This is a genomic window from Kribbella sp. C-35, assembly GCF_046549195.1.
In the GTDB taxonomy this organism is placed as follows: Bacteria; Actinomycetota; Actinomycetes; order Propionibacteriales; family Kribbellaceae; genus Kribbella.
Window position 1 is genome coordinate 777073 of sequence record NZ_JAJPWG010000001.1, and the last position, 110018, is coordinate 887090.

Below are 110018 nucleotides of genomic sequence, written 5' to 3' on the forward strand. Positions count from 1 at the left end.
GCGGCATCACGCTCCCCGAACTGCCGTTCGGCGCCCAGCTCACCGGGATCAACGTCGTGGACAACTCCGTCATCCTGACCGCCGTGGTGAAGGACCTGAAGTTCAACGCATAAGTCTCTTGGGTTGCGATGGTTCGCGATATATCGTCGAACTATCGCAATCACTTTCCTGAGGGACGGGTGGTCCAGATGACCGGATCGGCATACGCCGCGGGCTGGCCTTGGGCGCAGTTCGCGCGGCACTGTTCAACCTTCGACGACATCAAGGACGAGTTGCGCGCGGCGATGAGCGGCCGCCGCGGGCACCAGGGGCACAGTCACCAGCAGCACTTCGGGCCGCCGTGGGCGATGTTCGGCGGCGGGCAGATGTTCGGTCCGCCGTGGGGACCGCCGCCGCGCTGGCGGGGCCCGAAGGCGCGGCGCGGCGACGTCCGGGCGGCGATTCTCGCCGTCCTCGCCGAGCAGCCGATGAACGGCTACGGCATCATCCAGGAGATCGCCGAGCGCAGCGGCGGTCTGTGGAAGCCGAGCCCGGGCTCGATCTACCCGACGCTGCAGCAGCTCGAGGACGAGGGTCTGGTGACGGCGGACGCGGAGGTCGGGCGGAGAACATTCCGGCTGACCGACGAGGGGCGCACGTACGTCGCCGAGCACCAGGACGAGGTGTCCGCGCCGTGGGCCGCGATGAGCGCGCCCGAGGGTAGTGAGGACGAGAACGGGTTCAAGCCGCTCTTCGGGCAGGTCGCGACGGCGATGTGGCAGATCCTGGCGAGCGGTACGCCGGAGCAGCAGGCGAAGGCACGGGACGCGGTCGCGGACCTGCGCCGGAAGCTGTACGGCATCCTCGCCGAGGACGACGACGGCACGGACCAGCAGGACCGGTCATGACCGCCTCCGACCGAGACCGCCGCCGCCGCGGCGGCCCAGGCGGGCGGCAACGCTGGAACGGGCCCGGCTGGTACGACGAATCCGGCGGCCGCGGCTGGGGCGGGGACTGGCACGGCCGCGGGTGGGGCGGCGAGTTGCGCGCCACCGCCTGGAACGACGATCGGCCTCGGGGCGACGCGCAGGACGACCGGCGTTGGGGCGACGCGCAGGATGCCGGGCGTGACGACGTACCGCGGAAGCGGGTGCGGATCGGGGACGCCGAGCGGGACCAGGCCGTTTCGTTGCTGAGCGACCACTTCGTCGCCGGGCGGTTGACGCAGGCCGAGTTCGAGGAGCGGAGCGAGGTGGTGACGCGGGCACGGTACGCGGACGATCTCGATCCGTTGTTCGACGATCTGCCGAACTCGAGGGAACTGCAGGTCGTGCCAGGCCCGGCCAACCTCCGTCGCCGGCCCGGTCCGCCGCCGCCGTTCATGATGCTGGCGCCGTTCCTGATGATCGGACTGGTGGTCACCTCGGTCGCACTCACCGCACCGTGGCTGCTCTGGGGCATGTTCTGGATCGTCCTGATCAGCGGCATGTCCCGCCGCCGCTGGCACAACCACCGCTAATCCACCACCACTGAACTACCGCCGCTCCCGAGCCCGCGGGATCTCCTCCGCGAACTCGACGACGAACCCGTCCGGGTCGGCGACGTGGACCGTCCGGTGTCCCCACGGACGGTCCGCCGGCCCACTCAGCACCGGTACGCCGGCCGCCCGCAACCGCTCGGCGTACGCGTCCACGTCCGCCACCATCACCACCACTTCCCCACCCGCGCCTGGCGTCACCGCCGACCCGGTCAACCACTCCGCCCGCCGCCGCTCGTACAACGCGAACCGCACCCCACCCGCGTCGAACTCCGCATACCCCGCATCCGTGAACTTGTACGCAAGCCCCACCACATCCCGGTAGAACCCCACCGAGACCCCCAGATCCCCGACGTACAAGATGACGTACCCGATCTCCATACCCGCAATTGTCGGTGCCGCCGCGTACGGTCGCCTGCGTGTATGACGGTGTGTTGATTCTTGAGAGTTTGAAGGTTGGGACCGTGCTGGACGGGATCCCGTTGACTGTGAGCAAGGTCAGTCGGGTGGGGGTCGAGGGTACGTCGGCGGATCAGCCGGACGTGTGGTCGTTGGTGGAGTTCTCGGTGGAGCGTGGCGAGGAGTTGGCCGACGTACTGGCGGGGGTTGTCGACGGGCCTGGGTGGTACGCCGACTTTCATGACGAGCACGAGATCTTCGTGGTCTTCCCGGGGCGCGTGTTCCGGTACCGGCGGGGTGACGACGTGGCGCGCGAAGCGGCGAAGGAGTTCGGGCGCGGTCTGGCGATCCCGGAGGCGCAGTTGGACTGGACGCGGTGATTGGATGAGCGGATGGTGACCGTTCTCCGCTACGCGGCTTTCACGTCCGATCCGGCCGGGGGCAATCCGGCCGGTGTGGTGCTCGACGCCCGCGGGCTCGACGACGCGGCGATGCAGGCGATCGCGGCCGAGGTCGGGTACTCCGAGACCGCGTTCACCGACGGACCGGACGCGAGCGGTGTGCGCCCGGTGCGGTACTTCTCCCCCAAGGCCGAGGTCCCGTTCTGCGGTCACGCCACCGTCGCGACCGCCGTCGCCTTGGCGGAGCGCAACGGCCCGGGCGAGATCGTCTTCGCGACGGCGGCCGGCCACGTCCCGGTCACCGTCGACGACACCCTGCGCGCAACCCTCACCAGCGTCGAGCCGTCCGTAGAAGACGCCGGCGATCTGACCGACGTACTCGACATCCTCAGCTGGTCACCCGAAGACCTCAACCCCGCCTTGCCGCCGCGGATCGCGTACGCCGGGGCGCGGCATCTCGTCCTGAGTACGGCGACCCGGCAACGACTCGCCGCGCTCGACTACGACTTCGACCGCCTGCTCGCGTACATGCTCGAGCGCGACCTGACCACCCTCCAACTCGTCTGGCAGGAATCGCCGACCGTCTTCCACGTCCGCGACCCGTTCCCCGTGGGCGATGTCGTCGAGGACCCGGCAACCGGTGCCGCCGCGGCCGCGTTCGGCGCGTACCTGCGTGAACTTGGCGAAGGGCAACCCACGATCACCCTGCATCAAGGCGACGACCTCGGACGGCCCAGCCTCATAACGGTCGAGCTCCGCCCGGACGACAATCGCGTGCGGGTCAGCGGCAACGCCGTACCGATCACGGCACCCGCGTAAGCCACTCCTCCGTGCCGAACTTCGCCGCCACCCGCTCCTCGGCCAGCGCGACGGTGTCGGCGGAGATCACGCCGTCCGACAATCCGTAGCGGTTCCGGAACGTGCCGGCCATCCGCGAGATCACGTCCGCGCGGTCGAGACCGGTCTGGCTGCGCAACGGGTCGACGCGCTTGTTCGCGCTCTTCGTCCCCTTGTCGGACAGCTTCTCCCGGCCGATCCGCAGTACCTCGAGCATCTTGCCGGCGTCCATGTCGTAGGCCATCGTCACGTGATGCAGCACGGCGCCGCCGGCGAACCGCTTCTGCGCAGCACCTGCGATCTTGCCCGCCGGCGACGTGATGTCGTTGATCGGCTGGTACGTCGCCGCGATGCCGAGATCGTTGAGCGCGCCAATGACCCAGTCGTCGAGGAACGCGTACGACTCGATGAACGACAGGCCGGAAACGAGTGATTCCGGCACGTACAGCGAGTACGTGATCGTGTTGCCCGGTTCGACGAACATCGCTCCGCCGCCGCTGATCCGCCGTACGACGGTGACGTCGTGACGGGCCGCACCGTCCAGGTCGACCTCGTTCCGCAGCGACTGGAAGCTGCCGATGATGACCGCTTTGGACGCCCACTCCCAGACCCGCAGCGTCGGCGGGCGCTCCCCCGACCCGACCTGCTCGGTCAGCACCTCGTCGAGCGCCATCTGCAGCGCCGGCTCCCGCGGTACGTCGTGCACGAACTCCCACTCGTGGTCACGCCAACCGGTCGCACCGGTCAACGCACGCCGTACCGCGACAGCCACGGCCTCGGGCGAGAACCCGAGCATCTCGACGCCGTCGCCGAGCGCACCTCGCACCCGCGCGGCGATCTGAGCCGCGGATGTGGCCACCTGCAGACCCGCCAAGGCCCCGTTGATCCGCTCCAGCGCGTCGTCCGGCTCGAGGAAGAAGTCGCCGGAGATCTGCGCATTCCGGACGTGCTCGTCGACGACATCGAGGTCTGCCACGACGAGCTTTCCGCCTGGGACCTTGTACTCACCATGCATATTCAGCGTCAACTTGCTCTGGTCAACGGATGTTCCCGGACGCATACTCCCGGCCATGGGGGAAATGAGTATGAACAAGGCGATCCATGCGGCCGTTCGGCGCGACCTGGGTCGATTCCTGGATGCATTGGAGCGGTTCCCGGACGGGGACCGCACGCGCGCGGCGCAGCTGGCCGCGGCCTGGCAGAACTTCGACAGCCAGCTCACCCGGCACCACGAAGGTGAGCACGAGGTCGCGTGGCCGGCGCTGCAGAAGCTCGGCGTGAGCGCGGACCTGTTGGCGCAACTGGATGCCGAGCACGACACGATGGCCAACGCACTCGCTGCATCGCGGACCGCGCTGGGCGCGCTGCGGAACTCCGCGAGCGCGGACGACGCGGCGACCGCACGCGCTGCGATCCAAGAGCTGCAACGGGTCACCGTCGAGCACCTCGACCACGAGGAGGCGGAGATCGAACCCGTCTACCAGGCCAACGTCGGCACGCCCGAACTGAAGGCGATGGGCCGCGAGTTCGCCAAGGTCGGTCCGGTCCAGGGCGGCACGTTCTTCGCCTGGGCCCTCGACGGCGCCACACCCGCGGAGTCCGCGGCCATCACCAGCACCGTCCCCAAACCCGTCCTCACCGTGATCCTCGGGATCTTCGGCCGCCCCTACCGAAAGTCAGTCGCCCCCGCCTGGCGGTGAGCGCGGGCTCCGGAGCTACGCGGCAGGTTTGAGTTGTACGGCGACCTGCCAGACGCGGGCGCGGACCGTGTCGATGTCGGAGGAGGCGTCGACCTCGTGGTGGATGCCGCGGCCGGAGTAGAAGTGGATCAGCGGCGCGGTCTGCTCGTGGTAGACCTCGAAGCGCCGGCGGATGACGTCCTCGGTGTCGTCCGAGCGGTGCTCGATCGCGGCGCGCCGGAGCAGCCGGTCGACGAGGGCGTCGGCCTCGACCTGCAGGACCAGGGCCGCGTCCAGCGCACGGCCCTGCGCACCGAGGATCTCGTCCAGGACGCCGGCCTGGTCGAGGGTGCGCGGGTACCCGTCCAGGACGAATCCCGGACGGGCGTCGGTGTCTGCGAGGCGGTCGCGGACCATCGCGTTGGTGACCTCGTCCGGCACGTACTCGCCCGCGTCGAGGTAGCCCTGCGCCGTCTTGCCGAGCTCGGTGCCGTCCGCGATGTTGCGGCGGAACAGGTCACCGGTGGAGATCACGGGCACACCGAGATGGGCGGCCAGGTGACCCGCGTGCGTACCCTTACCGGCCCCAGGAGGGCCCATCAGCAAGACAGTGGTCACGGCACACTCCTGACTCTCGGTAAGGACCAAAGAATATGGGAGCCTCCGCTCCGGCGGTACGGCGTACGTCACTCCGGATTGCCGGTTGGGTCACACCCCGTTCGTTACTGTCCGGAATCGCCCTCAGAACTCCATTTCCGGGCGGAGCTCGATGACGTCGCCGGGGCCGGCGAACTTGGCGGCGAGTTCCTCGGCGCGGTCGCGGGTGGCGCAGTCGAGGATGAAGAACCCGGCGAGCTGCTCCTTCGACTCGGCGTACGGCCCGTCGGTGTTGACCGGGCGCTTGCCCTCCCAGCGGTAGGTTCGCGCGGTTGATGGTGCGTCCAACGCCAGGCCGGTGACCAGTTCGCCGGACGCGGACAGCTCGGCGAGCAGCTCGTCGAACTCCTTGCCCATCGCGGCCCGCTCGTCCACCGGGACCGCACGGCCGACCTCGGTGAAGTCGATCGTCGGGTGACCCCACGGCTGCATGTTGGAGTGGATCAGGACTACGTACTTCATGACAGAACCTCCTGTGTCGTGCCGGTACGCCGTACTGCGCCCGTACACCCCGGACGTCGGAGGCGCCGACAGGCCCTCGACATTTTGCCTGGATGTATTCCAGCTCACATCGGGTCACACTCCCGCACCGGGCTTCGTCAGCGGTTCAGAACCCACAGAACGGAGCGAAGGACATGAGCACGATCCTGGTGACAGGCGGTACGGGAACGATCGGCCGTCAGGTGGTCCCGCTGCTCCAGGCGGCCGGCAGCAAGGTCCGGGTCCTCAGCCGGCACGCGGGCGATCGCGGCGACGGCGTCGAGTACCTGGCCGTCGACCTCCTGAACGGCGAGGGACTGGACCGGGCCGTGGACGGCGTCGACGTGATCCTGCATCTCGCCGGCGGCCCGAAGGGTGACGACCTCGGCACCCGCAACCTGGTCAAGGCGGCCGAACAGGCGAAGGTCGGCCATCTGGTCCACATCTCGGTGACCGCGGTCGACCAACTGCCGCTGACGTACTTCAAGTCCAAGCTCGGCGCTGAGCAGGAGGTCCGCGGGTCGTCGGTCCCGTGGACGGTACTGCGGGTCGCTCAGCTCCACGACTTCGCTTGGAAGACGCTGCAGGCGATGACGAAACTGCCCGTCCTCCCGATGCCGGGCGGCCTCCGGCTGCAGCCAGTCGACGGCCGGGACGTGGCCGAACGACTCGCCGAACTCGCGCTCGGTGAACCGCAGGGCCTCGTTCCCGACCTGGTCGGACCTAAGGTTTACAGCCTGTCAGAGCTTGCTCGGGACTACCTACGGGCCACCGGCAAGCACCGGTTGTCGCTGCCGATCCGCGTTCCCGGCAAGGCGGGCAAGGTGTACCGCGCGGGCGGCAACCTCACCCTCGCCGGCGCCGACGTCGGCACTCACACCTGGGACGAGTTCGTCGCCGCACAGGTGTAAGGCTCCAACAGCTCCACCAAGTCCGGCGTACGACGGCGCGCGATGCCGGCCAGGAAATCGGCCACCTGGACCCGCGGATCGTGCTTGGAGTCGACCTGCACGAACGACTGCAGCGGCGCCGGCTCCACGCGAGAAGCGAGGAACGCGCCGAGCCGTGCCACCCGGCCTGGCGTCAATGCGCTCTGCTCGTCGTGCACCACAGTGACCGAACGACCACCGGCGCTCCAGTACAGCACCGTCTCGGCGAGCGCCGGCACCAGCGGCTCCAACGGCGGCGGAAGCTCCGGATCCTCGTCGATCAGCCGCTGCATCACCTCTTCGACCCGAGCCCGGGTCACCGCACGCAACGCGGGTACGTCGGCCGGCATCGTCGCGAAGAACCGATCCACCGCCGCGTGATCCATCAACCGCACGCGCTTCGTCCGCGCCAGGTCCACGAACGCCGCGAGGAACCCGGTCCGATGCCGCAACGCTTCGGCCACCTCCGCATGGTCCGTACCGAGGCTGGTGCCGGCGCCGTACGACGGTTCCTCGGTGAACAGATCGAACACCCGCGCGGCGACGTACGCGGTCTTGTCGATGGTGAGGACATGCGCATGCCCGCGCAGAGTCATGAGCAGCCACTCGAGCGCGGGCCGCTGCTCGGGTCGCAGCAACTGGTTGGACTTGTACTCCGTCCGGCGGTGCAGACGGTCTCGCAGTACGTCGATCACGTCGGCGGCTGCTGGTACGGCGAGATCGACGCTGGCATGGGTGATGACGGGTGAGGCGGGGTCGAGCAGGTTGGTTCCGGAGAACCCCGACTCGTCACACGCGACCTCAATGAGAGAAGTCATGGGAAGGCTGGCTCCAAGGCTGAAGGACTGCACGCTACGGGGCCCGTCCTCGGGACGGGCTTGATCGGACGCGCCAGGAGTCATCGGGGCGCGGTGACGATCAGTAAGCGGCAGCAGCCTGAGCAGACATGCGACCCATCATGGTCCGGCTGTGCGCCGGACACCAGTGAATTCCTTACGGCTTGCGGGCGAGGGCGACCAGGAGGAGCTGGCCGGCACCGGTCAGGTTGAGCTTCTGCTCGTCCTCCGGCCACCACGACGTCAGGTCGACGAGCCCGGGCGCAACCAGCTCGAGTCCCTCGACGAGCTCGGCGATCTGGTCCCGGGTCCGGAACCGCATGTGCGGGAACGCGTCCTGCAGCTTCTCCTCGATCGCGGTCGAGAACTCGGACAGCCGTCCGCCGTCCCGCGGGTTGAGCGGATGCGTGAGCGCCAGGTACGAGCCGGACGGTACGGCGGCCAGGTAGTCCGCGACGACCGGCACCGGGTCGGGCGTCGAGTGCAGGACCAGGCCGAGCAGGATCCCGACCGGGCGGGTCAGGTCGAGCGCAGCGGTCACGGACGGATGAGCCAGAACGGCGGCCGGGTCGTTGAGGTCCGCGTCGGCGAAGAAGCTGCGCTGGTCGTCGGCGAGCAGCGCCTGGCCGTGGGAGATCGCGGTCAGGTCGTTGTCGACGTACACGACGGTCGCGGCCGGGTTGGCCCGCAGCGCGATGTCATGGGTGTTCTGCGCGGTGGGCAGCCCGGCGCCGAGGTCGAGGAACTGGTCGATCCGGCCCTCGGTGATCATCCGGTCGATCGCGTCGGCCATCCAGCGGCGGTTCTGCCGGGTCAGCTCGGAGATCTCGGGCGCGATCTTCAGCAGTTCCTGGACGAACTGCCGGTCGACCTCGAAGTTGTTCTTGCCGCCGAGCAGCAGGTCGTACACGCGGGCCTGCGAGGCCCGTTCGAGGTCGATAGCAGCCGGCTCGACGGCACGCAGCGGCGAGTGCGTGTGCTCATCTTCGGGCATCGCCGCGCCGCACCTCGCTCCGTCATGCGAAAAGCTGAATTGCCGGAAGGCTACCGGCCGCGCCGGCAACCGACCGCACTGGGCCCCTCCCGTCCGCCACGCCATCACAATCGCGGCCTCGGGGCGGACCTCCGCGGGAGGCGGCACCCACCGGGCAATTGTGATGGGCTGGCGGTCCGCCGATGAGTTTTCCCCGGCTCAGTCGTCTCAACAAGCACCTACGAACAGGCAGGAGACTCGGATGGCGAAGGTGCTGTACTCGGTGACCCTCTCGGTGGACGGCTTCATCACCGGTCCGGACGGCGACATGCAGTGGATGCGCCCGTACCTCGGCCCCAACCCGGAGGTCGACGACCTGCTCCCCCGGATCGGGTCGCTGCTGATCGGCCGCCGGTCCCACGACGGCGACGACCCGCACAAGGGCGAGCCCGGAGAGGGCGAGGCGTTCGGCGGCGGCTGGAGCGGACCGGCGTACGTCGTCACGCACCGCCCACCGTCCGACCCGGAGGCCGGGGTCACGTACGTCGACGACTTCACGAAGGCGCTCGCGCAGGCCAAGGAGGCGGCCGGCGAGAACTACGTGAACGTGATCGGCGCGAACATCGCCAAGCAGTGCATCGAGGCCGGCGAACTGGACGAGGTGCTCCTCTTCTACGCCCCGGTCATGCTGGGCGACGGCACCCGCCTCTTCGCCCAGCCCGGCGGCCGCACGGTCCGCCTCGAACGCCTGACCGTCACCGAAACCCCACTAGCCACCAGCCTCTGGTTCAAGGTCGTCTAGAAATCGACGGCGGCGGGATGCATGACTGCGCGGATCTCGACCGAGCGGCCAGCGGCTCGCGCGTCCGGCAGCAGGCGCGCGAGCTCGACGGCGCGGTCGCGGTTCTCCACGTCGATGACGTAGTACCCGTCGATCTTCGTTGGCTCGCGGTCAGGCAGCCGGACGGACAGTTGGGCGTCCGCGAGCAGCTCGCCGCCGACCAGTTCACCGGCGTCGTGGGCGACTCGCTCGAACTCGTCGCGCGGCAGGCGTGCCTCGCCGTCACCCTGCAGGATCAGTAGAAACTTCATCGGCGCTCTCCTCTCACAGGTACGACGGAGCCGAGCGCGCAGTCTTGACATGATGTCCGGATGTTCGCCCGCACCGAGCGCCTGATCCTGCGCCGCTTCAAGCCCACTGACGCCGAGCAGTTCGCCGCATACCGCTCGGACCCGCAGGTCGCCCGCTTCCAGTCCTGGGAGGCGCCGGTGCCGCTCGCCGAGGCACAGCAGACGGTCGAGCGGTTCGCGCAAGGCGATCCGGAGGCGCCCGGTTGGTTCCAGTACGCGGTCGACCTGGACGGCGTACTGATCGGGGACCTCGGCCTGCACCTGCACGAGAACCTGATGCAGGCCGACCTCGGGTTCACGCTCGCGTCGGAGCACCAGGGCCACGGGTACGCATCCGAGGCCGTGCGTGGCCTGCTCCACCACCTGTTCGTCGACCGCGAGCTGCATCGGGTCTCTGCCGAGTGCGACGCCCGCAACACCGCCTCGGCCCGGCTGCTCGAACGCGTCGGCTTCACCCGCGAGGGCGAGCGGCCGGCCAACTCCTGGTTCAAGGGCGAGTGGACCGACGACTTGCTGTACGGGCTGCTCCGCGACGACTACCTCAACCGACAGCCGCCCACGCCCGCGCCGTGAGGCTGATCGACCCGTCAGCAGAGATCGGCAGCCGTGCCCGTACGGCACCCCGCAGCGCCTCCTGATCCGCCGGTTCCAGGCTGCGCAAGTACGCCGGCGCCACGCCCTGCCCGCCCAGGAACGGCTGCCAGTAGTCGTCGAACGACGCGAACTCCGTCGGTACGACGATCTCGCGCGTCCGCACCTCGCTGAACCCGGCCTCGCGGAACAGCCCCTCGAGGCCTTCCGGCGTACAGAACGGGAACCGGCGACCCTCGTCGTGGTCCCGGTCCTGCGGGCGTACGTCGGCCATCGCGTCGAAGAAGTACCGCATCAGCTGCATGCCGCCGGCGTAGTCCCACACGTAGACCGCGACCGTCGTACCGATCTCGCGCATCCGGCGCAGCGCCTCGACCCGCTCGGGGATGAAGTTGAGCACCAGCCCGGCGACGACCACGTCGTACGGGCCGTCCGGGAGCTCGGCCGCGGACCGGACCTCGAAGGCTGCCCGCGGATCGTTGACAGCCTGTCGTGCGTAGCCGATGAAGCCCTCCGACGGGTCAACACCGAGCACGGACGCCGGATCCGCCGTACCAAGGATCGTGCTGGTCAACGCGCCCGTACCGCACCCGACGTCGAGCCAGCGCAGCCCGGCCGGCTGCTCCAGCCAGCCGACGAACTCCGGCGCGACGAGGCGGCTCCAACGGCCTACGTACGACTCGTAGATTCCCCCACTCGACCACTCGCTCACTTGCGCAGGATAGACGGCAGCGAGACCCCCGTCAGTCCTTCGGAGACCGTCCACAGCCGGGCGCTGGTCTCAGCATCGAGGGCAGCCTTGGGCTGCTTGGCCAAGGCGGTGGGGCCGACGAGGCCGAACCGCCCGGACGGACCGTAGTACGCACCGTGCTCGGCTGCGGGGTCGGCCGCGGCGAACAACAGCGGTTCGGTGCCGGTCACGACGCCCTGCGAAGGGAGCGGGGCGAGGCGGTACAGCAGTCGCGTCGCCAGCGGCATCCGGTCGCGACCGAGGCTCGCACCGGCCGTCTGCAGGTTGGTGTTCGTGAAGCCGGGATGGGCCGCGACACTGAGCAGGCCCCAGCCGTGCTCGGTCGACAGCCGCGCGAGCTGGTTGCTCAGCATCAGGTCGGCGAGCTTCGACTGCGAGTACGCCGCCGTCGACCGGTAGCGGCGTTCCCACTGCAGGTCGTCGAAGTGGATCCGGCCGAAGTTCGCCGCACCGCTGGCCATCGTCGCGACCCGCGGCGCCGGAGCGGCCAGGATCAGCGGCAGCAGCCGGACGGTGAGCGCGAACGGGCCGAGATAGTTCGAGCCGAACTGCAGCTCGAAGCCGTCCTTGGTGACGTGCCGGTCCGGCGGGTTCATCACTCCCGCGTTGTTCACCAGCAGGTCCAGGTGCGGCTCGTCGGCGCTGAGCTGCTCGGCGAACTCCTGGACAGAGGCGAGGTCGGCGAGGTCGATCCGCCGTACCTCGAGCTGAGCGCCCGGGTGCTCGGCCAGGATCTCTTCACGAGCCGCCTCTCCCTTGGCGGGGGTCCGAACCGCTAGCACGACCCGCGCGCCCGCGGCTGCGAGCCGCTTGGCGGCCTCCTTGCCGGTCCCGCTGTTGGCGCCGGTGACGACGGCGAGCTTGCCGGTCTGGTCGGGGACGTCGTACATGTTCCACTCTCCATAAAAGACTGGTGGTCTGTTATGGCTTCGACATTATCAGACCGACGGTCCGATAACAACAGACCGCTGGTCTGTAGACTGTGATCATGAACTTCCAGCGGGCGCGGAGACCGGAGCAGCGGGCCGAGCGGCGGCGGGCGATCCTCGCGACCGCGGCCACGATGCTGACCGAGATGCCGGTCGCGGACGTCAGCCTGAACGAGCTGAGCCGCCGCGTCGGCCTGGCGAAGTCGAACGTCCTGAACTACTTCGACTCCCGCGAGGCCGTCCTGCTCGAACTGTCGAGCAGCGAGCTGACGGCCTGGGTGCAGGACCTCGCGACCGCATTGCCGGACAAGTCACCTGGGGCGACCGACGAGCGGGCCGACCTGCTGATCGCGACCATCGTCGGCACGCTGTCGAAGCGGCCCGTGCTCTGCGACCTGATCAGTACGCAGGCGGCGGTGCTGGAGCGGAACATCACGACCGAAACGGCGCTCACGTTCAAGCGCGCGGCCGTGGTCGCGTACGAACAGCTGATCGGGGTGGTCGTCGGCGTACTGCCGGAGCTCGGCCCGGAGGAAGCGGGCCGGTTCATCGCCGCCGCGAGCCTGCTCGCGGGCGCGATCTGGACCCACTCCCATCCGGTGCCGGCGATCCTGGCCGCCTACGAGACCGACCCGGCGCTGAGTGCGATCCGGATGGAGTTCGAGCCGGCCCTGACCGACGCCCTGCGGACCTTGCTGTACGGCGCTTTACCCAGGGATCAGGGCAGGTAGTAGTTCGGGTTCGGGAGCTTGAAGGTGCGGTCGGCGAAACCGCCTTTCAGGTCGGAGAACTGGTCGCCGAAGTTCGCGACGATGTCGTAGCCGAGCGACTCGATGTGCGCGCGGGTCGCCGACTTGTAGTGGATCGTCGTACACGATCCGTTCGGGTCGCCGGCGCAGGCCTGCTTCAGGTAGTCGGGGTAGTTGGCAACGGCCGGCTTGGTGAACAGGCCGTCCTCGCCGTTGCTCAGCGCGGTCGGCTTCGGGTAGCCGGCATCGACGCCGACCCCGTCCGCGGTGAGGTTGCCCAGCGTCGCCTGCTCCTGCGCGGCGCCGCGGCCGGTCAGGAAGAAGATCGCGTACCCCTCACGCTCAGCCGTCTTCACCAGGTCGACCATGCCGGGAACGGCCGGGAACTTCTGGTTCAGCACGTAGTCCGCGTTGGTGGCCGGGTTGTACGCCCAGTTGCTGAAGATCTCGTAGTTCCAGGTGGCCAGCGACGTGTCGTCGACGTCCAGCAGGATCGCCTTGGTCTTCTTGGTGTGGTGCGGGACCGAGATCCAGCGGGTCCCCGCGGCAGCGACCTGCTGCGCTTCCTTCGCGTAGTTGCTGTCCGCCGCGAAGGTGCCGGAGCCGAGGGGGTCACCGTAGTAGTTGCGCAGCTGCTGACGCAGTACGTCGATGTTGGTGACCTGCTTCTCGCTGTGCGGTGTCGACGTCTGGATCGCCGGCTGCTGCGTCGCGGCGCCGGCCGAGTACGCGACTCCGCCGACGACCGATGTCATCGCGACCGCGGCGACGCTGGTCAGAACCATGCGGCGGGACGGCCGGCGCCAGGAACGGAATGCCATGGTGACCCCTCCAAAACAGGAATGCTTGCGAAGGGCACGCTAACTCCATCCGCCGCCGATGTACCTGCCGCACGCCGCAACTTGAGGGGAATCCTGCGTCAGACAGGCTTCACGTAGCGGTGGCAAGGGACCGGGATGCTGCCGGTCCCGACGCTCGCCGGATAGTCGAACGGTCCACCGTCGGTCCAGCCGTTGCGCTCGTAGAACCGGCGAGCGCGCGCATTGCCGGTCGCGACTGCCAGCCAGGCCTCCTGATGCCCGCCTGCCTTCACCAGCCGCTCCGCTTCGGCGAGCAGCGTCCCGGCGATCCCCGATCCGCGATGCCCGCTCGCGACGTACACCTGCTCGACCTCGTCCCCCACCACCATCACGAACCCCGCGACCTCGGCTCCGACGACGGCGACCGTGGTGTCCGCGATCCGTTCTCCGGCACGGGTCCAGAACGACTCCTTGGTCCGGATCGCGACCAGTTCCTCGGGCACATGTCCCAGGTGGCCGTCCTGCCAACCGGCGTACCAGATCGCGGCCACCGCATCGGCATCCGCGGCAACAGCAGGTCTCACAGTCATGCCGCCAGGGTAAGCACCAACGAGGCGCAGGCCATGCCGAGAAAGAACACCGCGAGGAAGAACTGCGCTGTGTAGTCCGCGACGCGCACGTGCGTGTACAAAGCGCACACGAAGAACAACACCAGCCCGATCGCCGCAGCCGCGATCAACGTGGGCAGTTGGATGAGCAGACCGGCGAGCAGTCCCGCGGCCCCAGCTGTTTTCAAGGTCCCGATCGGGAAGGTGAGCCAGGTTTCCGGTACGCCGGCCTTCACCATCCCGGGCAGGATCGGCTTCCAGTGCAGCAACGCGGCGATCCCGGAGAAAGCGTTGATCGCAACGGTCACCAGGACGACGGCCGTCCTCATCGAATCTCCACGTGCGCGAGCTTGTCGGGGTTGGTGATCGCGTAGATGCCCGTGACCTCGTTGCCCTCGACCTCGAGCACGATGACGGCGAACGGCGTGTCACCGGACAGCAGCAGCGCCGACGGGTCGCCGTTCACGGTCCGGTAGCGGACGTCCAGCGACGGCAGCGGACGACGTACCCGATCGCCGATCAGCAGCGGGCCGATCCGGTCCCGGCCGAGCACCGGATGCAACCCGGCCGCGCGGGCCTTGCCGCCGCCGTCGGCCCACAACGTCACGTCCGGCGCGAGGACCGCCATCAACGCGTCGAGATCACCGCCGACGATCGCGTCGACGAACCGCTGCGTCACCTCCAGCCGTACCTGCGGATCCGCGGTGAACCGCGGTCGTCGCGCCTGGACGTGCTCCCGCGCGCGATGGGCGAGCTGCCGTACGGCGGACGGCGTCCGTCCGAGGATCTCCGCGATCTCGGCGAGCTGGTACCCGAACACCTCGTGCAGCACGAACACCGCCCGCTCGAGCGGCGACAGCGTTTCCAGGACGACCAGTACTGCCAGCGAGATCGTCTCGCTCCGTTCCACCGGGTCGATCGGCATCACCACGGGCTCCGGCAGCCACGGCCCGATGTACTCCTCCTTGCGGCGGTTGATCGACGTACGACGAGCCAGCGCGGCGTTCACCGCGACGCGTACGAGGTACGCCCGCGAGTTCTGCACGCCGGAACGCCCCGACCAGGCCACCCAGGTCTCCTGCAGCACGTCCTCGGTGTCCGCGACGCTGCCCAGCACGTTGTAGACGATCGAGAACAACAGCTCCCGATGCGCGAGGAACTCCTCGGTTGCGTTCATACCGCTTATGAGGTTTCCGAGCCGCGAAGTGTGACATCGCCCGGATGAACCGGCGGCGCACCTACGCTGAACCCGTCGCTCTCAGCGAGGAGAACAATGGCTACTGGTCTGGTCCATTTCGACGATCCGTGCTTCTCCTGGACGGAATCGGTCGCCGAAGCCGTCAGCGAGAACACCAATCGCCTCGTCCGCTGGCGAGGCATCGACATCGTCCAGAAACCGACGGGATGGACGCCGCGAGATCCCAAGGAGGATCTGCGGCAGCTGAGCAGTCCACTGTTCCTGCCGGAAGACCAGGCCGACACGATCCGCGACGCACAGGCCCGCAGCCAGGCGGGGCTCCCGGCGCAGGACTGGCCGAACCTGGTGCGGGCAACCGCGCACATGACGTCCCAGGCCGCCGGATTGAGCAGCCCGGAGCCCGACAACATCGGCGGAATCTGGGAGGCCGAGGCCTACCTGGACACTGGTCTGGCCGACGTCTGGACCCAGGAACGGCTGGCCAAGGTCTGGCCGAAGACCGAATCCGGGAAGTTCCTCCCCGCCCATGACCTGCCGGACTTTACCTTCTCCGGCCGGGATCCGGCGGCTGCGTCGGCCGCCCGTGCGCTGCTCACCGAAGTCGTCCGGCAGCAGGGTGGCACGCCGGCACGCTCCGAGGACTTCGCCGCGCTCTCGGACTGGATGCTCTCGGTAAAAGCCGACCAGCGCTGGCCGGAGGTGATCGCGCTGCTTCCGGGTACCGACGAACTGTCGGAGGGCGAGCGCTGGCGAGCGGTCGGCGCTCTCCGCCGCGACTTCTCTGCGGCCGTCGAGCAGGGCAAGCCGGAGCTCGCCGCCGATTCGGTCCGGACGGTGGCCGAGAAGGTCGATCCCCTGCTCAGGAGACTCACGCAGGATCCGGCCCTGACCCCACTCAGTCCGGGTCGTACGCAAGATTCGGCCGGAGCCAGCGTTCGACCTCAGCGACCGGGAGGCCACGACGTACGGCGTAATCCTCGATCTGATCGCGGTTCAGACGGCCGACGCTGAAGTAGCGCGACGCCGGGTGCGCGAAGATCAGACCGCTCACCGCCGCGGCCGGCGTCATCGCGAAGGACTCGGTCAGCCCGAGGCCGATCTTGTCCGCCGCGAGCAGCTCGAACAGGTCCTGCTTCTCGCTGTGGTCCGGGCTCGCCGGGTACCCGAGGGCCGGCCGGATGCCGCGGAACCGCTCCGCGTGCAGGTCCTCCAGCACCGGCTGTACGTCGGGTTCGAACCACGCCCGCCGCGCCTCCAGGTGGATCCACTCCGCGAACGCCTCCGCGAGCCGGTCGGCCAGCGCCTTCACCATGATCGCCCGGTAGTCGTCGTTGCGTTCCTCGTACGACTTCGCCAGCGCCTCCGCGCCGTGGATCGCGACCCCGAACCCGCCGAGATGATCACCGGACGGCGCGATGTAGTCGGCGAGGCAGCGGTTGTCCCGCCCGGCCGGCTTCTCGGTCTGCTGCCGCAGCATCGGGAACGACCGGTCCAGCCCGTCCAGGACGATGTCGTCGCCCTCGCTGTGCGCCGGCCAGAATCCGTACACGCCGTCGGCGGTGAAGGACCCGTTCGCGATGATCTCGTCCAGCAACGTGTTCGCGTCGTCGAACAGCTCCCGCGCGACCGGCTGATCCAGGATCGCCGGGTACTTCCCCTTCAATTCCCAAGCCAGGAACAAGAACTGCCAGTCGACCATCTCGCGCAGCGTCTCGATGGACGGCGACACGTACCGCAGCCCGGTGAACTCCGGCACCGGAAGCTCGCCGTACTCGACCTGCTCCTTGTTCGCCCGCGCCTCGGCCAGCGTCAGCATCGGGGCGCGCTGCTTGTTCGCGTGCTGCTCGCGCAACCGCCCCTGCTCAATACTGTTGCTCTTGGCAAGCTCTACTGCGCGATCGGCGTCGAGCAGATCGGACACCACGCCAACGACCCGCGAGGCATCCAGCACGTGCACAGTGGTGTTCTCGTACGCCGGTGCGATCCGGACGGCGGTGTGCTGCTTCGAAGTGGTCGCGCCGCCGATCAGCAACGGGAGCTTCAGCCCGCGCCGCTGCATCTCGTCGGCCACCGACACCATCTCGTCCAGCGACGGCGTGATCAGCCCTGACAGGCCGACCGCGTCCGCGCCCTCGGCCACCGCGGTGTCGAGGATCCTTGCCGCCGGCACCATGACGCCGAGGTCGATCACCTCGTAGTTGTTGCAACCGAGCACCACGCCGACGATGTTCTTGCCGATGTCGTGGACGTCGCCCTTCACGGTCGCGAGCACCACCTTGCCCTGACCACGGACGGCCTCGGCGCGGCCCTCGAGCCGGGCCTGCTCCTTCTCCGCCTCCATGAACGGCTCGAGGTAGGCGACCGAGCGCTTCATCACCCGCGCGCTCTTGACCACCTGCGGCAGGAACATCTTGCCGGCGCCGAACAGATCGCCGACCACCTTCATGCCGTCCATCAACGGGCCTTCGATGACTTCCAGCGGCCGCGGCAGCTTCTGCCGGGCCTCCTCGGTGTCGTTCTCGATGAAGTCGACGATGCCGTGCACGAGCGCGTGCGACAGCCGCTCCTCGACCGAGCCCTCACGCCAGGTCAGGTCGACCTCGCGCTGCTTGCCCTTGCCCTTCACGTTCTCGGCGAACGCGACCAGGCGGTCGGTGGCGTCGTCGCGGCGGTCGAAGATGACGTCCTCGACCAGCTCCAGCAGGTCCTTCGGGATGTCCTCGTACACCGCGAGCTGGCCCGCGTTCACGATTCCCATGTCCAGGCCGACCTTGCCGGCGTGGTACAGGAACGCGGAGTGCATCGCCTCGCGGACGATGTCGTTGCCGCGGAACGAGAAGGACAGGTTCGAGATGCCGCCGCTGATGTGGACGCCCGGACAGCGTTCCTTGATCAGCGGCAGAGCGTCGATGAAGTTCTTCGCGTAGCCGTTGTGCTCGGACATGCCGGTCGCGACCGCCAGCACGTTCGGGTCGAAGATGATGTCCTCGGCCGGGAACCCGATGCCGGTCAGCAGGTCGTAGGCCCGGCCGCAGATCGCCACCTTGCGCTCGACCGTGTCGGCCTGGCCCTGCTCGTCGAACGCCATCACGACCGCGCCGGCGCCGTAGCTCATGATCCGGCGGGCCCGGTCGAGGAACTCCTCCTCGCCCTCCTTGAGGCTGATCGAGTTGACCACGCCCTTGCCCTGCACGCATTTCAGGCCGGCCTCGAGCACGGTCCACTTCGAGCTGTCGACCATGATCGGGATCCGGGCCACCTCGGGCTCGGTCGCGATCAGGTTCAGGAACGTGGTCATCGCCTGCTCGCTGTCGAGCAGGTCGGCGTCCATGTTCACGTCCAGCAGGTTCGCGCCGCCGCGCACCTGCTCCAGCGCCACGTCGACCGCGGCCTGGTGGTTGTCGCCCTCGATCAGCCGGCGGAACTTCGCCGACCCGGTGACGTTGGTCCGCTCACCGATCATCACGAACCCGGTGTCCTTGCCGATCTTGAACGGCTCGAGCCCGGAGAACCGGGTGGTGTGATCGGTCGGTACGACGGTGCGCGGCTGCAGCTGCTCTACGGCGGCCGCGATCTGCTTGATGTGGGCGGGCGTCGTACCGCAACAGCCGCCGACGATGTTGACGAGACCGGACTGCGCGAACTCCTCCAGCATCGCGGAGGTCTCTTCGGGCGTCTCGTCGTACCCGCCGAAGGCGTTCGGGAGGCCGGCGTTCGGGTGCGAGGCGACGTACGTGTCGGCGAACCGGGCGAGGTCCGCGACGTGCGGGCGCATCTCGGCGGCGCCGAGCGAACAGTTCACGCCGACGACGAGCGGCTTGGCGTGCTCGACCGAGCTCCAGAACGCCTCGACGGTCTGCCCCGACAGGGTCCGGCCGCTCAGGTCGACGATCGTCACCGAGATCCACAACGGCAGGTCCGGCGCGACCTCGCGGGCCGCGGCGACGGCAGCCTTGGCGTTCAGGGTGTCGAAGATCGTCTCGATCAGCAGCAGGTCGACGCCGCCCTCGGCGAGCGCCGCGATCTGCTCGGCGTACGCGTCCTTCACCTGCTGGAAGGACACCGCGCGGTACGACGGGTCCTCGACGCGCGGGCTCAGCGACAGCGTCACGTTCAGCGGGCCGATCGAACCGGCGACGAACCTGCCGCCGAACTCGTCGGCCGCCTGGCGGGCAAGGCGCGCGCCGGCGACGTTCATCTCGCGGACGTACCCCTGCAGGCCGTAGTCGGCCTGGCCGATGCTCGTCGCGGTGAACGTGTTCGTGGTGGTGATGTCCGCACCGGCCGCCAGGTACTGCCGGTGGACGTCGAGGATCAGATCCGGCCGGGTCAGGTTCAGCACGTCCGGGTCGCCGGTCACGTCGTGCGTATGGTCCCCGAAACGACCGCCCTGAAAGTCGGCAGTCTGCAGCTTCGCGCCCTGCAGCATCGTGCCCCAGGCACCGTCGAGGACTGCGATCCGCCGATCCAGCAGGTCCCGCAGCGCGGCTTCACTCATCTGCCAACCCCTCCAGAAGAAATCTCCGGAGGCGCCCTTGCATCAAAGCCTCAGGTCGAGCGTGGCGGACCTGGGTCCGTTGCAGCGCCTCTCGGCCTGGATGCTCCATGTTAGTGGCGTCACACTCAGCGCCAAGCCCTTTGTCCACATTCTAGGACGGGCGTTCAATCAGTGGATGAGTTGCTGGATCGCCGGGGCATAGAGCCCGGCGACGGTGTCCAGTTCCGCGGAGGCGATCGGACCGGTCTTGTCGATCGCGATCGCGGCGCCGAGGCCGAGCAGCTGCGCGGTGATCAGGCCCGCCCGGAGCTCGGCGTCCGGTCCAGTCAGCCGGGCGGCGAAGGCGCGGGTGACCTGGTCGCGGAAGTGCTCGCGGATCTGCGCCCGTTCGTCGCCCTTGCCGGCCGCGAACACGACCCGGACGAGCAGGTCCTGATCGTTCTGCCGGCGGTACTCGACGAGCGCGCGGACGGCGTGCTCGCCAAGTCGCTCGTTCGGTGCGGCGAGCAGCAGCTGGGCCGCCTCGGTGAAGTCGGCGACCCGCTCGAACAGCGCTTCCTTGCCGCCGAAGTGCTTGACGATCAGGGCGGCGCTGACACCGGCGTCCGCAGCGACCCCGCGCAGCGTGACCGCGTCGTACGGCTCCCGTGCGAACGCCTTGCGCGCCGCGCGGAGGATCGTGGCCCGCCCCGGGTCGGTCACGTCGCTCTCACCTCACAGTCACCTCGACCGGCACCGGCTCCGGCCGCCGCGCCGGGATGAACATGACCAGGCCCGCGGCCACCAGGGCCGAGATGCCCGCGATCACGAACACGATCAGGTACGCCGACAGCGCGGGCGCGACCCGGCCGCCCGAGGAGATCGTGACGCCGGCGAGCACGCTCGCGACGATCGTGCTGCAGATCGCCTGCCCGATCGTGCGCATCAGCGTGTTGAGTCCGTTCGCGGCGGCCGTTTCGGTCACCGGCACAGCATGCATGATCAGGGCCGGAAGCGCCGAGTACGCAACAGCGGTTCCGGCGGAGACGACCGTTGCGCCGATCACGATCCCGGCGACGTTGCTACTGGTGAAGAGGCGCACGACGTACCCGGCGGCCATCAGCACCGACGCGATCCCGAGCGTGAACCTTGGGCCGCGTGCGCTGGAGATGCGGGCCGATACCGGGGAGAGCAGCACCATCGCGACACCTCCGGGGAGCAGGCACAGTCCGCTGACCACGATGGATTCGCCGAGACCGTAGCCGGTCCAGGTTGGCTCCTGGACGAGTTGGGCGGTCGACAGTGAGTTGGCGTAGAAGGCGAAGCCGATCAGCAGCGCGCCGAGGTTCGTGAAGAGGACGGCTGGACGCGCGGAGACGCGGAGATCGACCAGCGGGCTCTTCGTGCGTAGCTCGTACCAGCCCCACAGCGGGACCAGCAGGATCGCGACGACGGACAGGCCGACGATCGTCGTCGTACTCCACGCACTGCTCTTGGAGACCGCGAGCAGCAGGCAGACCAGGAACGCGCTCAGGCCGACGGCGCCGAGGATGTCGAACCGGCCGCTGGTGCGGATGGCGGACTCCGGCACGATCAGCAGGACCAGGACGATGTCGAGCACGCCGAGTCCGAGGTTGATCCAGAACATCGCGTGCCAGTTCGCGTACTCGACGACGAGCGTCGCGGCCGGGATGCCGAACGCGGCGCCGATGCCCAGGGTCGAGCTCATGATCGCGATCGATGGGATCACCCGGCGCGGCGGCAGCTCGTCGCGCAGGATGCTGATCCCGAGCGGGACGACCGCGACCGCGGCGCCCTGGAAGGCGCGACCGACGATCAGCACGGACAGGTTCGAACTGGTCGCGCAGAGCAGCGAGCCGATGATCATGGACGACAGGGCGATCAGGAGGACGCGGCGCTTGCCGTACATGTCGCCGGCGCGGCCGAGCAGCGGCGTGAACACCGCGCCGGTGAGCAGCGTGACGGTGATCAGCCAGCTGACGTCGGACGCCGGGCTGTGGGTGATCGCGGGGAGTTCGGGGAGCAGTGGTACGACGATCGTCTGGCTGATCGACACCAGCACGCCGCAGAACGCTAGCGCTGCTAGGACGAGACGCGGACGGGCAGCAGGACGGACGGACAAGCGGAGTCCTCACAGTGGTGAACGGTTGTTTACTCAGGAATCGTAAACGCTTGTTCACCCCTGCCGGAAGTGGACCGGGAAACCGCTCACCAATTGGCCCACCGCGCCGGACACCCAGTTGCCTACGGTGGCCCGCATGAGGATCTTCATCGCCGGCGCCACCGGCACAATCGGCCGCCGCCTCGTACCCCTCCTAGTAGCCCAAGGCCACCACGTAACAGCCCTAATCCGCCAGGCCCGCTCCGACGCGGGTGGGAGGTTGGTTGACGGGGGCTCGCCGGTCGGCGGGACGGTGGGTGGTGGGGTGACGACTGTTGTTGGGGATGTGTACGACGCTGGGCGGTTGCGGGACGTCGTTGCGGGGGCTCGGCCTGATGTGGTGATGCATCAGTTGACTGCTCTGGGGTCGCGGGACTTTGCCGCGAACAGCCGGATTCGTCGCGAGGGCACGCGCAACCTGGTGGATGCGGCTCTGGCTGCCGGCGTACGGCGGGTTGTGTCGCAGAGCATCGCGTGGGCGTACGAGCCCGGTTCGACGCCCGCAGTCGAATCCACCCCGCTCGACCTGCACGCCCCGGACGCCACCCGCCGCGCCACGGTCGAGGCGGTCGCCACTCTCGAGGCGATCACCGCCGAAGCACCCGAGTGGGTCGTGCTCCGCTACGGCATGCTCTACGGCCCCGACACCTGGTACGCCAAGGGTGCCCTGATGGCCGACCTCGCCACCACCGGCGACCTCCCCGCCGGCCCCGACATCACCAGCTTCCTCCACGTAGACGACGCCGCCACAGCCGCAGCAGCCGCCCTCACCTGGCCCACCGGCCCCGTAAACATCGTCGACAACGCCCCCGCCCCCGCCTCAACCTGGTCCCCCGCCTTCGCCCAGTCCGTCGGCATCTCCCCCGACGTGCCCACAGAGACGAGTGCCGCGCGTACGTCGTGGGCTCGGGGGGCGTCCAACGCCTACGCGCGTTCGCTCGGCTGGACGCCTGCTCACCCGACCTGGCGCACCGGCTTCGGCTCCTGACTCGTCGACTCGTGGCGATTGGTTGCCGCCCCGGAGCGCGAGTCGTGGATTGTGGCTGGGTTCTGGCTGGTTTGGCTGCCGATTTCCACGACTCGGTGGGGCAAAGAGACCGGGCCCGGCGCTCCGAGGGGGAGGGGGAGCGTCGGGCCCGATCTGGGCGGTCCGCCGGCAGCGAGGGGGTGGCGCTGGGGTCAGCGGACCGGGTCTGGTGAGTTCGGTGGCTGGCTTGTGGTCAGCGGACCGGGCCTGTGATGAGTTCGATGGTTGCCTTGTGGGTTTGACCGGACTGGTCGGTCCAGCCGACCTCGACCTTGTCGCCCGGGTGCTGCTTGTTGAGCAGTTCGGACAGGGTGTCGGGCGAGGTGACGGCGTGCCCGGCGAAGGAGGTAATCACGTCACCGTCCTCGATCCCGGCCTCGTCCGCGTGACCGTCCGCGACCACGTCGCCGACGACCGCTCCGCTGGTACCTGTGCTGGTCACGACCGAGACCCCGAGCATCGCCGAGTCGCCGATGTGTACGTCGTCCGACGCCTTCCCGTCCTCGATCTGCTCGGCGATGTCGAGCGCCTGGTTGATCGGGATCGCGTACCCCTCGGTCGTCGTCCCCGACCCGTTCTCCGACCCGTTCCCCTGCCCCGCCCCGTCGCCGGAACCGTTCCCGGAGCCGTTGCCAGTGCCGGAGCCGTTGCCGAACGGGAAGCCGCCGGTGCCGTTTCCGTCGCCATAGCCGTTTCCGGTGGTGCCGCCACCCCAGGCGGCGAGCGTCGCGGTGGCCGCCTGCGCGGTCGACGCCGAGGTCCGGCCCGGACGGCCCTGGCCGCCGTTGTTGCCGCCGTTGCCGGCCACGTCGACGCCGACCACCTCACCGTTCGCGTTCACCAGCGGGCCGCCGGAGTCGCCGGCCTGGATGTTCGCGTCGGTCTGGATCAGGTTCTCCAGGTTCTCCGGGTCCTGCCCGTTCTCGTCGGTCGCGGTGATCGACTGGTTCAGCCCGGTCACCTTCCCGGCCGCGTAGCTCGGCTCGCCGCCGTCGCCGCCGGCATTCCCGACCCCGACGACCTGATCGCCGAGCTTCACCTGGTCGGAGTTCCCGGTCTTCGCGGTCTGCAGCCCGGACGCGTCCTTCAGCTTCAGTACGGCGATGTCGTGCTCCTCGTCGTACCCGACGACACTCGCGCTGTACGTCTTCCCGTTCCCGACGTCCGTCACGGTGATCGACGTAGCACCCTCGATCACGTGGTGGTTGGTGAGGACCTCGCCGTCGGAGGTGAGCACGATCCCGGTACCGGCCGCTCGCGCGTTCTCGTACCCAAGGACGGTGTTCACGTCGACCAGACCCGGCGACACCTTGGCTGCCACGGCCGCCGGGTCGAACGCCTGCTGCGAGAGCTGCGAGCTGTTCCCGCCGGCGCGCTGGTCGACGCCCCAGGCAACCGACCCGGCGACGAGCACCGCGGCCAGCCCGAGCGCACCGGCACCCAGCAGTCGCCGACCGCGCTTCTTCGGCGGCTGCGGCGGAGGACCGAACGGGTACGGCGCCCCGAACTGCGGCCCGTACTGCGGCGGCCCGTACTGCGGAGCCTGCTGGTACTGCGGGCCGTACTGCGGCACCTGCTGGTGCTGCGGAACCGGCTGCTGCCCGTACGGCTGCCCAACGGGCTGACCGTGCTGCGACCCGTGCTGCGTCCCGCCCTGCTGCCCGCCGTACTGCCCGCCCGGCTGACCGTGCTGCTGGCCGCCGTACTGCCCGGGCTGCTGGCCGCCGCCCTGTCCGCCGCCCTGCTGTCCGCCGTTGTCCGGTCCCGGTCCAGCGCTCTCGTTCATCTGGTGTCGCCCTCCTCGGCAAGTTCCCTCTGCCTTCGAGTAGAGCTCGCCAGACTGAGAACTCCATCGGGCCCGCCAATGAATCAGCTGAGAATCCGCTCCACCGCCATCACGACGGCCGTCCGCCGCAGCGACCGGTCCGGGAGCTCCGCGCCGTACTCCGGATTCATCGACGACCAGCTCGTCGCGATCGCCTGAATCAGCGACAGCAGACTGACCGGGGAGAATCGGCGCGACACCACCCGGCGCCGGATCCCCCGCTGAATCTCCTCCAGCCGGCGCTGATTGACCGCGACGATCGCCTCCAACGGCTGACCGTCCGGCCGCTCGAGCCGGTACCAGACCGACAGCCGGAGCCGGTCCGGATGCTCCTCGAAGTAGTCGAACACCCGGCCCGCGTACGACGGCAGGTCGTCGACGTCGAACCCGACCTCGTCCAGGTACTTCTCCACCGACGCGCTGAACACCGCGTCGAACAGGTCGTCCTTGTTCCCGAAGTACGCGTACAGCATCGCCTTGTTGCACTCGGCCACCTCGGCGATCCGGCTGACCCGCGCACCGCCGATCCCGCGCGCCGCGAACTCCTCGGTGGCGGCCTCCAGGATGCGGGCCCGGGTCCGGTCTGCGTTCCGTTGCTGCATACGGCGAGCTTACCAACCAACCGGTTGGTTGATTTCCAACCGAATGGTTGGTTAGATAGATCGCGTATCCAACCAAACGGTTAGTTAGGAACGACGATGAGCAAGATCTGGCTGGTCACCGGCAGTTCGCGCGGCCTGGGGCGCGCGCTGACCGAGGCGGTGCTGGCGGCCGGCGACCGCGTCGTGGGCACGGCCCGCAAACCCGAGCAGCTCGACGACCTGGTGACGAAGTACGGCGACCAACTGCGGGCGGTCGCCCTCGATGTCACGGACGCCGACGCCGCGCGTGCCGCCGTACGGACCGCGGTGGAGGAGTTCGGCGGGCTGGACGTGGTGGCGAACAACGCCGGGTACGCGAACAGCGCGTCGATCGAGGAGATGGCCGACGACGACTTCCGGGCGCAGGTCGAGACCAATCTGTTCGGGGTGGTCAACGTGACGAAGGCTGCCCTGCCGGTGTTCCGCGAGCAGCGCGGCGGGCACTTCCTGCAGTTCTCGTCGATCGGCGGACGGGCCGGTGGGACGCCGGGCATGGGTGCGTACCAAACCGCGAAGTTCGCCGTCGAAGGTTTCTCCGAGGTGCTGAACAACGAGGTGCGGCCGTTCGGGGTGAAGGTGACGATCGTCGAGCCGGGCGGTTTCCGGACCGACTGGGGCGGGTCGTCGATGCAGCTCGCCGAGGTGCACCCGGACTACGAGTCCACCGTCGGCGAGATGCACCGGCGCCGGCTGGAGACCGACGGCAAGCAGCCCGGTGACCCGGCCAAGGCCGCGCAGGCGATCCTGGAGATCGTCGACCTCGACAACCCACCGCTCCGGCTGTTGCTCGGCACAGACGCCCTCAAACTCGCCGAGACCGCGTCGACCTCCCGAGCCGCCGAAGCCACCGCCTGGTCCCACCTCACAACTTCAACCGACTTCGACTGACCTCTAGCCGCGCAGGTCGTGGAAGAACTCTCTGACGTCGTTGACCAGCAGTTCGGGTTCTTCGAGGGCTGCGAAGTGGCCGCCGTGGTCGACCTCGGTCCAGCGCGTGATCGTGTTCGACGTCTCGCAGTACCGGCGGATCGCCACGTCGTGCGCCATCGCGAGGACAGCCGTCGGGACACCGGAGTTCGGCCGCGGCGACCAGTCGCGCGGCTGCGCGTACCCGATGTAGGCGGCCGACCCACCGGTCCCGGTCAGCCAGTACATCATCACGTTCGTCAGCAGCCGATCCTTGCTGATGATTGCCTCCGGCAAGGTCTCGGCCGGATACGTCCAGGCCTTGAACTTGTCCATGATCCAGGCCAGTTGCGCGACCGGCGAGTCGACCAGGCCGTACCCCAGCGTCTGCGGCCGGGTCGACTGGATCGAGATGTAGCCGAACTCCTCCTGCATGAACTTCGCGATCCGCGCCATCTTGTCCTGCTCCAACGGCGTCAGCGTCTGCAGCTCCTCCTCGGACATCTGCAACGGCGGCAAGTTCGTCCCGCCATTGGTGTGTACGCCGACGACCTGCGAAGGGGCGGCCCGCCCTACCTCCGGTGACACCGACCCACCGAGGTCACCACCCTGGACGCCGTACCGCGAGTAGCCGAGCTCCTCCATCAGCGCCGCCCACACGCGCCCGATCCGCGGGAACGTCCAGTCGTCGTCCGACGTCGGCCCGGAGAACCCGAACCCGGGCAGCGCCGGGATGACCACGTGGAACGCGTCCGAAGCCTGTCCGCCGAAAGCGACCGGGTCGGTCAGCGGCCCGATCAGGTCGAGGAACTCGACGATCGACCCGGGCCAGCCGTGTGTCAGCATCAGCGGCAGCGCGTCTGGCTCCGCGGACCTGACGTGGATGAAGTGGATCCGCTGTCCCTCGATCTCGGCGGTGAACTGCGGGTACGAGTTCAGCTCCTTCTCGGCGGCGCGCCAGTCGTACGACGTGCGCCAGTAGTCGACCAGCGACGAAAGCCAGGCGACCGGTACGCCGGTGTTCCAGTCGTCGCCGGGAAGCGGTGCGGGAAGCCGGGTGCTCGCCAGCTTGGCGGCGAGTTCGTCGAGCGTGCTCTGCGGGATGTCGATGCTGAACGGCTTGATCATGTCCACCACTCTGCCACCCACCTAGGACACCTTCAGTCCTAAGCACCTGACAAACTGGAAGACATGATCGAGACCTCGGCACGGCTGCTGAAGCTCCTCTCCCTGTTGCAGCAGCCCAAGGAGTGGAGCGGCACCGCCCTAGCCGGCGAGCTCGGCGTCGGGGTTCGGACGGTACGGCGCGACGTCGACAAGCTGCGCAACCTCGGCTACCCCGTCGACGCCGTCCCCGGTGTCGCCGGCTACCGCCTCGGCGCCGGCGCCGCACTCCCCCCGCTCCTGCTCGACGACGAGGAAGCGATCGCGGTAGCCATCGGACTACGTGCCGCGGCGACAGGGACCGTGGCAGGCACCGAGGAGTCGTCGGTCCGCGCGCTGACGAAGCTCGAACAGGTTCTCCCGTCGCGACTACGCCATCGGATCGAGCTCCTCCAGCAGATCGCCGTGACGCCCTCGGGCGGTCCGTCGGTGCAACCCGACGTACTGCTCGCGATCGCGGCCACGTGCCGGGACCATCAGCGACTGCGGTTCGACTACCGCAACCACGACGGTACGGCGACCACGCGGACGACCGAGCCGCACCGGCTCGTGCACACCGGGCGGCGGTGGTACCTGGTCGCCTGGGATCTCGACCGCGACGGCTGGCGGACCTTCCGCGTCGACCGGATCGAGCCGCGGATCCCGACCGGCCCGCGCTTCACCCCACGCGAGATACCTGATCTCACGACCACGAACCGCGGCGTCGCGTACGGCGGCTACCGCTACCAGTCACGACTGCTCGTCCACGCCCCGGTGGAGCAGGTCGCGGACAAGTTCGGGCCGACCGTCGCGACGGTGACCTCGGTCAACGCCACCACGACGCTCGTCGAGACCGGAGCCAACTCACTCGACGAACTCGCGCTGCACCTCGGCCTGCTCGGCTACCCGCTCGAGATCCAGTCGCCGCCGGAGCTGATCGACCACATCCGCGAACTCACGACGCGCCTGGCGGCGGCGATTCCGAGGTACTGACCGGTACCTTTCAGACATGCAGGATCGATACGTCGAGACCGTGCTTGGCCGGATCCGGTTGCGCGTCGACGGGTCCGGGCCCGCGATGCTGTTCTGGCCGAGCCTGTTGATGGACGGCACCCTGTGGTCCGCCCAGGCCGCGCATTTCGCGAACCGCTTCCAGGTGATCCTGGTCGATCCGCCCGGGCACGGCGGCAGCGATCCGCTGACCGGGCCGTTCACGTTCGAGCAGTGCGCGGAGGTGATCCTGGCGATCATCGACGACCTGCAGGTCGAGCAGGTGCACCTGATCGGCAACAGCTGGGGCGGGATGATCGGCGGCACCTTCGCGGCGCTGCATCCGGACCGGATCGGCATCGCCGTACTGATGAACGCCACCGCGTCACCGGCCGGACGACGACAGCGGTTCGAGTACGGCGTCTTGCTAGCAGCTGCCCAGCTCCTCGGCGGGATGCGCGGGCCGCTCACCGGGCCGGTGCGTGACGCCTTCCTGGGCCCGACCGCGAAACGCGAGAAGCCCGAGGTCGTTGCCACAGTCAACGAACTCGCGCGCAAGGTGGACATCACGTCGGGTCGGCACGCCGTCACCAGCGTGGTCCCGCGGCGCCCCGATCAGCGCGCGCTTCTCGGCAGGATCCGGACGCCGGTCCTGGTGGTGGCCGGTGCGGAGGACGCCACCTTCCCGGTCGCGGAGACCGAGGAGATGGCGGACTCCATCCCGGGCGCGAGGTTCGTCGTACTCGAGCAGTCCGCACACCTGGCGGCACTCGAGTCCCCGAAAGAGGTCAACGCTCTGATCGACGATTTCCTCGCCGATCAGAGCGCGACCGCTTAACTCAACGAAGGGATCAGCGGACGACGGCCCCGGTCTTCGGGTCCAGGATCAGCTGCTTGGTGTTCGGGTGTGCCCACCAGCTGAACATGCTGTTCAGGCTGCCGGCGCGCTGGTCGAACGAGTGGTCGCCGATCCGGCCGGTCCGCCAGTTGTCCTCGATGAACTTCAGGATGGACGACTGGTCGGTCAGCGTGTGGTCGACGTGGTTGGTCTTCGCGTACGGCGAGACCACCAGCAGCGGCAGCCGCGGGCCGTAACCGCAGCGGTCGGCGTACCCACCGGAGACCGGCTTCGTGCCGCACAGCGCGGCCTGGTCGAGCGCGGCGTCCTTCGAGCCGTTCACGCTGGGCGGCGTGACGTGGTCGTACCAGCCGTCGGAGTCGTCGTAGGCCAGGACGACCGCGGTCGACGACCACTCCTTCGACTTCTGCAGCTGGTTGATCTCCTTGACGATGAACGCCTGCTCGTCCAGCGGGTCGGAGTAACCGGCGTGGCCGTCCTGGTACTCGCCGGCCTTCAGGAAGCTGACCGCCGGCAGGTTGTTCGCCGCCAGGGCCGCGTCGAAGTCCGACGTGTCGTATTGGTGGTTGGCCTGGTCGGTGTGACCGATCGCGGCCACCGAGGTCGGCGGCAGGTGCTTCGGGTTCGACGTCGACTTGTAGTACTGGAAGGGCTCGTGGTGCGGGCTGTAGTCGTTCGCCGCGATACCACCGATGTTGGCGTGCGTCGCGCCGCAGACGGCCTTGCCGTTCGCCGTAGCGGTCGGCGTGAAGCCGCCCTGGAACCAGCCCCAGGTGACGTTCTGCCGGTTCAGCAGGTCGCCGATGTTCTGCCCGTGCATCCCGGCCAGGTTGTTCGTCGACTTGCCGTTGTTGTTCGAGCAGTCGTCGTAGATCGGGTCGGGGTCGTTGGTGATCGTCCCGATGCCGTCCTTGTCCGGCGACTGTACGGCGTACGCGTCGGTGGTCGGCTGACCCGTCTTCGGGTCGTACGCCTGGCCGCCGTGGGTCTGCCCGGAGATCAGGTTCAGCGCGCCCGGGGTGGACGGGCCGTACACCGTGTTGAACGAGTTGTCGCTCATCGAGTAGTGCTGGGCGTAGTTCCACAGCGCGGTGACGGTGTTGCCGTCGTAGTAGTCCATCACCAGGCCCGGCTCACCGAACAGGACCGGCTGACCGGTGCACTTGGACGTCTCGGTGAACTCGACGAACTTGTCGTCCTTGCCCCCGTTGACGGCCTTCTGCTCCGCGGAGTAGCCGTGGTTCTGGTCGCAGGTCAGCGCCTGCGACGGCGCCAGCCGCTTCGGGTTGTAGGCGTTCGGGTTGTCCGTCAGCAGCTTGTTGGTCAGACCATCGACCTTCGGCGTGTGCCGCGCGGCCGTGAACGGTGTACCGTCCGCGTTGGTCGCGTTCGGGTACGTCCCGAAGTAGTGGTCGAACGAGATGTTCTCGCCGAAGATCACCACCACGTGCTTGATCGGCGTGGACGTCCCCGCCGGGTGGTACGAAGCGGCGTCCGCCGCCGTGAACGCCGCGCCGGCGTTGGTCACCTGCTGTGCTGCGCCGGGGGCGCCACAGGCGGCCAGCAACAAGCCCGTCGCAGCCGCGACGGCTGTGGCGGCGACAGGAAGTCTTGCGCGCATGCCTTCTCCTCCTGAATAACTCATCCGAGCAACGACCGCGCGAAGTGGTCGTTGCCGTCCCGAACACCGGGAAGCACGAAGAAATAGCCGCCGCCGACCGGCCGGATGTAGTCGACGAGAGGCTCGTCGGCCAGCCTGGTCTGCACGGCCTCGAACTGCCGGGCGATGTCCTGCTGGTAGGCGCAGAACAACAGCCCCATGTCCAGGTCACCGACCGCGTCGGTGCCCTTGTCGTAGTTGTAGCCGCGGCGCAGGAACTGGCTGGCCGCGGTGTCCGCGGTCCGCGGGTTCGCCTTGCGGATATGGCTGGTCAGCGGAATCGCCCCACCGGTCGGATCGGCCGGATAGTTCGGGAGGTCGGTCTCGCTGCTGCCGTCCAGCGGCGCACCGGAGTCCCGGCGCCGGCCGAACATGTTCTCCTGCTCGCCGACCGACACCCGGTCCCAGAACTCGACCAGCATCCGGATCTGCCGCAGCACCTGGTAGCTGCCGCCTTCGGTCCAGGCCGGCTCGCCGTTCCCCTTGCCGACCCACACGAGCTTGTCGTGGTCGGCCGACGCGGGCTTGACGATGCCGTCCTTGAAGCCCATCAGGTTGCGCGGCGTACCGGCTGGACGCGGCGGGCTCTGGAAGCCATCGACCCGCCAGCGCAGCTGCATCGCGCCGCGAGTGTGCCGAGCGAGGTCCCGCAGGGCGTGCAGCACGGTGTCGGTCTCCGACGCGCACAACTGCAGACTCAGATCCCCGTGACACAGGCTGTCGTCCAGACTGTCGTTCGGGAACTCCTTCATCGGTGTCAGCTTCGCGGGCTTGCGATCCTTCAGGCCGTACCGGTCGTCGAACAGGGACGCCCCGACGCCGACGGTGACTGTCAGGTCGTCACCGGGCATGTCTGGTCCGAGTACGCCGGAATCGGCCGGCGGGGCCGTGATACCCAACGGCGGCAGCGCACCGCCCGCGGTGAGAAGCCGCGCTCGGTCGGTCAGCGTCCTGAACAGGTCGGCGAGCTCGTCCTTGCCCTCGGCAATCACATCGAACGACGCGAAGATCGCCTGCTTCTGCTGATCGGTGGTGATCCCGGCCTGATGTACGCCGTGAAAGGGAACAGACGTTGGCGTCGCTGCGTCGGCAGACATCCCGCTCGCTGCCACGGCCCCGGTGACTGCGGCCGCGCCTGCACCGGCGAGGGCCCCGCGTAGGAAGGATCGGCGACCGACGTCGCTCATGAGCCCCTCCGGACTTCGCAGATCGCGGCGACCGGAGCGAGCTTCTCCAGCAGCTCCCCCACCGCGCCGTTCAACTGTTCGCGGGCACCGAGGTCCAATCGATCGACCGGCGTGCCTTGGTGCGCGGTGAGCAGCGTGCGCACCCGGCTCTCCCACTTCTGTACCTCGGGCAGTTCGGGGTAGCGCGGCTTGAGGACCGGGTCCAGGATGGCCAGCACGTTCGCCGTACCGTTCAAGTTCGCCAGCGCGGTGTTCAGCGACGTACCACTGCCCTGGTCGTTCTCGCCGGTCAGCTCGAACTGGAGGGCGTTCTCCATGATCTCGTGGGCGCGGAGCCCGAGATCGTTCGGATCCACCTGCTCGTTGGGCAGATCCTTCTGCAGGCCGTGGACGTCGGCGGCCAACTGGTCGGCGACCGGCTTCAGGTCAGAGCCCTTGTGCCACAGGCCTTTCTCCAGCGCATGGAAACCGTTGGAGGGTCCATCGATCTTGTCGGCAAAGTCCCCGAACGCGTCGTAGGCCGCGCCGAGCGAGTTGTACGCCAGGTGTGCGGGCAGCCAGTCGGCGCGCGCGGCATCGAGGTTGCCGGCATCCACGTCGGCGCGCAGCTTGTCCGTCTTGACTGCCAGGTCCGCGACGCCGTGGGCGACACCGGTCTGGTACTTCTTCACCAGCGGCAGCATGGCGTTCTTGGTGACAGGGACCACGGCAGGACCCCCCGGCGCGTCACCCGTCAGCGTGACCGTCGGACCCGTGATCGCATCGGTGTCCTCGATCAGGCAGCGGATCGCGTACTGCCCGGCGCCGAGTTGCACGTCCATCGACGCGCTCGTGTTCGGGCCCAGGCCCTCAACCTCGCCGTACACCTTGTTGCTGCCGACCTCGACCAGGTCGACCTCGGCGGCCGCGTCGCCGGTGTTGTGGACGACGAGTGTCTGCCGGCCGGTCTTCGCGTCGGCCCAGCCCTGTCCGCATTGGCTGCGGGACACGGTGATCCCGGACGGGCGTCCGGTCGCGTCGGCGGAATCCGCCCAGGGCCGCCAGACCGTGACCCCGACCGCCGCGCTCAGTACGACCAATGCGACAGCGGCCGGCACCGGACGAGGGGTGGGCACGACAGGTCGCTCCTGAAATCGGCGGATTTACATTCGCCGGTAATGCTAATCCTGGGAAACCCTGGACCTGCACGGGTTCGGCCTGGTTTGCCGGTCCGTTAACGCACTGTTCGTCCGCTACGCCTAGGGGTTCGGCTACCGGCGAGCCGGAACTGAGAGCCGGCTGAGATCGGAGGCGACGACGATCTCGCCGGAGAACTCCGCCGCGGCCTCCTCGTGGAAGCGTTCTGGCTCCAGGTAGCGCTGCGAGAAGTGCGTGAGCACGAGCTTGCGGACGCCGCATTCGGCCGCGACCCGTGCGGCCTGGCGGGCAGTCAGGTGACCGAAGCGGCGGGCCAGCTCGGATTCGGACGACAGGTACGTCGATTCGATGACGAGCAGGTCGGCGCCGTCCGCAAGACGCAAGACGTTCTCGCACAGGCGGGTGTCCATGATGAACGCGAACCGCTGTCCCGGACGCAGCTCGCTGACGTCCTCCACGCGCACAGTGTGATCGCCGAGATCGAGCGATCCGGCGCGTTGCAGCCGGCCGACGTCAGGCCCGGTCACGCCGTACACCGCGAGTTTGTCCGGAATCATCCGGCGTCCGTCGGGCTCGATCAACTGGTACCCGAAGGACTCGATCGGGTGCTCCAGGCGTCGCGCCCACAACTGGCCGAACGATCCGACCGACAGCAGCCCGTCCTCCTCGATCGGCTCCTCGAGCAGTTCGGCCCGCTCGAAGAAGGAAGCGGCGTACCGCAACCGGGTGAAGTACGTCTGCCCCGACGCGGGATAGTGCGCCCGCACCGGATGCGGTACGTCGTCCAGCGACAACCGCTGCACCACGCCCGGCACCCCGAGACAGTGATCGCCGTGGAAGTGCGTCACGCACAACCGCGTGATCGCCCGGGCCGCGAGCCCGGCGTAGATCATCTGCCGCTGCGTGCCCTCGCCGGGATCGAACAGGAAACCCTCGTCGTCCCAGCGCAGGAAGTACCCGTTCTGCGTACGTTCCCGGGACGGCACCTGACTGCCGGTCCCGAGTACGACGAGCTCACGCAAGCGCGGCCACCAACGTCGTCGACGACATGTTGCCGCCGCAGGAGATCACCGCAACGCGCTTCCCGGACAGTTCGGTACGGCGTGCGCTCGCGGCCGCGAATGCCAGCGCGGCCGAGCCTTCGATCAACTGGTGCTCGGTGTCTATCACCGTTCGGAGCGCGTCCCGGATCGCGTCCTCCTCGACGAGCACCCAGTCGTCGACCAGGTCCCGGCACAGGTCGAACGTGATGCTCCCCGGCTCGACGCTGCCCGCCGTACCATCCGACAAGGTCTGCCCGGCGTCGACCTGCACGATCTCGCCGGCCCGAACCGAGGCCGCCATCGCGTCGTCCACAGCCGGTTGCGCGCCGTACACGCGAATCCCGGGCAGGTGCTTCTTGAGCACCGCGGCGACCCCGCTGATCAGCCCGCCGCCACCGACCGCCACCACGACCGCATCGAGCGGCGCGCCGGCCAACTGCTCGACGATCTCCACACCGACCGTCCCCTGCCCGGCGATGATGTCGGGGTCGTTGTACGGCGGGACGTACGCCAGCCCGTGCTCCGCGGCGTACGCCCGGGCCTTGATCTCGAGGATGCCGGTGTCGTTGCCTTCAGCCCGTAGTTCGAGACCGAGCCGGCGGAGCGCCGCGACCTTGCCCGGCGCGGCGTTCTCGGGCAGGTAGACGATGCCATGACCGCCGAGCATCGCGAGGGCGTTGCCGACGCCGAGCCCATGATTCCCGGTGGACGCCGTGATCACGCCGGCCGCCCGCTCCGCCTCGGTCAGCGTGAGGATCTTCGCCAGTGCGCCGCGGGCCTTGAACGATCCCGTCCGTTGCTGGTGCTCGCACTTCACGAGCACCTCGGCGCCGAGTTCCTCACTGAACGCGCCGTACCGGACGAACGGGGTCAACGGCAGGTGCTCGCGCAGGCGAGGCGCAACACGCTCCGCCTGCACGGCAGCTTCCGCGGGGGTCATCACTCTGCAGCGTTGAGGCTCGTGCCGAGGGCCTGCCAGTCGAGGACCGGTGCGGCGAGCTTGCTGATCGTTGCCAGCAGCCCCAATCGCGCGGCGCGGATTTCCGGCTCCTTCGCCATCACGAGGATCTCGTCGAAGAACGCGTTCACCGGCTCGACCAGGACCGACGCGGTGGACACGAAGTCACCGAGCCCGGTCGGCGCCTGCCCGATCTTCTGGACCGCCTCGTGCAGCACGACCTCGGCGGGCTCGGTGAGCTTGCCGGCGTCGTACTCCGCCTCGGTGCCTTCCGGAACGATCCGGCGGACCCGCTGCAGTACGGCGACCAGGTCGGCGAAGTCACTGTTGCCGACCAAGCCCTGCAGGGTCTTCAGCGTCTCGTCCGCAACCACCGGAGCAGATGCCAATGGCAACACCGCGGCGACCTGCAGGTGGTCGTCACCGCGATCGAGCAGCTGCTGCTCGTACCGCCGTACGGTGAACTCGGCTACCTCACCCAAAGACTCGGCAGGTACGTCGATGCCCTGGGCACCGATCTCCGCAGCGGCCGTCTGCAGACCTGTTTCGAGGGTGATCGCCCGCAGCTCCGGGTGCTCGCGGAGGATGGCGACGACACCGGCCGCGGCGCGGCGCAACGCGAACGGGTCGGAGCTTCCGGTCGGCTTCGCGCCGATCCCGAACAGCCCGGCCAGCAGGTCGAACCGGTCGGCGAGCGCGAGCAGCGCGCCCGGAGTCGTCGACGGGACCGGGTCACCGGCCGACCGCGGCAGCTCCATGTCGTACAGGGCCTGGGCGACGGCCTCGGTCTCACCGGCGCGCTTGGCGTACTCGCGAGCCATCGTGCCGGCCAGGCTGGTCAGCTCGACCACCATCTGCGAACCGAGGTCGAACTTGGCCAGCTCGGCGGCCCGCTTCAGCGTGGTCAGATCGTCGCCGTCCAGGTCGACGACGTCCGCCAGCTTTGTAGCGATCCGCCCGATCCGGCCCGCGCGATCGGCCATCGAACCGAGCCGCTCCTCGAAGGCCAGCTTCTCCAGCTCGCTCTTCATCGACTCCAGCGGCGTCTCCAGGTCGGCCCGCCAGAAGAACGCGGCGTCCTCGTAGCGCGCCCGCAGTACGCCCTCGTTGCCGGCCCGGACCAGGTCCTCGTCGACCGAACCGTTGGCCACGGCAACGAAATGCGGCAGCAGCTTGCCATCCGCGTCCCGCACCGGGAGGTACCGCTGATGCTTGCGCATCACGGTGGTGAGGATCTCGCTCGGCAGCTCGAGGTAGTCGGCCGAGAACCCGCCCAGGATCGGCGTCGGCTCCTCGATCAGGTTGACGATCTGGTCGACCAGCGCGGCCTCACCGTCCACGTCGACTGATCCCTGGACCTTGGCAGACAGCTCGGCGGCTGCGTCGACGATCGTGCTACGCCGACGCGCCGGATCGGCCTCGATGCCGTGGATCCGGAGCAGGTCCAGGTAGCCCTCAGCCGACGCGATCTCGACCTTCGGCTGCGCTGCGGTCCGGTGCACCCGCGTCGTCCGGCCGGCGGCGAGGCTGGAGACGGAGACCGGGACGATCTCGTCGCCGAGCAGCGCGACCAGCCAGCGGATCGGACGGGTGAACGACAGCTTGGCGTCGTTCCACCGCATGTTCTTGTCCGAACGCAGGCCGGCGACGATCTCGCTCAGGACGCCGCTCAGCACCTCGGCCGCACCGCGACCCGGGTCCGGCTTGGTCACCGCGACGTACTCGACGCCGTCGACATCCAGATCGTGCAGCTCGGTCGGCTCCACCTTCTGACCGCGGGCGAACCCGGCGGCGGCCTTGGTCAGGTTGCCGTCGGCGTCGTACGCGGCCGCCCTCTTCGGACCGCGGACCACCCGCTCGGCGTCCGGCTCACCGGCCTGGACGGAGGCGACGAAGGCGACCACGCGGCGCGGGGTCGCGTACGTCGTGATCGCGCCGTGCTCGAGCCGCGTCGCGGCCAGCTTCTCCTCCAGCGCGGCCTGCACCGCGGCAGCGGTCTTCGTGACCTCGGACGGCGGCATCTCCTCGGTGCCGATCTCGAAGGTCAGCTGTCGCGTCCCGGTGATCTTGGGGAACTCGGTCGGCTCCGGCGCGGCCGGCGGCAGCTCCGCGAGACCCAGCGGGTGCTCGAGCTCGGTACGCCGCTCCGCCCACAGCTTGGACACCTCGCGGGCCAGCGTCCGCATCCGGCCGAACGCCTTCGCGCGTTCCGTCGTACTGACAGCGCCGCGGGCGTCGAGGACGTTGAACGTGTGCGAGCACCGCAGCACCTGGATGTGCGCCGGCACCGGGAGGCGGTCGTCGATCATCCGGCGGGCCTCGTTCGCGTACTCCTCGAACAGCCGCTTCTGCGACTCCACGTCCGCGTCGTCGAGGTAGTACCGGCTCATCTCGTACTCCGCCTGGCCGAACGCCTCGCCGTACGAGATGCCCGGCGCGTAGGCGATGTCCTTGAAGTGCGAGACGCCCTGCAGCGCCATCATGATTCGCTCGATGCCGTAGGTGATCTCCACCGACACCGGATCGAGCGTCATCCCGCCGGCCTGCTGGAAGTACGTGAACTGGGTGATCTCCAGACCGTCCAGCCAGACCTCCCAGCCCAGACCCCAGGACCCGGTCGCCGGGTTCGCCCAGTTGTCCTCGACGAACCGCACGTCGTGCGCGTCGATGTCGATCCCGAGCGCGGACAGGCTGTCCAGGAACAGCTCCTGCGGGTTGCCCGGGTCCGGCTTGAGCACCACCTGGAACTGGGTGTGGGTCTGCAGCCGGTTCGGGTTCTCGCCGTAGCGGCTGTCGTCCGGCCGCACGCTCGGCTCGACGTACGCCACCCGCCACGGCTCCGGACCGAGCACCCGCAGGATGGTCGCGGGGTTCAGCGTTCCGGCACCGACCTCGGTGTTGAACGGCTGCACGACCATGCAGCCTCGGTCGGTCCAGTACTTCGTGAGCGCGAGCAGCGCGTCCTGCATGGTGAGCACAACAAACCTCAAGCCATCTTTCGGGGGAGTTCCGCAGCGAAGTCTATTAGTTCGATGCGGGTGCTATCCCCCGGATTGCCAGGGTGAGCAAACGGTCGGCCTGAGCGGTGTCCTCGGCACTGGCCAGTGAGATGCCGTTGACCAGCTTCAGGAGGTCCTCGATCCGGACTTCTCCTGGTACGACGCGACTGTTCTGAGCGCGCTCCAGCAGTTGCCTGCCGGCCGTCAGCAGGCGCTCATGGGCGTCCGAACCGCAGTCTCCACTCATCACCAGCGCCGTCGCCAGACCGCGGCTGCTGGTCGCGTGCCGGACCATGGCGCGCAGCCAGTTCGTCAACGCCTGCAGGGGATCCGGCTCGTCGAGCAGTTCGGTCGCCTGCGCACAGACCTCGTCGACGCTGCTCCGGAACACCTCCTCCAGCAACCTGATCCGACCGCCGAAATGCCGGTGCAGCGTCGCCGACCCGACACCGGCCCGACGCGCGATCTCCTCCAGCGACGCATCCGCGCCTTGCTCGGAAACCACCTCGGCCGCGACCGCGACCAGCCGGTCCCGGTTCCGCTGGGCATCGGCTCGCATCGGGTTCCCTTGACGTAAGTGGGGTGGTCCCCCATATCGTAGCCGAAGATAAACGGGGCCCCACCCCGCTTAGAACGAGGAGACTTGTGATGCGCATCGGCATGGCCTTCGGCGACGTCCGCGGACGGACCCCACTACCCGAGATCACCCGCCAGATCCAGGAGGCAGCCGCAGCCGGCGTCGGGGCCGCCTGGGTGTCTCACGGGGTGGGGTGGGATGCGCTCACCGCGCTGGCGGTCGCTGGGCCGGCGGCGCCCGGTATCGAGCTTGGTACCGCGGTGGTGCCGTTTCCGCAGCGGCATCCGATGGTGCTTGCCGCGCAGGCGCTGACGGTGCAGGCGGCGGTCGGCAACCGGCTCACTCTCGGCATCGGCGCTGGGATCGCGCAGATGGTCAGCACGATGTACGGCCTGCCCACCGACCGCCCAGCCCGCCGCCTCCGCGAGTACCTGGAGGTACTGCGCCCGCTCCTGCGGGGCGAGCCGGTCGACCACCACGGCGAGTACTACACGGCAGCCGGAGCGATCGACCTCCCGGCCGGCGACCTGTCCAAGGTCGAGGCTCCTCCGGTACTGATCGCAGCGCTCGGTCCCGCGATGTTGAAGGTCGCAGGCGAGCTCGCCGACGGCACGATCACCTGGATGACCGGACCCCGGACACTCACCAACCACGTCGTACCGACCATCACCCGAGCGTCCGGCAGCCGCACTCCGCGGATCGTGGCAGGGCTTGCTGTGTGTCTCACGTCCGCCGAAGCTGCCGTACGGGCGCGATTCGCCAAGGAGTTCGCACTGGCCGGGCAGGTCCCGGAGTACCGCGCGATGTTCGACCGCGAAGGTGTCGACGGGCCGGCCGACGTACTGATCGTCGGCGACGAGGGCTCGATCGCGAAGCAGCTCGCCCGGATCGGCGACACCGGGGCGACCGATCTGATGCTGGCCCCGATCGGCACAGCGGCCGAGCAGGAAAGGACGACCGACTTCTTGTCTACAGTGGGGCGGTGACCTCGCCCAGACATGCGGCGGTAGTTCGCTAGTTCCGTCGTCCGCTCCCCGGCGCCGATCAGGCGTTCGGGTGAGCCGTGCTGCCCATCTTCACTTCGCACCGGCAGGGACGACTCTTGCACCAGGTCACCACGATCGACGACTCAATCTCCGCGGATCGGGCGCTGCGCCTGATCCGACGCGGCTCGACCCTTCACTGGGAAGGTGATTTCCAGAACGCCAAACAACTCCTCGCCGCCCTCGGCCGCCGCCTTCCGGCGCCGAGCGGCGACACTTTCCACGACCAACGCCGGCACCAGGCGGAACGAGTCCGCGTCCTGAACTCGCTACGTGTCCCGATGATCAACCACGAGATCCGCCTACGCCCTCGGCGACCGGATCCACCCGCACTACAGCGTCTTCGCCCCCACCAGATCGGAGTACGCCGACCTCGTTGCCGCCTGCCCGCTGCCGACCGGAAACACGGCGTTCGACGTCGGCACCGGGACCGGACTGCTCGCCGCGATCCTGTCCAGACGAGGAATGCACCATGTAGTTGCCACAGACAACAACCCGCGAGCGATCGCCTGCGCCCGCGAGAACCTCCAACGACTCAAGGTGAACGCGACGATCGTCGAGACCGACCTGTTCCCACCGGGGCGGGCAGATCTGATCGTCTGCAACCCGCCCTGGATCCCCGCGGCGCCGGCGACCCTCCTCGACCAGGCCGTGTACGACGAGGACGGACGAATGCTCCGCGCGTTTCTCGGGACTGTCCGCGATCACCTCGAACCAGGTGGGGAGGTGTGGTTGATCCTGTCCGATCTCGCCGAGCGGCTCGGGCTGCGGGAGGACGGTGAGCTGTTGGGCATGTTCCGCTCCGGTGGACTGCAGGTCGCCGGTCGCGCCGACGCCGTACCTCGGCACCGTCGGGCACGGGACGGCGAGACGACCTCCTTATGGCGGCTCCGGTTCGTGTCTACTATCGGCGGGTGACGGTTACGGATGCGCACGGGGCGGTCGACGCGGTCTGGAGGATCGAGTCGGCGCGGATCATCGCGGGCGTCGCACGGATCGTGCGGGACGTCGGACTCGCGGAGGAGCTGGCGCAGGACGCGCTGGTGGCCGCGTTGGAGCAGTGGCCGGAGTCCGGCGTACCGAACAATCCGGGCGCCTGGCTGATGGCGATCGCCAAACGGCGGGCGATCGACCTGATCCGGCGCAAGGACACGTACCAGCGCAAGCTCGCCGAGATGGGCCACGAGCTCGAGATCGACGGCGACAGCGTCGAGGACGACGTCGAGTCGATCCTCGAGGACCACATCGAGGACGACCTGCTCCGGCTGGTGTTCACCGCCTGTCACCCGGTGCTCACCATGGACGCGCGGGTGACGCTGACGCTCAAGCTGCTCGGCGGCCTGAAGACCGACGAGATCGCCCGCGCGTTCCTCGCCCCGGAGGCGACGATCGCGCAGCGCATCGTGCGCGCCAAGCGCAACCTGGCCAAGGCCGGCGTCGAGTTCGAGGTGCCGTCCGGGCCGGAGCTCCTGGAGCGGACGTCGTCGGTGCTCGAGGTCGTCTACCTGATCTACAACGAGGGGTACTCCGCGACGGCCGGCGACGACTGGATGCGGCCGGCCCTGTGCAACGAGGCGATGCGCCTTGGCCGGCTGATCGTCGAACTGATGCCGACGGAGCCCGAAGTACTCGGCCTGCTGGCGTTGATGGAGCTGCAGTCGTCCCGCGCGAACGCACGCGTTGGGAGCGACGGCGAGCCGGTCCTGCTCCTCGACCAGGACCGCCGCCGCTGGGACCGCCTACTGATCCGCCGCGGCCTCGAAGGCATCGAGCGCGCCTGGGCACTGGAGAAACCACCCGGCCCGTACCTGCTGCAGGCCGCGATCGCCGCCTGCCACGCCCGCGCGACCGACCCTGAGGACACCGACTGGGCCCGGATCGCCGGCCTGTACGCCGTACTCGCGCAAGTTACCCCGTCGCCGGTCATCGAGCTGAACCAGGCCGTCGCGATCTCGATGGCATTCGGCCCGGAACAGGGACTGGCAGCGGTCGACCTCCTCGCGGACGACCCGTCGCTCAAGGACTACCACCTGCTGCCGAGCGTGCGCGGCGACCTGCTCTTCAAGCTCGGCCGCCTGGACGAGGCCCGCGCCGAGTTCGAGAAGGCCGCCGCCCTAACCCGCAACGAACGCGAACGCAAACTCCTCCTGGAACGCGCCGCGGCCTGCTGACGCGCTGCCTGTGCGACGCTACGCGTCGATCTGTGATCTAGATCACACATGGTCGATGTGCTGCGACAGGGATCGACGCAGGGGTGAGGCCAACGAAGGGCCTCCTGATGCAGGAGGAAACATGATGGAAAAGGTCACCTCGGCGGACGGGACCGCCATTGCGTACGACCGGCTGGGCGAGGGACCCGCGGTGGTTCTCGTCTGTGGCGGCTCGGTCGACCGTACGTCGAACGCCCCGCTGGCAGCGCTGCTGGCGCAGGACTACACCGTCTACAACTACGACCGCCGTGGTCGCGGCGACTCCGGCGACGGCACCGAGTACGCGATCGACCGCGAGTTCGAGGACCTGGATGCGATCTTCGCGGCGACCGGCGGCCCTGCCCACCTGTACGGGACCTCGTCCGGTGCCGCGCTGGCGCTGCTCGCGACCGCGGCCGGTCGCCCGGTGACCAGGCTCGCGCTCTGGGAACCGCCGTACATCCTCGACGGCACCCGGACGCGGCCGCCGGCCGACACCGCGTCGATCTACCGCGCGTTCGTCGCGGAAGGGCGCCGGGACAAGGCGGCCGAGTACTTCATGGCCGACGTGGTCGGCCTCCCGGCCGAGTTCGTCGCGATGGCGAAGGAGTCGCCGTGGTGGCCGGCACAGGAGGCAATCGCGCACACCCTCGCGTACGACGCGACTGTGATGGGCGACTACTCGATCCCGGCCGCGGCCGCGTCGCTGACTGTCCCGACTCGGGTGTTCACCGGAGGCGCCTCGGAAGAATGGATGAAGCTGTCCAACCAGGCAGTCACCGGCGAGATCCCCGGTGCGACCGCGCGCGTCGTCCCCGACCAGCAGCACAACGTGGATCCGGCCGCGCTGGCTCCCTTCCTGAAGGAGTTCTTCGCATGAGCACCGTGGTTTCCAAGGACGGTACGACGATCACCTACGACAAACGTGGCCACGGGCCGGCGCTCGTTCTCGTCGACGGGGCGCTCTGCTCCCGGGCGCAGGGTCCGATGCCCGACGTCGCCGAGGCGCTCGCGGACCGCTTCACCGTCTACAACTACGACCGGCGCGGGCGCGGCGACTCCGGCGATGCGGGCGACTACGCGGTCGAGCGGGAGATCGAGGACCTGGCCGCGGTGATCGAGGCGGCCGGCGGATCGGCGTACGTCTACGGCTCGTCGTCCGGCGCGGCCTTGTCGCTACGGGCGGCGGCGGCCGGGGTGCCGATCGAGAAGCTGGTCGCGTTCGAGCCGCCGTACGTCGTCGACGACAGCCGCAAGCAGATCCCGCGGAACTGGGTCGCCGACCTGCAGGCGCTCGAGGCGGGCGACGCGATCAAGTACTTCTTCACGAAGGGGATCGGGCTGCCCGGAATCTTCGTCACGATGATGAAGCTGATGCCGGCCTGGAAACCGATGAAGGCGATCGCGCACACCCTGCCGTACGACGCGCAGGTGCTCGGGCAGAACTGCTTCGGCGACCCGATGGACACCGAGCAGTGGGCGCCGATCGAGCAGCCGGTGCTGGTGGTGAACGGCGGGAAGAGCCCCGGGTGGATGAAGACCTCGACACGGGCGCTCGCGGCGGCGGTACCGGGCGCCGGGCACACCGAAGTGCCGGGTCAGAACCACGTGATCAAGGCCGCGGCGATTGCCCCGGTGATCGCGGAGTTCTGCGCGAAGTGATCTCCAGGCCATCACAATCGCGCCCGCCGGCCACCGCGTGAGCGGGAAGCCGGCGGGCGCGATCGATTGTGATGGCCTGGGCGTTGGTCAGGCGCCGGTGATCAGGGCGCCGGCGCCGGAGCGGGCGGCGTCGAAGCGCGCCTGGGCGTCGGCCCAGTTCACGACGTTCCACCACGCCTTGACGTAGTCGGGCTTCACGTTCTTGTACTGCAGGTAGAACGCGTGCTCCCACATGTCCAGCATCGCGATCGGGATCTGGCCGGCCGGCAGGTTGCCCTGCTGGTCGTAGAGCTGGTGGATCAGCAGCTGGCCGCCGAGCGCGTCCCAGCCGAGAATCGCCCAGCCGGAGCCCTGGATCGTGGTCGCGCTCGCGGTGAAGTTGGCCTGGAACGCGTCGAACGAGCCGAAGAACTCGTCGATCGCCGCACCCAGCTCGCCGTCCGGCTTGTCGCCGCCGTCCGGCGACAGGTTCTTCCAGAAGATCGAGTGGTTGACGTGCCCACCGAGGTTGAAGGCGAGCGTCTTCTCCAGTCCGACGATCGACCCGAAGTCACCCTTGTCGCGGGCCTCGGCCAGCTTGTCCAGGGTGTCGTTCAGACCCTTCACGTAGGTCGCGTGGTGCTTGTCGTGGTGCAGCTCCATGATCTCGCCGGCGATACTCGGCGCGAGCGCGCTGTAGTCGTAGGGAAGATCGGGAAGCGTGTACGTGGTCAACTCTGCTCCTTCGTCAGGGCCCCGCGAGGGCCGATATCTGCGATGTCCTGTGTCAGCGGCACCAGCTTGAAACTTCAACCACGGTTGAGGTCAAGACGCCACGCTGGCGAACGGCGACATCTCCGACCGGTGCCCGGTGCGACCGCGTTGAACCCCTGCGCACCCACCGAACACCTCCCAGCTTCACATACTCCACCCGACGATCAACGGCGGCGTCTCACCTGACCTCGAGGACCAGCTTCCCGCGGGTCCGGCCGGGGCGCGGACACCGGCCTTCGCGGCCAGCTCGAGCAGCTCCGGCGACGTCCCCGACGGTACGGCGACCACGAGTCCGCCCGGCCGGGTCACGGCGACCGACTGCCGTTCTGTGGTCTGACTACCGATCAGGTCGACGACGACGTCGATGTCCCCGGTCGCCTCGGCGACATCCGTACGGTGATAGTCGATCACCTCGTCCGCGCCGAGTCCGCGCAACCACTCGTACTTGCCGACGCTCGCCGTACCGACGACGTACGCACCGAGGTGCTTGGCGAAGTGGCGCGAGGGCGCCGTCACGTACTCGGCGTACGCCGACGCCGCGCGCGGGAACCACGGCATGCCGTAGACCTCGTCGCCGACCGCGAGCGTGTGCACGCCGTGACCGACCTCCTCGACGACTTCCTGCACCGCGAGGTCTTCCCCGCGGTCCCGCTCCACGTCGAGTACTCGCTGACCGACCTCGGCCGGAGCGTCTCCGGACCGATCGCCGCGCTCCGCACCTGGGTCGAGACCCACTTGGACGACGTCAGCGCCTGAGCTCAGCGGTCAGCGCCTCGGCGAAGGGCTTGGGGTGGTCGACGAAGCCGGTGTGGTCGCCGGGGAAGCGGGTCGGCTTGATGCCCAGGAGGTCGGCGAGGGCGGTGGAAGTGCGGTCGCAGAGTTGACCGGTGGATTCCTCGCCGATTCCGACCACGATGTCGACGGCGCGCAGCTTGTCGACGTCCGGGACCCAGGTGATGGACTCGCGCATCTCGTGGCCGAACCAGAACCGCTCCGTCGCCTCCTGCTCGGGGTCGCGCTCGCCGCCGAACATCATCTCCACGACCTCGTCGGGCAGGTGGATGTTCGCGAGCGCGAAGAACTGCTTCCAGGCGCCGGTCACGTCACCGGCGAGATAGTCGGCCATCAGCTTCTCCGACTTCGCGAGCAGCTCGTCCGCGTCCGGCACCAGCTTGTCGAGCGGCGGCTCGTGCGCGATCACGGTCCGGACGACGTCCGGGTGGTACTGCGCCAGCGCGAGCGCGCTCACCGCTCCCCCGCTGGAGCCGAGTACGACGGCCGGCCCGGCGTCGACGTGCCGGATCAGCGCGGCCAGGTCGTCGGCTCGCTGCTCGGGTCGCGACGTACCGCCCGGGTCGAGTTTGCTCCGCTTCACGCCGCGCGGGTCCAGGGTCAGGACGGTGTAGTCGGGCGCCAGCAGGTCGGCAAGGGGCGCGAACGCGTCCGCGTCCATCGGGGCGCCGACCAGGACCAACAGCGGTCCTGATCCGCGCACCTCGTAGTACAGCTCCGCGTCGGAAACCTTCAGTGTGTTGTTCATGGGGGTACCACGAACGGGACTGCCAGGAATGGACAGAGCTATGGACAGTCAGTTGGCGAAGACGTCGGAATCCGGTCCGAAGTCGGCTTCCTCGACCACCCGGCGTACCTCGACCTCGGAGCCGAGGGCCTCGGCCAGCCGCGAGGCCCACTCGATCGCCTCGTCGCGGTTGCGGACCTCGACGACGATCACGCCGCCGATCAGCTCCTTGGTCTCGGCGAACGGCCCGTCGGTGACGGTGCGCTTGCCCGCGTCGACCTTCACCCGCGCACCGAGCGAACTGCGGTGCACGCCCTCCGCGAACAGCAGCACGCCGGCCTTCGACAGGTCCTCGACGACCCGGCCGACACCTTCGGCCACCTCCTGCGGCGGCAAGTTCCCGGCCTCACTGTCGGCGTCGGCCTTGTTGATGATCATGTAGCGCATCGCTGATGCTCCCTCGTCATATCGGTCGAGCTCTTACTCTCACGTCGAGCGGGTCAGCACCAGATCGACACCCTGACTTCAGATCATTTCCCTGGTCAGCTCGTACAGCCTGCGCGCGTTCTGCGGGTCGAACGTCGCGAGCCCCGGGTCGACCGACTTGCCCACCGCCCGCAGGATCAGCCGCTCGTCCGGCTGCGCGTCCATCACCGCGAGAGTGTCGCGGACACTTTCCGACGCGGGCTTGGCAAAGAGGGCGGCGCTGAGTTTGGCGACTGTGCGTAGAGGTTGGGGGAGGTGGTTGGTGCCGCTCTTCGTGTACGGCGGTTGCACCCCGAAGTACTTGGTGCGTCCATCGGGGTGGTTCTGGAGGTAGTGCACCGCGAGCAGGTCGTTCGCGCGGCCGCCGCTGACGATCGCCTGCACGACGCTGTACTTCTTGGTGAACTGCAGGTCGTCCCAGTTGACCGCGCCCTTGGTGATGCCGGTCGCGCCGAGGTTCGTGATGATCGGCGTCTCGCCGCGCTCCAGCAGGTCGGTCAGGCCGTAGCTGAGGATGAAACGGCTCAGGTAGTAGAGCATGAACGTGCCCTCGAGACCGTCGGGCGTCTCGCGGCGCTTCACGAACGGGAGCATCGCGGCGAGCACCAGCGCGTCGAGCGCCTCGTGCCGCGTGGCGACCTCCTTGAGCACCCGCTGGTTCTCCGCGATCGACAGCAGGTCCGCGTGCACGAACGCCGCCTCCCCATCGAGCGGTTCCGCTGCTCGCAGGAACTCCTCCCCGCGCGCCGGCGTACTGCCGACCACCGTCACGCGGGCCCCGCGCCGCAGGTAGTGCAGCGCGATCTCCCGTCCCATTCCCGTCGTACCGCCGGCCACCACGACGTTCTTCATTTGCGTCATCCCCTAAGTCATCGATCGGTGACTTAGACCGTAGAGGGCATCCGGATACCATGTCAACGATCGATGACTTGGAGGGCGGATGGCGCACAAGCGGGATCGGGAGGCGACCCGGGCCCGGCTGCTGGAGTGTTCGCGGCTCCGGTTCGCGCGGGACGGGTACGACGGGACGAGCGTCCGGGACGTGGCCGGCGACGTGGGTGTCGACCCGGCGCTGGTGTTCCGGTACTTCGGGTCCAAGTCCGGGCTGTTCACCGAAGCGATGGCGGGATCGTCCGCTCCCGTCGTCCTGCCGGACGGGCCGGTCGAGGAGCTGCCCGCGAAGCTGTTGCGGCAGTTGGTGTTCGAGGACTGGACGGAGTACGCCGGTGAGCATCCGCTGATCGCGATGCTCCGGTCGTCAGGTCACGAGGACACCAAGGACCGCCTCCGGCAGCAGGTGTGCGAGGGCTACCTCGACGTACTGTCCCAGCTCGCCGACGGCAACGAGGACAAGAACCTCCGCACCGAACTCTTCGCCGCGTGGCTCCTCGGCATCGGCATCCTCCGCACCGCCGTCGGCACCCCCACCCTCACCAAGGCCACCGAGGAGGAGATCCTCCCCCACCTCGAAGCGGTCGCCGAGGCGCTGTTCGGCCGGCCCATCAGCCGGACCGCCACGCAGGCAGAACCCCAGTAATCAGGGCTGAAACACCACAGAAGCAGGGTTCTGCCTGCTTGCAGGTCCGCCCAGCTAGCTCGGCTGGTCTCCCGCTGGGTTGTAGGCGCAGGCGTCGGCGAGGTTCTGGGTCGGGCCGGGCGGTGCGGTTGTTGTGGTGGTGGGCTTGCGGGTGGTGCCGGGGGTGGTCGGCGTGGTGGGAGTGGTCGGCGTCGGGGCGGGCGCTGACTCGAGGGCGTTCTCGACCGTGTCGCGGAGGGCCTGGTAGTCGGGGTGCAGGTACTTCAGGCGCAGCTTGTCGGAGTCGAGCGTGACGTTCGAGACCGTCCCCGACTTCACCTTCAGCGCCAGCTGCACCATCGCGGGCAGCAGCTCCTGCGGGATGTCGGTCCGCAGCAGGTGCTGGCCGGCGCGGGCGATCGCCTTGTACTTCGTGACCAGCGTCTGCGGATCCGCCGCGTCGACGATGCTCTTGATCACGCACCGCTGCCGGACCTGCCGCTGGTCGTCGTCGGCGCCGTACCGCCCGCGGGCGAACCACAGTGCGTGCCGCCCGTCGAGGTGCTGGTTGGGACCCGGCTCGATCCATTCCTTCGGCGGGATGTGCGAGCTGCTGACGCCGCCCATCGCGACCCGCTCATTCACGTTCACCCGGATCCCGCCGAGCGCGTCGACGATCTCCGGGAAGCTCTGCAGGTTGACCTGCAGGTAGTAGTCCAGCTTCAGCCCGATCGCCTCGCCGACGGACTGTTTCACCACGTCCGCGCCCTCGTTGTCGGACGGTCCGAGGATGCCGGGATGCGCGTCCGGGACGTTCTGGTACATCGCGGTCAGCATCCACTCCAGCCGCCCGTCGAGGCTGAGCCCTTCCTTGCCGAAGCCGTTCGGGTAGTACTTGCGCAGCGGCGAGTCCGCGGGGAACGGCATGAACGTCAGGTTCCGCGGCAGTGAGACCAGCGCCGTGTTCCCGGTCTTGGTGTCGATGCTCGCGACGATCACCGTGTCGGTCCGCACGCCCTCGCGGCTCGGCGCGTCGTCCCCGCCGAGCAGCAGCAGGTTCAGCCGCGGCTTGTCCTCCCACGGGTCCTTGACGTTGACCGTCGACGGCCGGGTCGCGCTCTTGCTCTCACCCTGGGCCTGGAACACGTCCTGCACCAGCGACCGCTGCGCCAGGACGCTCTGTACGCCGATCGCCGCCGGTGCCGCGATCGCGAAGCACAGCAGCCCGACGAAGGTGGCGCCGAAGGCCCGTCCGCCGGCCCCACCCGTTGCCGGGCGCAACGACCGGTGCGAGGCCACGATCACCACGATCCAGCAGAACCCGACCGCGCCGATCACCACCGACGTCATCAAGAGCCGGCTCGGTACGACGGCGGCCGCGAGCACCTCGTCCCGCCGGGCGAGCCCGACGTACACCCCGAGCCCGACCAGGCCGAGGAAGAGCGTGAGCACGAACGCACCGATCCGCCGGCGCCCGCCGACGATCAGCCCGAGTCCTGGAATCAGTGCGCCCAACAGGGTGAACCCCAGCAACTTCGGCATCGACCGCGGCCGCCTCGCCGTCGCGCGTGCACTCCCCATCGGCACCCCTGTCGCCCCGTCGTTCCCCACGTCCAGTGTGCGTCAAGTACCCGCGCCCTTACCTCTTCAGACGTGTTACAGGGTCAATCGGTTGTCAAACGGTCAGATGAGCGCCGTTGAAACCTTCGAGCTCGACGAGCGTGCGGACCACGGCGGCGATCCGGTCCGGCGGGGTCCACTTGCTGGTGTCGGCGTTCGGCATCGCGGCGCGGTTCGCCGGGGTGTCGATGGTGCCGGGCAGGATCGTGTTCACCCGGATGCCGTCCCGCGTGTACTCCGCGTGCAGCGCGTCGGCGAACGCGATCACGCCGGCCTTCCCAGTGATGTATCCGGCCGCCCCGGAGAACGGTCGCAGCGCGGCGCCGCTCGACGTACAAACGATCGCTCCACCACCGCCCGCGATCAGATGCGGCAGGACCCCCTGGGTGATCAGGTACGTCGGACGCAGGTTGAGCCGGAGCTGCTTCTCGAAGTCCTCGATCGGCGTCTCGTGCACCCGGGCCCCGGACGCGAAACCGCCGATGAGGTTGACCAGGGCGGTCAGCGGCGCGTTCTCGTCCGAGGTGGCGAGCGCGACGACGTCCGCCGTACCGGCCGGGTCGAAGGGGTCGGCGACCACCGGATTGAGCGCCGGATCGGTACCGAGGCGCGCGAGGGACTCCTCAGTCCGACCGGGTACGACGACCCGCCAGCCGGCCCTCAGGAACTCGCCGGTCACCGCGACCCCGAGCGCGCCGGTGCCACCGGCAACCACCACCGTGTTCGTCATATCCGCGAGCCTAATCGGACTGCGGGGACTAAGTTCATCGGTTGTGCGGATTCTGATGCTGGGTGGGAACGGGTTTGTCGGGCGCGCGATCGTGGACGACGCGTTGGCGCAGGGCTACGAGGTCACGTCGTTCAGTCGCGGGAAGAGTGGTACGCCGCTCCCCGCGGGCGTGACGCAGCTGATCGGGGATCGGGAGACGGGCGACTACTCGGCGCTGCGGACCGGCGAATGGGACGCGGTCGTCGACACGAGCGGCTTCCGGACGCGGGACGTCGATCAGGCGATGGACGTGCTCGGGGACCGCGTCGGGCGGTACGTGTTCATCTCGAGCCACGCGGTCTACGTACGGGACCTGCCGGCCGGGACCGACGAGACTGCACCACGCCGCGAGCCGCTGCGCGATGCCGACGTACTCACGAACGACACGTACGGACCCTGCAAGGTCGCGTGCGAGGACGACGTCGTCGAGCGGTACGGCGATCGCGCGACGCTCGTCCGCCCGGGTCGAGTGACAGGTCCCGGCGACTCGTCCGGTACGGCGCTCTACTGGATCCGGCGAGGCGCCCGCGGTGGCCGCGTCGCGCTCCCGACCAAGCCCGAGGCACCGCTCCAACTGGTGGACAGCCGCGACGTCGCCGGCCTGATCACGCGACTCGTCACGGACAACCGCGCCGGCGCCTACAACGCGATCGGCCCCGACTCCACCATCGCCGAACTGATCCGGACCGCGGCCGAGCTGTCCGGCAGCACCGTCGACATCGTCCCTGTCCCGTTCGACGCCGTACCGCGCCGCTTCCCCCTCATGGACCCCGAGTCCGAATGGGGCGAACGCCGCCGCAACCCGGCCAAGGCCCGCGCGGCCGGCATGCCCGTCACTCCCCTCCGCAAGACCGTCGAAGACGTCCTCCACTGGGACAAGGACCGCGGCGAGCCGGAGCTGAACATCGGACTCACCCCCGAGCAAGAGCAGCAGCTATTCGGGTAGGGCGAGGGTGCGGCCGGCGTCTCGGGCGGCGTTGATGGAGCGGGTGAGGGTGTCTTTCAGGGCACTCGCCTCGTCGGTGAAGCCCTGTACGACGGACGTGTCGCCGACAGGCTCCGTACGAGCGAGGAGCTCGATGTAGCGGTCGCCATCATCCAGCGCCGCCTCGGCGCGCAGTGCGGCATCAGCGGAGCGGACCCGGTCGGCGTACCGGTCCAGCAGATCCACCTTGCGCTTGATCGCGTCCACCGAGAGCGCAAGCGCGCGACGTTGCGGTCCCAGTACGGCGTCGAGCTCGGCGGTCGCCATTCCGCGCGCGACGTCCTGCTGCCTGGCCCGCAGTACTGTCTGCTCACGGAGCACCTGCGCGATGTCCCACAACTGTTCCGGCAGCACGAGCTCGTTCTGTACGTCGTCCAGCAGGCCGCGCCGGGTAACTGTTGCCTCAAGCACCGTTTTCACGGCCCGCTGCGCCCGCGCGAGCAACCGCGCGGCCGGCTCGTCGAAATCCTCCGGCAGCAGGTACTTCCGGTGCTGAATCCGGACCGCCTTGTGCCCGCGGTCCTCGACCGCCGACTTCACCAGGATCCCGCCGGTCGCGAGCGCCGCGACCCCGGCGAGTGCGACCGCACCCCACGCCGCCACCGCGGTCGGCAGCGTCGCCGCCATGATGATCAACGCCAGGATCCACCCGCCGACACACACCGCGATCCACACCAGCAACGTCCCGAACGTGTTGCCCGGCGCCACCGACCACGACGTCTGCCGCTTCGGCCGCGGCGCGTCGGCCGCCACGAACAACTCCGGCCGGTGCTCGTACAACCGCCGCACGCCAACAGGCACACCCGGCGCGAACACAGGCTCCATCGCCACCTCCGGAGAAGTCGTCAGCACTCAGCGTAGCCGTGCAGCGAGGCCGTCGAGGAAGACCCCGAGGCCGAATTCGAACAACTGGTCCAGGTCGTACTCGTAGTCGAAGCCGTCGGCCAGCAGGTCCTGGAACGCGGTCAGGTTTCCGGCCGTGATCATCGCCGCCAACTGCTCGCCCTGCTGGGTGGCCCATTCGTCCGCGGTGATCCCGGTGTCCTGCTCGGCCTGCGCTTCGGACTCCATCACAAGCGCGATCCCGCGCACGTACGCGAACAGGCTGATGACCGTGGACAGCGCGGCGCCCTTCTCGAATCCGCGCAACGCCCGCAGCACCGCGTCCGTGTGCGGCAGCAGCCGCGGCACCAACTGGGGCCGGCTCAGACTGATCGCACTCGCCAACCACAGATGCCGCCGGTACGCCGCCCAATGCACGCGCGCGACCGCCGTCACCGCATCCCGCCAGTACGCCGGAATCTCCCCTAACGGAAACTCGCCGATCGCCGCGTCCACCATCTGCACGACCAGCGCGTCCTTACCGCCGACGTACCGGTAGAGCGCCATCGTCGACACCCCGAGCTCGGCCGCGATCCGCCGCATCGACAACGCCGCCAGCCCTTCGGCGTCCGCGATCGCGATCCCCATCCGCACGACCTCGTCGCGATTGAGGTCCGGCACTCCATCCGGAGCGACCGCCGTACGCCGGGAACGCGGCGGCGGACCCACCACGGTCCCGACCCCCGGCGCGGGATGCACCAGCTGGTCGGCCTGCAGCACCTGCAACGCCTTCGTCGCGGTCGCCATCGCCACCCCGAAGTCGCGGACCAGTGCCCGCGTCGACGGCACCCGGTCCCCCGGCAGCAACTCCCCGGCCTCGATCCGCCGCCGCAACTCCGCGGCGATGACCTGGTACGGCGCCTCAGACATACGCCAACCCTAGTGCACGTACATCGTACGCGCACTATCTCAGATCGAGACCGGCAGCTGACATGTCAGCTAAGGTAAGGCTATCCTCAGCGCCATGCAGGAATCGGTGGGGCTGACAGGCGACGATCTGCGGCTCGGATACCACGGCCGCCCGGTGGTCGACGGCGCCTCGCTGCACATCGAGGCCGCGAGCGTGACCGCGCTCGTCGGACCGAACGGCAGCGGGAAGTCGACGCTGCTGCGCGCCCTGGCCCGCCTGCACCACCCGGACGCCGGGAGCATCACCTTCCCCGGCGGCGGTAACGCGCTCGACCTGTCGGCGAAGGAGTTCGCCCGCAAGGTGACGTTGCTGTCGCAGTCCCGGCCGACGCCGAACGGCGTCAGTGTCCGCGACGTCGTGGGCTACGGGCGGCATCCGTACCGCAGCCGCTGGCGCAACGACGACGCGGACGGTCCGCGGGCGATCGAGCACGCCATGAGTGTCACCGGCGTCACCGCGATGGCCGAGCGCGGCGTCGACGAACTCTCCGGCGGCGAGCTGCAGCGGGTCTGGCTCGCGACGTGTCTCGCGCAGAACACCGGCGTACTCCTGCTCGACGAACCGACCACGTTCCTCGACCTGCGCTACCAGATCGAGATCCTCGACCTGATGCGCGAGCTCGCCGACGAGCACGGGGTCGCGGTCGGCGTCGTACTGCACGACCTGAACCAGGCCGCCGCGGTGGCGGACCGGATCGCGCTACTCGATCAGGGGCGAGTACGCGCGACCGGAACGCCGGACGAGGTACTGCGGGCCGACGCGCTCACCGAGACGTACGGCATCACCATCGAGGTCGGCACCGATCCGGCCACCGGGCTGGTCAGCACCCGCCCCATCGGCAAACACCTGACCCGCATCACAACTATCTGAGGTCATCCTGATGAGACGAACCGCCATCGCCCTGATCGCTGCTGCCCTGTTCGGCCTGACGGCCTGCGGCACGAGTGAACCCGCCGCATCCGACGACGCAAGCCAGGCTGCCGCGCAGCCGGTGTCGCTGACCGACGGCCGGAACAAGAAGCTCGACCTGAAGGCGCCGGCCACCAAGGTGGTCGCGCTGGAATGGGGCGCGGCCGAGAACCTGATCTCGCTCGGCGTGATGCCGGTCGGGGTCGCGGACACCAAGGGCTACACGAACTGGGTCACCGCGGCCAAGCTCGACCCGTCGGTCAAGGACGTCGGCACCCGCGGCGAGGCCAGCGTCGACGCGATCGTCGCACTCAACCCCGATCTGGTGGTCACCACCACCGACGAGGCGGCGAACACGATCGCGCAGATCGAGAAGGCGGCGCCGGTACTGGTGATCCGCGGCGCGGATGCGGCGAACGCGATCCCGCAGATGAAGACCAACCTGGACCTGATCGGGCAGGCGGTCGGGAAGTCGGAGCAGGCCAAGCAGCTGACCGCCGACTTCGACAAGGCGGTTGCCGACGGCAAGCAGAAGATCGCGGACGCCGGCAAGGCGGGCACCGGCTTCACGATGGCGGACGGGTACAAGCAGGGCAGCACGATCTCGATCCGGATGTACACGACCGGCTCGCTGCTCGGCGCGGTCACCACCGAACTGGGCCTGAAGAACGGCTGGACCGGCGCTGGCGACAAGGACTACGGCCTCGCGCAGACCGACCTCGAGGGCCTGACCAAGCTGCCCGACGGCGCCTTCCTCTACATCGCGAACAAGAACGACGGCGGCGACGTGTTCGGCGGCGACCTGGCCGGCAACGCGATCTGGAAGAACCTTCCGTTCGTGAAGTCCGGCCAGGTCCACCGGCTCTCGGACGGCATCTGGATGTTCGGCGGCCCGAAGTCCACCGAGCAGTTCATCGACGCCGCGGTCCAGGCAGTCACCTCTTGACCCAGTTGACGGCGCCTGTGCCGGAGGTCGAAAGCCTCCGGCAGCCGGTACGCAGGATTCGCGTCGCGGGCCTGGTCGTGCTCGCGTGCGTCGCCATCGTTGTCCTTGCCGCTGTGCACCTGACTCAGGGGACCTCATCGGTCGGCGCGACCGACCTGGTGCGGCTGGTGTTCGGGCAGGGGACCGACAACGCGGCGAACGTACTGGTGGCCTCGCGGCTGCCACGGTTGCTGGCCGGGGTGCTCGTCGGTGTGGCGTTGGGCGTGGCGGGAGCCGGGCTGCAGTCGTTGGCACGGAATCCGCTCGCCTCGCCGGACACGTTGGGGGTGAACGCCGGCGCCTACCTGGCAGTCGTTGTGGTCGCGGCGTTCGGGGTGTCGTTGCCGGTCCTGCCCGCCGGCGGAGTCGCGTTCGTCGGCGGGCTCGCGGCCGCAGGCCTGGTACTGGCGTTGTCCGCCGGCGGCTCGACCGGGCCGACGCGGCTGATCCTGGCGGGATCGGCGGTTGCGATGGCGTTGGGCGGAGTGACGACGCTGATGCTGCTGCTGTTCCGCGAGGAGACCGTCGGGACCTTCGCCTGGGGCGCCGGCACCCTCGTCCAGACCGACCTGCACGCGGTCACGCAGATGGCCCCGGTCGTTGCCGTCGGCATCGTCGGCGCCTTCCTCCTGGCCGCGAACCTCGACATCCTCACCCTCGGCGACGACACCGCCTCGGTCCTCGGTGTCAACGTACGCCGGACGCGTGTGCTCACCACCCTCGTCACAGTCCTGCTCTCCGCGGCAGCCGTCACGGTCGCGGGACCGGTCGGTTTCGTCGGCCTGGTCGCCCCGGTCCTGGTCCGGCTCCTCGCCCCGCTCGTCCCCGGTCTGCTCCGGCACCGCGTCCTGCTCCCGCTCTGCGGTCTCGCCGGTGTTCTCGTCGTACTGGCGTCGGACGTCGTACTGCGCGCCGCGTTCGGCGGCCAGGCCGGCGTGGAGATCCCGACCGGCATCATGACGATGGTGGTCGGTGCGGTCGTCCTGATCTGGTTGGCCCGCCGGCACCGCGACTCCGGGCCGAGCCGCTCCCCCGCCGGAACCGGCAGCGGGCTCCGCAGCCGCCGGACCTTCCTGCTCGTGGCCGCAGGACTGGTCGTTCTGCTGATCGCCGCCGTACTCACCGCGATGCTCACCGGCGACGCGTTCCTGCGCACCGGCGACCTGGTGAACTGGATCAACGGCCGCTCCGGACGGGCGATCACCTACGTCCTCGACCAGCGCTTCCCTCGCGTCGTCTCCGCCGTACTGTGCGGTGCCGCGCTCGCGATCGCCGGTACGACGGTGCAGGCCGTGTGCCGCAATCCGCTCGCCGAACCCGGCATCCTCGGGATCACCGGCGGTGCCGGGGTCGGCGCGATCGCCACCCTCATCCTGTTGCCGTCAGCAAGTATCTGGCTGCTGTCCGGGGTGGCCGCGGCGGCTGCGGTGATCACCTTCGGCCTCGTCTACCTGATCTCGTGGCGCGGCGGGCTCAGCTCGGACCGGCTGGTGCTGATCGGCGTCGGCGTCTCGTCGGCCGCGACCGCGATCATCACGCTGCTGATCGTCGCCACCGACCCGTGGAACCTGAGTCTCGCGATGACCTGGCTCTCCGGCAGCACGTACGGCCGGACGCTCCCGCAGGTCGCCCCGGTCGCGCTAGCGCTGCTAGTAATCACGCCGTTCGTCGTGCACGTACGGCGTGAGCTCGATCTGCTCGCGCTGGACGACGACGTACCGCGCATCCTCGGCGTACGACTCGAGCGGACCCGTTTGCTAGCACTGCTAGCATCCGCGCTCCTGACGGCAGCCGCCGTGTCCGCGATCGGCGTCGTCGGCTTCGTCGGCCTGGTCGCCCCGCACGCCGCCCGCGCACTGGTCGGCGGACGCCACGCCCGGGTCCTCCCGGTCGCCGCACTCCTCGGCGCGATCCTGGTCAGCCTCGCGGACAGCCTCGGCCGCACCGTCCTGGCCCCCGCCCAAATCCCAGCCGGCCTCCTGACCGCCCTCATCGGAGCCCCGTACTTCGTCTACTTGCTCTGGCGAACGCGGGTGCCTGTGCGCTGACCTCCGTGTCAAGATGGGCGGCATGCTGCGCGAACTGCACCTCACCGGCAATCCGGATGCCGACACGTTGCTCAACGACGACCCGTTCGCCTTGCTGGTCGGCATGCTGCTCGACCAGCAGTACCCGATGGAGCACGCCTTCTCCGGTCCGCTGAAGATCGCGAACCGGATGGACGGCTTCGACCTGCACAAGATCGCCGCGACCGACCTGGAGACGTTCGTCGAGCTCTGCGTCACGCCGCCGGCGATCCACCGGTACGGCGGCTCGATGGCCCGCCGGGTGCACGCCCTCGCGCAGGAGATCATCGAGAAGTACGACGGTGAGGCCGCCAACATCTGGCTCTCCGGCCGCCCGAAGCCCGACGGCGCCGAGGTACTGAAGCGGCTGAAGTCGCTGCCCGGATTCGGCGAGCAGAAGGCGAAGATCTTCCTGGCGCTGCTCGGCAAACAGCGCGGCGTGCAGCCGAAGGGGTGGCGCGAGGCCGCCGGGCACTACGGCGACCGGGGCTCGCACCGCTCGATCGCCGACGTCACCGACGCCGCGTCCCTGGGCCAGGTCCGCAACTTCAAGAAGGCCGCAAAGGCCGCCGCGAAAGAAGCAGCCGGCGCCTGACTCCCCCGCGACACCTGAGCCCGACCTGTTGCAGGTCGGGCTGTCTGCGTGCGGGTTGTCCCTTGTGAATCACGCGGTTTTCTGCGGGATGCGGCGTACCCGTCTTATGCTCGGCTGGGCAGCCGACGGAAGGAACGCGGATGGACATCCGGGATCTGGATCGTAGGGCCGGCGCAGTGCTCGGGGAAGTCGTCATGCAGGTACGGCCCGAGCATCTGTGGTTCCCCACCCCGTGCCCCGACTGGACGGTGCGGGGACTGATGCGCCACCTGGTCAGCCAGAACGAGGGCCTCGCCGCGGCCGCGCTGAACGGCTCCGCCTCCGTGCACGTCTGGACCGGCGGTCGTCTCGGCGACAACCCGGCCGGTGCCTACCGCCGTTCGAACGTCCGGGTCGCGGACGCGTTCGCCGACGGCGGCGCCCTGGACCGGCTGGTGGAGGTCCGCGAGTTCGGCTCGTTCCCGCGCCGGATCGCGCTGACCTTCCACCAGCTCGACTGCATCGTGCACGCCTGGGACCTGGCCCGCGCGATCGACGTCCCGTACAACCCGCCGCCGGACATGGTCGAACTGGCGCTCACCCTGGCCCGCCGGATCCCCGACACCGAGGCGAACCGCGGCGCCGGTTACGCGTTCGAACGCAGCGTCAAGGTCTCCGGCACGGCCCCCGACCTCGACCAGCTACTCGGCCTCCTCGGCCGCAACCCCGAGTGGGTGTCCCCGCTCGACTGAGTAGTCCGGCAGCTCGATCGCGTCCGGTTTCGCGACCGCCATCTTCGCCAGTACGCCGGCCAGCAGCCGCGAGGTCATCACCCGCAGCATGAGGTCGCGGTACGCGATCCCGAACCGGCTCATCGGCATCGCCATCTTGACCCCACCCGGCGGCAGCTCCATCCGCTGCTCGACGTACGCCTGCATCCGGGCCTGGTACGCCGGGAACGCGCGGACGTGATCGCCCTGCGCAGCGGCCAACTCGCCCGCCAGCACGTACGCGCCGACGAGGGAGAGCGCCGTACCGTGGCCGGCCAGCGGTGAACCGCAGTACCCGGCGTCACCGACGAGCGCGACCCGTCCGCGGGACCACTCCGGCACCTCGACCCGGCTGATGCTGTCGAGGTAGAAGTCGTCGGCCGCGTCCAACTCGTTCAGGATGTGCTTGGTGTGCCAGCCGAGGCCCTCGAAGCGCGACCGCACCAGCCGCTTCTGCGCCTCCACATCACGCCGGTCGTAGGTGAGCACCGGCGACCGGAAGCTCAACAGCGCCTTCACGAACCGCGGATCGCGATCCGGCCGCAGGCCGACCCAGCGCCCGCCCGGCGCGGTGTGGAGCTTCATCCAGTGCCCCAGATCCTCCGGCGCCTCGATCGTGAAGTACGACGTGTAACCGCCGAGGTGGCGCACGAACTGCTCCTCCGGCCCGAACGCGAGCCGCCGTACCCGGGAATGCACCCCGTCCGCCCCGATCACGAGATCGAACCGCCGCCGCGTGCCGCTCGCGAACGTGACGTCGACGCCGCTCGGGTCCTGCGTCAGCTCGGTGACCGAGTCGCCGTACAGGTACTCGACCTCGCTCGTCGCGCCGGCCAGGATCTCGGCGAGGTCGCCGCGGAGGATCTCGATCTCAGCAACCGGCCCGGCGCCGTCGAGCAGTTCCGCGGGCATCGCCGCGGCCTGCCGCCCGTCGGCCTTCACGTACGCGAGCCCGCGCTCGTGCAGCTGCCGCTCGGCGACGGCCGGCATCAGCCCCATCCGCTCGACCACCACCCGCGACACCCCGCGCAGGTCCACGGTCTGCCCACCCGGCCGCGGCCCCGCCGCGATCTCGACCACGGTCGGCGCGAACCCGAACCGCCGCAGCCAGAACGCCAGCGCCGGCCCCGCAATCCCACCACCGGAAATCAGCACAGTCTTCATATCCCCATCCCTCTCACTAGTGCGCGTACGCTGTACAGTGCACTAGGTGAAGGGCATGACGCCAGCGCGCACTAGTGCACCGGCCGAGGTGCACTAGTACCTCAGAGCGTGAGCGCCAGTCGGGTCGCTTGCTCGATGGCTCGTTTGGCGTCGAGTTCGGTGGCTACGTCCGCTCCGCCGATCAGGTGGACGGGCCGACCGGTGGCCTGCAGTGCTTCGGCGAGGTCGCGGACTGGTTCCTGGCCGGCGCAGACGACGACCGTGTCGACGGCCAGTACGCGCGCCTTCTCGCGTTTCGGGCCGAACGTGATGTGCAGGCCGTCGTCGTCGATGCATTCGTAGTTCACCTCACGCAACTGCTCGACCTGCTTGTTCTTCAACGCCGCCCGATGCACCCACCCAGTCGTCTTGCCGAGCCCGGCGCCGATCTTCCCGGCCTTGCGCTGCAGCAGATACACCTTCCGCAGTGACGGTTCCGGCTGCGGTACGGCGAGCGCACCCGGGAGCAGCGTCGGATCGCCGACACCCCACTCCGCCTTCCACGCGGCGAGATCCGGCGAGGTGGTGGTGAGGAACTCGCTGACATCCACCCCGATCCCGCCGGCGCCGATCACCGCGACCGTGTCCCCGACCGGTTTGCGTTCGCGGACAACCTCGACGTACGAAAGGACCTTGGGGTGATCGATGCCGGGGATCGCGGGCACCCGCGGTACGACGCCGGTCGCCAGAACGATCTCGTCGAAGCCGGTCAGGTCGTCGGCGCCGGCGCGGCGGCCGAGGTGCAGCTTGACGCCGGTCAGCTCGAGCCGCCGCCGGTAGTACCTGATCGTCTCGGCGAACTCCTCCTTGCCCGGGATCTGCTGGGCGATCCCGAACTGTCCGCCGATCTCCGCGTCCGCCTCGAACAACTCGACGTGATGCCCGCGCTCCGCCGCCGTCACCGCGGCGGCCAGACCGGCCGGTCCGGCCCCGACGACAGCGATGTTCTTGGTACGCCGGGTCGGCAGCAACTGCAGCTCGGTCTCGCGAGCCGCCCGCGGATTGACCATGCAGCTCGCCTTCTTCTTCGCGAACACATGATCCAGACACGCCTGGTTGCAGGCGATGCAGACGTTGATCTCGTCGGCGCGGTCAGTAGTTGCCTTAAGCACCCATTCCGGATCGGCCAGGAACGGGCGGGCCATGCTCACCAGGTCGGCGTCACCGCGGGCCAGGACTTCCTCGGCCACCTGCGGCAGGTTGATCCGGTTCGAGGTGACGACCGGGATCTTCACGTGCGGCTTGAACGCCGCGGTCACGCTGGTGAACGCGGCCCGGGGCACGGACGTGACGATGGTCGGGACGCGCGCCTCGTGCCAGCCGATCCCGGTGTTGATGATCGACGCCCCGGCGGCCTCGATCTCCTTGCCCAGCGCAACCACATCATCCCAGGTCTGCCCGCCCTCGACCAGGTCGGCCATCGACAGCCGGTAGATGATCAGGAAGTCGTCGCCGACCCGTTCGCGGGTCCGTCGGACGATCTCGACCGCGAGCCGGCGCCGGTTCTCCGGGCTGCCGCCCCAGCGGTCGGTCCGCTTGTTCGTCCGCTCGGACAGGAACTGGTTGATGAAGTACCCCTCGGACCCCATGACCTCGACGCCGTCGTACCCGGCCTTGCGAGCGAGCGCCGCGCAGTCGACGTACGCCTCGATCTGTTTGCGGACACCGCGATCGGACAGGGCGCGCGGCTTGAAGGGGTTGATCGGGGCCTTCAGGGCGGAGGCGGAGACGCTGAACGGGTGGTACGAGTACCGGCCGGCGTGCAGGATCTGGAGCGCGATCCGGCCGCCTTCGGCGTGCACGGCATCGGTCAGCAGGCGATGCTTCCGGGCCTGCCGCCGGTTGATGAGGGTCGATCCGAAAGGTGTCAGCCAGCCGGTGCGGTTCGGCGCGTAGCCACCGGTCACCATCAGGCCGACGCCGCCGCGAGCACGCTCGGCGAAGTACGCCGCCAGCTTGGGCAGATCGCGCAACCGGTCCTCGAGCCCGGTGTGCATCGACCCCATGATCACCCGGTTCGGCAACACGACATGGCCGAGATCCAACGGCTCCAGCAGGTGCGGATACGAACTCATCGGTTGTCCTTCCGGAGGGCGTCGATCACTTCGTCGCACCAGGCGACGAAGGACTCCTCGGCGCGGACACCGCCGCGCAGTACGAGGTATTGGTGCAGCTCACGGCCGCGCAGGCCGGACGGCTTCGGGAAGTCGCGCTCCTGGATCCCGCGGTAGACCTCGAGCCGCGTCGCGTGCTCGGCCCGGTGCCGCTCGATCTCACTCAGTACGAGATCGACCGAGCCGAGCGAGGCACCGCGGAGCTTCACCCCCAGCCCGTCCCGCAGTACGGCGGGATCCTCCGGCTCGGCCAGCCAGCGCGACAACTCCGCACGCCCGGCCGCCGCGACCCGGTACACCTTCTTGTCCGGGCGGCCGTCCTGGGCGATCTCGGTGTGCTTGACCCAGCCCGCCTCGTCCATCCGCCGCAGCACCCGGTAGATCTGCTGGTGCGTGGCCGGCCAGAAGTACCCGATCGACCGGTCGAACCGCCGGGCCAGCTCGTACCCGGACCCGGCCCGCTCGGTCAGCGAAACCAGAATCGCGTGCTCCAGTGCCATGACCCGAGGCTACCTATGCAACCAGTTGCACTGCACCTGATTGCATCCCAGGTCACACCACTTGTCCGAACAAGCTTGCCGGAGTTTGAGAGAATGGTTGCAGACGCCAGCTATTGAGACGCCTGCTATTGATCGGAGCACCATGAACCACCACCCGACCAAGACGACGTTGCCCGGTATCGGGATCCGGTACGACCTGGTCACCGATGGGGGCAAGCATGTCTCGGTGGTGGTGCACAACGACGGGCGGCGGTTCCTCGGCTTCCACAATCCCGAGGACGACGACGAGTGCCAGGCCACCGTCCCCTTAGGTCAGGGCGAGGCGGCCGCACTCGCGCAGCTGCTGATCCCGGAGCAGCTCGACCCGGTCCGCGGCGAGATCGAGATCGACCTGGTCACGGAGCACATCCCGATCACCGCCAAGTCGCCGTACTCCGGCCGGACCCTCGGCGACACCCAGGCACGCAGCCGCACCGGTGCGTCGATCGTCGCGGTACTGCGGCGTACCGGGGCGACCCCGTCGCCGACGCCGGACTTCCGGTTCGCGATCGGCGACACCCTGGTCGTGGTCGGCACCCGCGAGGGCGTCGACGCCGTGGCCGATCTGATCGCCGGCTGAGTATGCACGAGAACATCACTGCCCTGCTGATCGAGTTGGGCGCGGTCATCCTCGCCCTGGGCATCCTCGGGCGGATCGCCGGTCGTCTCGGCTTCTCGCCGATTCCTCTTTATTTACTTGCCGGTCTGGCGTTCGGGCACGGCGGGTTGTTGCCCTTGGCAGCGAGTGAGGAGTTCGTTGCCACCGGCGCCGAGATCGGCGTGATCCTGCTGCTGTTGCTGCTCGGGCTCGAGTACACCGCGTCCGATCTCGTCGGGACCCTGAAGACGCAGTACATCTCCGGAGTGGTCGACTTCCTGCTCAACGCGCTGCCTGGTGCGGCCGTGGCGTTGCTGCTCGGTTGGGGTCCGGTCGCGGCGGTCGCGCTGGCCGGTGTCACCTGGATCTCGTCGTCCGGTGTGATCGCGAAGGTCGTCGGAGATCTCGGCCGGCTGGGTAACCGGGAAACCCCAGTGATTCTTGGGATTCTGGTGCTCGAGGACCTGTCGATGGCGGTCTACCTGCCTATCCTCACCGCGCTGCTGGCCGGCGTCGGTTTGGCCGGCGGGAGCATGACGCTGCTGATCTCGCTCGGGACGGTGAGCGTGGTGCTGTTCATCGCGCTCCGGTACGGGCGCGTCATCAGCCGGGCCGTTTCCTCGGACAATCCGGAGATGCTGCTGCTCGTCGTCCTCGGCCTCACATTGCTCGTCGCGGGGATCGCGCAGCAGCTGCAGGTGTCGGCGGCCGTCGGTGCGTTCCTGGTCGGCATCGCGTTGTCCGGCGAGGTCGCGCACGGCGCTCGGAACCTGCTCAGTCCGCTGCGTGACCTGTTCGCGGCGGTGTTCTTCGTGTTCTTCGGGTTGAGCACCGATCCGGCGAAGATCCCGCCGGTGCTGGCGATCGCGTTCGGGCTGGCGATCCTGACCGCAGGCACCAAGATCCTCACCGGTTGGTACGCCGCTCGACGCGCGGGCATCTCGTCCGCGGGTCGGTGGCGAGCGGGCGGGACGCTGGTCGCGCGTGGCGAGTTCTCGATCGTCATCGCCGGTCTCGCGGTCGGGGTCGAACCGAAACTCGGTCCGCTGGCCACGGCGTACGTGCTGATCCTGGTCATCCTCGGCCCGGTCGCCGCCCGCTACACCGAGCCCCTCGCCCGCCGCCTCACCCGCAAACCCACCAAGCCCGCCGAGCCGACCGAAGCCCCAACCGCCGAACGCCTCGACGACACCGCCACCACAGCCGGCTGACCCCCACCACCCGGTCCCGCCGGCTGACCCTCATCGCACGCGGGTGCCGGCGGCGGCCTGCTCGACCGTCTCCGCGATCCGGCGTTCTCGCGTCTCGGCGCGCTTGGCGAGGGTGATCCACTCGAGGATCGTCCGGCGGGCCGACGGCGGGAACGCTCGGAAGTTCTCGTCCGCCTGCGGGTCGGCCGCCAGCGCGGCCCGCAGGTCGGGCGGCACGATCAGGTTCTGCGCGTCGGCGAGCAAATCCCACGTCCCGGTGCTCCGAGCATGCGCGACAAGCTCCTCCCCCGCCGGCATCATCAGCCCCGCCGCGGTCAGCCGCTCGACACGCTCCCGATTCACCTTGCTCCAGGTACTCCGCGGATTCCGCGGCGTAAAGCACTGGTACGTCGTCCGCCCATCGCGCCGGACCGTCTTACTGTCGATCCACCCGAAACACAACGCGTGCTCAACCGCAGCCGCGAGGTTCAGACCATCCGCCTCACGATGCACGACCAGCCAAACGGACCGCTCACTCCGACCGTTGGCGCCCAGCCACCCACGCCACTCGTCGACATCCGCACATTTCAGCGCCTCGTTCTCGTTCATGAAACCAGCATGCGCCGGATAAGTGCTCATCCAGTGAGCAGTTTTTCTCCGCGTTCGTGATCCAGCAGCGCCTGCTTACGTTCGATGCCACCGCCGTACCCGGTGAGATTGCCGGTCGACCCAACCAGCCGATGGCAAGGCACGATGATGCTGATCGGGTTCTTCCCGTTCGCCAGCCCGACCGCCCGAGCCGACCCCGGCTTCAGACCGAGCGTCTCCGCGAGACCGCCGTACGTCGTGGTCGTGCCGTACGGGATGTCCTGCAGCGCGGTCCAGATCTCGCGCTGGAACGGCGTACCGACGAGATGCAGCGGTACGTCGAAGGTCGTGCGGCCGTGATGGAAGTACTCGTCCAACTGCTCGGCCACCGCGGGGAGGGCCGCGTCGTCGCGATCACCGTAGCCAGCCTGCTCCGGGCGGTAGCGCTGGCGGTCCATGTAGAGCCCGGTCAACCCGCCCGCATCGGTCCCCACGAGCGTGAGTGGACCGAGCGGGCTGTCGACGACGGCGTACGTCACCGGGTGGACTCCCACTGCGCACGATCGATCCGGTAGAGCACGTGCCGCTGCAGCCGGTGGCCGTCAGCGATGCGCGGGTGGTCGAAGTCGCCGGGCTCGTCGTGCACCATGCCGATCCGCTGCATGACACGCTGCGACGGCAGGTTCGGGGTCGCGGTGAACGACACGATCTCCTCCAGCCCGCCCGGCCCGAACCCCTGCGCCAGCGCGGCCCGCGCCGCCTCGGTCGCATAGCCGTTGCCCCAGGCACCCTTCGCGAGCCGCCAGCCGATCTCGACGCCCGGCAGGCTGCTGTTGGCTGACAGAAAGGGCGCGTCGAAGCTGGGCACCGACAACCCGGTGAACCCGATGAACTCGCCGGTGTCCCGCACCTCCAGCGCCCACAGCCCCCACCCGCGCTCCTCGATCGCGGGGATCTGCCGGTCGATCAGGGCGTCACTCTGCTCACGTGTCTGCAGGGCCGGGAAGTGCTCCATCACGGCCGGGTCCGCGTTCAGCGCGGCGAACGGCTCCCGGTCGGAGTCGCGCCAGTTGCGCAGTAGCAGCCGGTCGGTGGTCAGTTCGGTCATTCGTCACTCCGTGGGGATCTTGTTGATCGCATGGTCGCCGGTGGCCCACAGGTACTGCACGGCGTACGCACGCCAAGGCCGCCACGCGCGGGCGTGGTCGGTCAGGAGTTTGGGGGCCTCGGGCAAGCCTAGGTCACGCGCGGCGTACCGGATGCCCAGATCGCTGGCCACGAAGGCGTCCGGGTCACCGAGCGCGCGCATCGCGATGGACTCCACCGTCCACGGCCCGATCCCGGGCAGCGCGGCCAGTTGCTCGCGCGCACGATCCCAGTCGGCGCCGGCCCCCAGGTCGATCTCATCGCGCGCGAGTGTCGCGATCAGCGTGGTGAGCGTCGTACGGCGGGACTTCGGGAACGCCAGCGTCTCCGGGTCGAGCTCCGCGAGCGCCTGCATCGTCGGGAACAGATGCGTGAGCCCGCCGGCCGCGTCCTCGATCGGCTCGCCGTGCTGCAGCACGAGGCGATGCGCGTGCGTCCGTGCCGCTGCTGTCGACACCTGCTGGCCGAGCACCGCGCGTACGGCGAACTCCTCGCCGTCGACCGTGTGCGGGACCCGGCGGCCGGGCGCCTTCACGATCAGCGGAGCGAGCACCGGATCGGTGCTGAGCAGGTCGTCGACCGCGACCGGGTCCGCGTCGAGGTCGAGCATCCGGCGGCACCGGCTGATCGCGATCGCGAGATCGCGCTGGTCGGTGAGCGAGAGCTGGCAGGCGATGTGATCCGGCATCGGTCGCAGGGCGACGACACCGTGCCCGTGCGGGAGTCGCAGGGTGCGGCGGTAGTGACCGTCGCGCCACTCCTCGACACCTGATACGCCGGTCGCGATCAGGTGACCGAACAGGTTGTCGGGCGTCAACGGGGCGCGGAACGGGAGCCGGAGCGAGATCGTGCCGGGCGCGGCCGACGTCGTACCCCGGCGGGCTCGGCGTCGCAGTTCCGTCGGCGCGAGCGCGAAGACCTCCTGCACGGTTTCGTTGAAGGTCCGCACGCTGGAGAACCCGGCGGCGAACGCCACGTCCGCCATCTGCAGCTCACTCGTCTCGATCAGCAGCCGCGCGGTCTGCGCACGTTGCGCCCGGGCGAGCGCGAGCGGACCGGCGCCGAGCTCGGCCTGGAGTTGGCGTTGCACCTGGCGGACGCTGTACCCGAGCTGCGCTGCTAGCCCTGGTACGCCGTCCCGGTCGACAATGCCGTCCGCGATCAGGCGCATCGCCCTCGCGACCAGGTCGGCGCGGTCGTTCCACTCGGGTGAGCCCGGGCTCGCATCAGGACGGCACCGCTTGCAGGCGCGGAACCCGGCCTGCTGGGCGGCTGCGGCGCTCGGGTAGAACCGCATGTTCTCCACCTTCGGCGGCACCACCGGGCAACTCGGCCGGCAGTAGATCTTGGTGGTCAGGACCGCCGTGAAGAACCACCCGTCGAACCGCGCGTCCTTGGACTGCACCGCCCGGATGCATCGCTCCCTACACTCGTACACGTCCTCCAGCATCCCTGCCGCCACCGACAGTTCCTAGCGGATTTACGACATGGAGGTGTGGCGGTCGCGATTTTGCGACGCGAGGATCCGGTGGCCGATTCTCGCCAGCTTCGCAGTCGTCGCGCCGCTGAACTTGAAGGCATGAACGAACTGTTTGGCAAGAAGGCATTGGTCACCGGCGGCAGCCGCGGGATCGGCGCGGCGGCCGCTGTCGCACTGGCGGAGCGTGGCGCGGATGTCGCGATCACGTACAACTCGTCCGCGGACGCCGCGGCTGCGGTGGTGAAGGAGATCGAGGCCCTCGGGCGGCGCGGGTTCGCGTACGCCGTCGACTCGGGTGATGCGGTGGCGGTCGGTGACGGCGTACGGCGGGCTGCGGAAGCCCTTGGCGGGTTGGACATCCTGGTCAACAACGCCGGTGTCGGCGCGATCGCTCCGATCACCGAGCTCACTCTGGAGGACGTCGACCGGGTGCTCGCGGTCAACGTCCGCGGTGCGTACGCCGCTGCGCAGGCCGCCGTACCGCGGCTGTCCGACGGCGGCCGGATGATCCACCTGGGCAGCTGCGTGACCGGGCGGGTCCCCGGGCCGGGGATGACGCTGTACGCGATGAGCAAGTCCGCGATGACCGGCCTGAGCAAGAGCCTAGCCCGCGAACTCGGCCCCCGCGGCATCACCTCCAACGTCGTCCACCCTGGCCCGATCGACACCGACATGAACCCCGCCGACGGCCCCTTCGCCGCCGCCCAACTCACCAACCTGGCCCTCCCCCGCTTCGGCGCAGCCACCGAAGTAGCCGCCGCCATCACCTACCTGGCCGGCCCCAACGCCAGCTACATCACCGGCACCGCCCTGACCATCGACGGCGGCCACACCGCCTGACGTACATAAGAACGGGTAGTGCAGGCCCCCCAACGCCACCCCCAACCGCCACCACGCTCGCCGGCACACCGTCCCGCCCCCGCATTACCCGTTCTTCCGCACGCCCCCTCACCCCGCCCGACCGCCCATCCAACGCGAACGGATATCCCCTCGCGTGCTGGGTTCTCCGCTGGTGTACCAGTGGATAACCCCCAACAGGAGGGGTTACCCCCCTCGCGTTGGATCGGGCGCAGCGGGGGGTTGTCGGTGGGTGGGGTTAGCGTCGGGTGGGTGAAGTTTTCGGTGACGGTGGGGGCGGTGGGGGTGGGGCGGGATCCGCGCGGGTTGGCGGAGCTGGCTCGAGTGGTGGAGGGGTCTGGGTGGGACGGGATGTTCTTGGAGGACTACCTCGTCTACCAGGGGGATGCGTCGCAGCCGACGTACGACCCGTGGATCTGTTTGGCGGGTATGGCGATGGCCACCGAGCGGATCCGGATCGGTACGACGGTGACGCCGCTTCCCCGCCGACGGCCGTGGAAGGTGGCGGCGGAGGTTGTGGCGTTGGATCACCTGTCGAACGGGCGGATGATCCTCGGCGTCGGGATCGGGGACCCGGGTGATCCGTTTCTCGAGCGGAACAGTCCGCGGGTGCTCGCGGAGATGCTCGACGAAGGGCTCGCGGTCATCGACGAGTTGTGGACCGGGCGGCCGGTGACGTTCAGCGGGAAGCACTACACGCTGAAGGACGCTCAGTTGACTGCGCGGCCGGTGCAGAAGCCGCGGGTGCCGATCTGGGTCGGGGGCAACTTTCTGGTGCCTGCCGTACGGCGGAGGATTCTCCAGTGGGACGGATCGTGTGCCTACAAAGGCAGTACGGGTGCTCCGCAGCAGATCACGCCGGACGATGTTCGGGGACTGCTCGCGGAGCGGGATCTCGACGTGAAGGTGAGCGGCGGGGACCCGGGCGCGTTCGCGGAAGCCGGTGCGACGTGGTGGGGCCGATGGATCCCGCCACTGTCCGTCGCCGAGACGCGGGCCGTCATCGAGCAAGGACCGCCGACGCTCTGAACCGTTGACAGCGTGAATGGGGTCGGGAGAGACTGCGGATGTTTTTAACGTTCAAAACGTCCGTGGGAGGTCGCTGTGGCTACTTTGAAGCAGGTCGCCGCCCACGCCGAGGTCTCTGTACAGACCGTGTCGAACGCGTTGAACGCCCCGCACCGCCTGCGCGCGGACACGCTCGAACGGGTGAACCGCTCCATCGAGCTGCTCAACTACCGGCCCAATCGTAACGCCCGCAGTCTCCGCACCAGCGCGGTCGAGTTGATCGGGTACTGCGTCCCGAGCTGGCCGAACCAGACGCACCTGGTGATGGACCAGTTCCTGCACGCCCTCTGCGCCGCCGCGGAACGCACCGGCCGGCACATCCTGCTCTTCACCGCACCGGGCGGCGTCGACGGTATGCCGACGTACGACGACCTGCACGCCCGCCGGATGGTCGACGGATTCGTTCTGTCGCAGACCGAGACGCACGACCCGCGGCACGGCTGGCTGAAGGAACAGGACATCCCGTTCGTCAGCTTCGGCCGGGTGTGGAAGGAGACCACGCAACCCGGCCCGTGGGTGGACGTCGACGGCGCGGCCGGCTCCGCGATGGCGGTCCGGCACCTGTACGAGAGCGGCCGTCGCCGGATCGCCTTCCTGGGCTGGCCGAAATCGTCCGGGCTGGGCGAGGACCGGGTCGGCGGCTGGCGCGACGAGTGCAAGGACCTCGGTCTGCCGACCACCGGGCTGACCGTCCGGTGCCGCGAGGACAGCATCGAGGAAGGCGCCCGCGCGACCGGTCGGCTGCTCGACGCCGGCCGGACCGTCGACGGGATCGTTGCCCTGAGCGACATTCTCGCGCTCGGCGCGCTCCGCGAGCTGACCCGCCGCGGCCTCACCCCCGGCCACGACGTCGGCGTCACCGGCTTCGACGACTCGCCGCTCGCGGAGGTCGTCTCCCCCGGCCTGACCAGCCTCCGGCAACCGATGGACCAGATCGCCGAAGAGCTGATCACGATCCTGACCGGCTCCAGCAACGGGAGCCCGGTCGAACGCCTGTTGCGGCCAGAACTGGTGATCAGGGGCAGCTCGGCCCCTGGCTGATTTTCGGCGCTTCTCCCCGGGCGCCGCGAGAAGGAGGAACCGCCATGACTCCCTATCCGACCAACCGAAGTAGCCGACGTGGTGCAGCCCCGCCCCGCCGGAAACCGGTGCGGAAGATCGCCGGCGTCGCCCTGCTGGCGACCGCCGTCGTGCTGGCCGGCAACGCGTCGGCCACCGCCGGCTCTTCCGGCACCACCGCACCTGCAGCAGCCCGGGCGACGACACCGTCCGAACTCTCCGAGACCACCCGCCTGACCGACCGTCGTTCGCTCGTCGTCGGCGACCGCGCCTACGCGATGGGCGACGAGTCCGGTCTCTACCCCGCCGCCGGGTGGCACATCCGCGGTGAGATGGGCGGCTTCTGGTCGCAGCCGATCAAGCTCCTCGACGGCATCTGGTTCGGCCTCGACGGGAACTGGCTCGGTAAGCAGGTTCCCGCCGCGAAGTACACCAGCGGCCACGGCTACAGCCGGATCGACTACTCCGGTTCCGTGAACGTACGCCGTACCGACTTCGTCCCCGACGGCATCCGCGCGACGCTCGTCGGACTCACGCTCAGCTCGAGTACGGCGAAGACGGTGAAGCTCGACGTCGACGCGCACTCGGAACTGATGCAGTCGTACCCGTGGGGCTGGACCACCCCGAGCGCCGCGGACGCGAACCTGCCCGACACCGGCGACTTCAGCGGCGGCGCGCTCCGCTTCCGCGAGCAGGGCACCCCGTCGTACCCGAACGCGACCGCGCACGACTACGCCGCGTTCGTCGGATCGTCCCTGCGTCCGACGAGCCACCAGCTCGGCGCGGACCACCGCGGACCGCAGAGCCCGGCGGTGACGTGCCCGGCGGACGGTACGACGCCTGCGCGGTGTGACGACTCGCTCGTCGGGAAGGGCACCGGCGGCCGGCTCACGTACGACGTACCGCTGGCGGCTGGTCAGCAGAAGACGATCTGGTTCGCCGTGGCCGGATCGGACCAGGGCAGCCGGGCCGCGGAACGCGAGTACGGCAAGGCCCTGAGCAACCCGGACAAGTTGCTGCGGGCAAAGACCTCCGCGCGGCAGCAGATCGACGCGCAGTCCGCAGTGGACCTTCCTGGTGACCGTCTACTGCAGCAGAGTGTCGAGTGGAGCAAGCAGAACCTCGCCGATTCGGTCCAGGAGGCGCGCAACCTGCAGATCCGGGACGTGAACGAAGGCAAGGACTACCCAGCGCCGGTCGGGTCGGTGCCGACCGCCCGTTGGTTCGGCGCGGGCTTCCCGGACTATCCGTGGCTGTTCGCGACCGACGGCGAGTACACAGCGTTCGCTGCCGTCGCTGCCGGGCAGTTCGACACCGTGAAGGAACATCTGCGAGCGCTCCGCGACGTCAGTGACCTTCTGAACAACCGCAGCGGCAAGGTCGCGCACGAGGTGACGCCGACCGGCGACGTGTACTTCGGCTCGAACCAGAGCGCCGGCAACACCGACGAGACGGTGAAGTTCCCGAGTACGGTCGCGCTGCTGTGGCGGTGGACCGGTGACAACAAGTTCCGCGACGAGATGTACGACTTCAGCGTCCGCAACCTGCAGTACATCTACAAGACCCTCGACAAGGACAACGACGGCTGGCCCGAGGGCCTGGCGAACGTCGAACGCGCGGGCATGGGCGTCGAGAAACTCGACAGCACCGTGTACCTCGCCCGCGGTCTGCGGGACCTGGCCGACCTCGCCGCGTCCAAGCACGACACGAAGGTGCAGCAATGGGCGACCGGCCGCGCCGACGACCTCGAGTCCAAGTTCGAGGCGCAGTGGTGGGTGCCGGCGGCGAAGGGGTACGCCGACTCGGTCGACGACCCGGCCAACCCGGCGAACGACAACACCCCGATCTTCCAGCGGCACTGGATCGGTGTCACGCCGATGGAAGCTGTGCTGACCCGTCCGGGTCAGACGTCGCCACTGGCGTCGGCCGAGCACGCGAAGACCGCGCTCGACCAACGCGAAACCTCTTGCTACACAGGCGAATTCGGTCTCTACCACACCGGCACCGGCCCGACGTCTGCCGACGGCGGCAACCGCGGCGACGCGTGTGACTCGGTCGTGTCGACGGTCCAGAGCGAGCGCGCCATGTTCGGCCTGAACACGTCGATCATGGCCGTTGCAGAGGGCAACTTCGGGCGGCTGGGAACCAAACAGCAGCAGGTGTACACCACCGCCAATGCCCGGATCCAGCTCGACCCGTCGGTCTGGGAGACCCCCGGCGCGATGCCGGAGATCGCTCCGTCGCCGGACTCGCCGGCGAACATCGGCCGGCCGTTCTACGACCGTTCGATGGCGCTGCAGGCGTGGGGCGCGTACGGCATCCTTTGGCCGGTGGTCCACCAGCAGCTCGGCGTCGATCCCGATCTGGGTCACGGCCGGATCGCCGTCGTACCGCAACTTCCGGAAGGCCAGCAGAAGGTGGCCGGTAGCAACATCCGGGTCGGTCGCGGTGCGGTCGACGTGTCGGCACGCCTTACAGGTAAGGCGTTGTCGACCGAGGTGACCGCGAGGGGCGTCGGTGCGGCGCTCACGGTCGGCGCCGTACTGCCGACCGGCGCGAAGGTGCAGAGCGTGACGGTCGACGGTCACGCAGCGCAGTACAAGGTCGTGACCACGAGCCGCGGGACGGAGGTCCAGGTGCCGGCGGGCGGTGCGCACACGACACTGACGATCACTCTCAAGTGATTGAACAACCCCCGGCCGGTGCGCAACCGATCTGCGCACCGGCCGGCTTCGTCATGCCCGGAATCCGGTACCGCGCAGTCTTGGTAGGTAACAGAAGGCGGGCCCCTCCGAGTATGAGTCGGAGGGGCCCGCACAGCTGAAGGAAGGTGACGTCTCCAGCTTCCCGATACGGGTCCGTGGAGGCCGGCAGACCCCGTCACCGGTCTACCTCGGTGGGGATCCCCACCGCGAGGGCCCTCGGTTTCCGTTCGACCCGCCACTCCGATCGAAGCAGCGTGTCGACCTTTCTACCGCTGTCGACGGGCCCGGCACAACCCTTTCCTGGCAACAGTTTCGGTCGTCCACAGTGATACCGCAGCCATCCACAGAAACCGCCCGGGTTATACACACCCCCTGTGCATAACCCCCTTAGCCCTTGGGTGGTTTCACTGCCATCGGGTGCAGGAGCCGATACCCGCCGTACACGCCGAGCATGCTGACCACGAGGACGGAGGGTACGGCGACGGCGAGTGGCGGCCGGTGGTAACCGATGTTGTTCAGCACGTCCGCGAGCCACTGCGCGACGAGCAGGAACTCGGCCGCCGCCGCGGGTACGAGGGCGAGCGGCAGCAGCAGGATGCCGCGCCAGAATCCGAACCGGACGAACGTGATGCCGAGCAGCCAGCCCGTCACCTCGTGGGCGACGATCATCAGGAAGAATTCGGCGAACACCAGCCCGACCTGCGACGTACCGGTGAACAGGTGCGGGTTGGTCAGTTTGTCGGGCCAGTCCTGCCACGCGTACAGCGCGTGTTCAACCTGGTAGACCACCACCCACACGAGCGAGGTGGCCGCCGCGGCGGCCGCGAGATAGATGCCTGCGGCAACCGAAAACATCCGGCGGGTGATGCCCTGGGAGATCAGCAGCGCGAAGTACGCCGGGGTGACGGTGATACCGAGCGCCATCGAGAAGTACTTCGGCGACTGGGTTCCGTAGTCCCACGCGCTGGTGGTGACGCCGTTGGACAGGAGCTGGAAGAGGACACCGATGAGGAACAACGCGAAGACCATCACCGCCCAGTAGCCGAGCAGCATCGGTCGCAGGCCGACCGCCAACGCCCGCAGCACGTGCTTGAGCCGATGCCAGTCGGTGACCCCACGCGGCAACGCCCTGGTGGTCTGGACCGCCGTACTCATGACTTGACCCCCGTGAGATGGACGAAGAGATCTTGCAGGCCGACCGGGCCGATCTCGAGGCCGGCGGCCGTCGCCTGGGCGAGCAGCGCCGGGTCGAGGTCGCCGAGGACCGTGGTCGACTTCGTGCCGCCGAGCCGTTCCTCCGCGAGCACGGTGAAGCCGGCGGTGAACTCGTCGACGGCCGCGGCCGGGCCGACGATCGAGGCGCCGCGACCGCGGAGCGCGTCCACCGGCGACTGGGTGACGAGGCGGCCCTGGTCGAGGATCACGACCTCCTCGAGCATCGCGCTCACCTCGCTGACCAGATGGGTGGACAGCACGATCGTGCGCGGCACCTCGGCGTAGTCGGCGAGCAGCATGTCGTAGAAGAGGTTCCGGGACGGGACGTCCATGCCCAGGTAGCTCTCGTCGAAGATCGTCAGCGGAGCGCGGCTGGCGAGGCCGAGAACGACGCCGAGCGCGGACTTCTTACCGCGGGAGAGCTTCTGGATCTTCTTGTTCAGCGGGACCTCGAAGCGGTCCAGGAGGTCGCCGGCGAGATCGTCGTCCCAGTACGGGCGCAGCGCCGCGGACAGCCCGACCGCGTGCTTGACGGCTACGGCGTCCGGACGGTCACCGGACTCGCGGATCAGGCACACCCGGCTCGTCACGACCGCGTTCTCGTACGGCTCCTGCGCCGCACCGAGGTCGCCGCCCTCGATCAGCACCCGTCCCTCGTCAGGCCGCCGGAAACCGGCCAGGGTCGCCGCGAGCGTGCTCTTGCCGGACCCGTTCCGGCCGAGCAGCCCATGGATCTTCCCCGGCGCGAGCCGCAGATCGAGCCGGTCCAGCGCAGGCACACCGGCGAACCGGACCGAGAGATCCTCGGTCCTGACAGTCAGGGCGGCGGTCATCAGGATTCTCCATAGCTGCGGATGTGCTGCTGGATGTCTTTGAGGGGGATGCCGATTGCCTTGGCTTCGCGGATCATCGGGTCGACGACGTCGGCGAAGAACGAGTCGCGGCGGCCGGTGCGGAGCAGGTCGCGGGCGTTCGGCGCGACGAACATGCCGATCCCGCGTTTCTTGTAGAGGACGCCGTCGTCGACCAGCTGGGCGAACCCCTTGGCCGCGGTGGCCGGGTTGATCCGGTAGAAGGCGGCGTACTGGTTGGTCGACATCACCTGCTCGTCCTCGGCCAGCGCGCCGGTCACGATGTCGTTCTTGATCTGCTCGGCGATCTGCAGGTAGATCGGACTCCGGTCGTCGAACACCATCCCACCCCCTTCCTCGGTTCATTACCTGAGTAACGAACCATAGCACCACCCTCGGGTCAACCTCCCGCTGAAGCCTGCGACTGCTGGAGCGACTTCTTCAGGGCCGGTACGACGGGACCGACGCGGACCGCGAGCTGGGCGAGGCGATCTTTGTGCCGGGCCCGCTGCTCCTTCGTGACGACGGTGCGCAGATCGGCCGTGGACGCGAGTACGACGACGGCGGCGTCGCGGAGGTCGACTCGCGAGACGAGCCGGGACGGTCGCAGGGTGTCGCGGGCGCTCTGGAGGATGTGGCGGCGTACCAGAGGGTGGCGCAGCGTGATGCGGGCTGCCGGGAAGATGCCGAGGACGCGATACGGCTCGACCTTGATCAGGTGTGCGCGGGCGAGCTCATCGCGCACCTGACGGACAGTCACGCCCGCCCGCCGATCGATCCAGTGCCGCCACCGCCGCGGCCCCACCGCCCGCAACTCCTCGAGCACCGCTGCAACCACCGGATCCACCGGCGCGGCCGAGCGCGATCCCGGCGTCGTGACCCGCGCCCGCCCGCCGTCGTCTTCGATGTACCCGTTCAGCTGCAGATCGACGAGCACCGCCGCCCGCAGCACCTTCCCCAGCTTCGACCGCGCCGTCAGCCGCCCGCGCTCGGGATCGTAGGCCAGCAGAAAAACCCTTGCAGCCAAGGAGTCCGGGGCAGTCGCGTTGCCGAGCGCAACTGTCTTTCGGGGCCTGGCCGGCCGCCTGGCCGACGTCGAGCGTTCCGGCCGCCGCAGCGGCGTCACCACAGCTCTACTCATCGTTGTCCTCCTTGGACGGGCGGCCCGGGCGACGTTGTTTCGTCACACCGGTCGGGAGGCGACCGGCGTCGGCCAGGGCACGGCGGAGCAGGAACTCGATCTGGGCGTTCGTGCTGCGCAAGTCGTCGGCCGCCCAGCGGGCGAGCGCGTCGTGCACCGCGGGATCCAGCCGGAGCAGGATCTTCTTCCGTTCGACAGGCACCGCGGCCTCACTGGTAGAGCGAGCCGGCGTTGACCACCGGTTGCGCGTCGCGATCGCCGCACAGCACCACGAGCAGGTTGCTGACCATCGTCGCCTTACGCTCCTCGTCGAGCTCGACCACCTCGTGCTCCGACAGCCGGTCCAGCGCCAGCTCGACCATGCCGACCGCACCTTCGACGATCCGCTGCCGGGCCGCGACTACTGCACCGGCCTGCTGGCGACGCAGCATCGCCTGGGCGATCTCCGGCGCGTACGCGAGATGCGTGATCCGGGACTCGATCACCCGGACACCGGCCGCGTGCACGCGGGCGCCGATCTCCGCCGACAGCGTCTCGGTGATCTCGTCGGTGCTGTCCCGCAGCGACATCCCACCATCCTCGGTGTGGACGTCGTACGGGTAGCTGTTGGCGATGTGCCGGACGGCGGTCTCGGTCTGGATCGCCACGAACTCGACGAAGTCGTCCACCTCGAACATCGCCTGCGCGGTGTCCTCGACCTGCCACACGACGACCGCGGCGATCTCGATCGGGTTGCCGTCGGCATCGTTGACCTTGGCAACGGCTGTCTCGTGGTTGCGGATCCGGGTCGAGACCTGACGCCGCGTGGAGATCGGATTCACCCAGCGCAGACCGTCCGTCCGGATCGTCCCGGCGTACCGCCCGAGAATCTGCAGCACCCGGGCCCGCCCCGGCGAGACCGCGGTCAGTCCGCCCGCGACGATCAGCGCGGCCAGGAACACCAGGATCCCCAGCGTGATCAATACGCCGTTGCCGTTCGCGGCGCCGAGCACGAACAACAGAACACCGACGACCGCCAGCACGAACGCCAGCGCCGCCATCGGCCACCCGTTCAGCTCCCGCCCCACGCGCTCGGTCACCTTCGGCGCCGGCATATCCACCGCGACATCCACCATCACAAGCTCCTCTCGAATAGCTCCAAGGTAGCAAAGTGATATCACATTTACAAGACGGCTCCGCGCAGAGCTCTGGTGAAGGGAATCAGGGGAGGCGAGTGGCCAGGGACTCGAGGTGGGACTGCCAGAGGGTGGCGTGGGAGTTGGGGAGGGGGTCGATGGCGGAGGGGCCCCAGGCGTGGATGGGGCGGATGCCGTGCAGTGCGTTGACGAGCCAGGCCTCGGTGGTGTTCTGCAGGGTGTCGGGACTGATCGAGTGCTCGGCAACCTCGACGCCCTGGTTGGCGGCGATCCGGCGGAGCAGTTGGGCGGTGACCGAAGGGAGCAGCGGGCGGTCGGGCTCCGGGAAGCAGAGGGTGTCGTCCTCCCACCACGCGACGGCCGAGTACGCCGCCTCGAGAACCGTCCCGTCGGTGTCCAGCAGCAGGATCTCGTCGGCGCGGTCGGCCGCGGACTCCTTCAGCTTGCCGAGCAGCTCAAGATCCGGCCCCTTCACCCGCGGTGCCGTCCGCGGATCCGGTCCGTCGTGTACGGCGACCCGCACCCGGCCACCGATCGGCGGCGCCGGCCGCAGCTGCACCGCCAGCTCTCCCGGCGCCAACAGCTCGAACCGCGGGAACCACCGTCCGAACCCCGGCAACCGCCCGATCTGCTCGTCCCAGAACCGCTCCGCCGCCACCCCGGCCGCGGCACAGGACCGGACGAACCGGTCCCGGTGCAGCTCCAGTCCCCGAACCTTGCCATTGGCAACCAGAAACGAATCCGCCACCAACAGTTCTGTCATTCTCCCCCACCCAATCCCTGTCGACGTCCGCCGACGGCAGCCGTTGCCTTCAGCACCATTTCGTCGTACTCCGCGACCGGGTCGGAGTCGAGCACGATCGCACCCCCGGCCCCGACCATCGTCTCGTCCGGTGTCAGCACCGCCGTCCGGATCACCACGCTCAGGTCCGCCCGCCCGTCCACGGTCAGGTAGCCGAGCGCACCGGAGTACACCCCACGCGCACTCCACTCCAACGAGTCGATGATCTCCATCGTGCGGATCTTCGGCGCGCCCGTCATCGACCCCGGTGGGAAGCACGCCCGGACGGCGTCCACCGCGGTCACGCCGTCGCGCAGCCGGCCGCGGACGGTCGTCACCAGTTGGTGCACGGTGCGGTAGCTCTCGACCTGCATCAGCTGCGGCACGTTCACGGTCCCCGGCACGCTGACCCGGCCCAGGTCGTTGCGGATCAGGTCGACGATCATCAGGTTCTCGGCGCGGGTCTTGTCGTCCTCTGCCAGCGCCTTCGCCGCGAGCTGGTCCTGCGCCGGGTCGAGGTCGCGCGGCGCGGTCCCCTTGATCGGCCGGCACTCGGCCCAGCCGTCCGCGTCCACGGTCAGGAACCGCTCCGGCGACGAGCTCGCCACCGCGAGATCGCCGTACCGCAGAAAGGCGGCGTACGGCGCCGGGTTCGCGGACCGCTGCCAGCGGAAGAACTCGAACGGGTCCTGGACCGCCGGCAGCCGGACCCGGTTCGTCAGGTTGACCTCGTACGTCTCGCCGGCCTCGAGCTCGGCCAGGACGCGCGCGATGCCGGCCAGGTACGTCGCGCGGTCCTGCTCCAGGTGCGCCTCGAGATCCAGCCGGGCGATCGCCGGTACGTCGACGCTCCCCATCCACCAGTTCGACGCGGCCTCCTCGGCCTTGCCCAACCAGTCCTCGCCGTCGCCGAGAGCCACCAGGTACGTGAGGTCCCGGTCGTGGTCGATGACGACGAACCGGTTCGCCCAGATCCACAGCGCGTCCGGCGTCGGGGCCTCGTACGCCGCCACTCCCCCGGTCAGCGCCTTCAACTCGTAGCCGAAGTACCCGACGTACCCGCCGCAGAACAGCCCGTCCAGCTCGGGCGGCGGCTCCGCGGCTCGGGCGGCCAGCAGCTCGTTCAGTTCGGTGAAGACATCGGCGTCGGTCACGTCCCGGGTGATGACGTCGTCGGTCGTCGTACCGAGGATTGAAACCCGACGGGGTGCGCGGTCGGTCAGGCTGCCGTCGAGCCAGTACGCGACCGGCTCGGCGGCCAGCAGCTCGCGGTAGACCGTCTCACCGTCGAGCGCCCGGTCGAGCGTCCGGACAATCCAGCGCAGCGCACTCACACGCACACGGTACCGAGCCGGTGCCGATTCGTGGGCGTGGATCAGGACGTGGTCAGTGCCACCTTGGTCCGCATCGCGGTGATCCGGCGGATCGGGATCGCGACCTCGAGCCCGTCCTTGGACTCGGCGCGGTCCGCGAGCCAGGCCGCCGCGGTGTCCCGGCGGACGTCCGGCGTACCCGGGAGGTAGAGCGCGTTCACCAGCCGCATCGCGTCGTCGCGGCTGTGGATCATGTACACGTACCGCTCGCGCTGGCTCTCCATCACGTCGAACCCGGCGTGCTTCAGCTGGTCCTTCAGCTCGGTGATCTCACCACCGGCCGGGAACTGCGGCGTCGACCGCAGGCGCGTCGTCAGACCGCTGAGCGTGCGGATGTCACCGCGCCGCAGCGGCCGTACGGCGGGCACGATCGCGGCCAGGACACCGCCCCGCCGCAGTACCCGTGCCGCCTCCGCGAGGACGTCGGCCAGCGGCTGGAGGACCATCAGGCCCATCGAGCACGTGACGACGTCGAAGACCTCGTTCGCGAACGGCAGGTGCAGCGCGTCCGCCCGTACCTTCGGACCGGGCGCACCGGCGAGCTGGGCCGCGTTGTTGTCGACCCCGACGACCCACCGCCCGTACAGCTCCCGCGCCACCGGCCCGTTGCCGCAGGCCAGGTCGAGCACCCTGCGCGCCTCACCCGAGACAGCACGGACGAGCCAGCGGTACGGCGTGTGGTCGCCGGCCACCGCACGTGACAACAGGGCTTCGGTACTGCCTGGAGCCGCGGTGTGGAACTCCCGCAGGTACTCCGGCCAGTTGATCGCATTCTCAGACATCGCGGCCCGAACCTACCGGCTGGCGACCCGGCGTGCCCCGCCGGGTGCTCAGCGTTAACGCATTGTTGACTGTCAGACTCTGCTGACGAAGATGTGGCCTGCGGTTTCGTCGGTGATGACGCCGCCGGCTTCGCGACTCCCGACCAGGACACCCTCGGCGTCCAGCGTGGAGTCGACCTCACGGCCGGGCAGTGCCCCGGCCCGGCGCAGGACCGCCATCGCGAAGTCGTCCGTCTGCACCGGCTCGGCGATCCGCCGTACCAGCACTCGCACGCTCTCCCCGGTGGCCGCGTCGAGGACCTGGTCCAGGGGCTCGACACCGACCCGGAAGTCCCCGATGTCGCTGACCTGGTGGTCCTTCTGCAGCTCCTCCAGGCCCGGAATCGGGTTGCCGTACGGCGACTCGGTCGGGTTGCCGAGGAGCTGGAGCAGCCGCAGCTCGACCGCGTCGCTCATCACGTGCTCCCAACGGCAGGCCTCGGCGTGCACATCCTCCCACTCGAGCCCGATCACGTCGACCAGCAGGCGCTCGGCCAGGCGGTGCTTACGCATCACGCGGACCGCCTGCTTGCGGCCGACGTCGGTGAGCTCCAGGTGGCGGTCGCCCTCCACCTTGATCAGACCGTCGCGTTCCATCCGGGCGACCGTCTGACTGACCGTCGGACCGGACTGGTGGAGCCGCTCGGCAATCCGCGCGCGCAGCGGCAGGATGCCCTCTTCTTCCAGTTCGTAGACGGTCCGCAGGTACATCTCGGTGGTATCGATCAGCTCGCTCACGACAACCATTCTCACCTATGTAGGCAAGCCTCACCCAATTCGAGGCGGCTCTTGACTCCGGCATGCCGAGTACATCTATAGTGCTAGTTACATAGATGAATGGGGTTATGAATGATCGAGTTCCATCTGGACGGGCGGTCGGGGGTTTCGCCGTACCAGCAGATCGTTCAGCAGGTCCGGAACGCGTTGCGGCTCGGACTGCTGCGGGAGGGTGACCAGCTGCCGACCGTGAAGGACGTGGTGGCGGCGCTGGCGATCAACCCGAACACCGTGCTCAAGGCGTACCGCGAACTCGAGCACGAAGGCCTGGTACAGGCCCGGCCCGGGCGCGGCACGTTCGTCACCCGGACCCTCACCGACAACACACTCGCCGCCCACGGCCCGCTCCGCCAGGACCTCCGCCGCTGGCTGGCCAAGGCCCGCAAGGCCGGGCTCGACGACGAGAGCATCGAGGCGTTGTTCCTGACCACCTTTCGGTCCGCCGCTCAGGAGGACATAGCGTGACAAGTGTTCTGCAGGCCCATGGGTTGGGGAAGAAGTATGGGCGGCGCTGGGCGCTGACCGATTGTGAATTGGAAGTGCCGGCTGGGCATGTGGTCGGTCTCGTGGGGCCCAACGGGGCTGGTAAAAGTACGTTGCTGAATCTGGCGGTCGGGATGCTGACGCCGAGCGCTGGTTCGGTCGAGGTGCTCGGAGGGCCGCCGGGGGCACAGCAGGCCAAGGTCGGGTACGTCGCCCAGGACACCCCGACGTACGCACGGTTGAGCGTTGCCGATCACCTGCGGCTCGGCGCCCGACTCAACCCGGCATGGGACGAATCCCTTGCACAGCAGCGACTCCAGCACCTTCGATTCGATCCGAAGCAGCGTGCGGGCAGACTGTCCGGTGGTCAGCGCGCACAGCTCGCGCTCACGCTCGGGCTTGCCAAGCGACCCGATCTGCTGATCCTGGACGAGCCGGTGGCGGCGCTCGATCCGCTGGCCCGGCGCGAGTTCCTCCAGGACCTGATGGAGGCGGTCGCCGAGCAGGAGTTGAGCGTCGTACTGTCCTCGCACCTCGTCTCCGACGTCGAGCGGGCCTGCGACTACCTGATCGTGCTGGTGGAGTCGCGGGTGCAGGTCAGCGGCGAGATCGACACGTTGCTGGCGACGCACTTCCGGATCACCGGTCCGCGCCGGGACCAGAAGGACCTGCCGCGCGACCAGCATGTCGTGACGGCGAGCCACACCGACCGGCAGTCGACGTACCTGATCCGGACCGACAAGCCGATCCTGGATCCGGCCTGGACGGTCTCCCAACTCACGCTCGAGGACCTGGTACTGGCCTACATGGGCCGCGACGTCCAGCCCGAGCGCCCGGTCCTGGAGGTACAGCGATGATCTGGCTGACCTGGCGACAGTTCCGCGTCCAGTTCCTGGTGGTCGCGTCGGTGATCCTGGCGGCGGCGATCTTCCTGGCGGTGACCGGCCCCGGCCTGCTCGACAGCTACCACCGACTCACCGACACGTTCCTGCAGAGCCTCGGCTACGAGCGACTCAACCCGTTGCTGTACGTCGTCGGCCAGGTCCTGCTGTACGCCGTTCCGCCGGTGATCGGAGCGTTCTGGGGCGCACCCCTGATCTCTCGCGAGCTCGAGACCGGTACTCACCGGCTGGTGTGGAGCCAGAGCGTCTCCCGCCAGCGCTGGCTCGCCACCAAGCTCGGCCTCACCGGACTGGCCGCCATCGCGATCACCGGCGTACTGAGCCTCGCGGTGACCTGGTGGTCCGACCCGATCGACGACGCCGTCAATGCCGGGCAGGACTCGAACGTCTATCTGCCCCGCATGTTCCCGGCCGTCTTCAGCGCCCGCGGCCTGGTTCCGGTCGGGTACGCCGCGTTCGCGTTCGCGCTGGGCGTCGCGATCGGACTCGTCATTCGTCGCACCCTGGTCGCACTCGCGGTCACGCTGGCCGCAGTGATCCTGATCCAGGTTCTCACGCCGACGTTGATCCGGCCGCACCTGATGGCACCGACGGAGTCCTACCTCACCGTGAGCCTGGACAACCTGCGTGGCTTCATGCTGAGCGGCGACACCCAACCGCCACAGGTGAAGGCGATCGAGGTGACCAGCGGTTCCGTCGCGGCCTGGAAGCTGTCCGACCAGACCGTGGACAAGAACGGCAACAAGGTGAGCACGCTGCCGAGCTGGATGATCGACTGCGAGCCCGGACCGCCCAACGCCACCCCGCGCGTCCCGTCACCGAAGGCCACCGCGTGCTTCCAGCGGCTCGCGGACGAAGGCTACCGGCAGCACATCAAGTACTTCGCGGCGGACAAGTTCTGGGCGTTGCAGTGGCGCGAATTCGGGTTGTTCGTGTTGCTGGCGTTGCTGCTGAGCGGGTTCAGCTTCTGGCGGATCCGGCGCGACCTGTCGTGAAACGCCGTACCAGCAGGGCTGCGGCGAGGATGGCCGCGGCGACGATCGCCGACGTCCACGGGAGGGTGACCGCGAGGACGATGCACCCGATCAGGCCGATCACGTTGACGGCGCGCGGCCAGCGGCGCTGATCGGCCGGCTGGGTGAAGGCGGAGGCGTTCGCGATCGCGTAGTACAGCAGGACGCCGAACGACGAGAAGCCGATCACGCCCCGCAGATCGGTGGTGAGTACGAGGATCCCGACCACCGCGGCGAGCGCGAGCTCGGCGTGGTGCGGGACCTGGTAGCGGGGATGTACGGCGGCCAGCCAGGTAGGCAGGTCGCGATTGCGGGCCATGGCGAGCGTGGTGCGGCCGATGCCGGTGATCAGGGCGAGCAGGGCGCCGAGGCTGGCGAGCGCGGCGCCGATCCGGACGATCGGTACCGCCCAGACCGCACCGACCCCGTCGACCGCGGCCGCGAGGGGCGCCGTGGTCGACGCGGGGTCGCCGGTCCGCAACAGCGCCAGCGCGACGGCAAGATAGATGCCGATGGCAATGACCAGCGCCACGAGGATCGCCCGCGGAATGGTTTTCGCCGGCTCCCGGACCTCCTCCCCCATGGTGGCGATCCGCGCGTAGCCGGCGAACGCGAAGAACAACAGGCCCGCCGACTGCAGGACGCCGTACGGCGAGGTGCTGGTCGTCTCGTGATGCTGCGGGGCACCTGTGAACAGGACGATCAGGACGAGGGCCAGTACGACGAGGGTGCAGGTGACGAGGATCCTGGTGAGGCGCGCCGTCCTCGTCACGCCGCGGTAGTTGACGGCCGCCAACGCGACGACCGCCGCGAGGGCGATCAGTCGTCGCAACCAGTTGATGTCGGTGACGTAGGTACCGAAGGTCAGCGCCATCGCGGCACACGACGCGGTCTTGCCGATCACGAAGCACCAGCCGGCGGCGAACCCCCACCACTCCCCCAGGCGCTCGCGCCCGTAGACGTAGGTGCCGCCCGACACCGGGTAGACGGCCGCCAACTGCGCCGACGACGCCGCGTTGCAGTAGGCAACAATCGCCGCTACCAGCAGCCCCACCAACAGCCAGGACCCAGCCGCATGCGCGGCCGGGGCCCAGACGGCGAACACTCCGGCGCCGACCATCGAGCCGAGCCCGATGACGACCGCATCCCCGACCCCCAACCGCCGCGCGAGCCCGGCCTGCGGCGCCGTCATGTCAGTGGCCTGCCGCCATCGCCGTTGCGATTTTGGCTTCGGCATCGGCGACGTCCTCCTTGGGGGCTTCGGGCATCAGGTCTGCCCACAGCGGCAGCATTTCACGCCGCGCCTCCAGCATGCCCAGCGGACGCGGGTAGAACCACACATGGAAGTGGGCCGAGCCGTCGCCCCAGCGGTAGACGTGCACCCGCGCGATGTCGCCGAGCGCGAGGATCGCCCGCTCGATGCGTGCGACGACCGGCCCGTAGCTTTGCGCGACCTTGTCCGGCAGGTCGGAGAACGAGTCGTGGTGAGTGCGGCTGGCCAGCCACACCACGCCCGGGATGGTCACCCCGGTGGCGCGGCACAGCGCCCAGTCGTCGTCGTACCAGAGCGGCGGTTCGTGTTCGGACTTCTCGAAGTCGGCGAGCCAGTCGCACAGACCGCAATGCGCGCCGCCGGGCTCACCGACGCGGGGCGGTTCGGGGATCACCCGGGGTTGCGGCTCGAGGCGGACCAGCGGTTCGGCGTACGGAAGTGTCATGGCGGTCTCCAGTGGTCAGGAGCTGATGATGCCGCCCAGTGAAACATGCCCGTTGCAAGAAATGCAACAGACATGTTTCAAGCTTCGATCACGCCGCGAAGGATCAGGTCGAGGGTGAGCCGCCGGGCCCGGGACCGCGACCAGTGGTGCCGGCCGCGCATGTGCACGTAGGTGAAGGCGGCCGAGACCATCAGCACCTCGGCGACGTCGCTGACCCGGCCGTGCGGGTGCAGCGTGCCGTCCGTCTCGCCCTCGCGGAGGAACCGCTCGAACGGGTCCAGGAACGAGACCGGCCCGTTGCGCGCCTGCTCCTGGTGGAAGACCAGATCCGACGACAGCATCAGCGGCAGATGCCGGTCGATGACGTCGAAGAGCGCCTCCAGCGTCCGGATCAGGCCTTCACGGCCGGACCCCGTGCCCGCGAGCACCGGCCACAACGAGTCCCGGTAGTCCTCGGCTAGCGCGTCGAGCAGCGAGTTCAGCAGCATCTCGACGGTGAATCCCTGCCGCCAGAGCGTGACGCGGGACCGCCCGACCTTCTCCGCGACCCGCTCCAGGGTCACGCCGGTCCAGCCGTGCTCGGCCAGTACGGCGATGGTCGCCGTCCGGAGCGTCTCGTCCACCGCCACCGTCATCCGCGGCCCCTCACTCTTGTGCAACGAGGTTGTTGCACTGCACGATGACTGTACCAACCACCGAGGGAGGACGCGTGGAGACCAGGACCGAGATCCAGGTGCGGTTCACCGACCAGGAGCGGGACGGCCTGACCGCGCTCGCGGCCGGTCTACGGGGAGTGGCCGAGTCCGACCTCACCGAGGAGGACGCCTTGGTCGCGGCGCTGGAGCTCGCGCTGACCCGCCTGATCGACGACTTCGAGGTCCCCGACCCGGCCGCCCGCGCACAGGTCCAACGCGCCCGCGACAACCTCCGAGCCAACTGGATCCGCGGCAGCGCGACCCTCTGATCAACCGCCCGCCACCCCAGGCGGATCCGCCCACACACACGCCCGCGTCCACCAACGGCGGGGATGTCCGGCGCCCCCAACACGAGGGGATATCCGTCCGCGTGTTGGGTTCTCCCCTCGCATACCAAGGGAGAACCCCTGACAAGAAGGGATATCCCCTCTTGCAGGATGTGGCCCGCCAGGCGCGGCCCCGGGCGTGGTGTGATCGGCAGCTCGACAGGAGGTGTCAGGTCTCCGGGTAGTGCACCTGAGCCTGCACACCTCCGTGCGTACACCGTCTCGCCGGTGCTCTACCTGTCGAGCGTGCACACATCCCACTGGCTGGCCGCATCCCGCGGGTGACGCAAGGCCCACGCATCAGGAGAACTCGGATGTCGCTTGGGAGCGGTGATCAGACCGCGTTAAGGACGGCGAGCAGGCGGGCGACCTCGGCGGCGACAGCGTCTCGGGCCGGCCCGAGGTACTTGCGGGTGTCGACCAGCTTCGAGTTCTCGGCGAGGACCTGGCGGACCTTGTCGGTGAAGACGTTGTTGAGGTGGGTGGCGATGTTGACCTTGGTCATGCCGGCCTCGACCGCGCGGGTCAGGTCGGGGTCCGCGACGCCGGAGGAGCCGTGCAGGACCAGCGGTACGGCGACGGCTTCGTGCAGGCGGGTGATGAGGTCGAAGTCGAGCGTCGCCGTACGCTCGGTCATCGCATGCGAGGAACCGACCGCGACCGCGAGCGCGTCCACACCGGTCGCTTCGGCGAAGGCGACGGCCTCGTCCGGACGAGTGCGGGCGCCGGGCGCGTGGACGCCGTCCTTGCCGCCGACCTCGCCGATCTCCGCCTCGACGAAGACACCGTGATCGTGGCAGAAGGCCGTCACCTCGGTGGTTGCCGCGACGTTGTCGGCGTACTCGAGCTTGGACGCGTCGTACATCACCGACGTGAACCCGAGCGAGACGGCCTCGGTGACCAGTTCCCGGTCCATCGCGTGGTCCAGGTGTACGACGACCGGCACCGTGGCGGCGGCCGCCGCAGCCAGTGTCGCGACTCCGATCGGCTTGAGCGCGCCGTGGTACTTCACCGCGTTCTCGCTGATCTGGAGGATCACCGGCGCACCGACCTGCTCGGCGCCCGCGATCAGCGCGATCGCGTGCTCCAGCTGGATCACGTTGAACGCGCCGACCCCACGACCGGCCTTGGCTGCAGCCAGCACGACCTCGGCACCGGATACCAACGGCATGAGTTCTCCTAATTCACAGTCACTTGAGGCTGCCAACGCCGATAGGCCGCCAGATCGATGTCTCCGGCAACAGGCGTTAACACTGCAGCAGCCGACGCGGCAACAGCAGATTTGAGTACGACGGACCAGTCCGGCTCCGGCGCCTCCGCGACCGCCGCGGCGACGACCGCCGTACACGCGTCACCCGCACCAGTCGGATTGCCGCGTACGGTCTCGACCGGCAACGCCCGCCAGACGCCCTTCTTGCTAGCGGCAACCATTCCGCGAGGACCGTCGGTGATCACGGCCGCGGTCGCACCGAGCGCGACCAGCTCCGAGGCGCCCTCCTCGACCTCCACGTCACCAACGGCAGCACGCAGTTCGGCAGCGTTCGCGCGCACCACGGCACCAGCACTCGCGGCGGCGTTCAGCGCATCGCCGCCCGCATCGATCACCGTCAGTACGTCGTGGTGCCGGGCGCGGACCGCGAGCTCGGCGTACGCGTCGGCCGGCAGTCCCGGCGGCAGGCTGCCCGAGCACGCGAGCACTCCGAGCCGTCCCCAGGGCATCCGGTCGCCGAACGCGCGCCACTCGTCCGCGGTCACCGTCGGCCCGGCCTCGTTGAAGATCGTGGCGTCCCCGTCGACATCGTTGACGATGGCAACGGTACGGCGGGTCTCGCCGACGATCGGGGTGAGCAGCGCGGTCAGCCCGGCGTCGAACAGCTCCTCGGCGACCAGCTCACCGGTGACCCCGCCGACGAATCCGAGCACCAGCACCTGATGCCCGAGCGTCGCCGCCACCCGCGCGACGTTCACGCCCTTGCCGCCTGCGCGCCGCCGGATCCGGTCGACGCGATGGCTCCCGCCGACCTGCAGCTCCTCGACCTCGTACGTGACGTCCAGCGCGAGGTTGAGGGTGACGGTTCCGATCAGTCCAGCCACGACCCGGCCCGCATGACCTTCTGGACGGCGTACTCGTCGTCGAGCAGCACCAGGTCCGCCCGCTTGCCGGTCTCGATCGAGCCCACGTCGTACCAGCCGAAGGCCTGGGCCGGGGTCGTCGACGCCATCCGCGACGCGTCCACCAGCGACGTCCCGGCCCGCACCGCGTTGCGGTAGGCAACATCCATGGTCAACGTACTGCCGGCGATCGAGTGGGTGCCGTGGGCAAGTGTCACCAGGCCGTCCTTGACGTCGACCTCGAGTCCGCCGATCTTGTACCGGCCTTCCGGCATCCCGGTGGCCTCCATCGCGTCGGTGATCAGCGCGATCCGGTTCACGCCCGCGGCCGCAAGGGCGACCCGGACCACCTGCGGGTCCAGGTGCAGCCCGTCGTTGATCACCTCGAGCAGCAACCGCTCGTCGTTGATCGCCGCGCCGACCGGACCGGGATCGCGGTGGTGGAACGGCCGCATCCCGTTGAACAGGTGCGTCGCCACCGTCGCACCGGCGTCGGCTCCCGCGACCATCTGCTCGTACGTCGCGTCCGTGTGCCCGAGCGCTGCGACCGCGCCGGCGTCGACGACCTGGCGAATCGCGTCCAGCCCGTTCTCCAGCTCCGGCGCGATCGTCACCATCTTCACCGCGTCGCTCAGCACCGTCGCGACATCGTCCTTGAGCGGCGGCCGCAGCAGCGACGGCTCGTGCGCGCCACATCGCGCCTCGGACAGGAACGGTCCTTCGAGGTGCACGCCAGCGATGACACCGTCTGCGATCAGCTCCGCCAGGCACGCCGTCTGCGCGACCAGGTCATCGAGCGGCGCCGTCACCAGGCTGGCCAGCGTGGTCGTCGTACCGTGCTTGCCGTGGAAGGCCGCGACCTTGCGCGCCTCCTCCGGATCGGTGGTCGAGTACGACGACCCGCCACCGCCGTGCGTGTGGATGTCGACGAAGCCCGGGACGACGGTCACGTCACCGAGGTCCTCGGGCCGCTTGCCGTCGGCCGGCATCCCCTCGGAGCGCCGCCCGAACGCGCGGATGTCCTCGCCCTCCACCTGGATCCAGGCGTTCTCCAGTACGTCGTCGGGCGTCACCACCCGGCCCACGCGGTACGTGGTCACAGCTCCTCCTCGTCTGCACGGTCCCAGGCCATCTGCGCGGCGCCGAGCATGCCGGCCTCCTCGCCGAGGACCGCAGCCACGATCTCAGGTTCGCGCTGGAACGTCAGTCGCGCGTGTACACCTTCGCGCAGCGGCTGCAGGAGTGTCTCGCCGGCGCCCACCAGACCGCCGCCGATCGCGATCCGGGTCGGGGCGACCAGGGTCGTGTAGAGCACCAGCGCGTCGACCAGCGCGGCCAACGCGTCGCGCCAGACCTGTGCGGCGTCCGGGTCCCCGGCCGCGAGCAGTTCCATCACCTCGCGGGCGCCGTCGACGGTCCGTCCGGTGCGGGCGGCGTACCGCCTGGCGAGCGCTGCCGCGGACGCGACCGTCTCGAGGCAGCCCCACTGACCGCAGGCGCAGAGTTCGGCGGCATCGCCGTGGATGAACTTGGAGTGGCCGAGCTCACCGGCGTACCCGTCGCCGCTGACAAGGGAACCGTCGACGATCATCGCCGCCGCGATCCCGGTGCCGAGCGGGAGGAACATCGAGTTCGTGGTTCCGGCCAGCGCGCCGTGCCGCAGTTCGGCGTACCCGCCGGCACGGACGTCGTGGGCGAGCACGATCGGCTCGCCGTCGCCGACCGCGGCTTTCAGCTCGGCGAGGACCGGCGTACCGGTCCATTCGAGGTTCTCGGCGCCGACCGTGCCGTGTTCGGCGTCGATGACACCGGGGACGACGACACCGATGGCGCGCACGCGATGACCCTCCGCGGTCGCCTTCTGGCTGAGCTCGACGACGGTCTCCAGCAGGGCGTCGAGCACGGCACGGCCACCGTCTCGTGCGTCGGCCCGGGGCGTCGGCCTGGTCTCGCGGTGCAGCACGGCACCGTCGGCGGCGACCAGGCCGCACTTCATCCGGGTTCCACCGAGGTCGACGGCAACCACGACTTCACAGGGGTCCACGGAGCGCCATTATGCAGCGTTACCCGGCAGTCCGAACATCCATGAGCAAAACCCGGACAATCTCACACGGACCAGTGCGCAATCTGGTCCTAGGGTGTGTCTCCCAATTCCACGCCGTAGCGAGCAGGTGCTCGGCGGAGTGCCTCGGCGTGCTGGAGCGGAGGGTTCGATGTGGTTTCATCGTGCCCTTCGCTCCAGCACGGCGAGGTGCCCGCCGAGTGCCGCGCAGTAGGCGTGGGATTGGGAGACACACCCTCTCAGCCTGACTGGTAACCGTGGGCAGGGAATCCACGGTTTCCAGGTGTCAGGAACGCAGGCCGTGGTCGAACGCGGCCACCAGGAAGGCGACCAGATTGCCGGCCAGTTTGCTCGGGTCCTCCGAGTCCCTGACGCCGGCGGCACCCGGCGTCGGGGACAGTGCCTGCGACTGATGGAGCGCGAGCAGGCCGAGCATGTTCATGTACCCGAAGGCGACCGCCTCCGGTGAGGCCTGCGGCAACGCCTGCTGCAGCGCCGCCAGGTACCTGCTCTCGATCGGCTCCGACTCGACCGCGTACAACTCACGGATCCGCCGGCTCGGATCGAACGCGATCCGGCCGATGAACCGTGCGATCACGGCGCCGCGCTCACCGCGGCGCAGCACCAGTTCCAGTCCGGGCTCGACGAAGGCCCGGATCAGGGCCTCCGGTGTCGGCGGAGCGCCCGCCTCCAGTTGGTCCAGCCGGCGCCGCCGTTCGGTGTTGACCGGCGCCATCGCCCGCGCCACGGCCGCGCGGAGCAGGGCTTCTTTCGAGCCGAAGTGATAGTTGACCGCCGCGATGTTCGCTGCTGCCGCGACCGTGATGGCGCGCAGCGATGTTCCCTCGTAACCCCCTTCACCGAATCGTTGCTCGGCGACGTTGAGCAACCTCTCCCGGGTCGTTTCGACCGGTGTCTCCACAGAGTTCTCCTTCCCCCCAGCTACCGCTCGCGCAGGCACCCCACCTGCTCACGCGCAGTAGCCTGCAGTCAGCATAGTTCAAACGGTCGTTTGAACTGGAGGGCTCAGCCCAGTTGTCTCCGAGAAATCCTCAGATTTCTCTGAAACCCTTTTCTTCCCAGCACTCTCTTCCTTCACACTTCCACCACAGCACGTACACAAACGAGTGATTCCTGTGAGTGCATTAGGGTCCTGGGGCATGAGTTTTGTGCGGGTCGAGCGGCGATTCCAGGGGCCGGAGAGGTCGGGCAACGGCGGGTACGTCGCAGGTCTGGTCGGAACCGCGCTGGCCGCGGGCCTCGGGCCGGAGTCGGTGCCGAAGGTGACGCTGCGGATGCCGCCGCCGCTGGAGAAGGACCTCGAGCTGGACGCCGGACGGTTGACGGACGGTGACGCTGTGGTGGCAGAAGCGGTGCCGGTCGACCTGGATTTCCTCGCCGACGCCACGATCGATCCGGTGCTGCCCGAAGAGGCTCGCGCGGCCGAGGCGTCGTACCGCGGGCTGCACGACCACCCGTTCCCGACCTGCTTCGTCTGCGGGCCGGCGAACCAGAACGGTCTGCGCCTGAAACCCGGCCCGATCGGCGGCGGCCGTACGGCGTGCACCTGGACGCCGGCCGCGGACCTCGCGACCGACGGCCTGGTCGACGAGGTGTTCCTGTGGGCGGCGCTCGACTGCCCCGGCGGCTGGACGATCGACCTCGAAGGACGCCCGTCGGTGCTCGGCCAGCTGACCGCGTGCATCGACGCGCGCCCGGAGGCCGGCGAGGAATGCGTCGCGCTCGGCCGCTACCTCGGCGAGGACGGCCGCAAGACGTTCACCGCCAGCACCCTGTACGACGCCGACGGCCGCGTCCTCGCCCGCGCCAAACACACCTGGATCACCGTCGACCCAGCAGCCTTCAACTAACGAGCCCGCGCGGCGTGGGCGCGGACTTTGGCGCGGTTGCCGCAGGTGGCCATCGAGCACCAGCGGCGGCGGCCGCGTGCGTCGACGAACAGCCAGCCGCACGACGGGCAGGTCCGCACGTGCTCGCGCGACGAGCCGGTCAGTAGCTCGCCCGCGAGCAACGCGAGATTGTGCAGTGGGAGCTCAAGATCCTCCGGCAACTCCCACACCGGGCCGTCCTCCGAGCGCACGAGCTGCCGTCGCCCGGAGGCCTTCTCGATCAGCCGGGCCGCCGCCCCGAAGGTGTGATCGGTCGCCTGCCCGGTGAGTACGTCGTACAGCTCGGAGCGGAAATCGAGGGTGGTCTGCAGTCGCCGTCCCACTTCGGTCGGACTGCTCCCGGCCCGCTCGATCAGCCGGAACACGGTCGCCGGCGGCAGCAGGCCGACGTACGAGTTCCAGATCAGGAAGGCCTCGTACGACGTCAGCCACTCGGTCCGGGCAGCGCCGCGGGTGGTCCACTCGGACCGGGTGTTGACGAAGTCGAGCACCGGATGCGCGCCGACCGGCTTGGGCAGGACGACGCCCTGTACAAGCTCGAGGTGGGACGGCAACGAACTCATCGTCGTCCTCGCTACGCTCCGGGCGCCGATGAGGCACCAAGCGCGCTGTGTTGGATGGTGAATTCGCTGCGCTCATTCACGGGGATTACCTGGCCGGCGTCGTTGGTGTGGTTGGCTGCTGGTTGGTCGTGGTCGGCACCGGGATGCTGACGTTGCCGTTCTGCGGGATGACCATGAACTGGATCTTGCCCGATTCGATCGCGGTCTTCAGCAGGTAACCCTGCGCCCCGAGCATCGCGACCTGCTGCTTGACCGACTGCAGCTCGACGTTCACCTGCTGGTTCTTCTGCTCCTGCGTGGCCTTGGCGAGCTCGGCGCGCTGCTTGGCCTCCAGACCGTCGATGATGCCCTTGTCCAGCGGCATCGGCTTCTGGACCGTGAAGGACAGCTCACCGCAGTCGTTGCTGCCGTTGTAGCCCGGGCCGCAGAAGTAGTCGCCGCCGACCGCGGCCGGCAGCAGCCGGGTGAACTCCTTGGCCGCCGCGGACTGGAACGCCGACTTCATCTTCTCGTTGTTGTAGAGCTCCGCCCAGCCGTAGTTGGTCGCGACTGCGGACAGCGCCCGGTCGATCTGCGGACGGAAGTAGCTCTGCAGCATGTCGTTCCAGCCGCTCTCCTCGTATGCCTCGGTCTTCAGGCCGATCCGCTCGTGGAACGACTTCAGCACGTCCTTGTTGCGGTTCAGCGTGAAGTACACCTGCACGCGGACGCCGAGCCGGACGTTGTCCTTGCTGACCACGGTGACCTCGTCGGCGGCGTCCGTGTCGGCGCCGTCGCCGCCGATGATGTACGAGCGCTGGTCGATCGGGTACGTGTAGAGCGTGTCGCCCGGGCCGATCAGCTTGTTCGTGGAGCCCGGCGGGACGACCGACTTGAACTTCTTGTCCTCGATCACGCCGCCGCCGTAGTGCAGACCGATCCGGTTCGCGTCGGTGTTGGCGAAGTTGAAGATGTTGAACAGGATGATGATCACGATCACGATCAGGATCAGCACCCCGATCACCTTCGCCTTGCCGCCGCCCCCCTTGGGCTTGATCGCCGCCGCGGCGTTCCCCAGCTTTACCATCAGTCGCCTAGCTCCTTGTGTTCTTCCACCAGTCGCCGGACGTCGGCGAGGGTCAGGTCGGCGGTGACCGCGACGTCCCGCGGTACCGACGGATGCGAGCTGAGCGTACGCAGACCCTGCTCCGCAGCCGCGACTGCCCGCTCCAGTGCCCTGACCTCCTGCATCAGCGCCCGATGTTCGGCGTTCAGCGTGGCCAGTGCCTGCTCCGCGGTCACGGCCCGGCGATACGAGGCCCACGCGAACCAGGCGACGCCGATCAGCAACACGATCGCCGGCAGTCCGAGTCTGATCATGCCGTCGATTGTGGTTCATCCCAGGGCAAAATTCTGTTGAACCGCGAATCGGTCGGCAGTAGGTTCTGAGTACACGCGAAGGGAGGTGGTCCAACGCATGAATTGCTATCGGACTCGTGAGGTGGCGGCGGGCTAACCGCCAACCACAGTTAAGTGGGCAAGTGGTCGGCCGAAACCAACGCCAGCCACCGGGCCTGCGGGCAGTCAGGTAGTCCGCCTGACCCTGAGTTCGGCCACCCGGTCGTGTCTCTGGAAGCGCCCGCAGGCTTCTTCTTGTCAAGGGCACAGCTATTCGGGAGTCGGGCAGTCCAGCCCTAGTGCCTGGCCGATCTCGTAGAGCTGCGCCTCGAAGTACGCCGCCGCGTCCGGCAGCACCCAGTGCAGCTGGCCGAAGATCTCCATGCAGATCAGGCCGTAGAGCCGGGTCCAGTAGGTGAGCGACAGGTAGATCGCGCCGGCCGGCATCCCGCCGAAGTGCTCCGACTCCTGGGTGAGCTGGGCGACCAACTCGGACCCGAGGACCTCGTCGGGCGGGTACGGGAACGGCTTCCAGTGCCAGATCTGCGCCACCAGCTCCTTGAACACCGACCCGAAGCGCATCGCCGCCTGATGGCCGGGCGTCTGCTCGTGGTCCTCCGCGTCCGGGCTCGGAACGGCCGTACCGAACAGCAGCGCGAACTCTGCCGGGTGCGCCAGTCCCCAGTCCCGGAGACCGTTGGCGAGCAGGTACAGCCGGGCGCCGAGATCCACTTCGTCGTCGGTGGACTGCAGGTCCATCAGCGCCGCGGTCAGTTCGTCGTACAGGTCCGCGATCAGGGCGCCGATCAGGGCCTCGTGGCTCGGGAAGTACCGGTAGAGGGCCGGCGGCGTGAGGCCGAGCTCGCGCGCAACGGCCCGCAGGCCGACGGCCGCCGTACCGCCGGAAACCAGCAGCCGGCGGGCGGCCGCCTTGATCTCCGCGACCGTGGCCGCTCGCCGCCGGTCCCGGCTCCCACCGAACTCCACCGAAAACTCTCCTTGACATCGACACGGGTCAGGCGCCTACAGTGAACACCGTTAACAGTTAACGCTGTTCACTCAAGCTCCTGCCGCTCAATCTACGCCCTGGGGGACAGTTTCGTGTTCGAGACGCTCGGCCGTTTCGCCTACCGGCGGCGCCGTCTGGTGCTCGCCCTGACCGGTGTGTTCGTCGCCCTCGGCCTCGTCTGGGGCACCGGCGTGTTCGGCTCGCTGGCGAACGGCGGCTTCGACGCGCCGGACACCGAGGCCGCGAACGCCGTCAAGACCATCGAGCAGAACGTCGGCCGCACCGGCACCGACGTGATCGTGCTCTACCGCAGCCCGTCGTCGACCGTGGCCGATCCGGCCTTCCGGCAGTCCGTCGAGAGCGATCTGGCCGACTTGCCGACTGCCGACGTGACCGCGGTCTCGACGTACTGGAGCACCAAGTCGCCGGTGTTCGTGTCGAAGGACCAGCACAGCACGTACGCCGTCCTCACGCTGGCCGGCGCGACGCCGGAGGACCGGCTGGACACGTTCCACAAGATCGCCTCGGAGGTCCGCTCGGGACCGGCCGGTCTGGACACGAAGGTCGGCGGCGAGGTCGCGGTCTTCGACGAGGTGAACACCCAGACCGAGCACGACATCGTGAAGGCCGAGACGATCTCGACACCGATCGTGCTGGTGCTGCTGGTTGTGGTCTTCGGCGGCCTGGTCGCCGCGTCGCTGCCGCTGTTCGTCGGTGCGCTCGCGATCCTCGGCGCGTTCGTGCTGCTGCGCGGCCTGTCGGCGGTCACCGACGTGTCGATCTTCTCGATCAACATCGTCACGATGATCGGCCTCGGGCTGGCCATCGACTACGCCCTGTTCATCATCACGCGATTCCGCGAAGAGCTTGCTCGCGGCAATGATGTCGAGACGGCACTGACGGCGACGATGGCGACGGCCGGACGGACGGTGGCCTTCTCCGGTGTGACAGTCGGCGTGGCGATCAGCAGCCTGGTCCTGTTCCCGGTGATGTTCCTGAAGTCGATGGCGTACGGCGGCGCCGCCGCGGTGGCGATCGCGATGATCGCGGCCCTGACCGCGTTGCCGGCGTTGCTCGCGGTCCTCGGGCACCGGGTGAACAACCTGCGGATCTTCAAGCCCCGCAAGGTTTCCAGCGATCACGGCGCCTGGTACCGCCTGGCGCACAGCGTGATGAAACGCCCGGTGCGGTACGTCGTCGTACTCGTCCCACTGCTGCTCGTGCTCGGGATCCCCTTCCTTTCAGCGCAGTTGGGTGGGGTCGACCACCGATCGTTGCCGTCCGGCGCCACCTCGCGGACGGTGACCGAGACGCTGCAGCGCGACTTTCCGGGGGCCGGCGGGTCGGACATCTACGCGGCGGTGCGGTTCGACTCCGCGCCGAGCGATCCGTCTGCGGCGTTGGCCACGTACATCGCTCAACTGCAGCAGGTGCGGGACGTGGAGAACGTGCGGATCGGCGGGTATGCGCACGGCGTCGCGTCCGTCGTCGTACACACTCGCTTTACCGGGCAGGAGTTGCCGGCGCGGGACGTCGTCCATGGGGTGCGCGCGGTGCCGGCGCCGTCCGGGACCGACGTACAGGTCGGTGGAGAGACGGCGGCGGTGATCGACCTGCTCGATGTGCTGAAGGAGCGGGCGCCGTACATGGCCGGATTCATCGTCGTGGTGACGTTCCTGCTGCTGTTCGTTGCCTTCGGCTCGTTCGTGCTGCCGGCGAAGGCGCTGCTGATGAACGTGCTGTCGCTGTCCGCGGCGTTCGGCGCGATGGTGTGGATCTTCCAGGACGGGCATCTGTCCGGGTTCCTCGACTTCACGCCGGCGGGGTTCCTCGACGCGACCAACCCGGTGCTGCTGTTCGCCGTACTGTTCGGGCTGTCGATGGATTACGAGGTGTTCCTGCTCAGCCGGATCCGGGAGGAGTACGACAAGACCGGCGACAACACCCAGGCGGTCGCACTCGGGCTGCAGCGGACCGGCGGCATCATCACCAGCGCGGCGCTGCTGCTGATCATCGTGGTCGCGGCGTTCTCCACGTCGGGCATCGTCTTCGTCAAGATGATCGGCGTCGGGCTGGTGATCGCGATCGCGCTGGACGCGACGATCGTGCGGGCGCTGCTGGTGCCGGCGACGATGCGGCTACTGGGGCGCGCGAACTGGTGGGCGCCGGCGCCGCTGGTGCGCTGGTGGAAGTCACACGGCTTCCGCGAAGAGCCTCAGGGCTGGAGTCGCGACAGCGCCCAGTCGCCGCCGGAGCTCGTCCGGCGGTAGGCCAGGCGGTCGTGCAGACGGCCGGTGCGGCCCTGCCAGAACTCGAACGCCTCCGGGGCCACCAGGTAGCCGCCCCAGAAGTACGGCGTCGAGATCTCGGTGCCCTCCGGCCACTGCCGCTCGTACGACTCGTACTGCAGGTCGAGCTCCTCGCGGGAGTCCACCGGCTGGCTCTGCTGGGATGCCCACGCACCCAGCTGTGACTCGCGCGGGCGGCTGGCGAAGTACTCGTCGACCTCGTCGCCGGGCAGTTTCGTGACGGTGCCTTCGATGCGGACCTGTCGCTCCATCGCGTGCCACGGGAACACCAGAGCGCAGTGCGGGTTCGCAGCGAGGTCGTCGGCCTTGCGGGACTGCTGGTTGGTGTAGAAGACGAGCCCGCGCTCGTCCACCCGCTTCAGCAGCACGGTCCGCGCTGACGGGCGCCCGTCCTGGTCGGCAGTCGCGAGCACCATGGCGTTGGGCTCGGCCAGGCCGACTTCCCTGGCCTGTTCCAGCCAGGTCTGGAACTGCACGACCGGGTCAGGAGCCACCTGGCTCTCCAGCAACTCACCGAGCCCGTACGTACGCCGCATCTCCGCAAGGTCCACGCTTCGAGCCTACTTACGTCCGAACCTGCTCCGTCGATAGGCCCGCCACACCTTGGTACGCCCGATCGTGCGGACCAACGGGCTGCGGCGTCTTTTGGCGGTTGGCGGCTTGGGGATTGGCTGCTCTTGGGCTTTGGGGGCCGGGGCGCTCGGTAGGTGGCGGTTGACCTCGTCGAGGTGCTGATCGAAGGTGGCCCGCCAGAGCGCCTGCCGGAGCGTGGCCTCACCTGTTGCCGAGCTGGCACCGGCTACGGACGCGGCCCACAGTGTGTCGAGCGACTCGAAGCCTTCGACGTCCTGGAGGAGCTGCGCGATCAGGTCGCGGTCGGCGGCGTCAGCGAGGCAACGGACCTTCGCCGGGCTCCTGCGGGTGCTGACCGTCGGGCTGGGTTTGAAGAACGGTACGTCGGCCCAGGCGGGCACCAGCCGCCGGACCAGCTCGTGGTGCAGTGCGTTGTCGACGCGTTGCGCTGGGTCGAGTGCAAAGGCGGACCGGACGAACGAGGGGATCAGAAGGGGCGAGACGACGCCGGTGCGCTCCCCCGTCGTACCCCAGCGGCGGAGGCGTTCGACGACGTAGAAGTAGTCCAGCATCGTCGCGTTCTCGATGCCGCCGTGGACGGCGGTCCGCAGTACGCGCTGGACCTGCTCGGCGACGGCGGCGCGGGCTTCGTCGGCGGGTCCTGCTGCCGCGACCAGACGGGTCTGGAGGTGGTTGCTGAAGGCATTCAGCTTGCTCGGCAGCGGCAGCGCGTCGAGTTGCAGGACGTCGCGGGGGTAGAAGTGGCCGTGCGCCACCTCGCCGCCGGCGCCACCGATCGCGAGGTGGGCGACGCCCGCGAGCGTTGCGGGTGGCGTGTGGAAGAGGTAGCTGGCCGGGCGTAGGCCTTCGGCGTACCGGTGCCAGCGCAGCGCTCGGTTGACCATCTGCAGCGGCTGCGGCTTGGCGGTTGGTTTGGCGGCGACCGGCGTACCTGGGGTCTTTCGACTCACCACGTGTTCGACCGGTTGCTGCAACAGTTGCACGAGCGACTCTGCGACCTCCAGCTCACCAGGGACCGCGTCGTAGCTGTTGAGCTTCAGATCGACACCTGCGGCCAGGAAAGCACCTGCGACCACTCGTGAGTCACGGCCGCCGCTCAGGTCAACAGTCGGCTGTCCCGGCCACAGGCGGCACACTGATCGGGCTACGTCCTGCAGTGCGGCAGCTGTCTCCTCTGCTGTGTCCGCATTGTCCGTCGACCACACACTGGTCGTGTCGATCCGGCTGACGGTCCGCTGCTGACGGTAGCCATCGGCAACGATATGCGTCGCACCGGGCACCGTCAGCACACCGTCGTACGGCGTGCTGTCGTCCATGAACCAGCCACAGGCCGCGGCGAAAGTCCAGCCACGCGACGCTGCGACAGCTTCTTGGCCTGCGAACAGTAAGGCCGCGGCCGGCCGATTGGTCCATACCCAGCCGTCCGGCAACCGCAGCTGGAACAGGCGGCCGACACCGATCGAGTCGGTGAACAGGTCCAGGCGTTCCGCAGTCGGATCCAGAACCGCCATCGTGAACGGTGGTGCCAGTTCGAGGAAGCTGGCCGGAGTACGCCGTACTGCCTTGGCCAGTTGGGCTGGCGCATCGTACGGCGTCACGTCGCCGATCACACGTTGGTAGCCGAGCGGCGCGTGCACGCTGGCCACGCGGACGTCACCGTTGTCGTGCCAGGACGGCCAGAGACACGAGCCGTCGTGGCGATCCCACATGTGCAGTCCGACCGTGAGGCCGTCGTACCCCTGGTGCTTGGCCTCGTGCTTCCAGAGATCGCCGTAGTACGCCTCCACACGGGCGCGGCCGGCGGCGGCCCGCGCGGCGCTCTCGCGCGCGAAGGTGTAGGCGATCAGCGTTTCCATGCAGAGCCTGATGCAGGCTCCGCTGGGAAAGTTATTGCTGCTGGCCCGGATACTGCGGCGGCTGGCCGGGGCGCGGCTGGTCCTGCGGCTGGCTGTGTTGCTGGCCGTGTGGCTGGCTGTGTGGCTGCGGCGGCTGGTACGGCTGCTGACCCGGGTAGCCGCCCCACTGCTGGGTCTGCTGCGGGTAGGTGGACTGGTAGCCGCTGCCACCCTGTGCCAGCCCAGGCGGCTGCGGAAGCCTGGCCAGCTTGGACTCCTGGGACCAGCGCCGGATACCGACCAGCAACAGCGGTATGCCCAACAAGACGACGGAGCCGTCGTAGAGCAGCAACGACGAGCCGACACGCGACCCTGGGAACTCGAAGAGCTTCATGAGGTCGATCGTCTGCCGCAGCGGCAGCAGCATCGTGGCCAGACCGACCACGGTGAGCAGCAACCCGGCCCCGGTCGTCACACCTGCGCCGATGGCCGGAGCCATCATCAGCAGGCCGAGCACAACCGCGATGACGACCAGCAGCGCGAGCCAGGGCAGCGAATCACCCAGGTCGTCGCGGAACAGTTGCAGGCGCCGCATCAACCGGGGAGTCGCGTAGGACGAGGTACCCACGGCGACGTAGGTGACGATGACGCCGATCACGAGCCCGAGGGCGGGGAGGGGCTTTGTCATGAACCGAGACTAGACCTCTGTGCGGTCCACCTCCGGAACCTCCGAACCGGTCACAAAGCTGTCCGAGCGTCGGCGCGGAGAACTATGCTGCCTGAGCGCTTAGGGTGCGCAGGCTCCTGGTGGCCTGCGTCCTGACACGAGGACGAGGGAGTCGCATGTCTGATCCGAGGACCGAGGTGCAGCACGGGCTGGAGGGTGTGGTCGCGTTCGACACGCAGATCGCCGAGCCGGACAAGGAAGGTTCGGCGCTCCGGTACCGCGGCGTGGACATCGAGGACCTGGTCGGCCGAGTGCCGTTCGAGAACGTCTGGGGCCTGCTCGTCGACGGGGCGTTCACGCCGGGCCTGCCGCCCGCCGAGCCGTTCCCGCTGCCCGTGCACACCGGCGACGTGCGCGTCGACGTACAGTCCGCGCTGGCGATGCTCGCACCCGCCTGGGGTCTGCGGCCGCTGTACGACATCGACGACGTGCAGGCGCGTGAGGACCTGTCCCGGGCGGCGGTGATGGCGCTGTCGTACGTCGCGCAGGCCGCGCGCGGGATCGGGCAGCCGATGGTGCCGCAACGCGAGGTGGACAAGGCGACCACGATCACCGAGCGGTTCATGATCCGCTGGCGCGGCGAGCCGGACCCGAAGCATGTGCGGGCGGTCGACGCGTACTGGACGTCCGCGGCCGAGCACGGCATGAACGCGTCGACGTTCACCGCGCGGGTGATCGCCTCGACCGGGGCGGATGTCGCCGCCGCGCTGTCCGGTGCGGTCGGTGCGATGTCCGGTCCGCTGCACGGCGGCGCGCCGGCGCGGGTGCTGACGATGCTCGAGGGCGTCGAGCGGTCGGGTGACGCTCGGGCTTATGTGAAGGGTCTACTCGACGCGGGCGAGCGGCTGATGGGCTTCGGGCACCGCGTGTACCGGGCCGAGGACCCGCGCGCTCGGGTGCTTCGTCGTACGGCGCGTGAACTGGCCGCCCCGCGGTACGAGGTCGCCGAGGCGTTGGAGCAGGCCGCGCTGACCGAGCTGCGGGAGCGGCGCCCGGACCGGGTCCTGGAGACGAACGTGGAGTTCTGGGCCGCGATCGTCCTGGACTTCGCGGAGGTGCCGCCGCCGATGTTCACGTCGATGTTCACCTGCGCACGGACCGCCGGCTGGAGCGCCCACGTCCTGGAGCAGAAACGCACCGGCCGCCTGATCCGCCCGTCGGCGATCTACTCCGGTCCTGCGTCGCGACCTGCCGACTCCATCGAGGGCTGGAATCCCAACTGGGCTTAGGGCCAGGCCCTAACGATCCTGGCTGGGAGTGCGGCCGGTTCGTTGTTTGTACTGACGGCTGAAGTACGGGACGTCGGTGTAGCCGAGAGCGGTGGCCGTTTCGGTGACGGTCATTCCGCTCTCGGTGAGCAGCTGGTGGGCGCGGTCGATCCGCGCCTGGATCAGGTACTGCGCGGGTGACATCCCGAACTGGGCGACGAAGCGGCGGGTGAACTGGGCCCTGCTGAGCAACGCGCCGCGTGCCATCTCCGCGACGGTCCAGTCCCGGCCCGGGTCCTGCCGCAGCTGCCTGGCGATGTCGTCGACCGCGGTGTCGGTGACGATGCGGCCCGGGTGGTGGACGGCGTCCCAGATCAGCGCGACCAGTTGCTCGAGGCACAGTTCGGCCTGATGCCGGCCGAGGGCGTCACCCCGTCGGTACGACGCGTCGCTGGTCCGCGCGAGCACGCCGAGCAGCTCGCGGTCGAGCACCTCTCCCCAGCGCGGATCCGGGGCGGCCGTCGTGGTGGTCTCGAAGTGCATGCCGAAGACCAGCAGCCGGCGGTGCGGGTCGTGGGTGGCTCGTGGCGCGTCGCCGGGTTGGAAGACCGCGCAGACGCCGGGGCGCAGTTCCTGGCGGTTCCCGTCGAGTTCGAGGTCGCCGCGACCGTCGACGACGCACCAGAGCAGGTGATTCCGGAGCACGGGCGAGGTCCAGGACCAGCTGGGTTCGCAGCGCCAGAAGGTCGGGGCGGTCATCCGCTCGAGCCGGAGTCGGTGCAACAAAAGTTCAAGTCCTCGCGTGAATCGTCAGTGGCCAGGTGCGGTGTACGCACAGGAAAATTGGGTTCACCGAAAGACTAAGGCAGATTCGCGGGAGCCGTGCATGAGCGTTTCATCCAACGTTGTCGACGTACATCAGGAAGAGTTCGAGCGCACCGGGTACACGTTGGTGCGGGGCCTGTTCTCCACGGACGAGGCCGAGCGGCTGCGGGACCACTACATGGACGTACGGCGCAGCGGTCCGCAGGCGCACGCGTTCGCCGGGCATTCGTCGACTGACCGGGATCCGCTCAAGCGGTACCCACGGCTGGCGCAGATGCACCGGTGGGACGACACGTCGCTGCAGTGGATGATCGACCCGCGCATCGATCAGGTGATGACGGCGCTGCTCGGCAGGTCGCCGTACGCGGTGCAGACGATGCTGTACTTCAAGCCGCCGGGCTCGCGCGGGCAGGCGCTGCACCAGGACAACTTCTATCTCAAGGCCGATCCGGGGACCTGTGTCGCGGCGTGGATGGCGCTCGACCGGGTCGACGAGGCGAACGGTTGCCTCGAGGTCGTTCCCGGGTCGCACCGCTGGCCGATCCTGTGCACGGAGAAGGCCGACACCACGGTCAGCTTCACCGATGTCACGGTCCCGCTCCCGTCGACGGGCGGCGCCGTACCCGTGGAGATGGAGCCGGGTGACGTGCTGTTCTTCCACGGCGCACTGGTCCACGGCAGCAACCCGAACGTCACGACCGACCGCTTCCGGCGGGCGCTCATCGGCCACTACATCGAGGGCGAGGCGGAGCGGGTCGCGCAGTACTACCACCCGGCGCTGCGGATGGACGGCACCGAACTGACGCTCGAGGTCGCCGAAGGCGGCGGCGCCTGCGGCGAGTGGACCGAAACCCCCGACGGCCCGGTCGCGCTCCTGACCGGCACCGAGCGGACCACCCGCAAGCACGAGTAGCGTCTTTGTGCACCGGCCGTACGCGGAGCCTCCCGCCGTACGGCCGGTGAGTGGGACCCCGAGTGGGTGGTTGGGCGGGGTGTGCGAAGATGGATCGCGCTGACAGCGTCGTCGGCCTTCTTGTTGCAGACGACGAAGGGGACACGCTGGTGACCAGCGAAATTCGGATTCCTGAAGAGCTCAAGCCCGCCGACGGCCGCTTCGGGGCCGGGCCGTCGAAGGTCCGTCCGGAAGCCGTCGCCGCCCTGGCGACCGAGGGCGCGAAGCTGCTCGGCACCTCCCACCGGCAGGCGCCGGTGAAGAACCTGGTGAAGCGGGTTCAGGAAGGCGTCGCCGAGCTCTTCCAGCTGCCGGACGGGTACCAGGTGGTGCTCGGCAACGGCGGCTCGACCGCGTTCTGGGACGTCGCGACGTTCGGGCTGATCCGGGAGAAGAGCCAGCACCTGAGCTTCGGTGAGTTCTCCTCGAAGTTCGCGAAGGCAGCGCAGCTGGCACCGCACCTCGGCGACCCGTCGATCGTGAAGGCCGAGCCCGGCACTCGTTCGGTCGCGGTGGCGGAAGCCGGCGTCGACCTGTACGCGTGGCCGCACAACGAGACCTCCACCGGCGTGATGGCGCCGGTCAAGCGGGTCGAAGGCGCCGACGAGGGTGCGCTGGTCGCGATCGACGCGACCTCGGGCGCAGCTGGCCTGCCGGTCGACGTCAACGAGGCCGACGTCTACTACTTCGCGCCGCAGAAGGGCTTCGCCTCCGACGGCGGCCTGTGGATCGCGCTGATGAGCCCGGCCGCGCTCGCGCGGGTCGAGGAGATCGCCGCGTCCGGCCGGTGGATCCCGGCGTTCCTGGACCTGGCGACGGCGGTCGACAACTCGAGCAAGAACCAGACCTACAACACGCCGTCGCTCGCCACGCTCTTCCTGATGGCGGAGCAGACCGACTGGATCAACAACCAGGGCGGCCTGGAGTGGAGCGTCGCCCGTACGACGGACTCCAGCACCCGCCTGTACACGTGGGCCGAGAAGTCCGAGTACGCCACGCCGTACGTCACCGACCCCGACGCCCGCTCGCTCGTCGTCGGCACCATCGACCTCGACGACTCGATCGACGCCACCGCCGTCGCCAAGACCCTCCGCGCCAACGGCATCGTCGACACCGAGCCCTACCGCAAACTCGGCCGCAACCAGCTCCGCGTAGCCATGTTCCCCGCGGTAGCCCCCGAAGACGTAGAAAAACTAACCCAATCCATCGACTACGTAGTCGAAAACCTCAAGTAACCCTTACCCCCAACAGCCGCCGTCCCTACCCCGGGTCGGCGGCTGTCCCTTTCCCCGCCCCAAGCCACCCCGCACACGAGGGGATATCCGGCGGCGTTGTGCCTTCTCCGTTGGTGTGCGAGGGGAGAACCCACAACACCAGGGGATATCCGGCCCTCCTGCCGGATGCACGGCTGCTCGCGGCCGTGTGATGTGCGAGCTCGACAGGTAGTACACCGGCGAGACGCTGTACGCACGCACACGTTCACGCTCAGGTGCACTACCCGGCCATCCGACTCATCCTGTCGAGCTGCACATCACCTGCGGGCTGGGCGGCTGGGGTTAGGAGTGTTGGCGGCGGTGGGGGGTGGGTGGGGATTGGCCTGTCAGGCGGGCGTTTTCGGCTTGGCGGTCTTGGCGTTCGCGGCGGCCTGGGGGGAACGTGATGACGGTGATGATGAGGGCGAAGAGGGCGGCGCCGATGATGATCCAGCGGAGGTTGTGGCTCTTGCCGGAGTCGGCGTTGTTGCTGTCCGTCGTGGTTGCCGGCTTGGGGGTCGCGCTGGCTGAGGGGGGTGTGGAGGCGGCTGCCTTGGCGGGCACCTGGACCTGGTAGACGCCCGAGTTCGGGCCCTCGCTGCCGACCAGGACGGTTCCGTCGGTGGGACCGACGGCCACGGTCTCCCCCTGGCCCAGCGGTGCGGCGCCGCGGGCGATGGCGTTGGGGGTTTCACCCCAGGCGACCGTCGTCACGTCGGCGTACGTGCGCAGCACGACCCGTTGACCGTCCGGCAGGAACGTCCCGTCGGTGATCACTCCGGACGGCGCCGCGGCGAGCTTGGTCAGGTCGTTGGTGCCCTCGCGTGACGGTGCGGGCGGCGCCGCGTAGATCGCGCCGGTGCCCTTGAGCGCCTTCGTCACGATGTAGAGCTGGCTGGTCCCCGGCTCGATCAGCAGGGTCTCGGCGTCGTGCGCACCGTCCGGGTACTTGAAGTCGAACCGGTGGTACTTGACGTTCGACTCGTCCTCGAGCGTTTCCGGCTCCGGGATCGTGTAGATCTCGATCTGCTCCCGGTTCGCCTTGTTGTCGCCGATGTCCGCGATGTAGATCGTGCCGTCCCGGTCCACCCCGAGCGCCTCGACGTCGGTGACTTTCGCACCGAACCGCAGGACGGCCTTCACCTTGCCGGTGGCGTCCAGCGCGAACACCCGCCCGGTGTCGCCGGAGTCGTTCACGGTCCAGTAGGTCCCCGGGTGCTTGACGCTCTTGGCCAGCCCGGACGACTCCTGGATCCGTTCGTCCCGGATCGTGAACAGCTTCTTCGGCGCCGGCGTCGTCGGCCCCGCGTCCGAGCCCGCCGAACCCGCCGCGGCCGGCGACGTGGGCAACGCCACACCCGCCAGCGTGCACAGCGTCGCCCCCAGCAGAGCGAGCGCGGTCCGGACCTGTCTCACGAAATCACCTCGGTGACCGGAGTTTGCTCGGGCGGCGGGAGGAGCAGCTGGGCCAGCCGCGGCGTCACCTGCCATTCGGTGACCATCGACCGGTACTCGGCCTGCAGGTCCGCGGTCGGCTTGGCACCGGTCCGCGCAGCGCGGAGCAACAGATTGCGCGGCGTGTGCTGACTGTCCACGAACTGCACGACCTCCACCCGGTAACCGACCTGTCGGAGCACCGCCGCTCGCAGGGAGTCCGTCAGGACGTCGGCGAACCGCTCACGAACGATGCCATATCTCGTCATCAGCGCATAAGGCGCCGGTGGTGTGACGCTCTTCAGCTGCTTTTGGATGTCGTGATGACAACATGGAGCCGCGAGCACCAGTGAAGCCTCCCAGCCGACGGCTCGCGCGAGCGCATCGTCGGTCGCGGTGTCGCAGGCGTGCAGCGCCAGGACGACGTCGGGCCGGACGTCCAGCTCCGCGCCCTCGATGGTCGCGTCCAGGAACCGAAGGTGCTCCTGCCAGCCGAGCGCCTCGACCACCCGCGTGTTCCGCTTCCGCGCCGCCGGGTTGTGGTCGATACCAGTCATCCGGACGTCGTGACCGGCCGCCGTGAGCAAGTGGTACGCCGCCAGCGTGAGGTACGCGTTCCCGCAGCCGAGGTCGACCACCTGCAGCGGCCTGTCCGCCGCGATTCGCCCGGCCGACACCGCGTCGTCGAGCGCCGGCGCGAGCAGCTTGCAGAACTCCTCGATCTGCTTGTACTTCGCCTGCCGGGACGGCTTCACCCGGCCCTGGTGGTCGCTGATCCCGAGCTCGATCAGGAACGGCGCCGCCGGGTCGAGCACCCGGCGTTTCACCCGGTCGTGCCCGGTCTCCTGCTCCCGGCGGTCCTCCTGCCGGTGCAACAGTTCCTTCCCCTTCTTGGTGTACCGCAGCCGCAGCGTCTCGCTCGTCGTCTCGACGTGCCACGACCCGTACGGCAGGTCGAGGAGCTCGTCGACGGCCTTCTCCAGGTCCGCGCCCGCCACGTTCCGCGTGTGCGCCTGGCGCTCGTCGAACTCGGTGATCTGCAGGTGCCGCTGACCCTTCAGATCGACGTACCGCAGCTCCGCCCGGAGGTACGACGGCGGCTCCAGACCACGCCGCCGGCCCGAGGCCAGACCGCGCACCAAACCACTCTCGTCGAGCAGGGCAGCACTGATCACCGCCCGCGCTCCGGACTCCTCCGGCAGCGCCGACTCGTCCGACCGCACCTCTGGCTGCACCGCGCCATTGTCCCCGACCCATCGGGTCGATCACAAAAGGGTCTCGCCCACCCACCGTCGCAACCCGTGAACTCGCCGCAGTCACCCCCGGCCGGCTCATGGGAGTTGCTGGTCGTCGGCGAGCAGACCCAGCCCTCTGAGGCGGGTGATGATGCCACCTTCCTGGCGGCCCAGGGCGTCGACGATCTGCTCCAGGGGCGCGCTGTTGTGGAACATCTCGATCAGGGTCTGCTCGTCGTCGGGAGTCCACTGGCGGAACGCGTTCGGATGGGTCTTCCGGGCGCGCTTGATCTTGTGGGTCATCGAGCGCGGGTTCAGCGGCTCGAGCGACCGGATCCGGGCCTGCCGGTGGCGGCCGACCTCCTCGCCCTCGCGCCAGAACACCACTGCCCCGTCGTCGAACGTCATCAGGTCGGCCGGCACGTCGCAGTAGTCGGCGTCCTCGAGCATCACGCGCATCATCGCTGGTTCTCTCCGTTTCCTCGGTGGATGCGTGGTCGACAGAGAAGATGCCGCGATCCCGCCGTCCCCGGCGCAGCGATTCGCAGTCTGTGGACAACCGAATCGCACAACTTCTTTGCAAAATCACTTTGCAAAGAGTCTTTGCAGTCCTATGCTCGGACCCATGAGCGACGAGAACCCGAGCGTGGAGCCCGCACGGACAGTCCAGCTGGACCGTCACCTCGTGCGCGCCCTGGCCCACCCGATGCGGAACCGGATCCTCGGCCTCCTCCGGGTCTACGGCCCCCAGACCGCCACCACCCTGGCCGGACGGCTCGGCGTGAACACCGGCGCGACCAGCTACCACCTCCGCCAGCTCGCGGACGCCGGCCTGGTCGTCGAGGATGACAGCCGCGGCAACGCCCGCGACCGCTGGTGGAAGTCGGCGCACCAGGGCACCGAGTTCAACGCGGCTGAGCTGCTGGACCAGGAGCCGGAGCTGGCCCTGGGCTTCCTGCACGGTGTCGGCCAGACGTACGCCGAGAACATCTTCGGCTTCATCGACGCGATGCAGACGATGCCCGACGACTGGCGCGACGCCAGCATGCTGTCGGACTACTTCTTCCACCTCCGGGCCGACCAGCTCGACACGATGATGCGCGAGGTCATGGCGGTCCTGGAGAAGTACAAGACGCCGGACCTGACCGCTCCGCTCCCGGAGGGCGCCGAGCAGGTCACCGTGCAGATCCAGGCGTTCCCACGCGAGACGCGCCAGCGGGACTAGGGGGCGACGATGAAGGGCAACCGAGCGCCGTTGGCGGCGTTCCTGGTGGCGAACGTGGTGTCGATCTGCGGCACCCGGGTGAGCGCGATCGCGATCCCGTGGTTCGTCCTGATCACCACGGGTTCTCCGGTGAAGACCGGCCTCGTGGCGCTGGCGGAGATGGCGCCGCTGGTCGTGGTGAAGGCCATCGGCGGCCCGCTGATCGACAAGGTCGGGGCACGCCGGATCAGTGTCGTGGCAGACACCGCCAGTGCGGCGGTGGTGGCACTGATCCCCCTCCTCCACGAGCTCGGCCTCCTGCACTTTCCGACCCTGCTGGTGCTGGTCGCGATCGCCGGCGCGCTCCGCGGACCTGGCGACGCCGCCAAGTCGACGCTGATCCCGGACATCGCCCGGGTGGCCAAGGTCCCCCTGGAGCGAGTGACAGGCCTGGAGAGTACGACGGAACGCCTGGCGGGCTTCTTCGCGTTCGCACTCGCCGGCGGCCTCATCACTCTGGTCGGAGCAGTCAACGCCCTCTGGATCGACGCAGCGTCGTTCGGCATTTGCGCCGTACTGATCGCCCGCTGGATCCCCAAGTACGCGACGCCCGCGCCAAAGGAGGAGCAGGGCTACGGCCGCCGACTACTGGAGGGCTGGACCTTCCTAAGGGCCGACAAGCTCCTGCTGCCGCTGGTCGTCATGATCGCGGTGACCAACCTGCTGGACGCCGCGACCAGCACGGTCTTACTGCCCGTCTGGATCAAGGAGCACGGCTACGGCCCCGGCCACACCAGTCTGATCCTCACGTCGTTCGGGGTGACGGCGACGCTGTTCGCCTTGCTGGCGTCTGCGATCGGCGACCGCATCCCGCGCAAGCTCGTCTTCACGGTCGCGTTCCTGATCGCCGGAGCAC

116 protein-coding genes and 1 riboswitch (2 of these 117 only partly in view) are annotated in these 110018 nt (G+C 68.9%); of the genes, 45 read left to right on the top strand and 71 right to left on the bottom strand.

All coding sequences use genetic code 11. The features are described 5' to 3' along the window. The 3 genes from ACLJOO_RS04025 to ACLJOO_RS04035 form a co-directional block, all read left to right on the top strand. A protein-coding gene (locus ACLJOO_RS04025) for a DUF2993 domain-containing protein (protein WP_410785443.1) crosses the window boundary here: on the top strand, positions 1–113 show its 3' portion. Its footprint begins 607 nt before the window's first position; the window shows 113 of its 720 coding nt (coding positions 608–720); the start codon falls outside the window, past its left edge; its stop codon occupies positions 111–113. Positions 114–188: 75 nt separating this feature from the next. Further along, positions 189–887 (top strand): PadR family transcriptional regulator, encoded by a 699-nt coding sequence (locus ACLJOO_RS04030; protein ID WP_410785444.1) that lies wholly within the window; start codon positions 189–191, stop codon positions 885–887. Beyond that, positions 884–1498, top strand: coding sequence for a DUF1707 domain-containing protein (locus ACLJOO_RS04035; RefSeq protein ID WP_410785445.1), 615 nt, complete (start codon positions 884–886; stop codon positions 1496–1498). The genes ACLJOO_RS04030 and ACLJOO_RS04035 overlap by 4 nt, the downstream gene beginning before the upstream one ends. 15 nt (positions 1499–1513) lie before the next feature. On the opposite strand, the gene ACLJOO_RS04040 is transcribed toward ACLJOO_RS04035, so the two are convergent. Continuing rightward, on the bottom strand, positions 1514–1897 hold the full coding sequence (locus ACLJOO_RS04040; RefSeq protein ID WP_410785446.1) for a VOC family protein: 384 nt from the start codon (positions 1895–1897) through the stop codon (positions 1514–1516). Between the two features lie 83 nt (positions 1898–1980). Here ACLJOO_RS04040 and ACLJOO_RS04045 point away from each other — a divergent pair, with 83 nt between their 5' ends. Further along, complete coding sequence (locus tag ACLJOO_RS04045; protein ID WP_410785447.1) at positions 1981–2295, top strand: hypothetical protein; 315 nt, start codon at positions 1981–1983, stop codon at positions 2293–2295. 12 nt (positions 2296–2307) lie between these two features. Beyond that, entirely contained in the window at positions 2308–3135 is an 828-nt protein-coding gene (locus tag ACLJOO_RS04050; RefSeq protein ID WP_410785448.1) for a PhzF family phenazine biosynthesis protein, read from the top strand. Here ACLJOO_RS04050 and ACLJOO_RS04055 read toward each other — a convergent pair. Next, a complete protein-coding gene (locus ACLJOO_RS04055) occupies positions 3119–4168 on the bottom strand; it encodes a biotin/lipoate A/B protein ligase family protein (RefSeq protein WP_410785449.1) in 1050 nt (349 codons plus the stop codon). The two genes, ACLJOO_RS04050 and ACLJOO_RS04055, sit on opposite strands and share 17 nt — an antisense overlap. 55 nt (positions 4169–4223) lie before the next feature. Between ACLJOO_RS04055 and ACLJOO_RS04060 the strand changes: the two genes are divergently transcribed. Beyond that, the gene (locus ACLJOO_RS04060) at positions 4224–4853 is read left to right on the top strand and encodes a hemerythrin domain-containing protein (protein ID WP_410785450.1); all 630 of its coding nucleotides are present in this window, start codon (positions 4224–4226) and stop codon (positions 4851–4853) included. 15 nt (positions 4854–4868) lie between these two features. Here the strand turns inward: ACLJOO_RS04060 and ACLJOO_RS04065 are convergent, their stop codons facing one another. Beyond that, positions 4869–5450, bottom strand: a complete 582-nt coding sequence (locus ACLJOO_RS04065) for an adenylate kinase (protein WP_410785451.1) — start codon at positions 5448–5450, stop codon at positions 4869–4871. Positions 5451–5573: 123 nt separating this feature from the next. Continuing rightward, a complete protein-coding gene (locus tag ACLJOO_RS04070) occupies positions 5574–5951 on the bottom strand; it encodes a YciI family protein (protein WP_410785452.1) in 378 nt (125 codons plus the stop codon). A gap of 173 nt (positions 5952–6124) precedes the next feature. Here ACLJOO_RS04070 and ACLJOO_RS04075 point away from each other — a divergent pair, with 173 nt between their 5' ends. Further along, a complete protein-coding gene (locus ACLJOO_RS04075) occupies positions 6125–6880 on the top strand; it encodes an SDR family oxidoreductase (RefSeq protein ID WP_410785453.1) in 756 nt (251 codons plus the stop codon). Here ACLJOO_RS04075 and ACLJOO_RS04080 read toward each other — a convergent pair. Then, positions 6844–7716 (bottom strand): DUF3800 domain-containing protein, encoded by an 873-nt coding sequence (locus ACLJOO_RS04080; protein WP_410785454.1) that lies wholly within the window; start codon positions 7714–7716, stop codon positions 6844–6846. The genes ACLJOO_RS04075 and ACLJOO_RS04080 overlap by 37 nt on opposite strands. A gap of 175 nt (positions 7717–7891) precedes the next feature. Then, entirely contained in the window at positions 7892–8728 is an 837-nt protein-coding gene (locus ACLJOO_RS04085; protein ID WP_410785455.1) for an SAM-dependent methyltransferase, read from the bottom strand. Positions 8729–8969: 241 nt separating this feature from the next. On the opposite strand from ACLJOO_RS04085, the gene ACLJOO_RS04090 reads away from it, so the two are divergent. Then, positions 8970–9509: a dihydrofolate reductase family protein gene (locus ACLJOO_RS04090; protein ID WP_410785456.1), complete on the top strand. Its 540-nt coding sequence runs from the start codon at positions 8970–8972 to the stop codon at positions 9507–9509. On the opposite strand, the gene ACLJOO_RS04095 is transcribed toward ACLJOO_RS04090, so the two are convergent. After that, complete coding sequence (locus ACLJOO_RS04095; RefSeq protein WP_410785457.1) at positions 9506–9799, bottom strand: YciI family protein; 294 nt, start codon at positions 9797–9799, stop codon at positions 9506–9508. The genes ACLJOO_RS04090 and ACLJOO_RS04095 overlap by 4 nt on opposite strands. Before the next feature lie 60 nt (positions 9800–9859). Between ACLJOO_RS04095 and ACLJOO_RS04100 the strand changes: the two genes are divergently transcribed. Beyond that, complete coding sequence (locus ACLJOO_RS04100; protein WP_410785458.1) at positions 9860–10411, top strand: GNAT family N-acetyltransferase; 552 nt, start codon at positions 9860–9862, stop codon at positions 10409–10411. Here ACLJOO_RS04100 and ACLJOO_RS04105 read toward each other — a convergent pair. After that, positions 10380–11141, bottom strand: a complete 762-nt coding sequence (locus tag ACLJOO_RS04105) for a class I SAM-dependent methyltransferase (protein ID WP_410785459.1) — start codon at positions 11139–11141, stop codon at positions 10380–10382. The genes ACLJOO_RS04100 and ACLJOO_RS04105 overlap by 32 nt on opposite strands. Further along, complete coding sequence (locus ACLJOO_RS04110) at positions 11138–12070, bottom strand: SDR family oxidoreductase (protein ID WP_410785460.1); 933 nt, start codon at positions 12068–12070, stop codon at positions 11138–11140. The genes ACLJOO_RS04105 and ACLJOO_RS04110 overlap by 4 nt, the downstream gene beginning before the upstream one ends. A 98-nt stretch (positions 12071–12168) precedes the next feature. Here ACLJOO_RS04110 and ACLJOO_RS04115 point away from each other — a divergent pair, with 98 nt between their 5' ends. Beyond that, positions 12169–12840 carry a TetR family transcriptional regulator gene (locus ACLJOO_RS04115; protein WP_410785461.1) on the top strand — a complete coding sequence of 224 codons (672 nt, stop codon included), beginning with the start codon at positions 12169–12171 and terminating at the stop codon, positions 12838–12840. Here the strand turns inward: ACLJOO_RS04115 and ACLJOO_RS04120 are convergent. The 4 genes from ACLJOO_RS04120 to sigJ form a co-directional block, all read right to left on the bottom strand. Next, a complete protein-coding gene (locus tag ACLJOO_RS04120; protein ID WP_410785462.1) occupies positions 12828–13679 on the bottom strand; it encodes an HAD family acid phosphatase in 852 nt (283 codons plus the stop codon). The two genes, ACLJOO_RS04115 and ACLJOO_RS04120, sit on opposite strands and share 13 nt — an antisense overlap. 98 nt (positions 13680–13777) lie before the next feature. Then, a complete protein-coding gene (locus ACLJOO_RS04125) occupies positions 13778–14248 on the bottom strand; it encodes a GNAT family N-acetyltransferase (RefSeq protein WP_410785463.1) in 471 nt (156 codons plus the stop codon). Next, positions 14245–14595: a DoxX family protein gene (locus ACLJOO_RS04130; RefSeq protein WP_410785464.1), complete on the bottom strand. Its 351-nt coding sequence runs from the start codon at positions 14593–14595 to the stop codon at positions 14245–14247. The genes ACLJOO_RS04125 and ACLJOO_RS04130 overlap by 4 nt, the downstream gene beginning before the upstream one ends. Then, entirely contained in the window at positions 14592–15443 is an 852-nt protein-coding gene (sigJ, locus tag ACLJOO_RS04135) for an RNA polymerase sigma factor SigJ (protein WP_410785465.1), read from the bottom strand. The genes ACLJOO_RS04130 and sigJ overlap by 4 nt, the downstream gene beginning before the upstream one ends. A gap of 96 nt (positions 15444–15539) precedes the next feature. Between sigJ and ACLJOO_RS04140 the strand changes: the two genes are divergently transcribed. After that, positions 15540–16475: a hypothetical protein gene (locus ACLJOO_RS04140; RefSeq protein WP_410785466.1), complete on the top strand. Its 936-nt coding sequence runs from the start codon at positions 15540–15542 to the stop codon at positions 16473–16475. Here ACLJOO_RS04140 and metH read toward each other — a convergent pair. From metH to ACLJOO_RS04155, 3 genes are all read right to left on the bottom strand, one after another. Next, positions 16360–19962: a methionine synthase gene (gene metH, locus ACLJOO_RS04145; RefSeq protein WP_410785467.1), complete on the bottom strand. Its 3603-nt coding sequence runs from the start codon at positions 19960–19962 to the stop codon at positions 16360–16362. The two genes, ACLJOO_RS04140 and metH, sit on opposite strands and share 116 nt — an antisense overlap. 22 nt (positions 19963–19984) lie before the next feature. Next, positions 19985–20061: riboswitch (S-adenosyl-L-homocysteine riboswitch) on the bottom strand. A 69-nt stretch (positions 20062–20130) separates the two neighbouring features. Beyond that, positions 20131–20664, bottom strand: coding sequence for a TetR family transcriptional regulator (locus ACLJOO_RS04150; RefSeq protein ID WP_410785468.1), 534 nt, complete (start codon positions 20662–20664; stop codon positions 20131–20133). A 7-nt stretch (positions 20665–20671) separates the two neighbouring features. Continuing rightward, positions 20672–22084: an MFS transporter gene (locus ACLJOO_RS04155; protein ID WP_410785469.1), complete on the bottom strand. Its 1413-nt coding sequence runs from the start codon at positions 22082–22084 to the stop codon at positions 20672–20674. A gap of 136 nt (positions 22085–22220) precedes the next feature. On the opposite strand from ACLJOO_RS04155, the gene ACLJOO_RS04160 reads away from it, so the two are divergent. Beyond that, positions 22221–23111, top strand: a complete 891-nt coding sequence (locus ACLJOO_RS04160; protein WP_410785470.1) for an NAD-dependent epimerase/dehydratase family protein — start codon at positions 22221–22223, stop codon at positions 23109–23111. 232 nt (positions 23112–23343) lie between these two features. Here ACLJOO_RS04160 and ACLJOO_RS04165 read toward each other — a convergent pair whose 3' ends face one another. Together ACLJOO_RS04165 and ACLJOO_RS04170 are read right to left on the bottom strand one after the other, a co-directional pair. Continuing rightward, positions 23344–24936 carry a S1C family serine protease gene (locus ACLJOO_RS04165; RefSeq protein WP_410785471.1) on the bottom strand — a complete coding sequence of 531 codons (1593 nt, stop codon included), beginning with the start codon at positions 24934–24936 and terminating at the stop codon, positions 23344–23346. An 83-nt stretch (positions 24937–25019) separates the two neighbouring features. Continuing rightward, the gene (locus tag ACLJOO_RS04170; RefSeq protein ID WP_410785472.1) at positions 25020–25577 is read right to left on the bottom strand and encodes a TetR family transcriptional regulator; all 558 of its coding nucleotides are present in this window, start codon (positions 25575–25577) and stop codon (positions 25020–25022) included. 96 nt (positions 25578–25673) lie between these two features. Here ACLJOO_RS04170 and ACLJOO_RS04175 point away from each other — a divergent pair, with 96 nt between their 5' ends. Beyond that, complete coding sequence (locus tag ACLJOO_RS04175) at positions 25674–26504, top strand: oxidoreductase (RefSeq protein ID WP_410785473.1); 831 nt, start codon at positions 25674–25676, stop codon at positions 26502–26504. Positions 26505–26507: 3 nt separating this feature from the next. Here ACLJOO_RS04175 and ACLJOO_RS04180 read toward each other — a convergent pair whose 3' ends face one another. After that, positions 26508–27671, bottom strand: coding sequence for an epoxide hydrolase family protein (locus tag ACLJOO_RS04180; RefSeq protein WP_410785474.1), 1164 nt, complete (start codon positions 27669–27671; stop codon positions 26508–26510). 42 nt (positions 27672–27713) lie between these two features. Here ACLJOO_RS04180 and ACLJOO_RS04185 point away from each other — a divergent pair, with 42 nt between their 5' ends. Both ACLJOO_RS04185 and ACLJOO_RS04190 read left to right on the top strand, forming a co-directional pair. Next, on the top strand, positions 27714–28658 hold the full coding sequence (locus ACLJOO_RS04185; protein ID WP_410785475.1) for a helix-turn-helix transcriptional regulator: 945 nt from the start codon (positions 27714–27716) through the stop codon (positions 28656–28658). Positions 28659–28674: 16 nt separating this feature from the next. After that, on the top strand, positions 28675–29493 hold the full coding sequence (locus ACLJOO_RS04190) for an alpha/beta fold hydrolase (protein WP_410785476.1): 819 nt from the start codon (positions 28675–28677) through the stop codon (positions 29491–29493). Between the two features lie 13 nt (positions 29494–29506). Here the strand turns inward: ACLJOO_RS04190 and ACLJOO_RS04195 are convergent, their stop codons facing one another. The 7 genes from ACLJOO_RS04195 to ACLJOO_RS04225 all read right to left on the bottom strand — a co-directional run bounded on the left by ACLJOO_RS04195 (position 29507) and on the right by ACLJOO_RS04225 (position 39057). After that, positions 29507–31135, bottom strand: coding sequence for a phospholipase C (locus tag ACLJOO_RS04195; protein WP_410785477.1), 1629 nt, complete (start codon positions 31133–31135; stop codon positions 29507–29509). 20 nt (positions 31136–31155) lie between these two features. After that, positions 31156–32361, bottom strand: a complete 1206-nt coding sequence (efeB, locus tag ACLJOO_RS04200) for an iron uptake transporter deferrochelatase/peroxidase subunit (RefSeq protein WP_410785478.1) — start codon at positions 32359–32361, stop codon at positions 31156–31158. Next, on the bottom strand, positions 32358–33476 hold the full coding sequence (locus ACLJOO_RS04205) for an EfeM/EfeO family lipoprotein (RefSeq protein ID WP_410785479.1): 1119 nt from the start codon (positions 33474–33476) through the stop codon (positions 32358–32360). Before ACLJOO_RS04205 ends, efeB begins: the two co-directional genes overlap by 4 nt. 135 nt (positions 33477–33611) lie before the next feature. Further along, positions 33612–34520, bottom strand: a complete 909-nt coding sequence (locus tag ACLJOO_RS04210) for a ribonuclease Z (protein WP_410785480.1) — start codon at positions 34518–34520, stop codon at positions 33612–33614. Further along, the gene (locus ACLJOO_RS04215) at positions 34513–35481 is read right to left on the bottom strand and encodes a pyridoxal-phosphate dependent enzyme (protein ID WP_410785481.1); all 969 of its coding nucleotides are present in this window, start codon (positions 35479–35481) and stop codon (positions 34513–34515) included. Before ACLJOO_RS04215 ends, ACLJOO_RS04210 begins: the two co-directional genes overlap by 8 nt. Continuing rightward, positions 35481–38468 (bottom strand): glycine--tRNA ligase, encoded by a 2988-nt coding sequence (locus tag ACLJOO_RS04220; RefSeq protein WP_410787117.1) that lies wholly within the window; start codon positions 38466–38468, stop codon positions 35481–35483. The genes ACLJOO_RS04215 and ACLJOO_RS04220 overlap by 1 nt, the downstream gene beginning before the upstream one ends. 55 nt (positions 38469–38523) lie before the next feature. Continuing rightward, complete coding sequence (locus tag ACLJOO_RS04225) at positions 38524–39057, bottom strand: TetR/AcrR family transcriptional regulator (RefSeq protein ID WP_410785482.1); 534 nt, start codon at positions 39055–39057, stop codon at positions 38524–38526. Between the two features lie 89 nt (positions 39058–39146). Between ACLJOO_RS04225 and ACLJOO_RS04230 the strand changes: the two genes are divergently transcribed. The 5 genes from ACLJOO_RS04230 (at position 39147) to ACLJOO_RS04250 (ending at position 43969) form a co-directional block, all read left to right on the top strand. Further along, positions 39147–40061 (top strand): TIGR03564 family F420-dependent LLM class oxidoreductase, encoded by a 915-nt coding sequence (locus ACLJOO_RS04230; RefSeq protein ID WP_410785483.1) that lies wholly within the window; start codon positions 39147–39149, stop codon positions 40059–40061. 447 nt (positions 40062–40508) lie between these two features. Next, positions 40509–41036, top strand: coding sequence for a methyltransferase (locus ACLJOO_RS04235; RefSeq protein WP_410787118.1), 528 nt, complete (start codon positions 40509–40511; stop codon positions 41034–41036). Beyond that, positions 41000–42289 (top strand): RNA polymerase sigma factor, encoded by a 1290-nt coding sequence (locus ACLJOO_RS04240; RefSeq protein ID WP_410785484.1) that lies wholly within the window; start codon positions 41000–41002, stop codon positions 42287–42289. The genes ACLJOO_RS04235 and ACLJOO_RS04240 overlap by 37 nt, the downstream gene beginning before the upstream one ends. 121 nt (positions 42290–42410) lie before the next feature. Beyond that, entirely contained in the window at positions 42411–43187 is a 777-nt protein-coding gene (locus tag ACLJOO_RS04245) for an alpha/beta fold hydrolase (RefSeq protein WP_410785485.1), read from the top strand. After that, complete coding sequence (locus tag ACLJOO_RS04250) at positions 43184–43969, top strand: alpha/beta fold hydrolase (protein WP_410785486.1); 786 nt, start codon at positions 43184–43186, stop codon at positions 43967–43969. The genes ACLJOO_RS04245 and ACLJOO_RS04250 overlap by 4 nt, the downstream gene beginning before the upstream one ends. Before the next feature lie 87 nt (positions 43970–44056). Here the strand turns inward: ACLJOO_RS04250 and ACLJOO_RS04255 are convergent, their stop codons facing one another. Next, positions 44057–44683, bottom strand: a complete 627-nt coding sequence (locus ACLJOO_RS04255) for a superoxide dismutase (RefSeq protein ID WP_410785487.1) — start codon at positions 44681–44683, stop codon at positions 44057–44059. Positions 44684–44866: 183 nt separating this feature from the next. Further along, positions 44867–45316 (bottom strand): zinc-binding dehydrogenase, encoded by a 450-nt coding sequence (locus ACLJOO_RS04260; RefSeq protein WP_410785488.1) that lies wholly within the window; start codon positions 45314–45316, stop codon positions 44867–44869. Positions 45317–45319: 3 nt separating this feature from the next. On the opposite strand from ACLJOO_RS04260, the gene ACLJOO_RS04265 reads away from it, so the two are divergent. Beyond that, positions 45320–45478: a winged helix-turn-helix transcriptional regulator gene (locus ACLJOO_RS04265; RefSeq protein ID WP_410785489.1), complete on the top strand. Its 159-nt coding sequence runs from the start codon at positions 45320–45322 to the stop codon at positions 45476–45478. Here the strand turns inward: ACLJOO_RS04265 and ACLJOO_RS04270 are convergent. The 3 genes from ACLJOO_RS04270 to ACLJOO_RS04280 all read right to left on the bottom strand — a co-directional run bounded on the left by ACLJOO_RS04270 (position 45468) and on the right by ACLJOO_RS04280 (position 47579). Beyond that, on the bottom strand, positions 45468–46262 hold the full coding sequence (locus ACLJOO_RS04270) for an alpha/beta fold hydrolase (protein WP_410785490.1): 795 nt from the start codon (positions 46260–46262) through the stop codon (positions 45468–45470). The genes ACLJOO_RS04265 and ACLJOO_RS04270 overlap by 11 nt on opposite strands. A 48-nt stretch (positions 46263–46310) precedes the next feature. Next, positions 46311–46688 carry a YciI family protein gene (locus ACLJOO_RS04275; protein ID WP_410785491.1) on the bottom strand — a complete coding sequence of 126 codons (378 nt, stop codon included), beginning with the start codon at positions 46686–46688 and terminating at the stop codon, positions 46311–46313. A gap of 78 nt (positions 46689–46766) precedes the next feature. Then, positions 46767–47579 (bottom strand): SDR family NAD(P)-dependent oxidoreductase, encoded by an 813-nt coding sequence (locus ACLJOO_RS04280; RefSeq protein ID WP_410785492.1) that lies wholly within the window; start codon positions 47577–47579, stop codon positions 46767–46769. 88 nt (positions 47580–47667) lie between these two features. On the opposite strand from ACLJOO_RS04280, the gene ACLJOO_RS04285 reads away from it, so the two are divergent. Beyond that, entirely contained in the window at positions 47668–48264 is a 597-nt protein-coding gene (locus tag ACLJOO_RS04285; protein ID WP_410785493.1) for a TetR/AcrR family transcriptional regulator, read from the top strand. A gap of 54 nt (positions 48265–48318) precedes the next feature. Here the strand turns inward: ACLJOO_RS04285 and ACLJOO_RS04290 are convergent, their stop codons facing one another. Both ACLJOO_RS04290 and ACLJOO_RS04295 read right to left on the bottom strand, forming a co-directional pair. Then, on the bottom strand, positions 48319–49785 hold the full coding sequence (locus ACLJOO_RS04290; protein WP_410785494.1) for an LCP family protein: 1467 nt from the start codon (positions 49783–49785) through the stop codon (positions 48319–48321). 133 nt (positions 49786–49918) lie between these two features. Further along, the gene (locus ACLJOO_RS04295) at positions 49919–50593 is read right to left on the bottom strand and encodes an SDR family NAD(P)-dependent oxidoreductase (protein ID WP_410785495.1); all 675 of its coding nucleotides are present in this window, start codon (positions 50591–50593) and stop codon (positions 49919–49921) included. A gap of 43 nt (positions 50594–50636) precedes the next feature. Here ACLJOO_RS04295 and ACLJOO_RS04300 point away from each other — a divergent pair, with 43 nt between their 5' ends. Further along, positions 50637–51578, top strand: coding sequence for an NAD-dependent epimerase/dehydratase family protein (locus ACLJOO_RS04300; protein ID WP_410785496.1), 942 nt, complete (start codon positions 50637–50639; stop codon positions 51576–51578). Here the strand turns inward: ACLJOO_RS04300 and ACLJOO_RS04305 are convergent. Both ACLJOO_RS04305 and ACLJOO_RS04310 read right to left on the bottom strand, forming a co-directional pair. After that, the gene (locus tag ACLJOO_RS04305; protein WP_410785497.1) at positions 51567–52442 is read right to left on the bottom strand and encodes a hypothetical protein; all 876 of its coding nucleotides are present in this window, start codon (positions 52440–52442) and stop codon (positions 51567–51569) included. The two genes, ACLJOO_RS04300 and ACLJOO_RS04305, sit on opposite strands and share 12 nt — an antisense overlap. Positions 52443–52469: 27 nt before the next feature. After that, positions 52470–53369 carry a GntR family transcriptional regulator gene (locus ACLJOO_RS04310; protein ID WP_410785498.1) on the bottom strand — a complete coding sequence of 300 codons (900 nt, stop codon included), beginning with the start codon at positions 53367–53369 and terminating at the stop codon, positions 52470–52472. Positions 53370–53463: 94 nt separating this feature from the next. Between ACLJOO_RS04310 and ACLJOO_RS04315 the strand changes: the two genes are divergently transcribed. The 5 genes from ACLJOO_RS04315 (at position 53464) to ACLJOO_RS04335 (ending at position 58695) form a co-directional block, all read left to right on the top strand. Next, the gene (locus ACLJOO_RS04315) at positions 53464–54279 is read left to right on the top strand and encodes an ABC transporter ATP-binding protein (RefSeq protein WP_410785499.1); all 816 of its coding nucleotides are present in this window, start codon (positions 53464–53466) and stop codon (positions 54277–54279) included. Positions 54280–54289: 10 nt separating this feature from the next. Next, entirely contained in the window at positions 54290–55264 is a 975-nt protein-coding gene (locus tag ACLJOO_RS04320) for an ABC transporter substrate-binding protein (RefSeq protein ID WP_410785500.1), read from the top strand. Continuing rightward, positions 55261–57351, top strand: coding sequence for an iron ABC transporter permease (locus ACLJOO_RS04325; RefSeq protein WP_410785501.1), 2091 nt, complete (start codon positions 55261–55263; stop codon positions 57349–57351). Before ACLJOO_RS04320 ends, ACLJOO_RS04325 begins: the two co-directional genes overlap by 4 nt. Positions 57352–57373: 22 nt before the next feature. After that, on the top strand, positions 57374–57964 hold the full coding sequence (locus tag ACLJOO_RS04330; protein ID WP_410785502.1) for an HhH-GPD-type base excision DNA repair protein: 591 nt from the start codon (positions 57374–57376) through the stop codon (positions 57962–57964). A 140-nt stretch (positions 57965–58104) separates the two neighbouring features. Continuing rightward, positions 58105–58695, top strand: a complete 591-nt coding sequence (locus tag ACLJOO_RS04335; protein ID WP_410785503.1) for a TIGR03086 family metal-binding protein — start codon at positions 58105–58107, stop codon at positions 58693–58695. On the opposite strand, the gene ACLJOO_RS04340 is transcribed toward ACLJOO_RS04335, so the two are convergent. The 3 genes from ACLJOO_RS04340 to ACLJOO_RS04350 all read right to left on the bottom strand — a co-directional run bounded on the left by ACLJOO_RS04340 (position 58645) and on the right by ACLJOO_RS04350 (position 62530). Further along, positions 58645–59877, bottom strand: coding sequence for an FAD-dependent monooxygenase (locus ACLJOO_RS04340; protein WP_410785504.1), 1233 nt, complete (start codon positions 59875–59877; stop codon positions 58645–58647). The genes ACLJOO_RS04335 and ACLJOO_RS04340 overlap by 51 nt on opposite strands. A gap of 101 nt (positions 59878–59978) precedes the next feature. Next, positions 59979–61991, bottom strand: a complete 2013-nt coding sequence (locus ACLJOO_RS04345; RefSeq protein WP_410785505.1) for an FAD-dependent oxidoreductase — start codon at positions 61989–61991, stop codon at positions 59979–59981. Further along, positions 61988–62530, bottom strand: a complete 543-nt coding sequence (locus tag ACLJOO_RS04350) for a PadR family transcriptional regulator (RefSeq protein WP_410785506.1) — start codon at positions 62528–62530, stop codon at positions 61988–61990. The genes ACLJOO_RS04345 and ACLJOO_RS04350 overlap by 4 nt, the downstream gene beginning before the upstream one ends. A gap of 142 nt (positions 62531–62672) precedes the next feature. On the opposite strand from ACLJOO_RS04350, the gene ACLJOO_RS04355 reads away from it, so the two are divergent. Further along, entirely contained in the window at positions 62673–63149 is a 477-nt protein-coding gene (locus ACLJOO_RS04355; protein WP_410785507.1) for a cation:proton antiporter regulatory subunit, read from the top strand. 2 nt (positions 63150–63151) lie between these two features. After that, positions 63152–64378 carry a cation:proton antiporter gene (locus tag ACLJOO_RS04360; protein WP_410785508.1) on the top strand — a complete coding sequence of 409 codons (1227 nt, stop codon included), beginning with the start codon at positions 63152–63154 and terminating at the stop codon, positions 64376–64378. Positions 64379–64408: 30 nt separating this feature from the next. Here the strand turns inward: ACLJOO_RS04360 and ACLJOO_RS04365 are convergent, their stop codons facing one another. Genes ACLJOO_RS04365 through ACLJOO_RS04380 form a run of 4 tightly spaced genes read right to left on the bottom strand, consistent with a single transcriptional unit; the run spans position 64409 to position 67529 of the window. After that, positions 64409–64966 carry a YdeI/OmpD-associated family protein gene (locus ACLJOO_RS04365; RefSeq protein ID WP_410785509.1) on the bottom strand — a complete coding sequence of 186 codons (558 nt, stop codon included), beginning with the start codon at positions 64964–64966 and terminating at the stop codon, positions 64409–64411. Between the two features lie 26 nt (positions 64967–64992). Continuing rightward, entirely contained in the window at positions 64993–65484 is a 492-nt protein-coding gene (locus ACLJOO_RS04370; RefSeq protein WP_410785510.1) for a methylated-DNA--[protein]-cysteine S-methyltransferase, read from the bottom strand. Next, on the bottom strand, positions 65481–66053 hold the full coding sequence (locus ACLJOO_RS04375) for a GNAT family N-acetyltransferase (RefSeq protein ID WP_410785511.1): 573 nt from the start codon (positions 66051–66053) through the stop codon (positions 65481–65483). Before ACLJOO_RS04375 ends, ACLJOO_RS04370 begins: the two co-directional genes overlap by 4 nt. Before the next feature lie 3 nt (positions 66054–66056). Next, on the bottom strand, positions 66057–67529 hold the full coding sequence (locus ACLJOO_RS04380) for an AlkA N-terminal domain-containing protein (RefSeq protein ID WP_410785512.1): 1473 nt from the start codon (positions 67527–67529) through the stop codon (positions 66057–66059). A gap of 141 nt (positions 67530–67670) precedes the next feature. Here ACLJOO_RS04380 and ACLJOO_RS04385 point away from each other — a divergent pair, with 141 nt between their 5' ends. The 4 genes from ACLJOO_RS04385 (at position 67671) to ACLJOO_RS04400 (ending at position 73240) form a co-directional block, all read left to right on the top strand. Next, a complete protein-coding gene (locus tag ACLJOO_RS04385) occupies positions 67671–68411 on the top strand; it encodes an SDR family oxidoreductase (protein WP_410785513.1) in 741 nt (246 codons plus the stop codon). Positions 68412–68681: 270 nt separating this feature from the next. Beyond that, entirely contained in the window at positions 68682–69458 is a 777-nt protein-coding gene (locus tag ACLJOO_RS04390) for an LLM class flavin-dependent oxidoreductase (protein WP_410785514.1), read from the top strand. 75 nt (positions 69459–69533) lie between these two features. Next, positions 69534–70538 (top strand): LacI family DNA-binding transcriptional regulator, encoded by a 1005-nt coding sequence (locus ACLJOO_RS04395; RefSeq protein WP_410785515.1) that lies wholly within the window; start codon positions 69534–69536, stop codon positions 70536–70538. Between the two features lie 44 nt (positions 70539–70582). Next, positions 70583–73240, top strand: a complete 2658-nt coding sequence (locus ACLJOO_RS04400; RefSeq protein ID WP_410785516.1) for a glycogen debranching protein — start codon at positions 70583–70585, stop codon at positions 73238–73240. A gap of 408 nt (positions 73241–73648) precedes the next feature. Here ACLJOO_RS04400 and ACLJOO_RS04405 read toward each other — a convergent pair whose 3' ends face one another. The 10 genes from ACLJOO_RS04405 to ACLJOO_RS04450 form a co-directional block, all read right to left on the bottom strand. After that, on the bottom strand, positions 73649–74416 hold the full coding sequence (locus ACLJOO_RS04405; protein ID WP_410785517.1) for a hypothetical protein: 768 nt from the start codon (positions 74414–74416) through the stop codon (positions 73649–73651). Continuing rightward, positions 74413–75309, bottom strand: coding sequence for an ATP-binding cassette domain-containing protein (locus tag ACLJOO_RS04410; RefSeq protein ID WP_410785518.1), 897 nt, complete (start codon positions 75307–75309; stop codon positions 74413–74415). Before ACLJOO_RS04410 ends, ACLJOO_RS04405 begins: the two co-directional genes overlap by 4 nt. Then, a complete protein-coding gene (locus ACLJOO_RS04415; RefSeq protein ID WP_410785519.1) occupies positions 75309–75671 on the bottom strand; it encodes a GntR family transcriptional regulator in 363 nt (120 codons plus the stop codon). The genes ACLJOO_RS04410 and ACLJOO_RS04415 overlap by 1 nt, the downstream gene beginning before the upstream one ends. A gap of 56 nt (positions 75672–75727) precedes the next feature. Beyond that, complete coding sequence (locus ACLJOO_RS04420) at positions 75728–76468, bottom strand: GOLPH3/VPS74 family protein (protein ID WP_410785520.1); 741 nt, start codon at positions 76466–76468, stop codon at positions 75728–75730. After that, on the bottom strand, positions 76461–76670 hold the full coding sequence (locus ACLJOO_RS04425; RefSeq protein ID WP_410785521.1) for a hypothetical protein: 210 nt from the start codon (positions 76668–76670) through the stop codon (positions 76461–76463). Before ACLJOO_RS04425 ends, ACLJOO_RS04420 begins: the two co-directional genes overlap by 8 nt. A gap of 7 nt (positions 76671–76677) precedes the next feature. After that, positions 76678–77583, bottom strand: a complete 906-nt coding sequence (locus ACLJOO_RS04430; protein ID WP_410785522.1) for an SPFH domain-containing protein — start codon at positions 77581–77583, stop codon at positions 76678–76680. A gap of 85 nt (positions 77584–77668) precedes the next feature. After that, positions 77669–78367, bottom strand: coding sequence for an aminotransferase class IV (locus ACLJOO_RS04435; RefSeq protein WP_410785523.1), 699 nt, complete (start codon positions 78365–78367; stop codon positions 77669–77671). Further along, positions 78364–79719, bottom strand: coding sequence for an aminodeoxychorismate synthase component I (gene pabB, locus ACLJOO_RS04440; RefSeq protein WP_410785524.1), 1356 nt, complete (start codon positions 79717–79719; stop codon positions 78364–78366). The genes ACLJOO_RS04435 and pabB overlap by 4 nt, the downstream gene beginning before the upstream one ends. 41 nt (positions 79720–79760) lie before the next feature. Further along, a complete protein-coding gene (locus ACLJOO_RS04445) occupies positions 79761–80540 on the bottom strand; it encodes a class I SAM-dependent methyltransferase (protein WP_131334952.1) in 780 nt (259 codons plus the stop codon). Positions 80541–80612: 72 nt separating this feature from the next. Next, the gene (locus ACLJOO_RS04450) at positions 80613–81317 is read right to left on the bottom strand and encodes a metal-dependent transcriptional regulator (RefSeq protein WP_241998293.1); all 705 of its coding nucleotides are present in this window, start codon (positions 81315–81317) and stop codon (positions 80613–80615) included. A 111-nt stretch (positions 81318–81428) separates the two neighbouring features. Here ACLJOO_RS04450 and ACLJOO_RS04455 point away from each other — a divergent pair, with 111 nt between their 5' ends. From ACLJOO_RS04455 to ACLJOO_RS04465, 3 genes are read left to right on the top strand one after another with little or no spacing between them, the layout of a single operon-like run. Further along, on the top strand, positions 81429–81821 hold the full coding sequence (locus ACLJOO_RS04455; RefSeq protein ID WP_165549724.1) for a GntR family transcriptional regulator: 393 nt from the start codon (positions 81429–81431) through the stop codon (positions 81819–81821). Then, positions 81818–82696: an ABC transporter ATP-binding protein gene (locus ACLJOO_RS04460; RefSeq protein ID WP_410785525.1), complete on the top strand. Its 879-nt coding sequence runs from the start codon at positions 81818–81820 to the stop codon at positions 82694–82696. Before ACLJOO_RS04455 ends, ACLJOO_RS04460 begins: the two co-directional genes overlap by 4 nt. Next, on the top strand, positions 82693–83736 hold the full coding sequence (locus ACLJOO_RS04465) for an ABC transporter permease (RefSeq protein ID WP_410785526.1): 1044 nt from the start codon (positions 82693–82695) through the stop codon (positions 83734–83736). The genes ACLJOO_RS04460 and ACLJOO_RS04465 overlap by 4 nt, the downstream gene beginning before the upstream one ends. Here the strand turns inward: ACLJOO_RS04465 and ACLJOO_RS04470 are convergent. The 3 genes from ACLJOO_RS04470 to ACLJOO_RS04480 form a co-directional block, all read right to left on the bottom strand. Further along, a complete protein-coding gene (locus ACLJOO_RS04470; protein WP_410785527.1) occupies positions 83702–84991 on the bottom strand; it encodes an APC family permease in 1290 nt (429 codons plus the stop codon). The genes ACLJOO_RS04465 and ACLJOO_RS04470 overlap by 35 nt on opposite strands. Continuing rightward, a complete protein-coding gene (locus ACLJOO_RS04475) occupies positions 84948–85472 on the bottom strand; it encodes a hypothetical protein (RefSeq protein ID WP_410785528.1) in 525 nt (174 codons plus the stop codon). The genes ACLJOO_RS04470 and ACLJOO_RS04475 overlap by 44 nt, the downstream gene beginning before the upstream one ends. Before the next feature lie 77 nt (positions 85473–85549). Further along, positions 85550–86107 (bottom strand): TetR/AcrR family transcriptional regulator, encoded by a 558-nt coding sequence (locus tag ACLJOO_RS04480; RefSeq protein WP_410785529.1) that lies wholly within the window; start codon positions 86105–86107, stop codon positions 85550–85552. Positions 86108–86181: 74 nt separating this feature from the next. Here ACLJOO_RS04480 and ACLJOO_RS04485 point away from each other — a divergent pair, with 74 nt between their 5' ends. Beyond that, positions 86182–86436, top strand: a complete 255-nt coding sequence (locus tag ACLJOO_RS04485) for a hypothetical protein (protein ID WP_327637632.1) — start codon at positions 86182–86184, stop codon at positions 86434–86436. A gap of 391 nt (positions 86437–86827) precedes the next feature. On the opposite strand, the gene ACLJOO_RS04490 is transcribed toward ACLJOO_RS04485, so the two are convergent. The 5 genes from ACLJOO_RS04490 to ACLJOO_RS04510 form a co-directional block, all read right to left on the bottom strand. Further along, positions 86828–87664, bottom strand: coding sequence for a class II fructose-bisphosphate aldolase (locus ACLJOO_RS04490; RefSeq protein ID WP_410785530.1), 837 nt, complete (start codon positions 87662–87664; stop codon positions 86828–86830). An 8-nt stretch (positions 87665–87672) separates the two neighbouring features. Continuing rightward, entirely contained in the window at positions 87673–88587 is a 915-nt protein-coding gene (locus tag ACLJOO_RS04495) for a 1-phosphofructokinase family hexose kinase (protein ID WP_410785531.1), read from the bottom strand. Beyond that, positions 88575–89705 (bottom strand): N-acetylglucosamine-6-phosphate deacetylase, encoded by a 1131-nt coding sequence (gene nagA / locus ACLJOO_RS04500; RefSeq protein WP_410785532.1) that lies wholly within the window; start codon positions 89703–89705, stop codon positions 88575–88577. Before nagA ends, ACLJOO_RS04495 begins: the two co-directional genes overlap by 13 nt. Next, on the bottom strand, positions 89702–90649 hold the full coding sequence (locus ACLJOO_RS04505) for an ROK family protein (RefSeq protein WP_410785533.1): 948 nt from the start codon (positions 90647–90649) through the stop codon (positions 89702–89704). Before ACLJOO_RS04505 ends, nagA begins: the two co-directional genes overlap by 4 nt. Before the next feature lie 304 nt (positions 90650–90953). After that, positions 90954–91589: a TetR/AcrR family transcriptional regulator gene (locus ACLJOO_RS04510; protein WP_410785534.1), complete on the bottom strand. Its 636-nt coding sequence runs from the start codon at positions 91587–91589 to the stop codon at positions 90954–90956. A 238-nt stretch (positions 91590–91827) separates the two neighbouring features. On the opposite strand from ACLJOO_RS04510, the gene ACLJOO_RS04515 reads away from it, so the two are divergent. Continuing rightward, a complete protein-coding gene (locus ACLJOO_RS04515; protein WP_410785535.1) occupies positions 91828–92538 on the top strand; it encodes a hypothetical protein in 711 nt (236 codons plus the stop codon). Here the strand turns inward: ACLJOO_RS04515 and ACLJOO_RS04520 are convergent. The 4 genes from ACLJOO_RS04520 to ACLJOO_RS04535 form a co-directional block, all read right to left on the bottom strand. Then, entirely contained in the window at positions 92535–93140 is a 606-nt protein-coding gene (locus ACLJOO_RS04520; RefSeq protein ID WP_410785536.1) for a CGNR zinc finger domain-containing protein, read from the bottom strand. The two genes, ACLJOO_RS04515 and ACLJOO_RS04520, sit on opposite strands and share 4 nt — an antisense overlap. A gap of 85 nt (positions 93141–93225) precedes the next feature. Next, entirely contained in the window at positions 93226–94206 is a 981-nt protein-coding gene (locus ACLJOO_RS04525; protein WP_410785537.1) for an SPFH domain-containing protein, read from the bottom strand. Further along, on the bottom strand, positions 94206–94499 hold the full coding sequence (locus ACLJOO_RS04530; RefSeq protein ID WP_410785538.1) for a hypothetical protein: 294 nt from the start codon (positions 94497–94499) through the stop codon (positions 94206–94208). Before ACLJOO_RS04530 ends, ACLJOO_RS04525 begins: the two co-directional genes overlap by 1 nt. Before the next feature lie 288 nt (positions 94500–94787). Next, entirely contained in the window at positions 94788–95504 is a 717-nt protein-coding gene (locus ACLJOO_RS04535) for a TetR/AcrR family transcriptional regulator (RefSeq protein WP_410785539.1), read from the bottom strand. Between the two features lie 114 nt (positions 95505–95618). On the opposite strand from ACLJOO_RS04535, the gene ACLJOO_RS04540 reads away from it, so the two are divergent. Continuing rightward, positions 95619–97796 (top strand): MMPL family transporter, encoded by a 2178-nt coding sequence (locus tag ACLJOO_RS04540; RefSeq protein ID WP_410785540.1) that lies wholly within the window; start codon positions 95619–95621, stop codon positions 97794–97796. Here ACLJOO_RS04540 and pdxH read toward each other — a convergent pair. From pdxH to ACLJOO_RS04555, 3 genes are read right to left on the bottom strand one after another with little or no spacing between them, the layout of a single operon-like run. Beyond that, positions 97742–98386: a pyridoxamine 5'-phosphate oxidase gene (gene pdxH, locus ACLJOO_RS04545; RefSeq protein ID WP_410785541.1), complete on the bottom strand. Its 645-nt coding sequence runs from the start codon at positions 98384–98386 to the stop codon at positions 97742–97744. The genes ACLJOO_RS04540 and pdxH overlap by 55 nt on opposite strands. 9 nt (positions 98387–98395) lie before the next feature. After that, positions 98396–100285: a hypothetical protein gene (locus ACLJOO_RS04550; protein WP_410785542.1), complete on the bottom strand. Its 1890-nt coding sequence runs from the start codon at positions 100283–100285 to the stop codon at positions 98396–98398. Positions 100286–100316: 31 nt separating this feature from the next. Continuing rightward, complete coding sequence (locus tag ACLJOO_RS04555; RefSeq protein WP_410785543.1) at positions 100317–100952, bottom strand: hypothetical protein; 636 nt, start codon at positions 100950–100952, stop codon at positions 100317–100319. Positions 100953–101107: 155 nt separating this feature from the next. On the opposite strand from ACLJOO_RS04555, the gene ACLJOO_RS04560 reads away from it, so the two are divergent. Next, positions 101108–102220, top strand: coding sequence for a citrate synthase 2 (locus ACLJOO_RS04560; RefSeq protein ID WP_410785544.1), 1113 nt, complete (start codon positions 101108–101110; stop codon positions 102218–102220). A 9-nt stretch (positions 102221–102229) separates the two neighbouring features. Here the strand turns inward: ACLJOO_RS04560 and ACLJOO_RS04565 are convergent, their stop codons facing one another. Beyond that, the gene (locus ACLJOO_RS04565; RefSeq protein WP_410785545.1) at positions 102230–102958 is read right to left on the bottom strand and encodes a helix-turn-helix domain-containing protein; all 729 of its coding nucleotides are present in this window, start codon (positions 102956–102958) and stop codon (positions 102230–102232) included. A gap of 127 nt (positions 102959–103085) precedes the next feature. Between ACLJOO_RS04565 and ACLJOO_RS04570 the strand changes: the two genes are divergently transcribed. Then, on the top strand, positions 103086–103937 hold the full coding sequence (locus ACLJOO_RS04570) for a phytanoyl-CoA dioxygenase family protein (protein WP_410785546.1): 852 nt from the start codon (positions 103086–103088) through the stop codon (positions 103935–103937). 89 nt (positions 103938–104026) lie between these two features. Next, on the top strand, positions 104027–105211 hold the full coding sequence (gene serC / locus ACLJOO_RS04575; RefSeq protein ID WP_410785547.1) for a phosphoserine transaminase: 1185 nt from the start codon (positions 104027–104029) through the stop codon (positions 105209–105211). A 321-nt stretch (positions 105212–105532) separates the two neighbouring features. Here serC and ACLJOO_RS04580 read toward each other — a convergent pair whose 3' ends face one another. The 3 genes from ACLJOO_RS04580 to ACLJOO_RS04590 all read right to left on the bottom strand — a co-directional run bounded on the left by ACLJOO_RS04580 (position 105533) and on the right by ACLJOO_RS04590 (position 108360). Beyond that, complete coding sequence (locus tag ACLJOO_RS04580) at positions 105533–106645, bottom strand: hypothetical protein (RefSeq protein ID WP_410785548.1); 1113 nt, start codon at positions 106643–106645, stop codon at positions 105533–105535. Beyond that, positions 106642–107898, bottom strand: a complete 1257-nt coding sequence (locus ACLJOO_RS04585) for a class I SAM-dependent methyltransferase (protein WP_410785549.1) — start codon at positions 107896–107898, stop codon at positions 106642–106644. Before ACLJOO_RS04585 ends, ACLJOO_RS04580 begins: the two co-directional genes overlap by 4 nt. A 96-nt stretch (positions 107899–107994) precedes the next feature. Further along, on the bottom strand, positions 107995–108360 hold the full coding sequence (locus ACLJOO_RS04590; protein ID WP_410785550.1) for a hypothetical protein: 366 nt from the start codon (positions 108358–108360) through the stop codon (positions 107995–107997). A gap of 163 nt (positions 108361–108523) precedes the next feature. Here ACLJOO_RS04590 and ACLJOO_RS04595 point away from each other — a divergent pair, with 163 nt between their 5' ends. Both ACLJOO_RS04595 and ACLJOO_RS04600 read left to right on the top strand, forming a co-directional pair. Further along, positions 108524–109123 carry a helix-turn-helix domain-containing protein gene (locus ACLJOO_RS04595; RefSeq protein WP_410785551.1) on the top strand — a complete coding sequence of 200 codons (600 nt, stop codon included), beginning with the start codon at positions 108524–108526 and terminating at the stop codon, positions 109121–109123. Positions 109124–109132: 9 nt separating this feature from the next. Continuing rightward, on the top strand, positions 109133–110018 hold the 5' portion of the coding sequence (locus tag ACLJOO_RS04600; RefSeq protein ID WP_410785552.1) for an MFS transporter. It continues 386 nt past the right edge of the window; the window shows 886 of its 1272 coding nt (coding positions 1–886); its start codon is at positions 109133–109135; its stop codon lies beyond the right edge, outside the window.

Excerpts from the sequence above, each read along its gene's own strand:
- ACLJOO_RS04030 (WP_410785444.1), top strand. The coding sequence starts at position 189 with ATGACCGGATCGGCATACGCCGCGGGCTGGCCTTGGGCGCAGTTCGCG.
- ACLJOO_RS04035 (WP_410785445.1), top strand. The coding sequence starts at position 884 with ATGACCGCCTCCGACCGAGACCGCCGCCGCCGCGGCGGCCCAGGCGGG.
- ACLJOO_RS04040 (WP_410785446.1), bottom strand. The coding sequence starts at position 1,897 with ATGGAGATCGGGTACGTCATCTTGTACGTCGGGGATCTGGGGGTCTCG.
- ACLJOO_RS04050 (WP_410785448.1), top strand. The coding sequence starts at position 2,308 with ATGGTGACCGTTCTCCGCTACGCGGCTTTCACGTCCGATCCGGCCGGG.
- ACLJOO_RS04055 (WP_410785449.1), bottom strand. The coding sequence starts at position 4,168 with ATGCATGGTGAGTACAAGGTCCCAGGCGGAAAGCTCGTCGTGGCAGAC.
- ACLJOO_RS04060 (WP_410785450.1), top strand. The coding sequence starts at position 4,224 with ATGGGGGAAATGAGTATGAACAAGGCGATCCATGCGGCCGTTCGGCGC.
- ACLJOO_RS04070 (WP_410785452.1), bottom strand. The coding sequence starts at position 5,951 with ATGAAGTACGTAGTCCTGATCCACTCCAACATGCAGCCGTGGGGTCAC.
- ACLJOO_RS04075 (WP_410785453.1), top strand. The coding sequence starts at position 6,125 with ATGAGCACGATCCTGGTGACAGGCGGTACGGGAACGATCGGCCGTCAG.
- ACLJOO_RS04080 (WP_410785454.1), bottom strand. The coding sequence starts at position 7,716 with ATGACTTCTCTCATTGAGGTCGCGTGTGACGAGTCGGGGTTCTCCGGA.
- ACLJOO_RS04085 (WP_410785455.1), bottom strand. The coding sequence starts at position 8,728 with ATGCCCGAAGATGAGCACACGCACTCGCCGCTGCGTGCCGTCGAGCCG.
- ACLJOO_RS04090 (WP_410785456.1), top strand. The coding sequence starts at position 8,970 with ATGGCGAAGGTGCTGTACTCGGTGACCCTCTCGGTGGACGGCTTCATC.
- ACLJOO_RS04095 (WP_410785457.1), bottom strand. The coding sequence starts at position 9,799 with ATGAAGTTTCTACTGATCCTGCAGGGTGACGGCGAGGCACGCCTGCCG.
- ACLJOO_RS04100 (WP_410785458.1), top strand. The coding sequence starts at position 9,860 with ATGTTCGCCCGCACCGAGCGCCTGATCCTGCGCCGCTTCAAGCCCACT.
- ACLJOO_RS04110 (WP_410785460.1), bottom strand. The coding sequence starts at position 12,070 with ATGTACGACGTCCCCGACCAGACCGGCAAGCTCGCCGTCGTCACCGGC.
- ACLJOO_RS04115 (WP_410785461.1), top strand. The coding sequence starts at position 12,169 with ATGAACTTCCAGCGGGCGCGGAGACCGGAGCAGCGGGCCGAGCGGCGG.
- ACLJOO_RS04120 (WP_410785462.1), bottom strand. The coding sequence starts at position 13,679 with ATGGCATTCCGTTCCTGGCGCCGGCCGTCCCGCCGCATGGTTCTGACC.
- ACLJOO_RS04125 (WP_410785463.1), bottom strand. The coding sequence starts at position 14,248 with ATGACTGTGAGACCTGCTGTTGCCGCGGATGCCGATGCGGTGGCCGCG.
- ACLJOO_RS04130 (WP_410785464.1), bottom strand. The coding sequence starts at position 14,595 with ATGAGGACGGCCGTCGTCCTGGTGACCGTTGCGATCAACGCTTTCTCC.
- sigJ (WP_410785465.1), bottom strand. The coding sequence starts at position 15,443 with ATGAACGCAACCGAGGAGTTCCTCGCGCATCGGGAGCTGTTGTTCTCG.
- ACLJOO_RS04140 (WP_410785466.1), top strand. The coding sequence starts at position 15,540 with ATGGCTACTGGTCTGGTCCATTTCGACGATCCGTGCTTCTCCTGGACG.
- metH (WP_410785467.1), bottom strand. The coding sequence starts at position 19,962 with ATGAGTGAAGCCGCGCTGCGGGACCTGCTGGATCGGCGGATCGCAGTC.
- ACLJOO_RS04160 (WP_410785470.1), top strand. The coding sequence starts at position 22,221 with ATGAGGATCTTCATCGCCGGCGCCACCGGCACAATCGGCCGCCGCCTC.
- ACLJOO_RS04165 (WP_410785471.1), bottom strand. The coding sequence starts at position 24,936 with ATGAACGAGAGCGCTGGACCGGGACCGGACAACGGCGGACAGCAGGGC.
- ACLJOO_RS04170 (WP_410785472.1), bottom strand. The coding sequence starts at position 25,577 with ATGCAGCAACGGAACGCAGACCGGACCCGGGCCCGCATCCTGGAGGCC.
- ACLJOO_RS04175 (WP_410785473.1), top strand. The coding sequence starts at position 25,674 with ATGAGCAAGATCTGGCTGGTCACCGGCAGTTCGCGCGGCCTGGGGCGC.
- ACLJOO_RS04185 (WP_410785475.1), top strand. The coding sequence starts at position 27,714 with ATGATCGAGACCTCGGCACGGCTGCTGAAGCTCCTCTCCCTGTTGCAG.
- ACLJOO_RS04190 (WP_410785476.1), top strand. The coding sequence starts at position 28,675 with ATGCAGGATCGATACGTCGAGACCGTGCTTGGCCGGATCCGGTTGCGC.
- ACLJOO_RS04195 (WP_410785477.1), bottom strand. The coding sequence starts at position 31,135 with ATGCGCGCAAGACTTCCTGTCGCCGCCACAGCCGTCGCGGCTGCGACG.
- efeB (WP_410785478.1), bottom strand. The coding sequence starts at position 32,361 with ATGAGCGACGTCGGTCGCCGATCCTTCCTACGCGGGGCCCTCGCCGGT.
- ACLJOO_RS04215 (WP_410785481.1), bottom strand. The coding sequence starts at position 35,481 with ATGACCCCCGCGGAAGCTGCCGTGCAGGCGGAGCGTGTTGCGCCTCGC.
- ACLJOO_RS04220 (WP_410787117.1), bottom strand. The coding sequence starts at position 38,468 with ATGCAGGACGCGCTGCTCGCGCTCACGAAGTACTGGACCGACCGAGGC.
- ACLJOO_RS04225 (WP_410785482.1), bottom strand. The coding sequence starts at position 39,057 with ATGCGAGCCGATGCCCAGCGGAACCGGGACCGGCTGGTCGCGGTCGCG.
- ACLJOO_RS04230 (WP_410785483.1), top strand. The coding sequence starts at position 39,147 with ATGCGCATCGGCATGGCCTTCGGCGACGTCCGCGGACGGACCCCACTA.
- ACLJOO_RS04240 (WP_410785484.1), top strand. The coding sequence starts at position 41,000 with ATGGCGGCTCCGGTTCGTGTCTACTATCGGCGGGTGACGGTTACGGAT.
- ACLJOO_RS04245 (WP_410785485.1), top strand. The coding sequence starts at position 42,411 with ATGATGGAAAAGGTCACCTCGGCGGACGGGACCGCCATTGCGTACGAC.
- ACLJOO_RS04250 (WP_410785486.1), top strand. The coding sequence starts at position 43,184 with ATGAGCACCGTGGTTTCCAAGGACGGTACGACGATCACCTACGACAAA.
- ACLJOO_RS04270 (WP_410785490.1), bottom strand. The coding sequence starts at position 46,262 with ATGAACAACACACTGAAGGTTTCCGACGCGGAGCTGTACTACGAGGTG.
- ACLJOO_RS04275 (WP_410785491.1), bottom strand. The coding sequence starts at position 46,688 with ATGCGCTACATGATCATCAACAAGGCCGACGCCGACAGTGAGGCCGGG.
- ACLJOO_RS04280 (WP_410785492.1), bottom strand. The coding sequence starts at position 47,579 with ATGAAGAACGTCGTGGTGGCCGGCGGTACGACGGGAATGGGACGGGAG.
- ACLJOO_RS04285 (WP_410785493.1), top strand. The coding sequence starts at position 47,668 with ATGGCGCACAAGCGGGATCGGGAGGCGACCCGGGCCCGGCTGCTGGAG.
- ACLJOO_RS04290 (WP_410785494.1), bottom strand. The coding sequence starts at position 49,785 with ATGCCGAAGTTGCTGGGGTTCACCCTGTTGGGCGCACTGATTCCAGGA.
- ACLJOO_RS04295 (WP_410785495.1), bottom strand. The coding sequence starts at position 50,593 with ATGACGAACACGGTGGTGGTTGCCGGTGGCACCGGCGCGCTCGGGGTC.
- ACLJOO_RS04305 (WP_410785497.1), bottom strand. The coding sequence starts at position 52,442 with ATGGAGCCTGTGTTCGCGCCGGGTGTGCCTGTTGGCGTGCGGCGGTTG.
- ACLJOO_RS04310 (WP_410785498.1), bottom strand. The coding sequence starts at position 53,369 with ATGTCTGAGGCGCCGTACCAGGTCATCGCCGCGGAGTTGCGGCGGCGG.
- ACLJOO_RS04315 (WP_410785499.1), top strand. The coding sequence starts at position 53,464 with ATGCAGGAATCGGTGGGGCTGACAGGCGACGATCTGCGGCTCGGATAC.
- ACLJOO_RS04320 (WP_410785500.1), top strand. The coding sequence starts at position 54,290 with ATGAGACGAACCGCCATCGCCCTGATCGCTGCTGCCCTGTTCGGCCTG.
- ACLJOO_RS04330 (WP_410785502.1), top strand. The coding sequence starts at position 57,374 with ATGCTGCGCGAACTGCACCTCACCGGCAATCCGGATGCCGACACGTTG.
- ACLJOO_RS04335 (WP_410785503.1), top strand. The coding sequence starts at position 58,105 with ATGGACATCCGGGATCTGGATCGTAGGGCCGGCGCAGTGCTCGGGGAA.
- ACLJOO_RS04340 (WP_410785504.1), bottom strand. The coding sequence starts at position 59,877 with ATGAAGACTGTGCTGATTTCCGGTGGTGGGATTGCGGGGCCGGCGCTG.
- ACLJOO_RS04345 (WP_410785505.1), bottom strand. The coding sequence starts at position 61,991 with ATGAGTTCGTATCCGCACCTGCTGGAGCCGTTGGATCTCGGCCATGTC.
- ACLJOO_RS04350 (WP_410785506.1), bottom strand. The coding sequence starts at position 62,530 with ATGGCACTGGAGCACGCGATTCTGGTTTCGCTGACCGAGCGGGCCGGG.
- ACLJOO_RS04355 (WP_410785507.1), top strand. The coding sequence starts at position 62,673 with ATGAACCACCACCCGACCAAGACGACGTTGCCCGGTATCGGGATCCGG.
- ACLJOO_RS04360 (WP_410785508.1), top strand. The coding sequence starts at position 63,152 with ATGCACGAGAACATCACTGCCCTGCTGATCGAGTTGGGCGCGGTCATC.
- ACLJOO_RS04365 (WP_410785509.1), bottom strand. The coding sequence starts at position 64,966 with ATGAACGAGAACGAGGCGCTGAAATGTGCGGATGTCGACGAGTGGCGT.
- ACLJOO_RS04375 (WP_410785511.1), bottom strand. The coding sequence starts at position 66,053 with ATGACCGAACTGACCACCGACCGGCTGCTACTGCGCAACTGGCGCGAC.
- ACLJOO_RS04385 (WP_410785513.1), top strand. The coding sequence starts at position 67,671 with ATGAACGAACTGTTTGGCAAGAAGGCATTGGTCACCGGCGGCAGCCGC.
- ACLJOO_RS04400 (WP_410785516.1), top strand. The coding sequence starts at position 70,583 with ATGACTCCCTATCCGACCAACCGAAGTAGCCGACGTGGTGCAGCCCCG.
- ACLJOO_RS04405 (WP_410785517.1), bottom strand. The coding sequence starts at position 74,416 with ATGAGTACGGCGGTCCAGACCACCAGGGCGTTGCCGCGTGGGGTCACC.
- ACLJOO_RS04410 (WP_410785518.1), bottom strand. The coding sequence starts at position 75,309 with ATGACCGCCGCCCTGACTGTCAGGACCGAGGATCTCTCGGTCCGGTTC.
- ACLJOO_RS04415 (WP_410785519.1), bottom strand. The coding sequence starts at position 75,671 with ATGGTGTTCGACGACCGGAGTCCGATCTACCTGCAGATCGCCGAGCAG.
- ACLJOO_RS04420 (WP_410785520.1), bottom strand. The coding sequence starts at position 76,468 with ATGAGTAGAGCTGTGGTGACGCCGCTGCGGCGGCCGGAACGCTCGACG.
- ACLJOO_RS04430 (WP_410785522.1), bottom strand. The coding sequence starts at position 77,583 with ATGGTGGATGTCGCGGTGGATATGCCGGCGCCGAAGGTGACCGAGCGC.
- ACLJOO_RS04435 (WP_410785523.1), bottom strand. The coding sequence starts at position 78,367 with ATGACAGAACTGTTGGTGGCGGATTCGTTTCTGGTTGCCAATGGCAAG.
- ACLJOO_RS04445 (WP_131334952.1), bottom strand. The coding sequence starts at position 80,540 with ATGTCTGAGAATGCGATCAACTGGCCGGAGTACCTGCGGGAGTTCCAC.
- ACLJOO_RS04455 (WP_165549724.1), top strand. The coding sequence starts at position 81,429 with ATGATCGAGTTCCATCTGGACGGGCGGTCGGGGGTTTCGCCGTACCAG.
- ACLJOO_RS04465 (WP_410785526.1), top strand. The coding sequence starts at position 82,693 with ATGATCTGGCTGACCTGGCGACAGTTCCGCGTCCAGTTCCTGGTGGTC.
- ACLJOO_RS04470 (WP_410785527.1), bottom strand. The coding sequence starts at position 84,991 with ATGCCGAAGCCAAAATCGCAACGGCGATGGCGGCAGGCCACTGACATG.
- ACLJOO_RS04475 (WP_410785528.1), bottom strand. The coding sequence starts at position 85,472 with ATGACACTTCCGTACGCCGAACCGCTGGTCCGCCTCGAGCCGCAACCC.
- ACLJOO_RS04480 (WP_410785529.1), bottom strand. The coding sequence starts at position 86,107 with ATGACGGTGGCGGTGGACGAGACGCTCCGGACGGCGACCATCGCCGTA.
- ACLJOO_RS04490 (WP_410785530.1), bottom strand. The coding sequence starts at position 87,664 with ATGCCGTTGGTATCCGGTGCCGAGGTCGTGCTGGCTGCAGCCAAGGCC.
- ACLJOO_RS04515 (WP_410785535.1), top strand. The coding sequence starts at position 91,828 with ATGAGTTTTGTGCGGGTCGAGCGGCGATTCCAGGGGCCGGAGAGGTCG.
- ACLJOO_RS04520 (WP_410785536.1), bottom strand. The coding sequence starts at position 93,140 with ATGAGTTCGTTGCCGTCCCACCTCGAGCTTGTACAGGGCGTCGTCCTG.
- ACLJOO_RS04525 (WP_410785537.1), bottom strand. The coding sequence starts at position 94,206 with ATGGTAAAGCTGGGGAACGCCGCGGCGGCGATCAAGCCCAAGGGGGGC.
- ACLJOO_RS04530 (WP_410785538.1), bottom strand. The coding sequence starts at position 94,499 with ATGATCAGACTCGGACTGCCGGCGATCGTGTTGCTGATCGGCGTCGCC.
- ACLJOO_RS04550 (WP_410785542.1), bottom strand. The coding sequence starts at position 100,285 with ATGGAAACGCTGATCGCCTACACCTTCGCGCGCGAGAGCGCCGCGCGG.
- ACLJOO_RS04555 (WP_410785543.1), bottom strand. The coding sequence starts at position 100,952 with ATGACAAAGCCCCTCCCCGCCCTCGGGCTCGTGATCGGCGTCATCGTC.
- ACLJOO_RS04560 (WP_410785544.1), top strand. The coding sequence starts at position 101,108 with ATGTCTGATCCGAGGACCGAGGTGCAGCACGGGCTGGAGGGTGTGGTC.
- ACLJOO_RS04565 (WP_410785545.1), bottom strand. The coding sequence starts at position 102,958 with ATGACCGCCCCGACCTTCTGGCGCTGCGAACCCAGCTGGTCCTGGACC.
- ACLJOO_RS04570 (WP_410785546.1), top strand. The coding sequence starts at position 103,086 with ATGAGCGTTTCATCCAACGTTGTCGACGTACATCAGGAAGAGTTCGAG.
- serC (WP_410785547.1), top strand. The coding sequence starts at position 104,027 with ATGGATCGCGCTGACAGCGTCGTCGGCCTTCTTGTTGCAGACGACGAA.
- ACLJOO_RS04590 (WP_410785550.1), bottom strand. The coding sequence starts at position 108,360 with ATGATGCGCGTGATGCTCGAGGACGCCGACTACTGCGACGTGCCGGCC.
- ACLJOO_RS04595 (WP_410785551.1), top strand. The coding sequence starts at position 108,524 with ATGAGCGACGAGAACCCGAGCGTGGAGCCCGCACGGACAGTCCAGCTG.